Genomic DNA, 87,465 nt, shown 5'->3' on the forward strand with positions numbered 1-87,465 from the left:
AAAGATCAACAGCCCCTAGTATTGGCTGTTTTTACAGCCAATAGCTGGATTTTTAAGTTACAATGTCTTAAAAGCAATATCAGGCAAAATCGCTTCACCTTGCCAATATAACTCACTAGCAATACTTCCTGCAATTTGATAATAAAGTTGGCTAAATTCGTTATCAGGGTGGTTAATGACCGTGGGCTTTCCTGTATCAAGATCTTGGCGTAACATCTTTTGAAGTGGAATTTGCCCTAGCAATTTGGTTTGATATTGCTCAGCTAAATGTTTAGCACCACCTTCACCAAAGATGGCCTCATGATGTCCACAATGTTCGCAAATGTGGTAACTCATGTTTTCAATAATTCCTAGTGTTGGTATGTTTACTTTATTAAACATGGTAATACCTTTTTTTGCATCGATTAAAGCAATATCTTGAGGAGTTGTGATAATCACAGCAGCAGTAACTGGAATGTTTTGCGCTAGGGTTAATTGGATATCCCCTGTGCCTGGAGGCATATCAATGACAAGATAGTCGAGTTCTGGCCAAAGCGTATCTTGTAAAATCTGTAATAGTGCTTTACTTGCCATAGGTCCACGCCATACCATGGCACCATTAGGATCAACTAAATAACCAATGGAATTACTAGCAAGCCCATATGCCATGATTGGTGTCATATGTTTATTATCGGGTGTTAAGGGTTGCTGGTTTTCTGTACCTAGCATGGTTGGGATCGAGGGACCATAAATATCTGCATCTAAGATCCCCACTTTAGCGCCTTGTTTTTGTAAAGCTAGCGCAAGATTGACCGCTGTTGATGATTTACCCACACCGCCTTTTCCTGAGCTTATTGCGATAATGTTTTTTATATTATTAATGGCATTTTGGTTATTAGCACGTTTTAAAGTAGCAATTTTATATTCAATATGCCAGTCAACTTCATTAACGCTGTTAAGTTTAAGCAATTTTGGAGTGGTTATTTTTTTCAATTCTTCAAAAGTAGATTGCCAAGCGAAAGGCATTGTTAAATTTATAGTTAAGTGGTGATTAACTATTTCGCATTTTTTTATTGCCCCGAGTTCAAGTAAATTTTTTTGTAGAGTTGAATGAATAAAATTTTCAAGAATTTTTTTTACTTCAGTGTTCATTATGGTTATCTCTTTATGCCTCAGTATTTATACTCGTTTTATTTCCAATTACCTTGTATTAAAAGCGTAAAATACCTTAAATAATAAGGCGGTAAACAGTAAATTGGTTTACCCTCATAAAAATGATTATTTTCTGTTTGAAATATGAATTGAGTATATAAATTTTATCAAATTATGGCATAAATCTAGCGATAATCCCACGATTGATGTACTATTTCTGCCATTATGTAAAAAAGGGTAATAAATCAACATGACAACTCAACGCAAAATATTGGTGACTTGTGCACTTCCTTATGCCAATGGTGCAATTCACTTAGGTCATATGCTAGAACACATTCAAGCTGATGTATGGGTACGCTATCAACGTATGCGTGGTAATGAGATCTATTTTATTTGTGCTGACGATGCCCATGGCACGCCAATTATGCTAAAGGCTCAGCAATTGGGAATTACTCCAGAGCAGATGATTAGTGAAGTCAAAACCGAACATCTACGTGATTTTTCTGGCTTTAATATTAGTTATGATAATTACCATTCAACCCATAGCCCAGAAAATCGTGAGATATCAGAGCAAATTTATAAGCGCTTGAAAGCGAATGGTTATATTAAAACTAAAGTTATTTCACAGCTATTCGATCCTGAAAAACAGATGTTTTTACCTGATCGCTTTGTAAAAGGCACTTGCCCACGTTGTAAAGCGCCTGATCAGTATGGTGATAACTGTGAAGTGTGTAGTGCTACTTATAATCCTATTGATTTAATTGACCCTAAGTCTGTGGTTTCGGGCGCTACGCCGATTTTAAAAGAGTCTGAACATTTCTTTTTTGATCTACCAGCTTTTTCAAATATGTTACAAGAGTGGATTCGCTCAGGAACATTACAAGATCAAGTTGCTAATAAAATGCAAGAATGGTTCGAATCAGGCTTACAACCGTGGGATATTAGCCGTGATGCACCTTATTTTGGATTTGAGATCCCCGATGCGCCAGGTAAATATTTTTATGTCTGGTTAGATGCGCCAATTGGTTATATGGGATCTTTCTTAAATTATTGTAATAAACAAAATAAACCAATTTTTGATGAGTTTTGGGACAAAAATTCAAATACAGAACTGTATCACTTCATTGGTAAAGATATTGTTTATTTCCACAGCTTATTTTGGCCAGCAATGCTTGAAGGTAGCGAATATCGCAAGCCTTCCAATATTTTTGTACATGGTTATGTGACTGTTGATGGTGCAAAAATGTCTAAATCACGCGGTACTTTTATTCAAGCAAGTACCTATCTAAAACATTTAGATCCTGATTGTTTGCGTTATTATTATGCGGCTAAATTGTCGTCACACATTGATGATATTGACTTAAATTTAGAAGACTTTGTTCAACGTGTAAATAGTGATTTAGTTAATAAAGTTGTTAATATTGCTTCGCGTTCGGCTGGTTTTATTTATAAACGCTTTGACGGCAAATTATCAGATAAAGTGGCAGAGCCTGAACTGTATTCCTTGTTTGTTAAAAAAGCAGAAGTGATTGCTGACTACTTTGAACAACGCGAATCAGGCAAGGCAATTCGTGAAATTATGGCACTTGCTGACGAAGCTAACCGTTATATTGACGAAAAGGCACCTTGGGTGGTTGCTAAACAAGAAGGGCAAGATCAAACATTGCAAGATATTTGCTCAATGGGTATTCACTTATTCCGCATCTTAATGACCTATTTAAAACCCATTGTGCCTTCATTGGCTGAACGTACAGAAGCATTTTTAAATAGCAAATTAGAATGGAATGAAATTGATAATGCTTTAACAAGTCATAAAATTAATCAGTTTAAAGCTTTATTTAATCGTATTGATATGGATAAAATTACAAACATGATTGAAGAAACAAAACAACAAGCTGCATTAGCCCAACCGGCAAAACCTAAAGTTGCAGAGCCTATTGCTGACACGATTAATTTTGATGATTTTGCTAAAGTCGATATGCGCGTTGCTTTAATTAAACATGCTTGCTTTGTTGAAGGATCCGATAAATTACTTCAATTAACGCTTGATATTGGTGACGAAACCCGTAATGTGTTTTCAGGTATCAAGCAGTTTTATCCTGACCCAGAGGTGTTAATTGGGCGTTTAACTATTATGATTGCTAACTTAGCTCCTCGTAAAATGCGCTTTGGTGTTTCTGAAGGTATGGTGCTTTGTGCGAGTGGTAAAGGTGATGATGAAGGTGTGTACCTACTATCACCAGATAGTGGTGCTAAACCAGGAATGCGAATTTCGTAATTGATATCCTTATTATAAAAACTGCATCTTAACAAGTTAATATACTTGTTAAGATGTTTCAGGAAACTATGCGTTTCAGTATAAAATTTGCTTATTTGATAAATAATTGTAGCGTTAGTTTTTTTGGGGCTGTTTTTTTTATTATAAATGTGTTGCCATTCAAGTTTTGAATTTATGTCGTTGAGGGGACTGATGGTTGGTTGCTTAAACTTTTTAAAAAGCCTATAAAAACCTTTCCGTTTACACTTAGAAACCTATTTCATATCTGGCGCCCAATTTCATTTAAACGCCATTTTTTGATCGAAGTAAATAAAGTTTCACTTTAAATCAATATGCTATATTTTTCTTTTTATCCTGAAATTTGGCAATCAAAATAACGACTGCCAAAGCTCAATTTTGTTAAAATTCATATTTTACTGTTTGGTTTAACATTACTTGTAAATTCATTATTTTCTTACTTTTGATTTTCTGACGGATTTCCTGAATAATGAAATATGCTGTCTTTTAGTGAAAAAGAGAAATCTTTAGTATTAATCTCACCAATAATTTTGTTGCTATCGTATAAAGCCAGTAAAAATTCGGCCATTTGCTTTGCTGTATGGTACTTTGTAAAAGTTGCATCGTAGTTGTATTCACTAACATTATTGGCTTTTTCACCAAATTCCGTTTTTGTTGCAGCGGGAGCCAATACCTTTGCGGTTAATTGTGCGTTAGCTTGCTTTAATTCCTGTGCTAGCCCTTCAGTAAAAGCATTGACATAGAATTTTGTTGCGCAATAAGTTACCGCATTAGGAACGAGAGTATACCCGCCTCGGGAGGAGATGTTTATTAGTTGTGTTTCGGGTTCATTTTGATATTTACGTACATACAGTGTTGAAAAAATCGTTAGGGTTTCAATATTTAAATGAAGCATTGATTCGATTTTTCCTAAATCTTGATCGCTAACACTGCCGTAATGACCAAAACCGGCATTATTAATCCATGTTTCAATAAAATAGCTGTCTAAATCATTAAAAAGGGAATAAGCGTTGGTTGGTTGTGATAAATCACAAAGTTTTATAATTACTTCTAATGCTGGGGAAATTTTTGCAATTTCTTGTTGTAAAAGTGCCAAATTTTCTTGTCTTCTTGCAATAACAATAAGGTTTTTATTTCGTTTTGCAAAAGCAATAGCTGTTGCATAACCTATGCCTGAACTTGCGCCGGTTATGACGGTATATTTTTTATGTGTATTGGTCATTTTTATTTCCTCTAATATTTCAAATATCTGTATTTAATTAAAACTATTCAAATTATTAAATATATGATAAATATAACTTTATTCTACTGGGAGGTGGACTCATTTTGGTCTTTTATATTTTTTTATTGGTTATTTGTTTGCCATGAATTATGTGGTACTTCAACTTCTTTAGAGGCTTGAGCTAAAGCATCATTCAATCGTTGACGGCTTAAAGGTATGCAATATGCAGGCTTTGCACGTTCAAACCGCCAACTGTTTGATAAAGTGCCTACATCAACATAATCATAGCCTCTACTTTCTAGTAGAGTGAAAATAATTTGTTTGGCAGCTAAGTCATCTCCAGCTATAGGAATTGCTCTCCTATCTGATTTATCATTGGGTTTTGCATCTTTAATAACATCTTTTGCGAGAATCGCATTAAAAACTTTAACTACTCTAGATTTATCAAGATGTTTAGCGACTAACTCGCTGGTTGTTGTTTCATGATTATCTAATTGTCCTAAATGACCATCGCGGGCAGGATAATAGTTAGTGGCATCAAGTACTATTTTTCCGCTGAGTAGCTCTGCTGGTAATTGTGTATAATTGATAAAAGGAATAGCAACGAGAATTATATCACCAAATTTAATGGCTTCTTCTTGGCTCCCAATTTGGCAGTTTAAGCGTGTGGCTACGCTAAATAACGTCTTTTTATCTCTAGAATTACTTAACATAACTTGATAACCTGCGCGCATAAATAATGTTGTGTAGGCTTGACTTACAAATCCTGCCCCTATAATGCCGATTTTTTTCATATATTTACTCTGTTTTTATTTGTTTACTTGATTTGCGTTATAATATTTATAAAATAAAAGATAGTAAATGGCTTTAAAATTGTTTTATTAACAACTGGAGATTGGTAATATGGATCTTTTTAGAAGTATGAAGGCTTTTGTATTGACTGTGAAGACAGGTTCATTTGCATCGGCATCTATCTCATTAAATACCTCTCCGCAAATGGTTGCGAAATATATTCTTTTTTTAGAAACTCAATTAGGGTTAAAGTTACTTAATCGAACAACACGCTCCAAAATCTTACCGAATTTGGTAAGCAGTATTATGAGCGCTGTGTGAGTATTTTAGGTGAAGTTGAAGCCACTTCTATGCTTGCGCAACAGTTTTTAGATAAACCTAGTGGTACGCTTAGAATTAGTGCACCATTTACTTTTGGTAATTTTACTTTAGTGCCATTAATTAGTAGTTTTATGAAGTGTTATCCCCAAATTAGTGTCGATATACAGTTAAGTGATCGTTATGTCGATTTAATTAAGGACGGTTTTGATATTGCTTTTCGGATTGGTGATTTGAGTGATTCAGGGCTTATTGCTCGTAAACTTAATCCTCATCAACTTATTTTTGCTGCCTCACCAGATTATTTAGCGCAATATGGTGTTCCATTAATACCTGATGATTTGAAAAAGCATCAATGCTTGATTTACCAATATGTGAATCAGAATAAAAAAGATCATGTTTGGCCGTTTATGATTAATGGTGAAATAGTTAATATTCCTATATCAGGGACATTTCAAAGTAATCAGACTTCAGCGTTAGTGATAGCTGCGATTGAAGGATTAGGTATCACAATGTTGCCAGAATCTATGTTACAAGAGCCAATTAAGCAGAAAAAATTATTTCCCATATTACAAAAATTTTTACCACCTGCCAAGCCGCTTAATATGCTTTATACTGCTGATCGTCAGCAACCACCAAAATTAAAAGCATTTATTGAATTTGTGTTGAATGCAATATCGTAATAGGTGTGTTTTTTATACATAATAAAAAAGGCGATTTGCTCGCCTTTTTTAACAGTTGTCATAAAAGAACCAATAGTTATTTTATCGTCACTAAAGTGCTCACTTCTTTACCTAACATATTGTTTAAATAAACTAAATCGTTGGCAGTTAAGGTTCCTACTGCATATTTTAATTGTAGTAAACTGGTTAAATAGTTATATTTTGCATCTGATAAATTTCGTTTAGAACTGTATAGTTGAGTTGTTGCAGTTAATACGTCGACAATTGTTCTTGTTCCTACTTGATAACCAGAATTGGTTGCTTCTAATGAACTTTGTGCAGAAACTACCGCTTGTTGATAAGCTTTGATGGCACTTATTGATGATGAAATATTATTGTATGATGAGCGAACTTGATTAATTACACCTCGATTGGTACTTTCTAATTTTTCGCTAAAACTCACGTAATTTTGTTGTGCTTGCTCAACTTTAGACATTGTTGCACCACCTGAAAAGATAGGTAGGTTTACACTGACGCCAACATAGTTATTCCCTGAATAAGATTTACCATGAGCGCCAGTCCCTACGCTATTACCGTATCTATCAGTTTTATTCAAATTAGTTGATGCATCTAAACTTGCTGTAGGTAAATGTCCGGCCTGTGAGAGTTTGATTTGTTCACGCGCTATGTCTTGATTTAACCTCATTGTTAATAAATTAAGATTAGATTTTTCAGATTGTTTTAACAGTGCGCTGATTTGTGCTGGTGATTCTGTTTTAAATGTATTGGTATTGACACTTGCTAAACTTGAATAAAAACGACCACTTACTTGGCGCAGTGCTTCAATGGCATTATTTAGATCATTTAATGCATTAACTTGTTGTGCAACAGTTAAGTCATAATTGGCTTGAGCGTTTTGTACATCGGTAATTGCTACTAAACCAACTTGATGTTGTTGACGAGTTTGTTCTAACTGACGGCCAATTGCTTTTTTCTGTGCATCAATAAAGCTTAATGCATCAAGTGCTTTTAATACATTAAAATAAGCGACAGAAGTATTTAAGATTAATGTTTGACCTTGGTATTGATAGGCAATATCAGCAATACTTGCTTGTTTTTTAGTAATATCTAAGGCTTTCCAATTTGAGAAATTAAAAATGCTTTGAGATACTGCGACTTGGTATAAGTTGCCATTTTTAGATTTTACACCACTTGTATCACGTCGACCATGAGTAACACCGTAGGAAGCACTTAAACCAACTTGTGGTAGTAAACTTGCTCGAGAACCTGAAATTGCTGCGTATGCTTTATTTTTTTCAGCTAATGAACTACGTAGATCTGGGTTAGTTTCTTTTGCTTGTTCATAAACTTGTATCAAATTTTCAGCAAAGACAGATTGGCTTAACGCTAAGCCAATTAAAAAGGTTAAGGTTTTTTTCATCAATCTTCTCTTTAAAAATCATTAAAATATAGTAGTATTTTTAATAGCGTAATTTTAACAGATAATTAGTATATAGTAAGTATTGTTTGTGTGTCATTCGCACTTTTTATTCAAATTCAGTTTAAATTCGGGAGCTTTTATGAAAATTAAAGACAGTTTGGTAAATTTTGACAAAAATGATGTGTTTAATTTAACAAAACGAATCTTGTATAAAGGTTTTTTTTCTTTGCTTGAATATCGTTTTCAATATCGAAAATTTGATGGTTCAATTAGTGAGATTGTAACTCGTGAAATTTTAGAACGTGGGCATGCGGTTGTACTTTTAGCATATGATGTAAAACGTGATGAAGTTGTGCTAATTGAGCAAATCCGGATTGCTGCGATTGAAACCCAAGATAGTCCTTGGATACTAGAACTTATTGCAGGTATGATGGATCATGAGAATGAATCATTTGAAGAAGTAGCAAGACGTGAAGCAATGGAAGAGGCGGGAGTTGTTATTGGTCGATGTAAACCCATCATCAGTTATTTAGCATCTCCTGGAGGTTTAACTGAACAATTGCACATTTTGGTGGGTGAAGTTGACTCATCAACCGCTGAAGGCATTCATGGTCTTGACGAAGAAAGTGAAGATATTAAAGTTCATGTAGTAAGTCGAACTCAAGCTTATCAATGGGTTAAAGATGGAGTGATTAACAATGCTGCATCAATTATTGCGCTTCAGTGGCTAGAACTTAATCATGAGCTCTTAAGAAAAGAGTGGAAATAACTTTTTAGGCATCATTTTTAATTATTTCTTTCATAAATGTGAGAACTATTTTACACTTTAATAGAATGCTAGGATTTATAATAAATTGTTTTTTCAGTCACAATGTCTATTGTGTTGTTGACATTATTAACCATGATTATAGATTAATAGACAATTGGGGTGAATTTTGGAGTCATTTCTAAAACTTCCAATCTGTAATAAAAATTACGGTAAAATATTACATATAACTGATACTCATCTTTTCGCTGATGACAATGCTTCATTGCTTGGTGTTAATTCTAATGCAAGTTTTCTAGCGGTTATAAATGAAGTTGAACGTAGTAATAAGAAGTTTGATTTAATTGTAGCAACGGGTGATTTTGTACAAGATGGCTCTAAAAAAGCTTATGCGCGTTTTGCAGAACAAATAATTAAGTTTGACACCCCTTGTGTGTGGTTGGCTGGCAATCATGATAATTATTCGTATATGCAAGATGTGTTTGCAAATTATCAACTTGTTGATAATAAGGTAGTTTTGTTGGGAGATAAATGGCTAATTATTTTATTGAATAGCCAAGTTGTTGGTCAGGCTTACGGTTTTTTGTCTGGATCTGAACTTAAGTTTTTACATAATGTTTTAACTGAACATCCTAATAGAAATGCATTAGTTTTTTTACACCACCATCCAGTTAATTCTGGTTGCTATTGGTTAGATCATCATATTTTAAAAAATAGTGACCAGTTAGAGAAAATTATTCAAAAACATCCCAATGTAAAAGGAATTGGGTGGGGACATATTCATCAAAAACAAGATTATGTTTGGCATAATTGTAAGGCATTTTCAACTCCTTCCACTTGTTTTCAATTTAAACCTGAATGTTACGATTTTCAATTATCAAGCGACGATGCACCAGGTTGGCGGGAAATCACACTTAAGATTGATGGTTCTATTGATAGTGATGTTTATCGATTAAAGGATAATCAGTTTTTGCCTGATGTTTCTCAAAATGGTTATTAGTAGTTAGTAATCATAATAAGTTTAAAATAGGTTAATAATTACAACAAAGGTGCGAAAAAGTAAAAAAGCCGCTCGACAATGCGTTGCCAAATAGGGCGTTGATTCCACTCTTTGGTGTTTATTTCATCTGAATTAGATAAATATTTTTGTAAAAGATTTGATAAAGATTTAGCGAACTCTGCATCATCAATCACAGTTGTAATTTCAAAATTAAGCCACAAACTGCGCATATCTAAATTGACAGTACCGACAAGACTTAATTGATTGTCAATTAAAACACTTTTGGTATGTAGCAAATTATCATTGAATTGATAGAGTTTTACTCCGCCGTTTAATAATTCAGAAAAGAATGCTCGACTTGCCCATTTAACCATTAGTGAGTCATTATTTTTGGGAATGATGATAATGACTTCAACACCTCGCTGTGCAGCTGTGCATACAGCATGTAAAATATCATCACTTGGTACTAAATAAGGTGTAGTGAAAATAATTTGTTCTTGTGCCGAATAAATTGCTGTTAATAATACTTGGTGGATCATGTTTTCCATATAACCTGGACCCGATGCGATTAATTGCATAATGTGTTTATTATCTTCAGGTGGTTCAGCGAAATCAGTAATTTTCGGTAGTGATAAATATTTGCCAGTTTCTAATTCCCAATCACTGGCATATAAGGCACCCATAAGGGTTGTAACGGGACCATTCATTCTGACCATGATATCAACCCATTTGCCAACATGTTTATTTTGTTTAAAGAAAAGCGGATCGACAATATTCATACTACCAGTATAAGATATATAGTTATCGATAATAGCTACTTTGCGGTGTTGACGTAAGTCTAATCGCCTAAACATAAATCGAAGTAAATTTACTTGTAAGGCTTCGACAATGATGATGCCTGCAGCACGCATTCTTTTACTAGCATTACTTTTAATAAAATGTCTGCTACCAGCAGAATCAACCATTAATCGGCAAGTTACACCTCGTTTAGTTGCTTGAATAAGTGCTTGCTCGACATCATCAGCACGACCACCTTCATTCCATATATAAAATACCATTTCGATATTTGATGTCGCATGATTTATATCATCAATTAAACGGTTAAAAATTATGTTTGTTTCACTCAGTAACTCAATATGATTGCCATTAATTCCATCAAGACCAGTTTGATGTTTACAAAGTTGAAAAATCGGTTTGCTGACTTGGCTGACTTTGTTGGTGAATATGTCAGGAAAGTCACTTAGTTGGTTAATAAACTTGGAAATAGTCGGGCGCATTTTTTGTGCGCGTTTAACTCGTTGCTGACCTAAGTGAGCTTCGCCCAGTGAAAAATAAAGAATCACACCGACAAGCGGTAAAATATAAATAACCAGCATCCATGCAATAACATAAGTTGTCGGTCTTCGCTTAAAGACAATCCGTAAAGTTGTTGAAACAATGATCAACCAATAAATAAGGAAGATCAAAGTACTAATTAATGCATGAAATGAGGTAAATTGCATATTTAATTAGCTATCAGTTAGGTTTAACTTGGTTATTGGATCTTTAGTACAATCATAATTTTGAAATACTTCAGGTAATGGTTTTGGATTATTATGTTTATCTACTGAAACATATGTGAATACGGCATCTGTTATGCAAAACCGTTGTGTTGAATCCGATGTATCTATGACTTTTTTAACCCAAACTTCAATACCAATTGTGATAGAGGTTTTTCCAGTTTTGATGCAATGAGCATAACAACAAACAACATCTCCTACCATTGCGGGCTTGTAAAATGTAATACTACTAGCATTAACGGTTACAACTCGATTTCTGGCTATTTCTTTTGATAAAATACCTCCAGCGAGATCCATTTGAGACATTATCCATCCACCAAAAATGTGACCATGCGGATTAGTGTCAGCAGGCATTGCTAGCGTTCTAAGTACTAATTGACCTTTAGGGGCTATATTTTGTGTCATGCTAAATTACTCCGTATGTACAATTTATTTATTTTCGGTATCTTTATTCATATTTTTATAGATATAGATACCTGATATCAACGATAATAGTAAGGATGCACCAGGTAAAATAAATACTTTAAATATCCAAAAGAAATCATCTGTCATGTAATAGGTCGCACCTAAACTAATGGTGCCACATAATATAAAAAAGAAGATCCATAATAAATTTAATTTATTCCATATGTTGGTCTCTAGTTGTATTTCTTTACCTAACATTGTTTGAAGTAGGTTTTTTTTGAAAAAAAATTGGCTAACTAATAGGGCTGAGGCAAATAAGAAATTAATAATAGTTACTTTCCATTTAATAATATTGGGATCACGCATATAGAGTGTGAATCCACCAAAAACCATAACCATCAGATAAGAAATTAGTTCTACTTTATCTAATTTTCTATATAAAACTAGAACAAGAAGAAAACACAAGGTAGCAGCAATCATTAATGCTTGAACGCCAACAAAAATATCATACTTGGTTAGAAATACAAAAAAGAATACAAGAGGAATAAAATTTAAAAGTTGTTTCATTCAATTATTGTCCTAGCACTAAAGATGAATTGATATATTTTAAATAAAAAGCCTATTGGAATAGGCTTATTTTTTGTGATGAAGTTCGGGATGGGCTTTGCAATCACCCGACTGGCAATGGCCATATAGATATAAACTGTGAAAAGTTAAATTAACACCATATTGTTCGGCAATCTCTTTTTGTCTAGCATTGATAATATCATCACGAAATTCAAACACTTCGCCACAATCTAAACAAATTAAATGATTATGATGTTGTTGTGTTGCTAGTTCAAATACTGCCTTACCACCCTCAAAGTTATGACGAGTAACAATTCCAGCATCATCAAATTGATTCAAAACACGGTAAACTGTTGCAAGTCCAATTTCTTCCCCCATATTAAGTAGTTTTTTGTAAAGATCTTCTACAGTAATGTGTTGGCATGAAGGATCTCGTAATAATTCTAAAATCTTTAATCGTGGTAACGTAACCTTTAAACCAGCGCTTTTGAGTGCTTCATTATTATCATTATCATGATTTGTCATATTACTTTCCAATTAATTTATTAATCATAATTCATTATAGGAACTATGTAGGGTAAATAAAAGAAATCAATTCAATAGACTAAATTTTCATTTCTGTTTTAACTTGATTTACCCAATTATTAATACGTTCTTCGGTTAATTCAGGTTGACGATCTTCATCAATGGCTAAACCAATGAAATGAGTGTCATCAACTAAGCTTTTAGATGCTTCGAAACTATAACCTTCGGTTGACCAGTGTCCAACAATTTTTGCTCCTTTAGGTTCAATAATATCGCGGAGTGTTCCCATAGCATCACAGAAATATTCTGCATAGTCTTCTTGATCGCCACAACCAAAGATAGCCACTGTTTTACCACTAAAATCAATTTTTTCTAAATTGGGAAAAAAGTCATCCCAGTCAGCTTGAGATTCACCATAGTACCAAGTTGGAATACCGAAAAATAGGTAATCGTATTGTTCAATGTTTTCTTTAGTGGCTTTTGCAATGTCGAAAAGATCAGCTTTGTCACTACCTAAAATGAGTTGGATTTGCTTTGCTACATTTTCTGTATTACCTGTATCACTACCAAAAAAAATACCAACTTGTTTCATATTTGTACCTTTACTATCTATGATATTAAAATATTTTAGGAGTATATCATTGTCACTTATTATCAGCAATAATTCTAAATTACACAGAACATAAGTTATTATGTGCTATACAATTTATTTATCTTGCATTAAAATTATTGCCTATTTTTTATATTAAATTAGGCTGTGGAATTTCATTATGAATTTGCATGAGTATCAATCTAAATATCTTTTTAAACAATATAATCTGCCTGTACCAGAAGGGTATGTTTGTAACTCAATTGGTGAAATACAAGATACATTAGCTGAATTATCTTCAGGGGCAAATTTAGGAGCTTGGGTTGCTAAATGTCAAGTTCATGCAGGGGGAAGGGGTAAAGCTGGTGGTGTTATTTGTACTCAAAACTATAGTGAAATAATGCAATTTGCTGAAAAATGGTTAGGGCAATATCTAGTTACTTATCAAACCACCGATAAAGGTCAACCAGTTAATAAGATTTTAATTGAAAAAGCGTCTAATATTCGGAAAGAACTTTATTTAGGAGCAGTGGTTGATCGTAGTTCCAAGCGTGTAGTAATTATGGCTTCGACAGAAGGTGGTGTTGATATTGAAAGCGTTGCTGAAAAAACACCATATTTAATTTATAAAACTTCACTTGATCCGTTAACTGGTCCCTGTGCTTACCAAGGGCGTGAACTTGCGTTCAAATTGGGATTAACAGGTAAATTAATTAATCAATTTACAAAGTTATTTGTTAATTTTGCAAAACTATTTTTAGAAAATGATGTTTCATTAGCTGAAGTTAATCCATTAGTGATTACTGATTCCGATGAACTAATTTGTTTGGACGCAAAAGTTGTGTTAGATGATAATGCCATTTTTAGACATCCTAATTTAAATATTTTAAGGGACACAACTCAAGAAGATGAACGTGAGTCAATTGCCGCAAAACAAGGTATTAGCTATGTATCTTTAAATGGCAATATTGGTTGTATGGTTAATGGTGCAGGTCTTGCGATGGCAACTATGGATATTATTAAACTACATGGTGGTTCGCCAGCTAACTTTTTGGACGTTGGTGGTGGCACAACGAAAGAGCGTGTTGCTGAAGCATTTAAGTTGATATTATCTGACAAAAACGTGAAAGCGATTTTAGTTAATATTTTTGGTGGTATTGTTCGTTGCGATTTAATTGCCGATGGAATTATTAGTGCAATTAAAGAAATAGGTCTTACTGTTCCTGTTGTTGTTCGCCTTGAAGGTAACAATGCACAGCTTGCTCGAGAAATTTTAGCTAAAAGTAAATTAAATGTTATTACTGCCGAAAGTTTACTAGATGCGGCCCAAAAAATTGTTGCTGTTGCCAAATAATAGGACGCATGGAGAATAGTTATTATGTCAATTTTAGTTAATAAAGAAACAAAAGTTATCTGTCAAGGATTTACTGGTAGTCAGGGAACTTTTCATTCTGAACAAGCGCTTGCCTATGGTACTAAGTTAGTTGGTGGTGTGACACCAGGTAAAGGAGGAACAACCCACTTAGGTTTACCTGTTTTTAATACTGTTAAAGAAGCGGTTGTTGCAACTGGTGCAACAGCTAGTGTTATTTATGTGCCAGCAGCATTTGGTAAGGATTCTATTTTGGAAGCGGTTGATGCAGGCATTAAACTAATAGTCTGTATTACCGAAGGTATTCCAACTCTAGATATGCTTGTTGTTAAGGCAAAATTACAACAAAATAATGTTGTAATGATTGGACCAAATTGCCCGGGTATTATTGTTCCTGATGAATGTAAAATTGGTATTATGCCTGGACATATTCATCGTGCAGGAAAGGTTGGCATTGTTTCGCGTTCTGGAACGTTAACTTATGAAGCGGTTAAACAAACAACGGATATTGGTTTAGGGCAATCCGTATGTATAGGTATAGGAGGTGACCCTATACCTGGTAGTGATTTTATTTCTATTTTAGCATTGCTTGAGCAAGATCCTAAAACTGAAGTTATTGTAATGATAGGTGAAATTGGTGGTAGTGCTGAAGAAGAAGCAGCTGAATATGTTAAAAAACATGTAATTAAACCTGTTATAGCTTATATTGCTGGTGTTTCAGCTCCATCAGGAAAACGTATGGGGCATGCAGGTGCAATTATTTCAGGAAAGAAAGGAACAGCGGTAGAAAAATCTAAAGCATTGCAATCTGCAGGTATTACAGTTGTAACAAGCCTTACCGATATAGGTGATGCAGTAAAAAAACAACTCAAAATATAAATTTTTTGATGTATATCAATTTTATTCTGTGATTATCGGTGTATAATGCTTGGCAATAACGTAGAAATTTGTGAGCATTTAAGGATTAGGGAGCGTTTATGCTAGATATAGTAGAACTTTCACGGCTCCAGTTTGCTCTTACTGCAATGTATCATTTTATTTTTGTTCCATTAACGCTAGGATTAGCGTTTATGCTAGCAATTATGGAAACGGTATACGTTGTTAGTGGTAAGCAAGTCTGGAAAGATATGACAAAATTCTGGGGTAAACTGTTTGGTATCAACTTTGCAGTAGGTGTCGCAACAGGTTTAACCATGGAATTTCAATTTGGTACTAACTGGTCTTATTATTCGCATTATGTGGGAGATATTTTTGGTGCACCGTTAGCTATTGAAGGTTTAATGGCATTCTTTTTAGAATCAACCATGGTAGGTTTATTTTTCTTTGGTTGGGATAGATTAAGCCGTGGTAAACATTTAATGGTAACTTGGTGTGTCGCATTTGGCTCTAACCTTTCAGCTCTTTGGATTTTAGTCGCTAATGGTTGGATGCAATTCCCAATAGGTTCTGAATTTAACCCTATTAATTCACGCATGGAAATGGCTAATTTCTATGAGTTAATTACTAATACAGTTGCTCAATATAAATTTGTTCATACTGTTGCAGCAGGTTATTTAACAGGTGCTATTTTTATTTTAAGTATTAGCTCTTACTATTTGTTAAAAAAACGTGATGTTGCCTTTGCCAAACGATCTTTCGCTGTTGCAGCCACATTTGGATTTATTATGTCAATCGTTGTGGCGATTATGGGTGATGAAGCAGGTCATGAGATGACAACTGTTCAGCCAGCTAAACTTGCAGCAATTGAAGCAGAATGGGAAACTCAACCTGCCCCAGCATCATTTAATGTTATTGCTTTTCCATCACAAAGCAATAAAGAAAATTTGTTTGCAATAGAGATCCCATATGTTATGGGAATAATGACCACTCGTTCACTTGATACTCAAGTAACAGGATTAAAAGATATTTTAGCAAATAATGAAAAAAGAATTCGCAATGGGATATTAGCCTATAGCAATTTGGAGAAGATCCATCAGGGTAATCAAGACCCTAATGTACTGAAAGCTTTTGAAGATAATAAGTCTGATTTAGGTTATGGTTATTTAGTCAAGCGTTTTACTGATCGTGATAATTTGGCTATACCTCAGGCTACTGAAGAGCATATAAAGGCTGCGGCAGAAGACTCAATTCCTACAGTTTGGCCTCTATTCTGGGCTTTCAGAGTTATGGTTGGCCTTGGTGTATTAATGATTTTGGGGACTGGGTTTTCTTTATGGACCACTTATAAAAATAAAATTGGTGAAAAGCGTTGGTTACACCGCATATTAATTCTTTTTTTACCGTTCCCTTGGCTGGCATGTGAGTCAGGTTGGTTTGTTGCCGAGTATGGACGTCAACCTTGGGCAATTCAAGACATCTTACCGACTGGAGTAGCAAATTCATCATTAACAGCTGGTGAAGTGTTATTCACTATGGTTCTTATTTGTGGACTTTATACACTATTCTTAATTGCTGAATTATTCTTAATGTTTAAATTTGCTCGCTTAGGGCCAAGTTCTTTAGGCACAGGCAATTATCATTATGAAAAAACACAACCGGTAACAGATAGGACATAGGGAGTATACACAATGATTGATTACGAGATTGTACGCGTCATCTGGTGGGTGCTGATTAGTGTTGTTTTAATCGGTTTTGTTGTAACGGATGGTTTTGATATGGGCGTTGGTATTTTATTACCGTTTATTGGTAAGACTGATACAGAACGTCGCATTATGATTAATGCAATTGCTCCTCATTGGGATGGTAACCAAGTATGGTTAATTACTGCTGGTGCAGGAATATTTGCTGCTTGGCCAATGGTATACGCTGCGTCGTTTTCTGGTTTTTATATTGCAATGATTTTAGTTCTTTGTGCGCTATTTTTTAGACCAATTGGTTTTGATTATCGCAGTAAACTAGAAAATTCAAAATGGCGTAATTTATGGGATGCTGGTATTTTTGCAGGTAGCTTTTTGCCAGCATTAGTTTTTGGTGTTGCTTTTGGTAACTTATTAGAAGGTGTTCCTTTCCGATTTGATAACTCTTATCGGGTATTTTATGATGGTAACTTCTTTGGTTTGCTTAATCCTTTTGCGTTGTTGACTGGCGTTGTTAGCTTAATGTTATTTGTTGCTCATGGTGGTGCTTGGTTACAAATGAAAACATCAGGGGAGCTTTATTTAAGGGCCAGAAAGGCTACACAAATTGCCAGCTTAGTAATGTTAATTGCATTTGTTTTGGCTGGAGTTTGGGTTGCATTTGGCATTCATGGTTATGAAGTTACCAGTGTGATTGATTATAATGCAGCATCTAATCCATTGACTAAAACAGTTTCTACTGATGCGTCATGGTTAGATAACTATCTGAATTATCCAGTTTTATGGATAGTCCCTGTTTTAGGTATGGTGTTACCACTGCTTACTATTCTTTTTTCTAGTCTAAACAAAAATGCATTAGTATTTATTTCATCAGTATTAACAATTGCCTGTGTTTTATTTACCTATGGTATTGCAACTTTTCCATTTATTATGCCTTCAAGCATTATGCCAAATGCAAGTTTAACAATATGGGATGCATCATCAAGCCAATTAACACTTAATATTATGTTTATTGTGGTTCTTATATTTTTACCTATTGTCCTTATATACACCATTTGGTCATATATCAAAATGTTTGGGAGACTAGATAAAAATCATATTGAAAATAATAAACATTCTCTTTATTAAGGAACTATTATGTATTACATTTTGTGGTTTATAGGAATTATTGCTGCATGTATGCTATCGGCTGTTACAGGTTTGTTAGTCGAAAGAGGTAGCGAAAAAGAAACTAATAACAAATAATATCAAGTATAAATTAATAAAAAGGTGACAAATAGTCACCTTTTTAATTAGTAAGTAAAATATTAGCAATAAAAGAAAATGATAATTGTTTTCATTTATCATTTTTTATATCATAGTGCAGGGAAGTTTATATTCAGATATAATAACACCAAATTTGATTAGTGTGATTTGGATATGAAACAATTCAGTTGGAATGCAAGAGTTTATTATGAAGACACAGATGCTGGCGGTGTAGTTTATCATGCTAGATATCTAGCATTTTTTGAAAGAGCAAGGACTGAAATTTTAAGACAACTAGGAATTAGCCAACAGACCTTATTACAAGAAAATATTGCGTTTGTTGTTAAAAAAATGGATATTAGCTACCATTTTCCTGCTCGTTTAGATGATATGCTTACTATTAGTACTAAGGTGGATCAAACTCGCAAAGCATCTATTATTTTCAAACAGACTATTGTTAATCAAAATGAACGAGTTATCAGCACAGCAGATGTGCTTATTGCCTGTGTAGATATCGCTAAGATGAAGCCATGCGGGCTTCCTAAGTTATTAGTTTTGGAGTTTATATAAGTGGAAAATCTGAACATTATTAATCTATTTTTGCAAGCGGGTTTGTTAGTACAATGTGTTATGTTATTGCTACTTACTTTTTCTGTTATATCATGGGCTATTATATTTCAACGGAGTAAGATTTTAGGAAAAGCTAAAAAACAAGTTGAGGAATTTGATAATAGTTTTTGGGCTGCTGATGATTTAAATATTTTATTTGATAAAGCGAAATTTTATAAAGAAGAAATTAGTGGTACAGAGCATATTTTTTATTCAGGTTTTAAGGAGTTTTCACGGCTTTATCAAATTAATCCAAATATGGCAGAATCTGCTTTAGATGGAGCATTGCGTTCTATGCGTTTAGCTATGAATCGTGAACTTGATATCCTTGAATTACACATTCCTTTTCTAGGTACAGTAGGTTCTATTAGTCCATATATTGGTTTGTTTGGTACTGTTTGGGGAATTATGCATGCATTTATTTCTTTAGGTGCAGTTAAACAGGCAACGTTACAGATGGTTGCGCCAGGGATTGCTGAAGCATTAATTGCAACCGCAATTGGTCTATTTGCTGCTATTCCTGCCGTACTTGCTTATAATCGTTTATCATTGAGTGTGAGTCGAATTGAACAAAGCTATCTTAACTTTATTGATGAATTTTCTGCAATTTTACAACGCCAAGCAGTTGCTGTTAGGAAATAATTATGAGTAGAAGTAGACGTTCTCGTTATTCGACTAAAGCTGAGATCAATATAGTACCTTTACTTGATGTACTATTAGTATTAGTGCTTATTTTTATGGCAACGGCACCAATTATTAGTCAAAGTGTTGAAGTTGATCTACCTGAAGCATCGGAATCTAAGACGATTTCACCATCAGAAACTAAACCAATCATTATTGAAGTGTCAGGCGTTGGAGTTTATGCTCTAATTATTGAACAGGACCGTCAAGCTAATTTACCACAAGAAAAAATTGTTGCAGAAGTTAAGCAACAGATGTTGCTTAATGAAAAGGCTGTGTTTTTAGTTGGTGGAGCTAAAGATGTTCCCTATGAAGAAATTATAAAAGCGTTGAATTTATTACAATCAGCAGGTGTTAAGTCTGTAGGATTAATGACTCAACCAATTTAAATATTATAAAAGATGTCAGCAATGTCTCATAAGTCAAATTCAAAATTAAGTATAGCTATTGTAATATCTATTATACTACATATGATTTTAATTATTATTTTAGGTTACCGAGTTATGTATAGTAATGATGTTAATTATGGTAGCTTTAACGGCAATTCTATTGATGCTATTATGGTTGATCCTTCTGTAATGGATGAACAATACCAAAGACAACTAAAAACACAGATTAGCCAAAAACGGGCTGAGCAACAAAGGCAGCAACAAATAGAAGAGCAGGCTCAAGCTTTACAAGAACAGCAACTGGCTCAACAGCAACGACTTAAAGAGTTAGAAAGAGAGCGCTTAAAAGTAGAAGAACTACAAAAGAAAGAGGCAGAAGCTGCACAGGCGGCACGGATAGCAAGGCAAAAAGAAGAAGATGAACGTAAAGCTAAAGAACAGCTAGAAGAGCAGCAAAGACAAGCTGAAAAGCATCGTTTAGAACAACAGCAAGCGGAATTGGCTAAACAAAAAGCTGAGCAAGAAGCTAAATTAAAAGCTGAGCGAGAGCTATTAGAAAAGCAACGTGAGGAAAATCAACGTAAACAAGAAGAGTTAATTAAACAAAAAGCTGAACAAGAAGCTAAAGCTAAAGCCGAACAGGAAATTATAGAAAAGCAGAGAATTGAAAATGAACAAAAACAAGCTGAGTTAGCTAAAGAGAAAGAAGAGCAAGCAAAAAAGCAAGCCGCTGAAAAAGCTGCTGCAGATAAGGCAGCTGCCGATAAAGCAAAGCGAGCTGCACAAGCCAAAAAAGATAAAGAACTTGATAATTTATTAAGCGGGCTAACATCTGGCACATCTAATCCATCAGGTGGTGCTGCTAGTCGTAAAGGTGTTTCTGATGGTGAGCTAAATAAATACAAATCCTTAGTTCAAAATGCCATCAGTAATAAATTCATTAATCCTAATAAATTATATAGTGGTCGGAATTGCGTATTAGAAATTCAAATTGCACCAGATGGTCTATTACTTGATGTTAGCGCAACAGGTGGTGATGATGCTTTATGTCGAGAAGCCCTTTCTGCGACTAAACTTGCTATCATTCCAAAACCTGCAAGCACATTTTATAATCAAGTAAAAACAATGACAATTGACTTTCAACCAAAATAGTTTTGTTTGTGAACGTTATATTCTTTGATAATTTTTAAAATAAATTATCATTACCTCCAAATTGAAATGTTGAAATTAAATTAATCATCCCAATATATAGTCTATTCATTCCAAATCAAGTTACTTAAGTGAAAGAAGGAGCAGAATATGACAACAATTGTCAGTGTCCGTCGTGAAGGGCAAGTAGTTATCGGGGGCGATGGACAAGTTACGTTAGGCGAACGTATTATTATGAAGGGAAATGCTCGTAAAGTTCGTCGTTTATATAATAACAAAGTTATTGCAGGTTTTGCTGGTGGTACAGCAGATGCTTTTACACTGTTTGAACTGTTTGAGCGAAAATTAGAGATGCACCAAGGTCATTTAACCAAAGCCGCTGTTGAACTTGCTAAAGATTGGCGAACAGATAGAATGCTACGTAAACTAGAAGCACTACTTGCTGTTGCTGATGAAAGTGCGTCATTGATTATTACAGGTACTGGCGATGTTATCCAACCAGAAGATGATTTAATTGCTATTGGTTCTGGGGGCCCTTATGCGCAAGCAGCGGCACGAGCACTACTAGATAATACCTCACTTTCTGCACATGATATTGTGCAAAAATCATTATCGATTGCTGGAGATATTTGTGTTTATACCAATAATTTCCAAACAATTGAAGAACTTAATTATTAATCTGATTTAAGAGAAATTTAACTATGTCTGAAATGACTCCTCGTGAAATTGTAAGCGAACTAAATCAACATATTATTGGGCAAGAAAAAGCAAAACGTTCTGTTGCAATTGCGTTACGTAATCGTTGGCGCCGTATGCAACTAGATGAAACATTACGTCATGAAGTTACACCAAAAAATATACTTATGATTGGGCCAACAGGTGTTGGTAAAACTGAAATTGCAAGACGTCTAGCCAAATTAGCACATGCACCGTTTATTAAAGTAGAAGCAACTAAGTTTACCGAAGTTGGTTATGTGGGGAAAGAAGTTGATTCAATTATTCGGGATTTAACTGATTCTGCAGTAAAAATGATCCGTCAAGAGGCGATTGAACGCAATCGTAATCGAGCGGAAGAATTAGCTGAAGAGCGCATTTTGGATGTACTTGTACCACCAGCTAAAGATGGGTGGGGACAAGTTGAAGATAATAATACAACAGCAAGACAAGCTTTCCGCAAAAAATTACGTGAAGGTTCACTTGATGACAAAGAGATAGAAATCGAATTAGCTGGTGTTAATATTGGTGTTGAAATTATGGCTCCTCCAGGTATGGAAGAGATGACCAATCAATTACAGTCAATGTTTCAAAATTTAGGTGGACAAAAAACAAAACCACGTAAAATGAAGATTAAAGATGCGCTCAAACAAATAATTGAAGAAGAAGCTGCTAAATTGGTTAATCCTGATGATCTTAAACATGAGGCGATTGAAGCAGTAGAACAAAATGGAATTGTTTTTATTGATGAAATAGATAAAGTTTGTAAACGTGGTAATTCTTCAGGCCCAGATGTTTCACGTGAGGGAGTACAACGAGATCTTTTACCATTGGTTGAAGGTTGTACAGTGTCGACTAAACATGGATCTGTTAAAACGGATCATATTTTGTTCATTGCATCAGGTGCTTTCCAAACAGCAAATCCATCTGATTTAATTCCTGAATTACAAGGCAGATTACCAATTAGGGTTGAATTACAAGCTCTAACAAGTGAAGATTTTGAACGTATTTTAACCGAACCAAATGCTTCACTTACTGTTCAGTATAAAGCTCTAATGGCAACTGAAGGAGTTAACATCGATTTTACCTCGGATGGTATTCGTAAAATTGCGGAATCAGCATGGCAAGTAAATGAGCAAAATGAAAATATTGGTGCCCGCAGGTTGCATACTGTTTTGGAACGCTTGATGGAAGATGTTTCATTCGAAGCTAGTGAACTCGGTGGAGAAACTGTAACTATTGATGCTAAATATGTAAGCGATCATTTAGATAAGCTTGTTGCAGATGAAGATCTAAGTAAGTTTATTTTATAAAAAGTTTAACTTCTAAACATAAAAAGGTGAAGATGAATTTGCTCAACTTCACCTTTTTTCTTGTTACTTTCTTATTAGCTCGCCTAAGATATCTGCAGCTTTTGATTTAGATTTTGAATTATCTTTAGAGTCATGAGTTTTTAATTTTTCGCGGAGTTTGTCTAAACGGTCTTGTAATTTATCGCTTAGTGCATCGGTAATTAATTTACTCATATCTATTTGATAATGAAGATTAGCAAATTGCCCATAAATACGTAGTGGTATTGTTAACTTTTGCAGTTTACTAATTGTTTCACTTTTACCGTTCCAGCCACCTAATATTTTTAAATTCAAATTAACATCCAAATCTTGTTTTAAAAAACCAACTCGCCCTGATCCATCAATGACATCAAGAGTTTCAGAATTGGCATTTAATGTCGACAATTGCAAATTACCTTGCCTCAAATTACCAATAGCTGAAATTTTATGGAATTCAGTATATTTTTTTTGATTTTCAGGAGTCATGATGTCCTTTGAATATTGAGTTGCCGTATTTTGGATGATTCTTTGAATATTTAAATTATTTAGCCTTGCATTAGTTACTACTATATTCAAATTTCCTTGCAAGTTGGCTAAGATTTTTGAACCAGATAAGCTGTTGCTTTCTAAATCTCCAGTAGCGTTAAATAAACCCTCTAGCTCATGTGCTATATTTAATTGATTAAAAAATGTATTTAAATCAACATTGGATATTTTGGTATTAAGCTTCATTAGTGTACTTTTTTGTTTACCATTTGCTAAACCAGTTGCAGCTATATGGCCATTAGCAATATCAAAGTTAATCTTTTTAAATATTGCAATACCTTCCTCATTGGTCATATCAATGTCAATATTATTTAATGTTACTTTGTTAGCATTAATCTGTTTAATATTTAATTTAGCTTTAGCATTAAAATTATTCAGAAAGTTTAATTCATTATTGATTTTTGTGACATTCGACACCACTGGTGAAGTTTGTTGAGGATTTGCTTCTTTATTTGAATTTTGACTTGTTTTCAAGAACGAAGTGAGATCGATTTTATCTGAATTTAACTGCAAATTTATATATGGTTTATTTGCTAAATCAGCATTTATTGTGGCAGTAAAATGATTTTCATTAATTGAAAAAGTTAAATTTTGGCTTTTAAGTAACATTTGTGGATGTTGGTAGTTAAATACACCGCTAATGTTACCTTTTAGCTCTTTTGTTGAATTGTCTACACCTTTATAAATGAAATCTAATTTCTTTAAATCGATTAACGCTTGTTCTGGAAATTGATTTAAATCGACATATGCATGTATCAAATAAGATAAATCTTGTTGATTTTTATCTATATTACCTTTTAAATCGATAGAAATATTTTTTTCACTATTTTGTTCTAACACTAGATTAATATTTCTAAAGTTAATTAAATCATTATTATGTTGTAATGTCACAGTACTATCACTAACTTCAAATTTATTTAAGCTAAATTTCCAATTAGATGAAATTTCTTGATCTTTAGAATCAGTTGGTTTATTCGTAGTCGTATTAGATGATGTTTTTGTACCATTTTTTGCAATATTGCCTTTACTTTCATTGGTGATACTGATAACTGCTGATTTTATAAAAACATTTTTGACTGATAATTTTTTGGAGAATAGAGGTAGTAACTCAACGTCTAATCTCATATTATCTGCAGCTAAAAGGGGTTTTGAAGCTCCTGCATCAGTTAGCTTAATTGAATCAGTTAAAATACTCACTTGCGGCCATATATGCCAACGTAAATTTCCATCGATGGATAATTCATATCCTGTTTTATCTTTAACTGTATCAGAAATAAACCCACGAAAGTTGTTGGGATCAACAAAAACAATCAATGAAACAATACTAATTGTTATGACTAGAATTAAGGCAAATAGAATAACCAATATTTTTTTGATCATATTAATGTTCCTTCGTTATGGTTATCAATTATTCAGTCTTTATCAATACGACTGGCAACAGCACCATACTGGTCTTTATATTTTGCATCTAACCTCCGATTGTATGGTCTTGCCGCAGGACCACTTAGCGTTTCAAAACTGAGCGCACCAATTGTCATTCCAGGCCTAAGTGCTAATGGAATTTTTCCTGAATTATAAAATTCTAATACAATTTGTCCTTGCCAGCCAGGGTCGATACGATGAGCTGTAACGTGAACCATTAGACCTAATCTAGCAAGTGATGAACGGCCATCTAACCAGCCAACTAAATCGTCAGGAATAGTGACTGATTCTAAAGTTACAGCTAATGCTAGCTCACCAGGATGTAAGTAAAAGGCGTCACCTTCAGGTAATACTATTTCTTCACTCATCACTCGTTCCAAGACTGCAGATACTTCTTCTTTTGGACCACTTAAATCTATATAAGGTGTAGTATGTTCTCGAAAAGTACGAAATTGATTACCTAATCTAACATCAACAGTCGCACCATTAATACAGCTTGCTGCAGGCTGCGGTGTTATTTTTAATTTACCATTTTTTAAATATGCTTCGATATCTCTGTCACATAATCTCATGAGTTATCCTTAATTCAGCTTGTATTACTTTATTCTAACAGGTTCTTTTGATGGCGTCGACGTTAGTAGTTTAAGGCTGTAGTACCCATGCGCGTCCATAATGGTTATAGTATCCGGCTAATTTTCCTGCTTTATCTCCTATTCCTAGATAAAGGTCAAAATGTTGACCTTTTATAGCACCACCAACATCAAGTGCAACCATAAGTCGAGTTTCTCGTCTGCCTCGATATTGCCCATCGTCTTCAAGAAGCGGCACATCAACTAATACTACAGATCCTAAAGGAATGACTGATTTATCCGATGCGACTGATGCATTTGCAACCAAAGGTATTTCAGCAGCACCCGTAACTTCAGCATTATATTGTGGATTAAAAAAAACAAATGAACGGTTTTGAATTAGTAAAGCTTTAATTTTATTTTCTGGTTTGTTTTTTGCCCAATCTTTAATTGATTGTATAGAAATTTTTTCTTTTTCTATTTCGCCTTGTTCTACTAATAATCTTCCTATACTAGAATAGCCATAATTATTTTTACCTCCATAGCTGAAGAAGACTAAAGGTGAACCATCTTCAAAATCAATATAGGCACTACCTTGTACTTCCATAATAAAGTTATCCATTAAGGAATTACTGTATGCAATTTCAAGATCTCTATCAGAAAGAGCTCCATTATAAATTTGTTCACGATTTGGTAGTTGTTCTTCATCACTAACAACCGGCATCTTATAAATAGGGTATTTAAATTCTGCTGTTGGTTGATGCCTTGCTTTGATTATCGGAGTGTAGTAGCCTGTTAAATGTACATTGCCATACCCATCTTGTCCAACCATTTCGTAACTGTTAAGTCCCACCTTGTAAAATTCATCAACCATTAAAGAACGGCTAATCCACTCATTTATTGCTTTATAAATATGTTCATTTTTTTTATATAAAGAAGGCGATGACGATTTAATTTTAGCTATTTGAATAATGTAGTCTGATATGTTGACAGGAATATTTAATTGAGGCTGATTAATGTTAAGTGGTAAAGATAATTTCCCATCTTTATATTGTTGGCCTTGATTAGTTGGTTTATTTGAATAGTATTGGCTACCAATAAAAATAGATAAAACAAGTAAAATACTTAAAAAATAAAAATAATAATAACGATCTTTTTCTTTCATCTTGAAAAATAATTATAATAAGTTAAGCAATATGGCTAGTTATGCTACACAATTCTATTATAAGAAACTACAGATAATTATTATGAATCCATAAAAAGTTTTCATAACAATTCAACTTGCGATTTTATTCTATAGACTTTATAGTCCTAGACTCTTAGTAAGTCGAGAAATATAGAAAATAAAAGGAAATAATAGCGATGAGCATTACATCCTCAAAAAATGATCTGAAGCGAAATCTTTCTAACCGTCATATTCAATTAATTGCAATTAGTGGTGCAATCGGAACAGGTTTATTTATGGGCTCGGGTAAGACAATTAGTCTTGCAGGGCCTTCTATTATTTTTGTTTATATGATTATTGGTTTTATCCTTTTTTTTGTTATGCGTGCGATGGGGGAAATCCTTCTTTCTAATTTAAAGTACAAATCTTTTAGTGATTTTGCCAATGACCTTTTGGGGCCTTGGGCTGGATTTTTTACTGGTTGGACATATTGGTTTTGTTGGGTAATTACAGGGATTGCCGACGTTATTGCAATTGCTGGATATGCGCAACATTGGTTTCCTGAACTGCAGTCATGGATACCAATGTTATTAACAGTTGCCTTACTTTTAACACTAAACTTATTAACGGTAAAAATGTTTGGTGAAACAGAATTTTGGTTTTCAATGATTAAGATTATTGCAATTTTAGCATTGATAGGAATTGGACTCGTACTCATTTTGACTGCTTTTCATTCCGAACAAACGGGTACCACAGCTGCATTTTCGAATTTGTGGGAATACGGGGGCTTTTTCCCTCATGGTAGTATGGGTTTTTTTGCTGGATTTCAAATTGCTATTTTTGCTTTTGTTGGGATTGAGTTAGTTGGCACAACTGCAGCAGAAACCGTTGATCCGTGCAAAAATTTGCCTCGTGCAATTAATTCAGTGCCTGCGCGTATCATCTTTTTCTATGTTTTTGCTTTAATCATTATTATGAGTGTAACGCCATGGATGTTTATTTCTCCAAACAAAAGTCCTTTTGTAGAATTATTCACTCTAATTGGCTTGCCCGCTGCTGCAAGTATTATTAATTTTGTAGTATTAACTTCAGCAGCATCATCTGCTAATAGTGGTATTTACTCAACAAGCAGAATGCTGTTTGGGCTTGCTAAAAAACAAGATGCTCCAGAACCGTTTGGTAAATTATCAAGTCGCTCTGTACCGGCTAATGGGCTATTATTCTCGTGCACATGTTTGTTTGGTGGAGTTGTTTTGATTTATTTAGTGCCTAATGTCATGGAAGCTTTTACTATAGTAACTACAATTTCGGCTATTTTATTTATGTTTATTTGGTCGATGATTCTTATTTCTTATATTGCTTATCGTCGCAAAAAAATAAACTTACATGAACAATCTCAATTTAAAATGCCAGGTGGTATTTTTATGTGCTGCGTCTGTTTGGCTTTTTTTGCCTTCGTGATTGTATTACTTACTTTTGAGATCGATACTCGCCAGGCATTAGTGGCAACACCTATTTGGTTTGTTATTTTAGGTGTAAGTTATTTTATTCGATCTTTAAAACGTCAATAAATTTATACTAAAAATGGCAGGAAAACCTGCCAATATTTTTACTCTAATTATCGCACTTTATTTTTTCGGACAGATGATGCTAGCAATAATTCCTAAAGCTAGTGTGCCTAAAACGATATAAAGACTGGTAATTGGATCTATATCAATACCGTATCCAAATAGATGGTTACTTGCATTTAAAGCCAATTTTCCGGCAATAAAAAAGAGTAAACAGATAATTGCCTTATCAAGATGAGCTAAATACTGTTTCATGGCTTGTAAAATAAAATACATAGTTCTAAGACCCAAAATAGCAAAAATCATCGAGCTATAGACAATTAACGGTTCTTGGCTTACAGCAATCACGGCAGGAACAGAATCAAACGCAAAGATAACGTCACTTAACTCAATTACAACAATACATGAAAACAGCGGTGTAGCATAAAAAATACTTTTAGGTATTTTACCAACTAAATTGCTATTCTCAGGTTTTGCAAGTTCTCTATCAAGTTGTTTTTTGGTTAATAAAATGTGATGGCCGACAATTTTGGGGTAAGATGGAAAAATACGTTTGGCGATGCGAAAAGTTAAGTGATTTGAATAATCCTTTATGTCTTGATCATTATCTTGATTTTTTAGCATTATTATTCCAGTGCAAGCTACTAATATTGAAAAAGCTAATTCCATCCAAGGACCTAAATATAACAAACCTGTTCCAATTACAACAAATATGGCGCGGAATATAATAGCGCCAATAACTCCCCAATAAAGTAAGCGATGTCGATAATTATTAGGTACTGAAAACCAAGAAAAAATAGCCATAATGACAAACAAATTATCGACAGATAGTGCTTTTTCAAGGACGTAACCAGCAACAAATAAGCTAGCAGTAGTACTCCCATGATGAATGTATAAAAATAGTGCAAACCCCAGTGCAACAATTATCCAAAAAAGTGACCATATAATGGCATTTTTTAAACTGATAGGTTTATCGTTATGGTGAGCATATAAATCAACAATAATTGCAGCCAAGGCTAGCACAACAAATACCAACATGGTCTCTATTGGAAATCCTAATGAACTTTGCATCATATTTATATTACCTAGTTTTAATTGATTTTAGATAATTTGAATAGTTGGTTTATCTAATTTAACCGTAATATATAATTATAAAAGTGATAGAGTATATATTGCTAGCTAAATCAAAAAAAGTTATATTTGCAAGTCTTATTTAACTGTTTTAATTTAATAATATTTTGAGCCAGTATTTATGACAAAATTTAGGATAATTATTCTTACTCTTCTTCCTTTTATTTCGGGATTATTATATGCACAACCAGTAGAGCCTTATATATCTTCTTTACCTAAAGGAAGTGATTTATCCATTTTGGTTCAATCTGTTGGGCGTAATCCTAAAACATTAGCAAAATATAAAAGTAATCAATTCAAACAACCAGCAAGCACTCAAAAAGTGATAACTGCGTTAGCTGCTCAGCTTGAACTGGGTAATGATTTCCGTTTTATAACTCGTATACAAACCAATGGCTCAATAAGTAATAAACAGTTAAATGGTGATCTTATTATTCAATTAAGTGGAGATCCAACTTTTACTCGTGATCGATTAAAAAGCATGATTGCAACACTGAGCCAAAAAGGTATTGAGAAAATTTCAGGAAATGTGATTTTGGATACTTCAATTTTTACAAGTCATGATAAAGCATCGGGCTGGTCCTGGAATAACTTAACTGCATGTTATAGTGCTCCGCCATCTGCAGCTATTATTGATAATAACTGTTTTAATGCAACCATTATTCCGGGTAAGGTCGGTTCCAAAGCCTCTGTTACGGTATCTTCCAATACTCCTATTATTCTTACTGGTGATGTCAGAACTATTGCTGCTAATAGTAAGGATTTAAATGATAAATATTGTGAATTAGATGTAAACTACTCAGATAAAAACCATTACTATTTATCAGGATGCATTGCTGTAAGTTCAGATAAAATACCGTTAAAATTTGCAGTAATTGATAGTATTGAATATTTTTCGAAAATTTTAAAAAATGAGCTTAAACAAAAAAAAATAACGTATACAGGAACTATTATTGAACGTAATCAAAGGACTAATGCTCAGTTGTCATTATTAGCCTCTAGCCAATCAGCTCAACTTTCTGAACTGTTGACAGTTATGCTTAAAAAATCAAATAATTTGTATGCAGATGCTATATTTAGGACTTTAGGGGCCCATTATTATAATGTTCAAGGTACATGGCGTAATGGCGGTGATGCTGTTAAGCAAATTTTACGTAAAAAAGCGGGTATAAATTTAGAAAATTTAGTTATTGCTGATGGTTCTGGATTATCTAGATTAAACTTGGTTAGCGCCGATAAGTTAATGGAAATTCTACAATATATTGCAGCTAATAATACAAAATTAAGAATTATTGAAATGTTACCAATTGCTGGAGTTGATGGTACTTTGCAGAATCGAAAAAGTCTTAATCAAGCACCTTTTAAAGAAACAATACGAGCCAAAACAGGTTATATTCAAGGTTGCTATAACTTAGCTGGATTTATCCAAAAGTCTGAAGGGGAATATGTTGCATTTGTGCAGCTATTATCAGGATACCAAGCTGATAATAAAGGAGAGCCCAAAAATAGTGCAGTTATGCGATTTGAATCGGAATTCTATAAAAATTTTATTAATTAATAAAGTGTGGTCAGGATATATATATTTTATATTTAGTATAAGTCCTGACCTTCTTTGTAAATTAAAAGTTATCGGCTAAAAAACCACAGCTCTGATGTTTCCAAAGCTGTGCGTATAAACCATTCTTGTTTAATAATTCTTGATGGGTTCCTTGTTCGATTATTTTACCTTGATCAAGTACGATTAGTCTATCCATTGCCGCAATTGTAGATAATCGATGGGCAATAGCAATAACGGTTTTTCCTTCCATTAAAGTATATAGACTTTCTTGAATTGCTTGCTCAATTTCAGAGTCTAATGCACTTGTTGCTTCATCTAATAATAAAATAGGGGCATTTTTTAAAATGACGCGAGCAATGGCAATACGTTGCCTTTGCCCTCCGGATAATTTTATACCTCGTTCACCAACAAAAGCGTCGTATCCTGTTTTACCTCTTGTATCAACGAGTGTTTGAATAAATTTATCTGCATGAGCCTTTTTGGCTGCTTCTCTCATCTCCTTTTCAGAAGCATTTTTGTTACCGTAAAGTAAGTTTTCTCGTACTGAGCGATGCAATAACGAAGTATCTTGTGTCACCATACCGATTTTAGAACGTAAGCTTTCTTGACTAACGGCAGTAATATCTTGACCATCAATAAAAATATTACCACTTTGTAAATCGTAAAAACGAAGTAATAAATTAATAAGCGTTGATTTTCCAGCTCCAGAACGACCGACCAAACCAATCTTTTCACCAGGTTTGATTGTTAAATTTAAATCTTCAATAATTGAATTGTGTTGTTTTTTATCATAAGCAAAATGGATGTGCTTAAATTCGATTTTCCCTTGGGTAACATGAAGTGATGTTGCATTAGGTTGATCAATAACTGTTTTAGTGGCTGAAAAAGTATTAATCCCATCTTTAACTATGCCAATATTCTCAAATAAAGCTGCCAATTCCCACATAATCCAATGTGAAAAACCGTTTAATCGAAGCGCTACAGCGGTTGTTGTTGCAATTGCACCAACACCAATTAATTGATTACTCCATAGCCATAAGGCAATACCTGTAGTGCTTAGTATCAACAAAATAGACATTAAATGATTAACAATTTCAAAGCTACTGACTAAGCGCATTTGTTTATTGACAGTGACTAAAAAATCATCCATTGATTCTTTAGCGTATTTTGCCTCATTGCCAGCATGAGAAAAAAGTTTTACTGTCATGATGTTGGTATAGGCATCGGTTACTCGTCCTGTCATCGTAGAACGAGCATCAGCCTGCAAACTAGCAATTTTACTTAAACGAGGAATAAAATAATACATAGCAATACCATAAATTAGACACCAGCCTATAAATGGAATTAATAGCCAAAGATCTAATTGCCCGATGATTGTTGCCATAGTAATAAACGAAATAAAGACATAGATAAAAATCTCCGTCACTAAAAAGCAAGTATCACGAACTGCAAGCGCTGTTTGCATGACTTTGGCTGATATTCTACCGGCAAATTCATCTTGGAAAAAACGCATACTTTGATTGAGTACCAACCGATGAAGGTTCCAACGCATTCTCATTGGAAAATTACCAGCCAGGCATTGATGTTTTATAATAGTTTGTAATCCAATAATAATTGTACTTGCTATGATGATTAAGGCTAATATTACTAATGTTGTTTTTTCTTGTTGCCAAAATTTGCTAGGTTCAACAGCTGCAAGCCAATCAATAACCCTACCAAGAGCTGCATATAAAAAGGCTTCAAAAGCGCCAGCGAATGCACTAAGAATAATTAATAATAGTAGAAATAAGCGAGTTCCTTTAGTTGATTGCCATATGAAATTAAAAAAATTTTTAGGCATACATTGATATTCAACTTTTGGATAAGGTGATACTAATTTTTCAAAAAATCGATACATATTCGGCCTGACAAATAATAGAGTTTTTCATTGATAATACAATCAATGATATAAAAAACGAGGATAGCGCAAATATATGTAAATTATCTATGCATTAAATTGTTACATGAAATTTTAGATATATCTGCGATTTATAATATTATAAATATTAAAAAGCTGATGAGGAAATATGATGTTTTATATTTCCTCATATTATGATTATATCTTGAACGTCAATATATAGCCACTAATGGTCTTAAAATATATCTTTTATAATAAGTACAACGCGTCCAACAATATGATATTTATGAAAGTCTACTTTAGGTACTTCAATAGTCGGATATTGGCTATTATTGCAGATTAACAACCATCCATTGAGAGTTAAACGAATCTTTCTCAAAAAGGTAATATCTTCATATTCAATTAAATAGATTGCACCATCAATAATCTCATTTATTTCTGTATTAAGAATTAATCCGTTATTATTTTTGATTTCTGGCGACATTAAATCGCCTTTAGCCCAGTATATAATTAATTTTTTAGCATCCAAACCTCGATGCTTAACCCAACCTTCAACAATAGGATAATTCATTACTGGAGGCGTTTCTCTAACAAAACGCTCTTTTTGTGCTTCTTCTTTTGTTGGTAACTGTTTTTTATATACAGGGATACGATAAATATTTTCGTTATAGACTTCTTCACTGTCTTTAGGATCTAATACTTCTAATTTATGTCCAGTAGCAAGCCAATTAAAGGAAACATTACATTTTTCAGCAATAACTTCTAAACGTGTAAGTGATGGATATGTTTTACCAGATAAATAATCTCGGATTACTGTTTCTGACATATCACATTTTTTAGCGAAGGCCGATACAGATAAACCTTGCATTGAGCTATATAGTCTATCTTTAAAAGTTTTAATATTATTATTTTTAATTGTATTCATCTTTGAACCATTATTTCTTGCATAAGTTTATTAATTATAATGTATTTTTTTTGTTTTTGTATACGTTAATAACATTGAAAATCTATTAGTTTGGTTTTATTCCTATGCTAATTTGTTTTTTTATTTTATATCTTGTTTTTTTATCTTGTTTTTTCATTTTTTTATAGTTGTTGATTTTTTTTTGGAAAAAAACTATTCATTATTTTTTTCTGCTTGAGAATGCGTATTTTTGTGCTAAAAAATTTATTACTGTGTTAATTAAAAGTTTTTTATTGTTTATTTGATATTTATCAAAGGTATCTTAATGGTGGTTTTTTATATCATTATGATTTTATTTGATTTATATTTTTATGTGGAAATAATTTAAATTGAAAAAATAAATAAAAACGTTGACGAAAGCGAAAAAAAATGGATAATAAGCAGGGTAAGGATTTTTCATTGTTTTCTTTCCTTATATTCCTTATATTTCATGTTGGCCTGTATAGTTTTATACAGGTCTTTTTTTATTTTTGAACTATTCATGAAATCCCTTCACAAAAAGAGTATAATCAGTTTCCTATAGAATCTGTTTTAAAGCTTATCCTAACAGAGCGTTGTATTTATTGAGAGGATTTGATTATGTCTTTTAGCATTCCACATCTTTTAGTGTTTCTTGCCGTAGTGATTTTATTATTTGGCACTAAGAAGTTACGTAATTTAGGTTCGGATCTTGGTTTAGCGTTGAAGGGCTTTAAAAAAGCGATGAATGATGACGAAGTTGAATCAAAAAGTGATAATAAGTTAGATGATAATAAATAGTTGCATTTATTTAGTATGAATTTACAATTTGACGTAGTAATTGTTGGTGGTGGATTAGTTGGTTTAGCCACTGCTTGTGCACTTAGCCAATGTGATTTAAACATTGCGATTATAGATACTAAACTTTGTCAGCATGAATTCTTGCCTCATGCTGAAATAAGTATTAGAGCTTCTGCTATTAATGGTGCTAGCCAGCGCTACTTTTCAAAAATTGGTATATGGGATGATTTATGCAATAGCAACCGTGTACAGGAATTTACTGAGATAGGTGTATGGGAAAAAAATGGTCAAGCCCATTTGTCTGCCCAAGCCAAAGATTACGGTTATTCTAATCTTGGATACATAATTGAAAATAATGTCATTTCTCATTACCTTTACCAGTTTGCCTTAAACTGTTCGAATATTAAGATTTATAGGCATGAAGCAGTTGATTGCACATTTAATGATGATTTTGCCTTTTTAACACTTGCAAATAAAACTGTTTTACAAGCTAAATTAATGATAGGGGCTGATGGTGCTCATTCTTGGGTGCGTAGGAGTGAAAATATTTCTGTTCTTGAGCGTGATTATCTTCATCATGCTGTGATTACAACTGTTCAAACTGAATATCCTCATCAATCCTGTGCTAGGCAAGTGTTTTATCCCAATGGAATTATTGCTTTTCTTCCTCTTTGGAATGTAAATAAAAGTTGTTTAGTTTGGTCGACAAAACCAGATAATGCGTCTACTTTAACTTCACTTTCTGAATCAGAATTTTCGAACGAATTATTTCGGTTTACTGGTGATAAAGTTGGTAAATGCCAGTTAATTAACCCTAGAATGGTATTCCCATTAAAAGCGCGATTTGCTAAACAATTTATTAAGCATCGGTTAGTACTTATTGGCGATGCTGCTCATACTATTCACCCTTTAGCAGGACAAGGGGTAAATTTAGGTTTTCAAGATTCTGCTTTATTAGTTTCAACCATTAAACAATTAATCGAAACTAATAAAGATATTGGGCTTGTAAAAAATTTAAAATCATTTGAGTTTAATCGTCGCAAAGATGCGTTAGTTATGCTCACGGCCATGCAAACTATTCAAGATATGTTTAATGGAGATAATTTGTTGAAAAAGACGTTAAGAACAATTGGTATGAATGTTATTGATAATAGTCAGCTATTAAAAAAGCAACTGATTAAATATGCTATGCATATTTAATTTAAACTTATATCTAGTTATTATTGTGTCTGTCAAAAACTTTCAGGTAAGTATGTGTTTCAGTATAAAAATCAATTATGATACTTAATAGATTAAGAATCTATTCCAGAAATAACAATCCAACCATAAAATAAGTAAACTGAACTAAAGCCGCATGATCTAATGTGCTTAGCAAATTATAGTTAAACAAGAATAATAATGATGCACTAAAAAGTGCACCAATATTGATAATAAATCGTGATTAAATTGTTTGTTTTAATAAGTTATAAACAGGGGTAGCAAGACCTATTTTTGCGTTGTTAGATTTTAGTTTATACCAATAGCCACTATGTTCATTAAAACATTTTGTATACTTGGTAATGACACAATAAATAGGAAAGATATCTAAGTGAAAATGACTAAATGTGTGGCGAAATGCAACAAGTTGCTTTGGTGCTGTTGTTTCGATACCTTGTTTTTTTAACCAGTCAGTTATTGCTTGTTTACTTGAAAATTGAGGAAAACAATACAATCCTCCCCAAATACCAGACGGAGGCCTTTTTTCAAGCCAAATTGTATGATCGTATTCTAGCATTAAAAAATAGGCTGTCTTTTGGGGAATGGCATTTTTAGTTTTTTTTGTAGGATAGAGTTGCCAGCTTTCGGTTTTATATGCTAGACAATGGGTTTGCAATGGGCATAAGGAGCATTTAGGTTTAGTGCGTGTGCAAACCATAGCCCCAATATCCATCATAGCTTGATTAAATTTTGCTACCTTATGTTTTGGTGTGACTTGTTCACTTAATTGCCAAAGTTTATTTTCGACAGTTTTAATACCAGGCCAACCTTCAACAGCAAAATATCGGGTTAAAACACGTTTTACGTTGCCATCTAAAATTGGATAATGTTGATTTTGTGCAAGAGATAAAATTGCACCAGCTGTTGAGCGTCCTATGCCTGGAAGTGCGACGACATCATCGAACTTTGTAGGGAACATGCCATTAAATTTATCCACAATTAATTGTGCTGCTTTATGTAAATTACGTGCTCTTGCATAATAACCAAGTCCTGTCCAAAGATGCAATACATCATCAATTGGCGCTTTTGCTAAATCTGTTATTTGTGGGAAGTGCTCAATAAAACGATTAAAGTAAGGAATAACCGTTGCAACTTGGGTTTGCTGTAGCATCACTTCAGACAACCAAACATGATAAGAGCTTTTTTCGACCTGCCATGGTAGCGATTTTCTGCCATATTGTTCATACCACGTCAGGACAGCTTGCGAAAAGTATTGTATTGTCATAGCCATTACATTGCAGCAACAATAGAATCACTAGGATAGCACCCTAGTACCTTAGTATATAAAGTCATTGATGCCAATTCTTTGAGAGCTGTTTGCATTTCATAAGAATGAATGTTACCTTGCAAATCGATATAAAACATCTCTTCCCAAGGCGTACCATGAATTGGGCGTGATTCAAGTTTAGTCATAACAATGTTATGGTTACGTAATACCGATAGCGCATCAACTAAAGCACCTGCTTGCTGACCTGTTTTCATGAGAATTGTGGTTTTAGCAGGGATTTGATCAGATACTTCTATTGGCTGACGAGCTAACACAATAAAACGAGTAATGTTTTCTTTTTGATTAGCAAAATTATGTTCAAGGACTTGTAGCCCATATAATTCACCACCATCTTTATTACCCATAGCTGCAACATTAGGTTGATTCAATTTAGCTACAGTTTCCATTGCTGATGAAGTACTATCGCAGTATATGATTTTCCAATGAGGATAGTTCTCTAAGAAGTTACTACATTGCTGGAATGGTTGTGGATGGCTATAAATAGTATCGATTTGCTCTAGCTGTGAATTTTGTATAGCAAGAACACAATGATCAATAGGTAAAGAGAGCTCACCAATAATATGTAGATTAGTTTTTTGCAATAAATCATAAACTTCATTAATTGAGCCAGAACTTGAATTTTCTATTGGTAAAATTCCATAATCTACGGCATTATTTTCGACTTGTTCAAAAATCTCTTTAAAGGTTGAACAGCTTAATTCAATCATTTCATCTAAGTGAGTGCTAGCATAGCGGCGAGCAGCAGAATGCGAATAAGATCCTTTGGGGCCTAAAAAGGCAACTTTGGCTGTGGTGATTGTGCTGAGATTAAGCTTTTCTTGCAAGATTTTTTGTTGTAATAGTACAGAATCTTCAATAATTAATTGATATAAGCGTTTAATGAAAATATCATCAAGATGATAGTCTTTGCCTTCATTGATTAAGGCTCTGATAAGTGAACGCTCACGATCAATGTCGCGCACAGGAATGTTTGCTTCAATTTTCGTATGAATTACTTGCGTTGAAAGTTGGCGCCTCTGGGCAATAAGCTCTAACAATGTTTTATCTAATTTATTAATTTTATCTCGCAAAGATAATAAAGGATTTGTAGCCATTTTTTATTAGTTATTTAAAAAAGATAGTTTGTATTATAACAAGCAAAAAAATAAAGGCACCATCAAAGTGCCTTTTTATTCAATCAAGAAAATTAACAAATTAAATTTCTTCTTCTAATACTGCGTCTTTTATGCTGTTAACCGCACACCGAGATTCATTTTTGTGTTGTAGTTTATTAAGTTGTTTTTCAAGCTTATCAATAAGGTCATTTATTGCAGCATACATATCAATATGTTTGGCAGAGGCAACTAATGAAGTTCCTTTGGTGGCAATTGTTGCATCAACAATAAATCCATCTGGTTCTTTCGATAAAATAAAATGAGGGTTGATTAACAGTGCTCTCCATTTATCTAACTTCGAAAATTTATCTTCTAGATAGCTACGAATAGCAGGGGTAACTTCCATTTGTTTACTGGTAATACTTAAAGTCATAATTGACCTCCTCATTTTTTATCAACAAAGTTAATTTTAATGTTGTTATTACATTGGCAAATTATTTTAGTCTCGTTAATAAGATTTTTGTTTTTGCCTGATTTTTATTAGTTTAATTTTAAAATAGATTTCATTGACTAAATATTGCATAACATGTGGACGGGATGAAACTGATTTTACCATGGTTTTAATATATACTGTATTAATAATTATTTAGTTTATCCTGTGTTATAGTAATTATTTAATAATGGGGACAATGTGAGTTATTTAGATAATGTGAAGATTGTTTTGGTTGAAACATCTCATACAGGCAATATGGGCTCTGCTGCGAGAGCAATGAAAACCATGGGATTAACTAACCTTTGTTTAGTTAATCCGATCATCAAGCCTGATTCTCAATCGATTTCGTTAGCTGCAGGTGCCAGTGATATTATAAAAAATGCACAAATCTTTTCTTCACTTGAACAAGCCATTGCTGATTGTACTTTAGTGATTGGTACTAGTGCGCGTTCTCGTAGTTTACAGTGGCCATATTTAACTCCCAAAAAGTGTGGTGATAAGATTATTCAAGAAGCCTCAAATCTCCATACTCAAGTCGCTTTGGTATTTGGGCGTGAGCGTGTTGGTTTAACTAATGAAGAATTGCAAAAGTGCCATTATCATGTTGGAATTCCAGCTAACCCTAGTTATAGTTCTTTAAATCTTGCCATGTCGGTACAGGTTTTGTGTTATGAAATTCGCATGTCAATGCTCAATCTTGAAGATCAGCAATCTGAAAAGGAAAATGAGAATATGGCTGAAACTGAGTTTCCTATAGATGCTGATATAGAGCGATTTTACCAGCATTTAGAACAAACTTTGTTACAGACAGGCTTTATTAATGCCAATCATCCAGGACAAATTATGGGGCGTTTGCGTCGATTATTTACACGTGCACGTATTGAACAACAGGAACTAAATATTTTGCGTGGCATTTTAACTTCGATTAATAAAATTTTACATTGATGTCAAATAGAAACACCCACAGATTTGTGGGTGCTATTTTAAGGTTGATACTGTTTAATGTAGTATCTTATCTATTAATCAAAATATCAATTCTAAGTATGTTAGCTTTTAGCTTTTTTGCGCCATGTTGTGCCGTTTGCACTATCTTCAAGAACAATATTCATTGCATTTAGTTTGTCACGAGCTTCATCGGCCTGAGACCAATTTTTGCTTGCTCTTGCTTCGTTACGTTGTTTTATTAATGCTTCTACTAATGCTACATCAACATCATCTTGCTTATCACCTTGTAAAAATTTAACAGGATCTTGCTCTAATAATCCAAGTACTGCTGATAAATAACGTAACTCAGCTGCTAATTCATTAGCAAGTTGCATATTATTATCGGCTTTGGCTTTGTTTATTTCACGAGCCAAGTCAAAAAGCGTTGAATAAGCTTCTGGTGTATTAAAGTCATCATCCATGGCGTTACAAAACTGGCGATAATAATTACTGTCAGGTGTCGTATATGGATGATTCGCATCAGTATCACGCAAGGCTGTATATAGTCGCTCAAGTGCCATTCTTGCTTGTTTTAAATTATCTTCACTATAATTTAACTGACTACGATAATGACCAGATAGTAAGAAATAACGTACTGTTTCAGCATCATAATGCTTTAATACATCGCGAATAGTGAAAAAATTATTGAGTGATTTTGACATTTTTTCTTGGTCGATCATTACCATACCAGAGTGCATCCAGTAATTTACATATTGACCGTTATGCGCACAGGTTGATTGGGCAATTTCGTTTTCATGATGCGGAAACATTAAATCTGAACCACCACCGTGAATATCAAAGTGATTGCCTAATTGATAGCTGTTCATTGCTGAACATTCAATGTGCCAACCAGGGCGACCTTTACCCCATGGTGAATCCCAACTTGGTTCGTTAGGTTTTGACATTTTCCATAATACAAAATCCATTGGATTTTGTTTAACATCAACAACTTCAACTCGAGCACCAGCTTGTAATTGTTCTAAATTTTGGCGAGATAAAATACCGTAATTCGGATCGCTGTCTACCGAAAACATGACATCACCATTATTGGCAATATATGCATGTTTTTTTTCGAGAAGCTCTTCAACTAATTTGATGATTTGTGACATATGATGAGTTGCACGAGGCTCTATATCAGGCCGACGAATATTTAGTGCATCAAAATCGGTATACATTTCTTGTAGCATTCTATCTGTAAGTTGATCACAGGTTTCACCATTTTCGAACGCACGTCTAATTATTTTGTCATCAACATCAGTAATATTACGAACATAAGTTAAATCGTAACCTAAAAAACGTAAATAACGTGCGACAACATCGAAAGCAACGAAAGTACGTCCGTGACCAATATGACAAAGATCGTAAATTGTCACTCCACAAACATAGAGTCCAACTTTATTAGGGGTAATTGGTTGAAATATTTCTTTTTCTCGTGTTAATGTATTGAATATTTTTAACATTATAATCTACAGGGTAAAATTGATGGATTTTGTTAGATAATATAACAAAATTCTGGATATGACGAAATTACTTATTAAGAACTTTGTAAGCAAAATTGAGAAAATGCGTATAACAATATAACTGAATTAAATTTGTTGAGTTTGTATAGATGTTTTTAAGGTTGATGATAAGAAATATGATGTACTATAAATACAAACCTTAATCTTATTTAAATTGGCGGTTTACCCGCCAATTTAAATTAAAATAACTTATTGTTTTAAATGGCGATAGATATAAATGAGTATAATCGACCCAAGTACTGAAATTAACAAACTAGGGAAATTAAATCCAGTTACACTACCCCAACCAAAGAAGGTGCTAATATACCCACCCACTAAGGCTCCTGCTATGCCTAATAAAATAGTTTTAAAAACCCCTACACGTCCTAGTGGCATAAAAAACTTTGCAATCCAGCCGGCAATTAATCCTAGAATAACCCAACTTATAATACCCATGATAATTTCCTTCTTTTATTGAAATTAATTTTAGTTTACTCAAATAAATAAAAAAATCTAACAGATGTTGATGCTCAATGTAATAGTTTTAATCAATTGATTAAAAATAATAAATGACGGTAAATTTTTTAATAATCAATGAATAAGGATTTGGTAGGTAAATGCTGTTGGTAATTTGTTATCTTATGATTTTTTTAATTAAAATTAAAGTATTTGACCATGTTTCCAACTCTGGACATATACTTGATGAATATAGGAAGATAACTAAACGTAATTAAAAGGGAGGTTTAATCTCCCTTTATATATTATTGTTCGAAAATTGTTTTATGTAGAATTTTAATAATTGACTCGGCATCATTGCTTTTTGCTAATAAACAAAGATTGTGAGTACTTGCCCCATAACAGCAAAGCCTAATAATAAATTCATCTAATACACCAAACACTTCTTTTGCAATGCCTCTGGTTGAGGTTAGGTTATTACCAATAATAGCAATGAGAGCTAAATCTTCCTCAATATCGACATGACAAACGGTTGATAATTCATCAAATAATTCTTTTGTTAATAAACTGTTTCCGTTGGTATTGGTACCTGTAGTGTCGATTGTTAGTGCAATACTTACTTCTGATGTAGTTACTAAATCAACCGAAATGTTATGCTTAGCTAATATCGTAAACACATTTGCAAGAAAGCCTTGTGCATGTAGCATATTTAAACTGGTTAGTGTTAGTAAGGTTTGTTTACGACGTAACGCCAATGCTCTGAAAACAGGTAATTTAGATGTGATGCTATTAGTGCTATAAACAATAGTTCCTCCATCTTGTGGCGCTTTACTTGAACCAACAAAGACTGGTATATTGCTACGTACAGCTGGGACTAGCGTTGCTGGGTGTAGTACTTTTGCTCCAAACGTTGCCATTTCGGTCGCCTCCGCAAAAGATATTTCATCAATGCGTTTAGCTGCTGGAGTAATGCGAGGGTCGTTAGTATAAATTCCAGCAACATCAGTCCAAATATCAATTTGAGTTGCACCCAATGCTTCACCTAGTAAAGCTGCTGTATAGTCACTTCCACCTCGTCCTAAAGTAGTGGTTTTTCCAGAACTTTCACTGCCAATAAACCCTTGTGTTACAATGACACAACTATTGTCTAGTGACTTTAAATGGGCACAACAAAGCTGTTTAATATCTTCAATTTTAGGTGTTGCTTTACCAAAGTTATTATTGGTGCGCATAACTTTTCGTACGTCAAACCACATGGCTTTTTTCTGTTTTTCTTTTAATATTTCGACAAACAGTTTTGAAGACATAATTTCACCGTGGCTAACAAGCTCATCGGTTAACGCAGGTGATGTTGCTAAGCTTGCCGCTTCTGACAATGAGGCTATATTGGCAATGATTTGGTCAATTTCAGCACGTAGTTTTGGATTTTCAGGTAATTGTTCTAGAATGTTGTATTGGATAGATTGAATTTTCGCAATATGTTGAGATCTTACTTCAGCGTCACGTCCTTCTGCTAATGCAACTAACAAATTTGTTACGCCAGCGGAGGCTGATAATACAACAACCTTTACGTTAGGGTTAGCTATTACAATATTGGCACTATTAACCATTGCTGGATAATCGGCAACACTAGTACCACCAAATTTAGCTATTATAAATGATGTTTCCATGGATTCCTCATATTAAAAATTTTTATTTTTAACAGAGTTAGAGCGGGCATGTTCTATTTACAATTAAAAAGTACAAACCATGAAGCGCTCCACCTGTTAAGGTGACAACCCAAGGGATTCAGCCCTTGCAGTCGATTTAATTACTTCTGGATGAGTAATCAAACCTCGGCATTACGTCCCCTCGATCATTTATTAGTGGTTCCAGTCCCTAAAATGACTTACCTGAGTAATGCGCCTCTTCGTTTTGCAACTTCTGTTACGAAATCAGCACTATATAGGATTAACGATTTTATTAATTGTGTCAATAGGTTAAAAGTTAAAAATTATTTAGTTGTAATATGGCAAAATGGAAAGATCTATAGCTCTCGTTCAAACAATTCAATAATAGTTTGATATAATTTTTTTACAGTACATTCTTTAGTTGGTGTACTAAAGATTGTATCATCACCAGCAATTGAACCTAAAATACCTTCCGATTTACCAATTGAGTCTAGTAATCGAGCAATGAGTTGAGCTGCGCCTGGGCTAGTACGTATCACCACCATTGAGCTATTGAAATCAATATCAATCACTAAGTTTTTTAATGGGCTACTAGTTGTTGGTACGCTTATTTCTGCAGGTAAACAATAGACCATTTCGGATTTTGCATTTCTGGTTCTTACCGCACCAAATTTGGTTAGCATACGTGAAACTTTTGATTGATTAATGTTATCAAATCCTTGTTCTTGTAACGCTTGTACGATTTCTACTTGTGAACTAAACTTCTCTTGACGAAGCATCTCTTTAAATGTTTTTGTGAGATTAGCTTGTTTCATAATGTTCCTTGGCTTCTAATTTGTTACTCTTTACTACTAATAAATGTCGTTATAAGACTGATAATAAAGTCTAATTGATAATTAAATCAAAATAACTACGACCAATTTTAATGTATCAGTAGCAATTATTATATACATAATTATGCGTTAAATATGCATAAAATTAAAGTGTTGATTTAATAGCATCCTTCGGTCTATAAGATTTCACTATTTGGTCATAGGTTTCAATATAAGGTCCTTCTAGTAGTTGTATACAATAAGGGATACTAGCAAATATGCCACTCACAATAACATTACCTTGATCATCTTTAACACCCTCAAGTGTTTCTTTAATTGATTTTGGCCTACCAGGTAGGTTGATGATTAGACATTTTTTGCGAATAACACCAACTTGCCTAGATAAAATAGCAGTTGGTACAAAATGTAAACTGATCTGACGCATCTGTTCGCCATAACCTGGCATTACACGATCAGCGATTGCTAATGTTGCATCAGGCGTTACGTCTCTAGTCGCAGGGCCTGTGCCACCAGTAGTTAAAATTAAATGGCAATGTTGACTATCAACAAGTTCACATAATGTTTGTTCAATAACAACTTGTTCATCTGGAATAATATGGTTTTCGGTTGTAAATGGTGTTTTCAGTGCTGTTTGCAACCATGATATTAATGATGGTATGCCTTCATCTTGATAAATGCCACTTGATGCTCTATCTGACACTGAAACTAATCCAATCTTAAACATGATACTTATTCCTTAAGCAATAACTTAGACGCAGAATGATAATTAAAGATACGTTATTAGTATTTAATTAATAATATGTGTTTTATTTTAGAAATTATAATTTATTTATATTGATATAAATAAAACTAAAAAGCTCTTTACAATGATTGATTATATTGTCGATTCATTAAACATGATATCATATTATTAAAATAATAATTGATTCACTTAGGATATATTCATGCTATCAATTCCTGCACTTGAGTTAATCTCACTCAAGAAAATCTATAAAAACGGTGTAGAAGCATTAAAAGGTATCGATTTAACTGTACAAGCAGGCGATTTTTATGCTTTGCTGGGACCAAATGGCGCTGGTAAATCAACAACAATAGGTATTATTAGTTCATTAGTGACTAAAACTTGCGGGCAAGTAAAAATCTTTGGTTACGACTTAGATACCGATATTGTAAATGCTAAAAGACAATTAGGGATTGTACCGCAAGAATTCAATTTTAACCAATTTGAAGAAGTGTTACAAATAGTCACTAATCAAGGTGGTTATTATGGATTGCCCCGAAAAATCGCATTAGAGCGAGCCGAAAAATATTTGCGAGTTTTAGATTTGTGGGATAAACGTCATAGTCGAGCTAACATGCTATCAGGTGGAATGAAAAGGCGATTAATGATAGCCAGAGCTCTCGTGCATGAACCTAAATTATTAATTCTTGATGAGCCGACTGCAGGCGTTGATATTGAATTACGCCGTTCTATGTGGGATTTTTTACGTGAAATCAATCGTCAAGGTATCACAATTATTTTAACTACACATTATTTAGAAGAGGCAGAAATGCTCTGTAGAAATATTGGTATTATTCAGAGCGGCAAATTGATAGCAAACTCATCAATGCGTGAGCTATTGGCGGAAAGCCAATCTGAAACAATTGTTATTGATTATGTGGCAACGCCTAAGCCGATTGAGTTAAATGGCTATAATTATTTCGATGTTGAGCCTGGGATGTTGGAAGTGAAAGTAGATAAACAAAATGGATTAAATCAATTATTTGAACAATTAAATAAACAAAATATTAAAGTTATCAGCGTACGAAATAAAGCGAATCGATTAGAAGAGTTATTTGTTGAGCTGTTGCATAGTGATACTAAACAAAAAGGTGGCATTAATGAATAATTTATATTGGATTGCCTTAAAAAGTATTTGGCGTAAAGAAGTGACCCGATTTTTAAGAATTTGGATTCAAACCTTAATTCCACCTGTTATTACCATGTCTCTTTATTTTATTATCTTTGGTAATTTAATTGGCTCTCGTGTTGGCGACATGGGCGGTTTTAGCTATATGGAATTTATTGTTCCAGGCTTAATAATGATGTCAGTAATTACTAATTCCTATACCAATGTTTGTTCATCCTTTTTTAGTGCTAAATTTCAACGTAACATTGAAGAAATATTGGTGGCACCAGTACCAACAAATATTCTTATTCTAGGATATGTCGGTGGTGGTGTGATGCGCGGTATTTTAACGGGTATTTTGGTTACTGTTGTATCGCTATTCTTTGTTCGCTTCGATGTACATTCTTGGTTGTTTGTTATTTTTACATTGCTATTGACCTCAATTTTATTTTCATTAGCTGGTCTACTCAATGCAGTATTTGCCAAGACGTTTGATGATATAAGCATTATTCCAACATTTGTGTTAACACCATTAACTTATCTAGGCGGTGTTTTTTATTCAATTACAATGCTACCAACATTTTGGCAATGGGTATCGAAAATTAATCCCATTGTTTATATGATTAATGGTTTTCGTTATGGATTTTTGGGAGTGTCAGATGTGCCATTATGGATCACATTTTCAATGCTTATTTTATTTGTAACTGTACTTTATGTAATTGCATGGCGACTGATTGATAGTGGACTAGGATTGAGAAGTTAATTAAAGCTAGGAAATAGTAATTATTATTCCGCCGTATTGTATCGGCGGAATAATAATTAGCTACTGTGCACCAGCAACAGCTTCCTTAGCCATCTCAGTGATTTTAGTAAAATCACCTTTTGCTATGGCATCCGTTGGAATAAACCAAGTTCCACCAACACATAGTACATTATTAAGTGCCAAATAATCACGGTAGTTTTTAGGATTCACACCGCCTGTAGGGCAAAACTTCATGTATCCGCAAGGACCAGAAAATGCCTTTAATGCAGCAACTCCGCCATTGATTTCAGCTGGGAAGAATTTTAATGCCGTTAAACCATATTCTTGGGCTTTTAATAATTCAGAAATAGTTGCAATACCAGGAATAACAGGAATAGGGCCTGCAACTGCAGCTTCTAAAATAGCATCGGTAATTCCTGGTGTAATAACAAACTCTACACCAGCTTCAGTAACTTGTTTTAGTTGTTCAACACTAGTTACTGTTCCTGCTCCTACAATTGCTTCAGGAACTTCTTTGCTGATTTTCTTAATTGCTTCAATCGCACAAGCTGTTCTTAACGTTACTTCTAGTACCTTCACTCCACCAGCAATAAGAGCTTTAGCTAGTGGTACAGCATCCTCAATTCGTTCAATAACGATAACCGGAACCACTGGTCCCATAGTTAAAATTTCTTCAGCACTTCGTTTCCATTTTTTCATTTGTTTCTACCCATACCTTATTGATACTATAAAGCAATAATCCCTAATAAATAGGGATTATTTTGTTATTCATAAATACCTAATTTCTTTTCTAAATAATGGATATTTGTGCCACCTTTTTGGAAGCCCTTATCGTTCATAATATCAATATGAAGATCAATATTGGTTTTGATCCCATCAATAACCAGTTCGGCTAACGCATTTTTCATACGTGCTATAGCAACCTCACGTGTTTCACCATAAGCAATTAATTTACCAATCATTGAGTCATAGTAAGGTGGGACACTATAACCAGCATAAATATGTGATTCCCAACGAATGCCAAAGCCACCTGGTGCATGGAAGCGAGTGATTTTCCCTGGTGATGGCATAAACGATTTGGGATCTTCAGCATTAATTCTACATTCAATCGCATGACCTTTAATTTCAATATCACTTTGTTTAATTGAAAGTGGTTTGCCGGCTGCAATTAAAATTTGTTCCCTAATTAGATCAACACCGGTTATCATTTCAGTAACAGGATGTTCTACTTGAATACGGGTATTCATTTCAATGAAATAAAACTCGCCATTTTCAAATAAAAATTCGAATGTGCCAGCTCCTCGGTAGCCAATCTCGATACATGCATTAACGCAACGTTCACCGATGAATTTGCGCATTTTTGGCGTAATACCAATAGCTGGTGCCTCTTCAACAACTTTCTGATGTCGTCTTTGCATTGAGCAGTCTCGTTCACCCAAATACACAGCATTTCCTTGACCATCAGAAAGTACCTGAATTTCAATATGACGTGGATTTTCAAGGAATTTTTCCATGTAAACCATATCATTATCGAAAGCAGTTTTGGCCTCTAACTTGGTCATTTTGATAGATTGTTCAAGATCATTTTCTTCTCGAACAATACGCATGCCTCGTCCGCCACCGCCACCAGAAGCTTTAATAATAACAGGATAGCCAATTTGCTTGGCAATTTGTTTATTAATTTCAATATCACTACTTAGAGGGCCATCTGAACCAGGTACACAAGGAACACCTGCTTTTTTCATGGCGTGAATTGCTGATACTTTATCACCCATAAGGCGAATAGTATCCGGTTTAGGACCAACAAAAATAAATCCAGATCGCTCAACTTGTTCAGCAAAATCTGCATTTTCAGATAAGAAACCATAACCTGGATGAATAGCAGCTGCTCCAGTTACTTCCGCAGCTGAAATTAATGCAGGAACGTTAAGGTAACTTTTTACCGAAGCTGCTGAGCCAATACAGACGGTTTCGTCTGCAAGTAATACATGTTTTAAATCTTTATCTGCCGTAGAATGAACGGCGACAGTTTTTATTCCAAGTTCTTTACATGCTCGTAAGATACGTAGAGCTATTTCTCCACGATTCGCAATAAGAATTTTATCAAGCATATTCAATCTCTTAATCGTATTGTCAATAATAAATTCAGATTATTCAATAATGAATAGTGGCTGATCAAATTCAACTGGTTGACCATTTTCAACCAATATGGCTTTTATTGTACCAGCTTTTTCTGACTCAATTTGGTTCATCATTTTCATCGCTTCAACGATGCAAAGCACATCGCCAACATTTACTGTTTGGCCAATTTCAACAAAAGCTTTTGATTCTGGGCTCGGTGTACGATAAAAAGTTCCAACCATTGGGGATTTAATTGTTGTACCATCAGTTACCACATTATCAGTTACAACTTCTGTTTGAACGGTTGGAGCAACTACAACAGGAGCTGGTTGAGGAATTTGAATATTTTGTACTGGCGCCGAATAGTTTGTAGTAGGAGCTGCTCGACTAATTCGAACTGATTCCTCACCTTCAGAAATTTCAAGCTCTGAAATACCTGACTCTTCAACTAATTCAATTAACTTTTTAATTTTGCGTATATCCATGAATTACACCGTGTTTATTTGATATAAGTAACAATTATTTAAATGCATCCTTATTATCGACTAAAGCTGTTTTTTAGTCGGTAATAAAGTTGTAACTCAACATTAACGCGGAAGAATACACTGTAAAACAGATTTTGTCATTATATATCTCCTTTACAATCACTTGTTATACTATTTTCTAGGTATTATTTTATAATTGCGATACAATATCGACCGTTAATTACTATTGAGATTTGCTATGGTTTGAAAGGATTAAATAATACTCCATTTAGCCTTGATAAATTTGAAATATTTATTTTTTGATTCCATGGTGGTTTTTAATACTGAAATATACTTAAACAAGATTAATTCTAGGAAGAGTTTTTATTATGTTCAAAAAAGTTCGTGGCTTGTTTTCAAATGATTTATCAATCGATTTAGGTACAGCGAATACACTTATTTATGTAAAAGGGCAAGGTATAGTATTAAACGAACCTTCTGTTGTAGCGATTCGCCAAGATCATCGCACAGGTACTCGAAAAAGTGTTGCTGCTGTTGGGCATGCTGCGAAACTAATGTTAGGGCGAACACCAGGTAATATAGCAGCCATTAGACCGATGAAAGATGGCGTTATTGCTGATTTTTCTGTTACTGAAGAAATGTTGCAGCACTTTATCCGTCAAGTTCATAGCCATAGTTTTTTAAGACCAAGTCCTCGCGTACTTGTTTGTGTTCCTGTAGGTGCTACACAAGTTGAACGTCGAGCTATCCGAGAGTCAGCCTTAGGCGCAGGTGCTCGTGAAGTGTATTTAATTGAAGAACCAATGGCAGCAGCTATTGGTGCTGATTTACCTGTATCTGCGCCTACTGGTTCAATGGTTGTTGATATTGGTGGTGGAACTACCGAAGTAGCTGTCATTTCGCTAAATGGTGTTGTTTATTCTGCATCTGCTCGTATTGGTGGTGACCGATTTGATGAAGCGATTATTAACTACGTTCGTCGCAATTATGGCGCTTTAATTGGCGAGGCAACAGCCGAAAAAATCAAACATTTTATTGGTAGTGCTTATCCTGGTGATGAAGTTCTTGAAATTGAAGTGCGTGGGCGCAATCTTGCTGAAGGTGTGCCGCGTAGCTTTACCTTAAACTCTAATGAAATTTTAGAAGCATTACAAGAGCCATTAAGCGGTATTGTTAGTGCGGTAAAAGTTGCATTAGAGCAGTGCCCTCCTGAGCTTGCTTCTGATATTTCAGAACATGGTATGGTTTTAACCGGTGGTGGTGCTCTATTACGTAATATTGATAAGTTATTATCGGCTGAAACAGGTATTCATGTAGTAGTGGCTGAAGATCCATTAACGTGCGTTGCCAGAGGTGGCGGCAAGGCGCTAGATATGGTTGATATGCATGGTGGTGATCTATTTAGTGAAGAGTAATTAATAAGTTATTGTTAATTATTTTTATGTTGATAAAACAATAACTAAGCATGAATCTCACATTTTCCCCGCCGACAATCGTGTCGGCGGAGTCATATTTTGAAATAATTAGATCTTGAGCTTTAAACAGGTAAGTGCCGGCAATGAAATTACTTTTTTCTAAACGCTCCCCTCTTAGTGTACAATTATTTACTTCTCTGGCGTTAGCCTTGGTTCTAATTGTATTAGATATCAATTATCGTCCATTTAAAGAAATTCGTTATTATTTAGATACCCTTATTTCTCCTCTATATTATGTTTCAAATGCACCAAAGTCGTCGTTTGATTCTCTCTACGAGATGTCCAAAACACGAGAAACATTAATAAATGAAAATGCAAATTTGCATGCAGCTTTATTACAACAAAAAAACGATCTATTGTTACTTGAGCATTTAAAACATGAAAATGATAGACTTCGCGAATTGTTAGGTTCACCTTTAAGGCATGATGAACAAAAGATGGCTGCACAAGTATTGCTTATAGACACTGATCCTTATGTTTATCAATTTGTTGTAAATAAAGGTAAACAAGATGGTGTTTATGTTGGGCAACCTGTTGTTGATGAAAAAGGGATTGTAGGGCAAATTTATGAAACAGCCCAATCTACTAGTCGTGCAATTTTATTGTGCGATTATCAACATGCGATACCCGTACAAGTATTAAGAAACGACATTGGTATGGTTGCTGTGGGAAACGGGTGTAGTAATGACTTAACATTAGAATTTATGCCTAATAACGTTGATGTAAAAGTCGGCGATGTTTTAGTTACTTCAGGGCTTGATGGCCGTTTTCCTGAAGGATATCCGGTAGCCGTAGTTAGTTCAGTAAAACTTGATATTACAGATTCAACCCCAATTATTTCAGCAACACCAACAGCGGATTTGAAGCGTTTACGTTATTTATTGTTATTGTGGGGAAATCAAGGAGTAAAACATGAGGGGTCGTAATCGAATAATAATTATTTGGATAACGCTATTAATAGGCTTATGTTTACAAATCATTCCGTGGTCTCCATCATATAGTATATTTAAACCACATATACTGATCTTAATTTTTGCTTATTGGTTGATAGCGCTTCCTCATCGAGTTGGGATTGGTACTGCATTTGTTTTTGGAACTATAATGGATCTATGTACTGGTTCTATTTTAGGAATCCATGCTTTTATTTATTCATTTATTGCTTATTTATTTGTTTTTAAATTCCAATTGATACGTAATTTAGCGTTATGGCAACAGTCGTTTATCATCTTTGGGATATCGATATGTTATAATTTACTGGTATTTTTATTTCAAGTCTGTATTTATCATACTATAACAATATCGCCATTGATTTTTATATCAAGCTGTGTTGATGGTCTATTATGGGTTGTCATTTATCTATTTTTGCGGCTAATAAGACGAAGCTTTGCTATCAATTAAAAGGAAATCTATGTCTGTTGAATTATTAATGAATGTAACGCCATCTGAAACTCGAGTTGCTTATATCGAAGATGGTGTATTGCAAGAAATCCATGTTGATCGTGAGTCTAGACGCGGTATTGTTGGAAATATTTATAAAGGTAAGATAATTCGTATTTTGCCTGGTATGCAAGCCGCTTTTGTAGATATTGGTCTTGATAAAGCTGCCTTTTTGCATGCATCAGATATTATGCCTCATACTGAGTGCGTATCAGATACAGAGCAAGAACAATTTCAAGTAAAAGATATCTCTGAACTTGTTCGCCAAGGACAGGACTTAATGGTACAAGTGGTTAAAGATCCATTGGGAACTAAAGGAGCTAGGCTTACAACCGATATTACTTTGCCATCACGTTATTTGGTATTAATGCCTGGATCAAATTCTGCGCATGTAGCCACATCACAACGCATAGAAAGTGAACAAGAACGTGAAAGGTTAAAAAATATTGTTGAGCAATATGTGACAACAGAAGCTGGCTTTATTGTTAGAACAGCCGCAGAAGGGGCAAGTGCGCATGAGTTAGAACAAGATGCCAATTTTTTAAAACGACTTTGGACTAAAATTCAAGAACGCATGGCTCGCCCAGTAAGTAAGAATCTAGTTTATGGGGAATTGGCATTATCCCAACGAGTATTGCGCGATTTTGTTGGTGATCCAATTGAACGAATTTTAGTAGATTCAAAATTAACTTATGATTTATTGGTTGAATTTACAAAAGAATTTATGCCTGAAGTAACCAATAAACTATCTCTTTATCGTGGTAATATTCCTATTTTCGATCTTTATGATACCGAAAATGAGATTCAAAGAGCATTAGATCGTAAAGTGAAATTAAAGTCTGGTGGGTATTTAATTATTGATCAAACCGAAGCCATGACTACTATTGATATCAATACTGGTGCATTTGTAGGTCATCGAAATTTAGAAGAAACGATTTTTAATACTAATATTGAGGCAACAATAGCAATTGCCCGTCAATTACGTTTGCGTAATTTGGGGGGCATTATTATTATTGATTTTATTGATATGCAAGAAGATTTGCATCGTGAACGGGTGTTACAATCGCTGCATGATTCTTTATCTAAAGATAGAGCTAGAACAACTGTTAATTTATTTTCGAGTTTAGGATTAGTCGAAATGACTCGCAAGCGAACACGTGAAAGTATAGGGCATATTCTGTGTGAAGAATGTCCAGCATGTAAAGGTCGTGGTATGGTCAAATCGGTAGAAACAGTTTGCAACGAAATATTACGTGATATAGTTCGTGTTTATAAAGCGCATCATTCAGAATACTTTTTGGTTTATGCCTCGGCTGCTGTGGCTAATGCTTTAACTAATGATGAGTCCCATGCTTTAGCTGAAGTTGAGGTGTTTGTGGGTAAACGTGTTGAAGTAAAAGTTGAACCACTTTATATTCAAGAACAATATGATGTTGTATTAATGTAGAAGCAATATCTTGTAAAAAAGTTTCAGGTAACTATACGTTTCAGTATAAAAATGATGAAAGTTAAATAATTATTATGATCAACTAGTTATAATCGATTATCAAAAAACTTCTGTTAACAATTAGAATTTAAGGAATTTATGATAGTAACTCAAGTGAGTGAACGACTGCTCAACCCAAATAATCTAAACCAACAAGATCTTTCGCATTTGCTTGATATGTTGAGCTCAAGGAAAATTGATTTTGGTGATTTGTATTTTCTATCTGGTTATTATGAAAACTGGTTACTTGAAGATGGTATTATAAAAAATGCCTCATTTCATCGTGACCAAGGAGTTGGTGTTAGAGCCGTTGTTGGCGAAAAAACAGGGTTTGCTTATACTGATCAGCTTTCATTAGCGCGGTTAGAACAAAGTATATTCGCAGCAAATTCAATCACTAAAATACAAACACCTATCAAAGTGACGCCATTTAAATCTGCTCAAACAGTATCTATATACTCGTCAATCAACCCGATCAATTCTTTTTCTAAAGAACAGAAAATTGAATTGTTGCAACAAATTGACCACTTAGCACGCTCAATCGATCCTAGAGTTATTGAAGTTTCAGCCAGTTTGACTGGAAGTTATGAAGATATTTTAATAGCAGCAACTGATGGTACATTAAAAGCTGACATTCGTCCTTTGGTGCGTTTATCCGTTTCAGTTTTGGTTGAAAAAGAGGGTAGACGTGAGCGAGGAAGTAGTGGTGGCGGTGGTCGATTTGGGTATGAATATTTTTTAACAATCAACCCAAAAACATCAGAAAGTTATGCTGACAGCTATGCCCGAGAAGCCGTGCGTCAAGCACTTGTTTCTCTTTCTGCTAAAGCCGCACCAGCAGGAACAATGCCTGTTGTTTTAGGTGCTGGTTGGCCTGGCGTTTTGTTACATGAGGCTGTAGGTCATGGCTTAGAAGGCGATTTTAATCGTAAAAACAGTTCAGTTTTTTCTGGAAAAATTGGTGAACAAGTTACTTCAGAAGTTTGTACTATTGTTGATGATGGCACGATTGAAAATCGCCGTGGCTCACTATCTATTGATGACGAAGGTACTCCAAGTCAAAAAACAGTGCTTATTGAAAATGGTATTTTAAAAGGCTATATGTTTGATAAGATTAACGCAAAATTGATGAATACATGTTCAACTGGTAATGGTCGTCGTGAAGGATATGCATACTTACCTATGCCAAGAATGACCAATACCTATATGTTGGCAGGAAATTCTTCTTTTGACGATATCATTAGTAGCGTCGATTATGGTCTTTATGCCCCTAATTTTGCTGGTGGACAAGTAGATATCACCTCTGGTAAGTTTGTGTTTTCAACTTCAGAAGCTTACTTAATTGAAAAGGGAAAAATAACAACTCCAGTTAAAGGTGCCACATTAATCGGTTCAGGTATAGAAACTATGCAGCAAATATCTATGGTAGGTAATGATTTAGCATTAGATTCTGGTGTAGGTGTTTGTGGTAAAGCAGGGCAGAGCGTACCTGTTGGGGTTGGGCAACCCACTTTAAAAGTGGATAATTTAACCGTTGGTGGTACCATTAACCACTAATAATAATACATCAATGGGATTTAAAAATAGATGGAAACAATAATTACACTTTATCATGCGTTTGTTAATTTGGACATTGCAACGCTTTCAAACCCTAATGTGCTATGGACACTATATGGGATGTTGTTTGTCATTATTCTTTTAGAAAATGGCGTTTTACCAGCGGCTTTTTTACCTGGAGACAGTCTATTATTCTTAACTGGTGTGTTAATTAGCCAAAATGTATTTCATTTTGGTTTAATTAATTTTATTTTAATTGCTGGCGCTGCTTTAGGTACTTGGTTAGGTTATGCTCAAGGACTTTGGCTTGGTAATACTAAGCTTGTCCAAGGTTGGATGGCACATATACCTGAAAAATATCATCATAAATCTGAAGTATTATTCCATAAGTACGGATTACAAGCGCTATTTATTGGGAGATTTATTGCTTTTGTACGTACATTATTACCGATGATGGCTGGATTATCAGGACTACACAGTCGAAAATTCCATATTTATAATATAATCAGTGCTACATTATGGATTTTCTTGATTGTGACATTAGGTTACCTATTTGGATTATCACCAGTTTTCAAAGAGTATGAAAAGCAGATCATGTCTTTATTAATGCTAATACCTGTTTTGTTGTTGGTGTTAGGGTTAATTTTTTCAATTTTTCTCGCTGTTAAGCGCTCTTTAAGCAATAAAAAGCAATCTAAAATTGGATTAAACGATAACAAGAAGTAGAAAGTGAAATTAACCGATAAGCCGGGTTCTGTCGTGGACAATCATTCCTCTAGGCTAATACTCACGCATTAGCTCAAGCAGTCTACCCGGATTCAACGCGGGCCACGCCAATGAATCCCTATTTGACCTTGCTCCGAGTGGAGTTTACCGTGCCACAACTGTTACCAGTTGCGCGGTGTGCTCTTACCACACCCTTTCACCCTTACCTGATCTTATAAAATAAGCCATCGGCGGTTTTCTCTCTGTTGCACTTGTCGTGAATTTTCACTCTCGCAAAAATCCCCCAGGCGTTACCTGGCACTCTGCCCTATGGAGCCCGGACTTTCCTCCCCTTTGTTTATTTCTTTATAAAAACAACAAAGCAGCGATTGTCTGGTTAATTTCGTTAATGAGTATAACCTAAAGCGCAATATTGTCCAGAGATGTCTTTTCTTTAGGAAATAGATGACTGAAATTTAAACATGAGTAAAGTAATGTAATTCCATAGGATTGAAATAACAAATTCTTAGCACATCTTGTTGATGTGCTATAAAACAAGATAATTTATTACCATTTTTTCTGTCGTTGGTTTTCATCATAATTGAACCATGTTACTACCCCTTTAGACATAATAATATCAAGCTTTCCTTCAATAATATTGTATTGCGTTTCGCCAATTAACATATGACTTGTTGAGCTCTTTTTAGTGTATTGATATGTCCACTGTGTTTCGTTGCTATTGATAGCGGTTTTTGTTGTTGGCTCACCAAATAGGGACAGAATCTGAGCTTCAGTTGATGACCCTTCAACAATTTTGCTTACTTTTGCGTTATTAAGCGGTGTGCCTTGCTCAACAAAATTTTTTTGTGAACATGCTGATAAAGCAAGTATAGAACAAAGGATGAGCAGAAATTTTTTAATATTTTTCATGATATAGTTGCCTATTGTGTTAATTTGTAGTTGATATGAAATTTGAATTGATAATAGCATATGTTTTATAACGTTCAAGATAGAGCAACTGAAGGTATAATTAAAAAATTTAATTCTTTAGTGCTGCACTTTTTTAATGTAATTAGATTTTCTTCTCTATATCATTCACTAAATTTTATTTCCATTTTTTAATTTATCTTAGTTTATAACCATAAGTATCTATGTTATTCTTTTCTACCCAATACAAGAGAAAATTTGATAGTTTAATTTGTTTTAGTATTTATTTTAATCGATTTTGAGTGGTAGCATTTAATTAGCTATCAACTCATGAATAAGCTGTTTGGCTTTTATGCCAAATACATACAGATATTAAAGATTTTATAACAATTTATTAATAAACCGAAAAAGATAGTTAGTGTTATTATATAAGCTGCGATATACTTTAACGCTAGTAAAATTTAGTTGCTATGGAATAACCAATGGAAAAACAGTTTCAATTAACAAATAGTAAAGAGATTATTGCTTATTTAGCTCAACAATTCCCAAATTGTTTTACCCTTGAAGGTGAGGCAAAGCCATTAAAGATTGGAATTTTTCAAGATATTATTTCTCGTTTAGATGGTAATGACGAACTTAGTAAAACTAAACTCCGTGCCGCACTGCGCTCATACACAATGAGTTGGCGTTACTTATATAGTATAAAAGAAGGAGCCAATCGTGTTGATTTAGATGGTAATCCTACTGAGGTTATTAGCCAAGAACAGATAGATCATGCGCTACAACAGTTGAAAGAGAGCAAAGAAAAAGCTAAAGAGCGTTTTAAAGAACGTGAAAAAGAAAAACGTAAAGCTACTCGGATGCTTCCTAAAAAAGCTAAAGCTTTAAAAATTGGTGATTTTGTTAAAGTTATAGTAGGTAATAAACCTATAAAAGTACAAGTCATTAATATTGAAAAAGAGCATATTAAGGTAAAGGTTGGTGCAGGTATGGAGTTAACGGTCAAACCTGAACATATTATCAATAAGTAGAGAGTTTGAATGAATAAATTACTCAATGGTATTATTACACTTAGCCTTATTTTGGGTATTTTTAGCCAAAATGTTCAGGCAAAACCGCAAGCTAATGAACAAATACCAGTTCTAAAGCAAGATGATATCCACCAAGTTGTTGCTAAGCGTGTAACGAATTTTTTTACTCAATCACATTATCGTAATTTTTCCTTGGATGGTGCTTTTTCAGCTCAGATTTTTGATCGCTATTTCAAATTATTGGATGGTAGTAAATCCATTTTTATTCAAAGTGATGTTGATGGTTTTCGAAATAGACAAGAGTCTTTAGGTCAAGAATTAATCGATGGTAATTTAAAGACGGCTTATGATATTTACAATCTTTTTTTGAAAAAACGTTATGACCGTTATCAATATGCTCTTGAAGTTTTACAACGGCCTATGGATTTTTCTGCCAATGATGAAATTGATTTTAATCGTGAAGAAATTGCTTGGCCGACATCAGAAAACGAACTTAATGTTTATTGGGATAAGCGTGTTAAATATGATGAATTGAGTTTATCCTTATCGGGAAAAAATGAAAAAGAGATCCGTAAAGTTTTAAGTAAACGTTACAATCGCGTTTTAAAAACGATAATGCAATCAAATAATGAAGATGCCTTTCAAGTATTTATGAATGCATTTGCCAGAGAAATTGATCCTCACACTAGTTATTTGGCACCACGTAAAAAACGAGATTTTGATTCCGAAATGAGTTTATCATTTGAAGGTATCGGTGCAACATTAAGCCAGCAAGATGACTATACGGTGATTATGTCTTTTGTAACAGGCGGACCTGCTGAAAAGAGTAAGTTACTTACCATCGGGGATAGGATTATTGGAGTAGGTCAAAGTAATTCAGCGATTGAAGATGTTATTGGGTGGCGCTTGGATGATATTGTCGATAAAATTCGTGGACCTAAAGGTACTGTTGTAAGATTGGAAATTTTACCTGCTGGTAATAATAGTAAGGCAAAAGTAATTGAGCTCACTCGTGATAAGATTCATTTTGAAGATAGAGAAGCGAAATTAAATATTATCGATAATCCACGTGGTAAAGTTGGCGTTATTGAAATACCAAGTTTCTATATGGGATTAACGGAAAAAGTTGAAGGACTCTTATCAAAAGCAAATAAAGAAAATTTGCAAGGTTTAGTTATTGATTTACGTGATAATGGCGGTGGTTCGTTAACCGAAGTTATCAATTTAACTGGCTTATTCATTGATACTGGACCAGTTGTTCAAGTACGTGATAATTTACAAAAAGTCATCACTTACAATGATAAGAATAAAGGTATCGAATACACCGGGCCACTTGTTGTTATGATTAATCGTTATAGTGCATCAGCATCAGAAATATTTTCTGCGGCTATGCAAGATTATGGGCGAGCATTAATAGTTGGTGAAACCACTTATGGTAAGGGAACCGTCCAAACTTCTCGTAACATCTCTTATCCAGTTGATGCAAGACTACATCCAAGTTGGCCTGAACTTGGAGGGGCTCAATATACTATTCAGAAGTTTTATCGTATCAATGGTGGTAGCACACAATTAAAAGGCGTTGAGCCAGATATTGAAATGAATAAAGTTAAGTATGTTGATGAAACGGGAGAACGTTTTTTAGATAACGCACTACCGTGGGATAAAATACCATCAGCTGATTATTTGACTCTTGCCAATATTAAGCCATTGTTGCCTGATTTAGAATCACAACATTTAGCCAGAATTTCACATAATCCTGAATTTATGTATATTGATGAAGATATCAAACGATTTAATGATAAAAAAGATCGTCAATATATTGTTTCACTTAATAAGAAAAAACGAGAAGTAGAACAAAAAAATAATGAGGAACGTGATTTAAAAAGAACTAATGCACGTTTAAATAAGGTAGGTTTACCATCAATTACTAAATTAGATGATTTACCAAAAAATTATAAAAAACCTGATCCTTACTTAGATGAATCTATCGAGATACTTCTTGATTTTGCACCTAAGTATCCCAAAATCAAAGGCAATAACCCTATTAAAGAGGTTATTACGTTTGATTTACCAATCGAGAAAGCTAATAAATAATTGGAGATAACATAATGGATTCAAATTTAAAATATGCTTTAATCACAACTATTGCTGTGTTAGCTGTTTTGGCAACATTTGGTTTTATTGTTTGTATGAATTAAAAAGCTTGATTAATTAGTTGGTGATCATTATAGTATGCAACCTGCTTTTGAAAAGCGGGTTCTAATGAGGTGAGGTGTCCGAGTGGTTGAAGGAGCACGCCTGGAAAGTGTGTATACGGCAACGTATCAAGGGTTCGAATCCCTTCCTCACCGCCATATTGAGTCATTAAAAGATGGAATCATTAGTTCATAACGCTATAAAACTAGCTAGCTAGATTATTTTAATAGTTCGTAGTTTATAGTTGTTATTTAAAATGACAAACAATACCTTCCTCTCCTTAATCATTTGGAGCCATTATGGAAAACTTACGCACAGTTCAAGACTTTATACGTTGGACAGCATCACAACTTAGTCTATCAGATGTCTTTTTAGGTCATGGTACAGATAATCCTATTGATGAGTCTAAACAATTAATTTTAGCAACGTTAGGATTATCGTTGTTTATTCCTGAAGAATTTTATTCCGCTAATCTAACTAATGATGAAAAAAATCAAATTATTGATATTATTCAAAAGCGAATAAAAGATCGTGTACCAACCCCTTATTTAACTAACCAAGCTTGGTTTTGTGGACATGCTTTTTATGTGGATGAGCGTGTATTAATTCCTCGTTCTCCTATTGGTGAACTAATTGATAACCATTTTGAGCAAATAATATTAACTGAACCTAAAAATATTTTAGATCTATGTACTGGTAGTGGCTGTATAGGGATTGCTTGCGCTTATGAGTTTGCTGATGCTCAAGTTGATATAACTGATATTTCATTAGAAGCATTAGATATCGCCCAAACAAATATTGAGATGCACGAAATGGATTTTCAAGTTACTCCTATTTTGTCAGATCTATTTGATGATGTGCCTGAAAAACAATACGATCTGATTGTCACTAATCCGCCTTATGTTGATAGTGAAGATATGAGTGATTTGCCAGATGAGTTTTTATATGAACCTAAATTAGCATTAGAAGCGGGCTTTGATGGTTTAGATCTGGTAAAAAAAATTTTACGAGATGCGATAAATTATTTAACACCAGCAGGTGTATTAGTTTGTGAAGTCGGCAATAGTTGGGTTAGCTTACAACAACAATATCCCGATGTCCCTTTTAATTGGATAGAATTTGAACGTGGTGGGTTGGGTGTATTTTCTATCACACGTGAAGAATTGATTCAATATCATTACTGTTTTAAATAAGCTGTTTTTAATCATCGGAATAAATTTATTATGGCTGGAAACTCAATCGGAAAATTATTCAAAGTAACCACATTTGGTGAATCGCACGGTGTAGCATTAGGGTGTGTTGTCGATGGTGTTCCTCCTGGACTTGCGTTAACAGAATCAGACATGCAAAATGATCTTGATCGTCGTAGACCTGGCTCATCTCGTTATACAACTCAACGCCGAGAAGCAGATCAAGTCAAAATTTTGTCAGGCGTATTTGAAGGTGTTACAACTGGAACGAGTATTGGTTTACTTATTGAAAATACCGATCAACGTTCTCAAGATTATAGTAAAATTAAAGATATCTTCAGACCAAGCCATGCAGATTACACTTATCAAAATAAATATGGCATACGAGATTATCGCGGTGGCGGTCGCTCCTCTGCTCGTGAAACGGCTATGAGAGTTGCTGCCGGCGCTATTGCAAAAAAATATCTACAAGAAAAGCTTGGCATTACTATTCGTGGTTATTTGGCTCAGATGGGTGATGTAAAATGTGAATTGAAAGACTGGCAACAAGTTGAACACAATCCATTTTTTTGCGCAGATGAGAGTAAATTAGATGCACTTGAACAGCTGCTTCGGTCATTAAAAAAAGAGGGTGACTCAATAGGTGCGAAAGTTTGCATTGTTGCTGAAAATATTCCAGTAGGACTTGGCGAACCTGTATTTGATAAACTAGATGCTGATCTTGCGCATGCACTAATGAGTATTAATGCCGTGAAAGGTGTAGAAATTGGCGATGGTTTTGCTGTTGTGAATAAACGTGGTAGCGAAAATCGTGATGAAATAACACCTAAAGGCTTTTTATCTAATCATGCCGGTGGGATTTTAGGTGGTATTAGTTCAGGACAAACCATATCAGCCAGCATAGCACTTAAACCCACGCCTAGTATAGAAATTCCAGGTAAATCAGTTAATATTTTGGGTGAAAGCGTTGAAGTATCTACTCATGGTCGACATGATCCATGTGTTGGCATTCGAGCTGTACCAATTGCTGAAGCAATGGTTGCTATTGTGCTGATGGATCACTACCTTCGTTATCGGGCTCAATGTGGTGATGTAAATAAATTATGAGTTATGATCTGCTTATTTTACTTTTTCTGATTGCTGCTTTGGCCGGTTTTATTGATTCTATTGCTGGCGGAGGTGGTTTATTAACTGTCCCTGCATTACTTGCTGTTGGACTGCCACCAGCTAGTGCATTGGCAACCAATAAATTGCAAAGTTGCGGTGGTTCGTTTTCTGCTAGCCTATATTTTATCCGGCAGCATATGGTGGATTTGAAACAACAAAAATGGGCAATCGTTTTTGCTTTTGTTGGTTCAGCAATTGGAACATTATCTGTGATGCGTATCCAAGCTGATTTTTTAAAATTATTATTACCAATTTTAACTATTAGCGTTGGGCTCTATTTTCTACTTTCTCCAACTATTGGAGAAAACGACCGTAACAGTCGCCTTTCACTTATTCAATTCGCATTAATTCCTGCCTTTGGTATAGGTTTTTATGATGGATTTTTTGGCCCTGGTGCTGGTTCATTTTATGCGTTAGCTTATATCACGTTAGCTGGTTTTAATTTAACCAAAGCGACTGCACATACCAAAGTACTAAACTTCACCTCAAATTTGGCCGGCTTGCTGTTTTTTATTATAGGGGGAGAAGTAATCTGGTCAATTGGATTGGTTATGTTAGTTGGTCAATTTATAGGAGCGAGGCTTGGTGCTAAAATGGTCATCGCCAAAGGTCGTAAATTAATTCGACCAATGTTAATTACAGTTTCGACCCTTATGAGTATAAAATTAATTTACGAAAACTTTTTTTAATTACTTATAAGTTAAGTAATTTACATTTTCTCTACCTAAAATATCTAAAGTAATTTTATTATCAATTTTACTGCTTCTCATTTTTACCTTTCATAATTCATTTATATTAAAATTTTTGTCAAAAACTTTCAGGTAACTATATGTTTGAGTATAAAATAGCAACAAGTATTTATTTCACTTAAATATTATTTAGTATATATTTGTGTTATATAAGATAGTTTGTGTTAACACGTCCCAATATTATGAAACTTCAACAATTACGCTATATTATAGAAATAGCACGTTCTGGCTCAATAAATGAAGCCGCTAAGAATTTATATATTACTCAGCCAAGCTTATCAACAGCGGTGAAAGATCTAGAAGCTGAATTTGGTATTGAGATTTTTGTTCGCAGTTCTAAAGGAGTTTCACTTTCACCTGATGGTGTTGAGTTTTTAGGTTATGCCAAACAAGTTTTAGATCAAGCTGAACTATTGGAACAGCACTACTCCAAAAAAGAACCCTCTAAGCAGTTATGCAGCATATCTACTCAGCATTATGCTTTTGCGGTTAATGCCTTTGTTAACTTAATTAAAAAAAATCAAACAGATGAGTATGAGTTTACGCTTAGGGAAACAAAAACATATGATATTATCACCGATGTAGCTAATTTACGTAGTGAAGTTGGTATTTTGTATTTGAATGATTTTAATCAAAAAGTGATTTTACGGTTACTGAAAGAACATAGATTAACCTTTAATCCACTTTTTGAAGCTAATCCTCATGTATTTATTAGTACTCATCATCCATTATCATCCATGAAGTTATTAACTTTAGATGATTTAGAGGATTACCCTTATCTTTCTTTTGAGCAGGGCGAATATAACTCATTTTATTTTTCCGAAGAAATTTTAAGTACGGTTTATCATAAAAAGAGTATACACGTCAGTGATAGAGCAACCTTATTTAACTTATTGCATGGACTCAATGGTTATACCATTAGCACAGGGGTTTTAAGTGCTGACTTAAACGGATCTGATATTTTATCAATACCGTTAGATGTAGAAGAAAAAATCCTAATTGGCTGGATCACATCACAAAAGGCTCAACTAAGCTTATCAGCTCAAAATTATATTGAGGCGCTAAAAAAACTAATTCAAGAAGAGTATGGTTTCGAGCTTAAGTAAATACTGCTGCTAACTAAATAAATCAAATTGCTATTTTTATAAATTTCAGTATAATTACGTAACTCATATATTCACTATATGGATACCGAGGAATGTCTGAATTAGAGATCGGTCATTCCATTTTTTATGTTTATTTTAAGAGGTTTATTATGTCTCTAACTGTAGAAACTAAAGCGAAAATCGTTGCCGAATATGGTCGTGGCACTAACGACACTGGTTCAACAGAGGTTCAAGTTGCTCTTTTAACTGCACGTATTAATGATTTACAAGGTCATTTTTCTGAGCATAAAAAAGATCACCATAGCCGTCGTGGTCTATTACGTATGGTGTCTAGCCGTCGTAAATTATTAGATTATTTACGTCGTAAAGATATTGAACGTTATAACCAATTGATTAAAAAATTAGGTTTACGTCGCTAATTGACAATCTACTTGAAAAGAGGCTTAGGCCTCTTTTTCGTTGTGAAAAATCGGTGCTCTGATATAATATTGAGCGTTAAAAATTATTATTTTATGTAAGCCAACAAAGTAAAGGTTATATCTCATGTTTCGCGCGACTAATGAGAGCTCTATAATTTATAGATTTGTCATTAGTCGTGACAGTGAAATAATCTTTTTGTTGTATATATCCCCACATTGTTGAAGAGAGTATCAATAAGCGTAGCGTAATGTTGCGTCCTGTCGAAATATCAAACTTCAACATAACAAATAACAAGAGGACACTATTTTGTTTAATCCGACATGTCAAAAATTTCAATATGGTCGTCATACCGTGACTTTAGAAACTGGTATTATGGCTCGTCAAGCAACCGCAGCTGTTATGGTTAATATGGATGATACTGCTGTATTTGTCACGGTTGTTGCAAATAAAAAAGTAAAAGAAGGTCAAGACTTCTTCCCATTAACAGTTAATTACCAAGAACGCACCTATGCTGCAGGGCGTATTCCTGGTGGATTTTTTAAACGTGAAGGTCGTCCAAGTGAAGGTGAAACTCTAATTGCACGTTTAATCGACCGCCCGCTTCGTCCATTGTTTCCTGAAGGATTTGTTAATGAAATCCAAATTATTGCAACCGTTGTTTCTGTTAATCCCGAGGTTAGCCCTGACCTAGTTGCAATGATTGGTGCTTCTGCTGCACTTTGCTTATCTGGTGTTCCATTCCACGGCCCTATTGGTGCTGCACGTGTTGGCTTTATTAATGATGAATTTGTATTAAATCCATCAGTAAAAGAGCTTGCAGCTAGTCGTCTAGATTTAGTTGTTGCGGGTACAAAAAGTGCAGTATTAATGGTTGAATCTGAAGCTGATTTACTCACTGAAGATCAAATGTTAGCAGCGGTAGTATTTGGTCATGAACAACAACAAGTTGTTATTGATAATATTAACGAATTTGTAGAAAAAGCCAATTATGAAAAATGGGATTGGGTAGCACCAGCTAAAAATGAAGTGCTATATAACGCCATTGTTGAACTAGCTAAAGATCGTTTGGGCGAAGCTTATCGTATTACTGAAAAACAAGCACGTTATGCTCAAATTGATTCAATTAAAGAAGAAGTTTTAGCTGTACTAAAAGAACAAAATGACGAACTCGATGAAAACGAAGTGATTAATATTATTGTTGAGTTGGAAAGTCAAATTGTTCGTAAGCGTGTTATTGCTGGTGAACCGCGTATTGATGGTCGTGAAAAAGATATGATTCGTGCACTTGATATCCGTACTAATGTCTTACCAAGAACTCATGGTAGTGCACTGTTTACACGTGGTGAAACTCAGGCACTAGTTACTGCAACATTAGGTACAGAGCGTGACGCACAAATCATTGATGAGTTAACTGGTGAATATACTGAACGGTTCTTACTTCATTACAATTTTCCTCCATACTCTGTTGGCGAAACAGGTATGGTTGGCTCACCAAAACGCCGAGAAATTGGTCATGGTCGCCTAGCTAAACGAGGTGTTGCGGCTGTAATGCCAAGCCGTGAAGAATTTCCATATACTGTTCGAGTAGTGTCTGAAATTACTGAGTCAAATGGTTCATCTTCAATGGCTTCTGTTTGTGGTGCTTCACTTGCTCTTATGGATGCAGGGGTACCAATCAAATCATCTGTTGCTGGTATTGCAATGGGATTAGTAAAAGAAGGTGATCAGTTTGTCGTATTATCAGATATTCTTGGTGACGAAGACCACCTTGGTGATATGGACTTTAAAGTAGCAGGTACACGCGAAGGTGTAAGTGCATTGCAAATGGATATCAAAATTGAAGGTATAACCAAAGAAATTATGCAAGTAGCACTTAATCAAGCTAAAGGTGCTCGTTTACACATTTTAAGTGTAATGGAACAAGCAATTAATAAGCCTCGCCAAGAAATTTCAGAGTTTGCACCACGTATTTATACAATGAATGTAAATCCTGACAAAATTCGCGATATTATCGGTAAAGGTGGCGCAACAATTCGGGCTTTAACTGAAGAAACAGGAACAACTATTGAAATCACTGATGATGGTACCGTTAAGATTGCCGCTTCAGATGGTAATAAAGCCAAAGATGCTATGGCACGTATTACTAACTTAGTTGCTGATGTCGAAATTGGTAAAATTTATACAGGTAAAGTAACAAGAATCGTTGATTTTGGTGCTTTTGTATCGGTTATTGGTGGTAAAGAGGGACTTGTTCATGTATCTCAAATTGCCGATCATCGAGTAGAAAAAGTGGCTGATTATCTAAAAGTTGGTCAAGAAGTGAATGTTAAAGTGCTAGAAATTGACCGCCAAGGCAGAATCCGTTTGAGTATGAAAGATGCTGTCGAACCGACAGCAGACGTTGTTTCAACAGCAGAATAAAATTATTATTCATTAGGGGATAAAAATGGGATTATTCAACCTGAGAACTGTATGCTGCATTTTGCTAGCTGTTATTCTTTTGTCAGGTTGTTCTAATTCTCAACCTTTGTTAGCTGTTCCTGAGCAAGTTTCATATGATGATGAGTTAAAAATTGCTCAGCTCAGCCAACAGCTGTCTCAAAAAGGCCTTGATACTGGAACGCGAATGCAACTCATATTTGAGCGAGGTATTGCCTATGATTCATTGGGTTTTAAAGCCTTTGCTCAAAGCGATTTTTCCTATTTGTTGAGCTTAAATCCTGAAGTTCCTGACATTTACAACTTTCTAGGAACCTATGCATTAAGAGATGGCGATTTTGATACAGCTTTAATGTCGTTTAATACTACATTAGAGCTTGATCCCGCTTATACTTATGCGTATTTAAATCGTGCTATTACGTTGTATCGTACAGGCCATTATCAAGCCGCAGAGCGTGATGCATTAAGGTTTTATCAATATGATATGAATGAACCTATTAGGATTCTATGGCTTTATTTGATTGAAAAGGAAAATGATAATAAAGCCGCCAAAATTGAGCTACAAAAACGTTATGATCTGATTAATGATAAAACGAGTTATAGTGGCAATATTATTGCATTTTATTTAGGTAAAATTAGCGAAACTAAATTAATGCAGAACCTTCAACAAGGTGTAGAGAATAATCGACAATTAGCCGAACGCCTTTGTGAAGCCTACTTTTACTTAGGTAAATATTATCAAAGTAAAGGTGACAACGAACGTGCCAAAATGTTATTTAAATATGCTTTAGCCAATAATATTTATAACTATGTTGAACATCAACAGGCACTTTATGAAATGAAGTTACTTGAAGAAAAAGAAGAGTAACAAGGGTCATGCCAGTTTTAAAAGTGAAAATATTGTTATAGCGTAGTTCTGATTTGCCAAATAATATGTTCTTAACATTAGATAATGCGGTTAGCTTTATCTTAGATATATCAATATCAATCAACCTTAGTTTATTTTTTAGATTCGATTTGTTGAGTTAACATAGGCAGTTAGTTATTGGGGTGAGTTGTAAATTTTCAATTTAGTGAGCTGGCATAAATTTATATCTGCTTTCTTTATTTGGTTTAAAAAAATAAGATAAAACTTATATGATATTAGTTAATAATTATCAGGATTTTACTAAATAAGTAAGTTTATATATTCAAAATTTATAAGCGAGTTTACATGACAAAAGAAGTTTCTTTTATTGATCTTGGTTTATCCGAGGATATTCTTAACGCATTAAATGATCTTGGTTTTAGCAAACCATCACCAATCCAATCTGAATGTATTCCTCTATTATTAGAGGGTAATGATGTATTGGGTATGGCACAGACAGGTAGTGGCAAAACCGCTGCATTTTCAATTCCTTTCTTAATGAATATTGACGCAAACTTAAAAGCACCACAACTTTTAGTATTAGCTCCTACACGGGAATTGGCTATACAAGTTGCTGATGCTTGCTCTGAATATTCAAAATATATGAAAGGGGTAAAAGTACTCGCTTTATATGGTGGACAGCGTTATGACGTTCAATTACGAGCCTTAAAACAAGGTCCTCAAATTGTAGTTGGTACACCAGGACGTTTGCTTGATCACTTAAATCGTAAAACCTTAGATCTCTCTAATCTTAAGGGATTAGTACTTGATGAAGCAGATGAAATGTTAAGAATGGGCTTTATTGATGATGTTGAAAGCATTATGACAACGATTCCAGATGATCATCAAACAGCTTTATTTTCGGCAACAATGCCAGCACCAATTCGTCGTATTACTAAACGATTTATGCAAAATCCTAAAGAAGTTCAGATCAAAGGCACCAATCAAACTGCCCCTGATATTGACCAAAGTTATTGGCTTGTTAGAGGTATGCGTAAAAACGAAGCTATCGTTCGCTTTCTAGAAGCAGAAGATTTTGATGCGGCTATTATTTTTGTTCGAACAAAATCAGCTACTTTAGATGTGGCGGAAGTACTTGAAAAGCACGGTTATAGTTGTGCTGCATTAAATGGTGATATGACACAACAATTGCGTGAACAAACATTAGATCGTTTACGTAATGGTCGTTTAGATATATTAATTGCAACTGATGTTGCTGCTCGTGGTTTAGATGTTGAGCGTATTAGCTTAGTTATAAATTATGATATCACGTTAGATTCTGAATCTTATGTTCACCGTATTGGACGAACTGGTCGTGCTGGACGTGCTGGACGTGCTATTTTATTTGTTGATAGCCGTGAACGTCGTTTACTTAAGAATATCGAGCAAACTATCAAAAAACCAATTCCAGAAGTTGGGTTGCCATCAAAAGAGCTACTTGAACAGCGTCGTTTAGCTAAATTTACTGCGCAAGTCCAGAAACAACTTGAGAGTAGTGATTTAGATGAGTACCAAAAGTTATTAGCAAAAATACAAGCGGATAGTGGAGCCGATCTTGAAACGATTGCAACCGCTTTATTAAAATTAGCACAAGGGGAACGCCCTTTAATTTTACCACCAGACCCAGTGTTTAAACCATCGCGTGAAATGCGAGATCGGGATAATCGTGGCGGTGAACGCCGTTTACGAGGTGATAATCGTGAATCCCCAAAACGTCGAGAACGACGCGATGTTGGTGATATGGATATGTATCGTATTGAAGTTGGTAAAGAGAACGGTATTGAAGTTCGTCATATTGTGGGGGCAATTGCTAATGAAGCTGATATTAGCAGTCGTTACATTGGTAATATCAAGCTTTATGATACTTATTCGACAGTTGAATTACCAAAAGGTATGCCAAAAGACATATTAAAACATTTTGAAAAAGTAAGAGTACTTAATCAACCAATGAAAATGAGCTTAATCAGTGGAGCAGCGTCTGATACTAAACGAGCTCGTAAAAACAGTAAATCAGATACATCTGATAAACCGTTTGCAAAAAAGCGTGGTCGCCCAACAGCACCTAAATTCTAATGTATTGACCTCTGTCATTTGGCAGAGGTATCTTTAATTCTTTTTATCTCAACTAACAACATAGTTTAGTAGCCACATAATACTGCATTATATTCAGATAAAAAACAAAACAGAGTTAGCGCTTTGCCCTAAGTTATGATTGAGAGTATACTATTAAAAATATTAACAGTTAATTAGAGGTAAGCATGGCAGATTCTTTAAACAAATGCAAAGCAAACGAAACTCCAGCATGTTGTTGTGTGGATGTTGGTACAATAATTGATAACGAAGACTGTAGCGCTGAGTATGAACACATCTTTGCGACAGAATCAGAAGCTCAAGCTAAGTTAGCATCTTTAACCCAAGCAGCAAATGATGTCGCAACAGATCCGTGTGAAATTAATAGCAATATTGATAAAATAAGCGATGGCTTTAAATTATCAGCAAAATTTACCTTTTGTTGTGGTGCAGAATGCATGATTTTCCAATTAAAATTACGTTAATTGAATATTGATGAAAGTTTGTATTATGAGACATGGTGAAGCAGGTTTTTCTGCTTCATCGGATTCCAGTAGAACATTAACAAATTATGGCATTAATCAGTCAAATCAAGCTGGTAAATGGCTTAAACAGCAAAATTTTCAATTTGAAATTGGTTTGGTTAGCCCTTATTTGCGAGCTCAACAAACACTAACAGAATTATCATCACACGTTAGTGTTGCAAAAGTTGAAACTAATCAATTTTTAGTGCCTGGTGGTAGCCCATCTCATATTGCTGACATATTAGCAATATTGTTAAATGATGGGGTTGAAAGTGTGATTATTGTATCTCATTTGCCATTGGTGGGATATTTAGTTAATGAACTATGTCCGCAAGTTGCTCCTCCTATGTTTTCTACTGCCGCAATTGCTTGTATTAGTTTATTACCAAACTCTGCAGGAAATCTTGAATGGTTTCATCAAGCGGAGTAAAAAAACTTAATCTTTTTGATTTACCTCTAACTGGTCGAACTTTAATTGAAGCATCGGCTGGAACTGGTAAAACTTATTCTCTTGCCTTTATTTACTTAAGATTATTATTGGGCATTGGTCAAAATAGTTACCCAAGGCCTTTAAATGTTAACGAAATTCTGGTTGTGACTTTTACCAAAGCGGCAACTCAAGAACTTCGATCGAGGATAAGGCAAAATATTCAAGAACTGCGAATAGGGCTATTACAAGGACATCATAAAGATCCTATTTATCAACAACTAATTGAATTAATTGATGATAGAAAATTTGCAGTACAGCAACTTACTATTGCTCAACAGTCAATGGATGATGCGGCTATTTATACTATACATAGTTTTTGCCAACGAATACTAACTAGCCATGCATTTGAATCGGGTGTTTTATTTGAGCAAAAGCTAATCTCTGATGAATATGAGTTAAAATTAAGAGTAACTCAAGATTTTTGGCGTCACTATTTTACACCGCTTGATAAACCACTTGCTTATTTAGTGCTTGCTACATGGCAAGATCCAACGGCATTGCTAAAAGACATCACCCCTTATTTAGGGTTAGATTTCAACAATGCTGGCAAGGTAAACCTAGATATAAGTACAACAATAAAGTTGTTTCACCAACAAAGTTATGAAAAAATTGAAAATATTAAAAAATCTTGGTTAGCTTTGTCTGAAAAATTAGTTGAAATCATTATACAATCAGGTGTCAGCAAACAATCATATAGTAGTCGAAATCTACCCAATTGGGTAATTAAAGTATCGGCATGGGCTAACAGCAAAACTCGAACATTTGAATTACCCAACGAACTTGAAAAATTTAAGCAATCAGTTTTAATCGAAAAGACGAAAGAAGGAAAAAGTGTTCCATGTCATTCGTTTTTTGAACAAATTGACGATCTATATAAACAACCTTTTGATCTACGAAACCAAATCTTAATGGATATTGTCAGTGTAATTCAGAAAGGGATCTATAACGAAAAACTCAAAAATGGCGAGATGAGCTTTGACGATCTTATTTGGCAACTAAATCGTGCATTAAAAGCAAAAGCAGGTGATCGATTGGCGCAAAGTATAGCCTCAAAATATTGTGTTGCTTTAATTGATGAGTTCCAGGATACCGATCCTGCTCAGTATCAAATTTTTGATCGTATTTATGACAGGAACAAGTTAGATCGAGGTCTATTATTTATTGGTGATCCAAAACAAGCAATTTACAGCTTTCGAGGTGCAGATATATTCACTTACTTAAAAGCTAAACAATCGACAGGGGAAAATTCTTTTACCATGGATGTAAACCATCGTTCATCTGCTTCGATGGTCAAAGCTGTTAACCAATTATTTTCTAATTGCGATAATCCATTTATATTTAATGATATTCCTTTTTTACCCATGGAAGCGGCAAAACGGAATCAGCAAAAGTCTTTACAAATTAACAACCAAGAAGTATCGGCATTAGCTGCTTACTTACTACCTGATGATATTGCAACCAATTCAGATTATCAAGAACACATGGCTAGTTGTTGTGCTACCCAAATAGTGACTTTACTGTCTAATTCATCAATGTTAATTGATAGCGAAAACGAACAACGTCCTGTGACTACAGCAGATATTGCGATCTTAGTGCGTAATGGACGTGAAGCCGAAGTTATTCAACAAAAATTGACTCATTGCGGTGTTAAGAGTGTCTACTTGTCAAACAATAGTAGTGTGTTTTCTTCAAATGAAGCAAAAAATGTATTGAGCCTATTGCAAGCTGTTTTAATGCCAGAAAACGAAACAATGCTCAAGCTAGCATTAATGACATCGCTATTAGGTCAAACCATGACAGACCTTGAACAAATCACTGACGATCAAGATAAATGGGAAAGTTTGGTCGAAGAATTCAAACAATATCAAGCAATTTGGCAATATTATGGTGTATTGGTTATGTTACGCCGAATGATGAAAAAACGGCATCTAGCTGAAAACATCTTAGCTCGCCAAGGTGGTGAACGAACATTAACTAACTTAATGCATTTAGGTGAATTACTTCAAGAAACATCAAATGAGTTAGATGGTCCACACGCCTTAATTCGGTGGTTGACAAAACAAATTGTTAACCCAGATCCAAATTTAGAAAATCATCAACAACGCCTTGAAAGTGATGAAAACCTTGTCAAGATTATTACTATTCATAAATCAAAGGGATTAGAGTTTCCAATTGTTTGGTTACCATTTATTTCAATATATCGTGCATCCGATAGCCAATTTTATCATGATAAAGATAATGATTATCAGCCAACTTATGCATGGTTACTGTCTGATGAGATTAAAGAGCAGATAGAAAAAGAACGACTTGCTGAAGATTTGCGGCTATTATATGTTGCAATGACTCGCTCGGTTTATCATTGTAGTATTGGACTTGCTTCATTGAAAAAAAGCCAATCGGCTATTAATCATTTATTAAAAAGTGAATTAAGATCAATTGCCAATATAGCTAATTTAATTGATGTCCAATTACCAATAGAGAGCGAACAGTATATTCCGGCAATTTTGCCAGACCAATCATTATCGGCTAACGTATTTTCGCGTAATATTTCAAACAGTTGGCGGGTTACAAGTTATACTGAATTACAAAGGCATAATCATAATGTATTGGCTTATAAGCCTGATCTTATTAATGACTGGGACGAATCCCCATACGAATCCGATAGAGTACAATCAAACGACACACTATATGATATCCACCATTTTCCTAAAGGAGCATATGTCGGTACATTAATGCACAGCATTATGGAAGATATCACATCAGATAATCTTGTTGAATTATGTAATCAGATGGTAAAAAAGCTCAATTTAGAAACAGAGTGGAATAGCGTAGTAACAAATTGGATGCAACAGATATTGACTACAAAACTGCATGATCCAAATTTAATATTATCGCAAGTGTTAATGGGGCAACATATTAACGAATTGCAATTCTATCTCCCTATACGCAAAACAGTCACTAGTCAGCAATTAGATAGTTTGTGTAAACAATATGATCATTTATCAAGATTATGTTCCGAATTAGATTTTGAGTCGGTACAAGGTATGCTAAGAGGCTTTATCGATTTAGTCTTCAAATTTGAAGGGAAATATTATGTGGTTGATTATAAATCTAACTGGTTAGGTGAATGTGTTGATGCTTATAGCCAAGAAGCACTTGAAAAAGTGATGTGCGATCATCGCTATGACCTACAATATCAACTTTACTGTTTAGCATTGCATCGTTTTTTAAAAGGACGTTTGTCTAATTACCAATACCAAACGCATTTTGGAGGGGTATACTATCTCTTTTTACGAGGAATGCCCGAGCAAGGCATTTTTTATCACCTACCTCAGCAAGAATTTATCGAAGAACTTGATAAGCTGTTTGATGGTGAAATGTTAAATGGAATATAACAATTATTAAGAAATAACCATATCGAAAAATACAATTGAATAAAAATAAGGCACCTAAAACGGTGCCATATTTTTAGATAGCTTATTTAACATTTAAACATAAGCTGATAGCTATAGTGTTTATCTGTCAGTAAGAATTCATGATGTACATTTGGTGTCCAAGAATCATCTCCACCAATTCCCATATGATAAGCATCAATACTTATATAGGCGCATGACCTAGGTTCTAATAAATGACGATGAGTTTTTTCTATTAATTGCTCTGTCCCATATTGATTAACGTTAAATTTAAACTGATGTCCAGTTATGATCATCTCATTAAGTTGCAATCTTTTAACCTCGCAACGCAATCCATTTTCACATGGATAAATATAAGGTGTATAAAGTTCTGCAAAAGGTAACGACCAATCACCAAAAATAGCTGATGTTTTTCGATCAGGATAATTTTCATGAGGTCCTAAGCCAAGCCATTTTACTTTTTTAGGAATCTGTTTCATTTGATAACATAAACCGATTAATACTGTATATAAAATGATAATTTTTAATGTGATATCTATCACAATATTAGTGTTTAGTTTTTGAATAGTCGCTCTTATTGGTTATATTTAAACTACCTAGTAAAAGGTATTGGATTGTTACCGATTTATAGCGGGCAAAACCTAAAAAATAGTTATGACTATTTTTTAGGTTTTTTTTTGTCTGAAATTTAAAAGATTTTTAATTATTTTTTAATAATAAGTTTAAGGGGGGGAAAAGAAATGAAATTTTCAAAAAAAATAGTATATAAAATCAAACCAAAACGAGTTGTTTTAATGACTATGCTAGGTTTGTGTTATTTACCCAATGCGATGGCAGCAACTCAAGATGAGCTAGAAGCAAGAATTGCGTTATTAGAGCAAAAGTTATTAGTTCTTAGTCAAGAGTCTAATGATTTGAAAAAGCAAGTGATTGATTCTAATAAGCAACTTGCTAAATTAAATAATAATCTTCAAAAACAACAAATTATTATAAATAATCAGAAAAAAGCGCTTAAAAATAGTCAAAATGTAGCAATTACAAAGCAACAGCCTCCAGTTAATCCTGTACAAGCAAATAATAATCAAATTTTACTAGTTAGTACACCAAAAACCGATACTATGCAAGACAGCAATCATCCAGAAAAGACTTCATTTACTTTAGCTGAATTTAAAGATTATATTAAAGAAGAAATAGGATTTTCTTATAATGGTTACTTCCGTGGTGGTTGGTCAACTTCAAGCAATGGTAAACCTAAAAATTATGCTGAAGGTGCATTAGGTCGATTTGGTAATGAATATGGTGGTTGGTATGATCTTATCTTTAAGCAAAAAGTCTATGATCAAGATGGAAGGCGAGTTGATGCAATTGTTATGATTGATGGAAACGTGGCAACAAATAAAGCTGCGGGTTTATTTAATACGCAAGATGACAATATTATGCAATTTTCAGATATATATTTAGAAACAAAAGGATTTGTGCCACGTTTTCCTAATGCGAAATTATGGGTGGGTAAACATTCTTTGCCTTATAATGAAATACAAATGCTTGATTGGAAAACACAAAAAACGCCAGCAGGTGGAGGTATTGGTATTGAAAATCTTAAAGTCGGTGTTGGTGCTCTTGATTTATCATTAGTTAGAGCAGATGTAAATGTGAAAAATAAAAAAGAAATAATTAGTACTGATGATAGTAAAGTAAATAAAATTGAACAATATAAAAAGGAAGAAGTTGATTTAAACGAACTAGAAATTCGCTATCGTGATATCCCATTATGGCAAAATGCAACGCTTGGTTTGAATGTTCGTTATTCAGCACCAAATAAATCTAAAATTCAAAATAGTATATCTGTTAAAAATGCTTGGCTTGGTAGCTTTGTTTTGCGTCAAAATGAATTTTTTGGCGGATTTAATCAGTTTACATTACAGACAGCAACCAATTCTGTTGCATCACAGCTGGCTAACATTAATACTAATAACCCAGAGTTTGCCAGTAATTCGGATAATGACTATATAGGTACACATACTGGTGGTAAAGCTTATCGTTTTGTATCGGAAGGTGAAGCTTATTTAAGCGATAATATCATTGTTGCTCATGCTTTGGCTTTAACTTCAGGAAATGATGTTTATTCTTATGATCTTAATCTTCCACATACCGATTTTACAAGTTTTAAATCAGCAATAAGACCAGCTTATATCTGGGATACTTATAATCAAAGCGGTGTTGAACTAGGTTACTTTCGTCAGAAAGACAAAGTTAAAAGTAAAACTTATGTCGAAGAAGGATATAAAACAACACTTTACCATTCATTTAAAGTCGGAAAAAGTATTTTATCTTCACGACCTGATATTCGTTTTTATGTTTCTTATATAGAAGCACTACAAAATGATATTAGTAAATTTGATTTTAATGGTAAAGATCATCAAATTAGTTTTGGTGTACAAACAGAAGTTTGGTTCTAAGTGATATAAAATAAGACTTATCATCTGAACTATATTATAGATGTAAAATATATGGTTCAGATGAAAAATGTAAACTTTGTTGATGTATAGCTACTTTATTTTTAACTATTAATAAAAGCTACTGAATAACGCTTAGTTAAGGTTGGTATATAGATGTTAATCAAATTTGTTGGAATACTTTCGCCTTTCGCAAGCTTTAGTGCTAATTCAGCAGCTTGTTCAGCCATTGTTTGTAAAGGATAACGAATGGTAGTTAATTTTGGATGTAAATAACGTGATAAAATAAGATCATCAAAACCAATGATCGAAATATCGTTTGGAATTTTAATATCATTATCGTAAAGCACAGACATTGCACCGGCGGCCATTGAATCGTTATAACAAGCAATTGCAGAGATATGACAGTTACGTTCAAGTAATGACATCATTGCTTGTTCGCCACCTATTTCATTTGGTAAACCAATTGCAATCAGATTCTCATTAACATCAATACCATGTTCTAACAATGCGTCTTTATATCCTTGTAAACGATCAGATGAGTCAGAGATATTATGATTTGAACATAAATAACCAATTCTAGTATGCCCATGTTGAATTAAATGTTTGACTGCAAGATAAGAGCCGTAACGGTCATCAAGAGCAATACAGCGTTTTTCAAATCCTTTTACGATACGATTAATTAGAACCATACCGGGTACTTGTTGCATCAATTTTTCTAGATCGCTATCAGAGAGCATTTTGGCATGTACAACTAACGACGAACAGCGATGTTCAATTAATTGAGTAATTGCATTATATTCTTGTTGCTCATTATGATAGCCATTACCGATCAACAAAAAATGACCTGTTCGTGAGGCAACTTTTTCAACGGTACTAACCATGGCACCAAAAAATGGATCCGATACATCAGCTACAACAATACCAATAGTATTCGAATTTTGTTGTGACAAAGCGCGTGCATTAGCATCAGGATAGTAGTTTAATTTTTGCATAGCTTCTTTTACGGTATCTCTTGTATTATCTCGAACGTTATTTGCGTTATTAATTACGCGAGATACAGTTGCAACTGAAACTTTAGCTAAACGCGCAACATCTTTTATTGTCGCCATAAAAAACCTTTTAATTAATTACTATCCATAAAATATCGATAATTATAATATTTAATGCTTATCAATATAGAGTTCTGTAGATTAACAATAATATAAGACAAAAAGTACTGAAAGTGAAAGGGTTATCTTTTTTACTGTCTTGAAGTTAATTTATTTGCAATACTCTTGATATATGACTGAATTAATTGATCATAATAAGGTAAAATAAAAACTTTGCCAATGATATTATTGGCGAATTAAAAACTAGAATTGTTTCATTAAAGACTAAATATTAAGGGGACAGCAATTAGCAAATCCCCTGATAGTCGCTAAATAATTAATTTAAAAGTATCAATAATATTATTTAGCGGTTACTTTTATTAACATAGCCGTTGCTGGGTCAAGTACTGGTAAAGGTAATCCGACATCCATTAACCAATCACCAGATAACGTTGTTTTGTCCTTCATCCATTGAGGTAATTCTTTCATAACATGACCATTTATTTTAGGATCAATGTTATCAGGCATATCTAGCACTTCAATTTGGTATTGTTTATCGGCCAACAAGCCTGTTAATCGCAAATTACCGCTTAACGCGTAGGTTGGTAATGTTAGTTGAGCAATAATAAACACAGCTTCTTTTTGGTCTTGGCTAACAACACCATAACTTTGCATAGCAGGGTTATCATCAACATCCAATCTTACAAAGTTACCGCTATGTAATAAAGGACGCAATTGTTTATGTAAATTAATATAATATGCAAAACCGTTCTGTTCTTGCTCAGATACTTTTACTGGATCGAGTTCAACTCCCATATGACCAAATAAAGCAGTTAGACCGCGTAAATTCATATGTAGCTCACGGAATGTAGTATGACATAATTCACCGCCAATATGAGCACCCATCACTTCAGGAGGGAAGAAATAACTCATTCCGCGTTGAATTATTTGTCTATCTAATGCATCGTTAGAATCTGAAGTCCAAAAACGTTGTGTACGCTTTAAAATCTCATAATCAATTCGACCTCCACCTGATGAACAAGATTCTATTTCAACGGTAGGGAATTTTTCTTGCAAAATATCAAGTAATCGGTAAAGCGCTTTAGTTTGACCAACAATAGCAGGATTACCTTCATGACCAGGTTGAACAATTTCACGATTCATATCCCATTTTATATAATCAACGTCATAACTACTGAGTAACCAAGTTAGTCTTTCAAGTAGATATTCAAAAACAGCTGGATTTTGTAAATCAAGTAAATACTGATGGCGACCTTCTGGTTGTTGATAACCTGGTAGTTCAAGTAACCAATCTGGATGGGCACGATAAAGATCTGAGTTTTTATTAATCATTTCTGGTTCAACCCAAATACCAAACTCCATACCAAGATCTTTAACATGTTTAATAACTGGTTCTAAACCATTGGGATATTTTCGCTCATCTAAATACCAATCACCTAATCCTTGGTAATCATCATCACGTTTACCAAACCAACCGTCATCAATGATAAAGCGTTCAACACCAATTTGAGCTGCCTTAGTCGCCATTTTCATAATGTAATCAGGGTTATGGTCAAAAAAGATACCTTCCCATGTATTAAGATGAACAGGACGAGCTTTATTTTTGGCGAATTTAATAATATTACTGCGTAGAAACTGGTGGAAATGTTGACTCATTTTATTTAAGCCTTCATCGCTATAGGTAGCATATAACCAAGGCGTACTTAAAGATTCACCTTTAGCTAGTGATATTTCTCCTGCATAATACAGAGCTTCAGCTTGAATAAAACGTTTACCGTTACTTTTAACTGCAACTTGAATGCGATGATTACCACTCCATCCCAAGTGGATCCCCCAAACTTCGCCAGTTTGTTCTTTAAAACCTTCGGTACCAACCATCATCCCAGGGAAATATTCGTGTGATGTTCGTCCTCGTCGATTTTCTTGTAAATAACCACAATGTGATATTTTAGTTCGATGAGGGAAAAATTCTTTAATCCAACGACCACTAAAAGCCATTAATTCTTGTGCCCGTTCAGGAATAGGTAACGTAATAGAAAAACGATTAACTTGATATGGTTCATCACCTAAATTAGTTAACGTATTTTGACACTGCAATACGCCACTTTTATCTAAAATAAAAAGACTGGTTAAACGAAGTTTAGCAATGTTATCTTCACTAATAATGGTAATGCTATTGTCAGTTTTATTAACTTCTTTAGTTGTAAAAACGGGAGACCAATCTTTACTATTTCGGTGTCCTTCAAGTCCTGGTGTACTAAAATTACCTAAACCTTCCTCTGGACATAGAGTAAATGGAACGTTGACATCTATACGGGAATTTGGTACAGCAGGGTAAAGCATGTCAATCATTTCAGGTTGAAAGTTTTGTAATCGTTTACCAAAATAACACAATTCGGCATACGGTTCAGTGCGAAAAAGGATATCTATATTGTTGTTGCTAAGACGATAATTCATAATGGCTCCAAATTTGTAATATTTCACTTATATAAAATAATAGCTATTTATATAAAATAATATTTTTAATTTCATATTTTGTGATTAAGATCTCATTAAAAATGTAAACGATTTCATTATTGAAGAGCATATTTATTTTAGTTTTTAAAACTATTTATTATAAAATGAATATGCGACTTGCTATTATTTTATGTTATCATGAAACTATTTATAGATGCTTATTGGAAATATATGAAAAAACAGAATATTATTGCACTACTTTCGTTTTTTGCGATTTCTTTTAATGGTTACGCTATAGACAAATATGTGACTGATAATGTCGATATTTATTTGCGTAGAGGTCCTGGTTCGCAATATGCGTTTTCTAATGCAGTTAAAGCTGGAGCAAAAGTTGTTGAGCTTGAAAAAAGTGCAGATGGCAAATTTACTCGCATTCAACTTAATAATGGTAGCACCGCTTGGATTGAAACAAGCAAACTAAATGAACAACCTAGTTATAAAGAACGCTTTCCAGCGCTAGAAGCAAAACTAGCAGAATATCAAGATAAAGTTGATAATGCTGAGGCAAATCAACAAAAATTGTTAAGTGACTATATCCAAAAGTTGCGGACGGCTGAAAAATCTATAGAAACACTTCAAAATAAAAATGAAGCACTAGAACAACAAGTTAAGGAGCAAAATTCACGAATTGAATCAATGCTAAATCAAGTTGATGATAAACGCCGTGACCTTATTGTAACTTGGTTTACCTATGGTGGTCTTGTTGCTGGAGGCGGTCTTATTTTAGGGCTTATATTACCAAGAATTATACCAAGCCGACGCAAAAAAGATCGTTGGATGAGATAGATGAGTAAAATCTATCTTGTAGGAGGGAGTGTGCGCGATAAATTGTTGCACCAACCTGTTGCTGATTATGACTGGGTTGTTGTTGGCGCTACGCCAGACGAGCTTTTAGCATTAGGTTATCAACAAGTCGGTAAAGACTTTCCAGTTTTTTTACACCCTCATACGAAAGAAGAATATGCGTTGGCTCGCACTGAGCGTAAATCCGGTAGAGGTTATACTGGATTTATCTGTGATTTTGGTAAAGAGATTACATTAGAACAAGATCTGATTCGCCGTGATTTAACCATTAACGCCATTGCAATGGACGAAGATGGCAATATAATTGATCCATATCATGGCGTTGATGACATCAAACATAAAATCTTACGCCATGTATCGCCAGCCTTCCGAGAAGATCCTCTACGTATTTTGCGCGTAGCTCGTTTTGCAGCTCGTTTTCATCAATTCGGTTTTACTGTAGCTCCTCAAACTCTAGATCTAATGAAACAAATGGTATTAGCCGGTGAGGTTAGTTACTTAACACCAGAACGTGTGTGGAAAGAAACTGAAAAAGCATTGTTGACATCAAATCCACAGATCTATTTTCAAGTACTAGAACAATGTGGGGCGCTTCCATTATTATTTTCATCATTAGACTTAACAGACAATATTAGTGATGCACTAAAAAAATCTGCTATATTAACTGATGATTTAACAATCCGTTTTGCTGTACTGTGTGCACAGTTATCTAATAAATTAGCGGTCGAAGCATTATGTGCAAAAATTAAAGTACCTAACAACTATATTAAAGTTGCCGTCATGGTTCAGCAGAATCGAAATAATCTTGAACAAGTGCAAACCCTGACAGCTGAACAAATTATTTCTTTGCTAAATAGCATTGATGTATGGCGCAACCCTTCGCACCTTGAACAATTAATTATTGCAAGCCAAGCTTTTACTAAAACAACATCGTTTGCACAAGCAAATTATATAAAAGAAGCTTATAAAATCGCCAATGGCGTCAATGTGCAGCAAATTATTTCTGATGGTTATACAGGAAAACAAATCCATTATGAGTTACAAAAAAGGCGAATCGAAGCGTTATTAAACTGGATTTGATTGCATCTTAATCAATCGTCACTTTTTTTCAAAATATCTTAAAAAAATAGTTGACGATTTGGCGTAACCCTAGCATAATGCGCCTCGCAGTGTTGGTTACGACGTTGCGAATGAATGGCTACGTAGCTCAGCTGGTTAGAGCACATCACTCATAATGATGGGGTCACAGGTTCGAATCCCGTCGTAGCCACCATTAGGATTAGGTAGTACTTTTACCGAAAGTGTTCAGTGCGGGTGTGGCGAAATTGGTAGACGCACCAGATTTAGGTTCTGGCGCCGCAAGGCGTGTGAGTTCAAGTCTCTCCACCCGCACCATTTAATCTTAATATCTATCCTTTATTGGGGTATAGCCAAGCGGTAANNCGAATCCTGGTACCCCAGCCATTCCAATATGCATAATTTTGGTATTTCATTCTTGATTTATATCAATGTTTGATGTGTTAATTATTCACTATTTTCGTGTGAGCATAATGGAATTGGTAGATGTGCTAGATTCAAGGTCTAGCTCGGAAATATGTGCGAGTTCAAATCTCACTGCTCGTATCAAAAGTGATTTTCACTTTCTATAGTGGGGTATAGCCAAGCGGTAANNCGAATCCTGGTACCCCAGCCAATACAAAAAAGTTGTATTTGGAATTGTTGCTTTTTAACTAAAAAAGTTAACGAATTCCTGTTATAAAAATTCTCAATAAGCAGAATTCTTTATATACTTTACTGAATGCAAATAATTACGTTTTGTAATTAAACTTATTTTAATAGGGATAGCACTTAGGCGTTTATATGGTTTTTTGTTGACATAAAAAATTTTTATTTTAGTTTTTTCACAAAATAGTTTCCTTCTTCGTCTTTAAATATATCTTTAACGATAAAATTAATAATCAATTTTATTACGATGGCAAATAAGGTAAATAACATACTTACAAATAATATTTTGAAAGAATACTCCACTTTTATGCGTGCAGTCATTAGCTGTGTATTATCTGAAAGCCAAACAAATGCTACACAACAAATTGCTACAATATAACAAATAAATGTCCAACCAAGCATCAGCCTTCCCATTATATGTCCTTTTCTATCTCAAATTTTATTTTATCTAAAATGGTGGCATTAAAACATGCATTTTTTTCACCAATAACCATTTGTTTATTGTCAATCTGAGAGGCATATTCGATAGCTAAAGCTAATGCAACCCAATAATCACACTCACCGGATTTACCGAATGCCAAATCAACATTATAAATATTTTTAATTGAACACCGCTTATCAATATATCGTGATAAAACATTGACGTTAGTTTCTGGTGATAATTGCGATAGCCAAATAGCGCCTAACTGAGTTTTATTCTTTTCATCATTGTCTAATTTTCCCCATAATTCAGCATGCTCAAGAACATGCTCAAGTTTTTCACCTTCTTCTGTTCGATGCAAGGCAACTACCACCGATTTGTTTTTTTGTATATATTGAATAGTATTTTGTTTATTAATAAGATTTTTACCTAAAAAAATCATACTTGTCATAGCCTCAGCACTATACGCTGCAGGTTTTTCAAATAAATACAAACTAATACAACATAATAAATAATCATCATTTGCAAAATCATCTAACCAGTCATCTAAAAAAATAGTACTCTGTTTTGCATCAATAACCTGCCAAGAATCAAATAAGTTTGTATTCCCTAGCTTATGCTCCCAAATTTTTTTAATATCTTCGGTTAATATGGGGACATCAATAAATAAGTGAATATGTTTTTGAACGCCATTAAAAGCGTTATCGTTTAAAATTGATAAAGTCTTATGTAACTTATCAAATAACTTATCTAGTTTTTGATTAAAATCGTCAGGTTTTAAATCATTAAATAGAAATTTTGAATAAAAAATTGGATTTTCATAATAATTTGACAAGTTAGTCGTTCTTGTTTCAAGTGACATTAGACCGCCTACAAGCGCCTGCGCATGATTATCATCACCAAATTCAGATATCAAGTGGTGAAAAATAACATACAACGGTCTTTGACCATACTCAATGAGCTGTTGTTTCCGTTCTTCTCTTAATTGATTCCAAGTTTCAGCATAGTCTTTTTTACACCCTTGAACAAAAAACCATATGGATAATAATATCAACCAACTTAAAACTGAAAAACTAATACCAATCATTAGATGTTCCAGTGTTAAATTACTATTGAGTTGCTTCATGCAGGTAAAAAATAAGCCAATAGCAATAAGTACAATTAATGCAATAAACCAAAATAGGCGAGATAGCCCTTTTTTTAGAATTATTGGTTGTGGAAGCGAAGTTAAATCGATAGCCATTAATTATTTTTACCAAAATTAGTTAGTGATGAAATTAGTGTACAGCCACATGCTGATCTATGTCCATGAAAAGCAACTTGTTTACCGTCTTCTATAAATTGAGGATCTCCTTCAATTATAGGATTAAAACCATGATTTTTGATTGGGCAACTGACCATATCACCAACACGCGCAACACCTTTATTAAATACGACAAGTTTTGATGAAGCAGAAATAACTTTACCTCCGTGGTTAGTTAAATCGCCTAATCTAATTATCCCTTTCATGATTTTATTTCCTTTGACTTTGATAATTTATTAAAAAATAGCACATATAATTTCTAAAATTTAGTCAAAAATCTATTTTTCAGATTCTAATCTATCAACGGCTTTGTACTCTTTACTAGTATCAATTGTAAGATTTTTATAGCGTTCTTCCTCAGGAAAGTCTGGAATTCTATGATATGGAACACTGCCATATGTTACGTCAGTTATATTTCCTTGTTTATCAAGATGAACAATTTTGCTGTTCCCAGAACTAGGGGTATAAAAGATAGCTGTTTTATCACCTTGTTCATTAAATAACGTAGTTTCAGAATAATATTGACTTCCTTTGGGATAGGTTTTTCTTATGCTGATCAGTTTATTATTTTGGTCTTTTCTTATAGTCATTACATTATTACCTTCTTCATCATATTCCACATAACGAGATTGTAATAGTGTTTTTTTATCCATTGCATAGATAAAAAATCTTAAATAACGCATATTAGCGCTATGGGGCCAGTAACCATATTCCCATTTACAAATCGAAAGCAAAGGTTTTTTTTCAATAGCAATGATTTTGCCCATTTCTCTTGTTACTTTAATATAATTGGGTAATGTAATTGCTTGTTCAATGGTGATCGGTTGCAGTTGTAAATGCGTATCTAAAATAAAAAAGTGAGAGCCATTTTCAAGATCTTTTAAACTGTTTAATTGCCGCTCATTAAGCAAAATATATTGTGGTTTACGTTCATAACTCCAACGCTCTTTAAATTGATAATTATCACCAACTTCATTAATTTTAAGTTCAGTACTAAACGGAGATTGAACGCGATAGGGCGCATTTTCGGCTTCTTCAAGGGAAATTGGGGCAAAATCAGGATAATTGGTAGGTATTCGGTAATGATTAAGTATTATTCTGGTCGAGCCATAATAAGGCACGTGAGGTTTAATCCCCATTGTGCGAACTTTAATGCATTTAGCAACATCTAATGGATTGATTAAGCCAGTCATAATTGCTCCTAATACATAGATTAATAATGGCATCATTATTAAGGTTAATGTTAATTTTTTTTTCATAGATATTATTTTTTATATATTACGCTTTCAGTATATCAGCTAATTTTTTTGCATTATCATTAACTTGTTTCATTTTTTTATAAATTTCATTAGCTTGTTTTCTGATACTTTCTGGGTTTTTTAATTTAATTACATGTCCATGATAATCAGTAGTATATCGATATTCATCTTTGTAATCACTAGCTGAGGCTAAAAACCTCATAAAATGTACATCTTTTAAAATATATCTATCTGCCAAATTTGCCTCATATAATAAATTAAATAGAAAAGTATGACAGTTATATTCTGTGTAACGCTCAAATGCATAAGACCATTTTTTTACTGCTTTATTTTCTTCTTCAGAAATATGACTTATTGCAAAGTTTCTTATCTCTTCAATGACGTCTTCTTCGGTTCGAGGATCATTGGCAAAAAGATAAGGATGATTAACTTCACCTTTATCACTATTAGGGAGGGTATATCTTCCATTATGATGGGGATCAAAAGGATATAAAGAATAAATTTTATCTTCTTCTTTAATGATTGCTCTGCCTGCTTCATTAGGCTCTCCTTCTCCTTCGCCTTCGCCTTTTCTATCCTTATCCCGAAAATATTTACAATCACTATTTAAACAGCCATCAGCGGTAAAATGGATCGGCTACACTAATTCATACAACTTTTTTAAGGGGTAAGGTAAACTTATCACAACTAAAAAAGGAACAAATATGAATAAGATTAAACGCAAAAGACGAACATTCACAGATGATTTTAAACACCAAATGGTCAGTCTTTATCAACATGGTAAATCACGTAGTGAAATCGTTGCCGAATATGATTTGACACCATCAGC

At 34.1% G+C, this 87,465-nt stretch carries 81 protein-coding genes, 4 tRNA genes, 1 other RNA gene and 1 riboswitch; of the genes, 50 read left to right on the forward strand and 36 right to left on the reverse strand.

Going from position 1 to position 87,465, the window contains the following annotated elements:
- Window positions 1-57 precede the first annotated feature (57 nt).
- Window positions 58-1,131 (reverse strand): iron-sulfur cluster carrier protein ApbC, encoded by a 1,074-nt coding sequence (apbC, locus tag B9N71_RS04355; protein WP_085164368.1) that lies wholly within the window; start codon window positions 1,129-1,131, stop codon window positions 58-60.
- A gap of 250 nt (window positions 1,132-1,381) precedes the next feature.
- Here apbC and metG point away from each other — a divergent pair, with 250 nt between their 5' ends.
- Window positions 1,382-3,409, forward strand: coding sequence for a methionine--tRNA ligase (gene metG / locus B9N71_RS04360; protein ID WP_085164370.1), 2,028 nt, complete (start codon window positions 1,382-1,384; stop codon window positions 3,407-3,409).
- Window positions 3,410-3,863: 454 nt separating this feature from the next.
- On the opposite strand, the gene B9N71_RS04365 is transcribed toward metG, so the two are convergent.
- Window positions 3,864-4,649, reverse strand: a complete 786-nt coding sequence (locus tag B9N71_RS04365) for an SDR family NAD(P)-dependent oxidoreductase (protein WP_085164372.1) — start codon at window positions 4,647-4,649, stop codon at window positions 3,864-3,866.
- A 122-nt stretch (window positions 4,650-4,771) separates the two neighbouring features.
- Entirely contained in the window at window positions 4,772-5,443 is a 672-nt protein-coding gene (locus tag B9N71_RS04370) for an NADPH-dependent F420 reductase (protein ID WP_085164374.1), read from the reverse strand.
- 127 nt (window positions 5,444-5,570) lie between these two features.
- On the opposite strand from B9N71_RS04370, the gene B9N71_RS13485 reads away from it, so the two are divergent.
- Together B9N71_RS13485 and B9N71_RS04380 are read left to right on the forward strand one after the other, a co-directional pair.
- On the forward strand, window positions 5,571-5,762 hold the full coding sequence (locus tag B9N71_RS13485) for a helix-turn-helix domain-containing protein (protein ID WP_370738299.1): 192 nt from the start codon (window positions 5,571-5,573) through the stop codon (window positions 5,760-5,762).
- On the forward strand, window positions 5,759-6,442 hold the full coding sequence (locus B9N71_RS04380) for a LysR substrate-binding domain-containing protein (RefSeq protein ID WP_085164378.1): 684 nt from the start codon (window positions 5,759-5,761) through the stop codon (window positions 6,440-6,442). The genes B9N71_RS13485 and B9N71_RS04380 overlap by 4 nt, the downstream gene beginning before the upstream one ends.
- Before the next feature lie 76 nt (window positions 6,443-6,518).
- On the opposite strand, the gene tolC is transcribed toward B9N71_RS04380, so the two are convergent.
- Window positions 6,519-7,862, reverse strand: coding sequence for an outer membrane channel protein TolC (gene tolC, locus B9N71_RS04385; protein ID WP_085164380.1), 1,344 nt, complete (start codon window positions 7,860-7,862; stop codon window positions 6,519-6,521).
- Window positions 7,863-8,001: 139 nt separating this feature from the next.
- Here tolC and nudF point away from each other — a divergent pair, with 139 nt between their 5' ends.
- Both nudF and cpdA read left to right on the forward strand, forming a co-directional pair.
- Window positions 8,002-8,631 (forward strand): ADP-ribose diphosphatase, encoded by a 630-nt coding sequence (nudF, locus tag B9N71_RS04390; protein ID WP_085164382.1) that lies wholly within the window; start codon window positions 8,002-8,004, stop codon window positions 8,629-8,631.
- Window positions 8,632-8,797: 166 nt separating this feature from the next.
- Complete coding sequence (cpdA, locus tag B9N71_RS04395; RefSeq protein ID WP_167370053.1) at window positions 8,798-9,628, forward strand: 3',5'-cyclic-AMP phosphodiesterase; 831 nt, start codon at window positions 8,798-8,800, stop codon at window positions 9,626-9,628.
- Between the two features lie 38 nt (window positions 9,629-9,666).
- Here cpdA and cls read toward each other — a convergent pair whose 3' ends face one another.
- The 5 genes from cls to fldA form a co-directional block, all read right to left on the reverse strand.
- Complete coding sequence (gene cls, locus B9N71_RS04400; RefSeq protein WP_085164386.1) at window positions 9,667-11,130, reverse strand: cardiolipin synthase; 1,464 nt, start codon at window positions 11,128-11,130, stop codon at window positions 9,667-9,669.
- A gap of 6 nt (window positions 11,131-11,136) precedes the next feature.
- On the reverse strand, window positions 11,137-11,592 hold the full coding sequence (gene yciA, locus B9N71_RS04405; RefSeq protein WP_065560601.1) for an acyl-CoA thioester hydrolase YciA: 456 nt from the start codon (window positions 11,590-11,592) through the stop codon (window positions 11,137-11,139).
- Between the two features lie 24 nt (window positions 11,593-11,616).
- Window positions 11,617-12,159, reverse strand: a complete 543-nt coding sequence (locus B9N71_RS04410; protein ID WP_085164387.1) for an inner membrane-spanning protein YciB — start codon at window positions 12,157-12,159, stop codon at window positions 11,617-11,619.
- Window positions 12,160-12,225: 66 nt separating this feature from the next.
- Window positions 12,226-12,684 (reverse strand): ferric iron uptake transcriptional regulator, encoded by a 459-nt coding sequence (gene fur, locus B9N71_RS04415; RefSeq protein WP_034909755.1) that lies wholly within the window; start codon window positions 12,682-12,684, stop codon window positions 12,226-12,228.
- Window positions 12,685-12,763: 79 nt separating this feature from the next.
- Window positions 12,764-13,276 carry a flavodoxin FldA gene (gene fldA / locus B9N71_RS04420; RefSeq protein ID WP_085164389.1) on the reverse strand — a complete coding sequence of 171 codons (513 nt, stop codon included), beginning with the start codon at window positions 13,274-13,276 and terminating at the stop codon, window positions 12,764-12,766.
- 178 nt (window positions 13,277-13,454) lie between these two features.
- Here fldA and sucC point away from each other — a divergent pair, with 178 nt between their 5' ends.
- From sucC to hslU, 10 genes are all read left to right on the forward strand, one after another.
- Window positions 13,455-14,627 (forward strand): ADP-forming succinate--CoA ligase subunit beta, encoded by a 1,173-nt coding sequence (sucC, locus tag B9N71_RS04425; protein ID WP_085164391.1) that lies wholly within the window; start codon window positions 13,455-13,457, stop codon window positions 14,625-14,627.
- Between the two features lie 24 nt (window positions 14,628-14,651).
- Window positions 14,652-15,524, forward strand: a complete 873-nt coding sequence (gene sucD, locus B9N71_RS04430; RefSeq protein ID WP_085164392.1) for a succinate--CoA ligase subunit alpha — start codon at window positions 14,652-14,654, stop codon at window positions 15,522-15,524.
- Window positions 15,525-15,622: 98 nt separating this feature from the next.
- Window positions 15,623-17,200, forward strand: coding sequence for a cytochrome ubiquinol oxidase subunit I (locus tag B9N71_RS04435; RefSeq protein ID WP_085164394.1), 1,578 nt, complete (start codon window positions 15,623-15,625; stop codon window positions 17,198-17,200).
- 12 nt (window positions 17,201-17,212) lie between these two features.
- A complete protein-coding gene (gene cydB, locus B9N71_RS04440; protein ID WP_085164396.1) occupies window positions 17,213-18,349 on the forward strand; it encodes a cytochrome d ubiquinol oxidase subunit II in 1,137 nt (378 codons plus the stop codon).
- A gap of 291 nt (window positions 18,350-18,640) precedes the next feature.
- Entirely contained in the window at window positions 18,641-19,036 is a 396-nt protein-coding gene (gene ybgC / locus B9N71_RS04445) for a tol-pal system-associated acyl-CoA thioesterase (RefSeq protein WP_085164398.1), read from the forward strand.
- Window positions 19,037-19,717, forward strand: a complete 681-nt coding sequence (gene tolQ / locus B9N71_RS04450) for a protein TolQ (RefSeq protein ID WP_034909742.1) — start codon at window positions 19,037-19,039, stop codon at window positions 19,715-19,717.
- 2 nt (window positions 19,718-19,719) lie between these two features.
- Complete coding sequence (gene tolR / locus B9N71_RS04455; protein WP_085164399.1) at window positions 19,720-20,145, forward strand: colicin uptake protein TolR; 426 nt, start codon at window positions 19,720-19,722, stop codon at window positions 20,143-20,145.
- 21 nt (window positions 20,146-20,166) lie between these two features.
- Window positions 20,167-21,297, forward strand: a complete 1,131-nt coding sequence (gene tolA / locus B9N71_RS04460) for a cell envelope integrity protein TolA (protein WP_167370054.1) — start codon at window positions 20,167-20,169, stop codon at window positions 21,295-21,297.
- 147 nt (window positions 21,298-21,444) lie between these two features.
- A complete protein-coding gene (hslV, locus tag B9N71_RS04465) occupies window positions 21,445-21,972 on the forward strand; it encodes an ATP-dependent protease subunit HslV (protein WP_025316169.1) in 528 nt (175 codons plus the stop codon).
- A 23-nt stretch (window positions 21,973-21,995) separates the two neighbouring features.
- On the forward strand, window positions 21,996-23,321 hold the full coding sequence (gene hslU, locus B9N71_RS04470) for an ATP-dependent protease ATPase subunit HslU (RefSeq protein WP_085164403.1): 1,326 nt from the start codon (window positions 21,996-21,998) through the stop codon (window positions 23,319-23,321).
- Between the two features lie 63 nt (window positions 23,322-23,384).
- On the opposite strand, the gene asmA is transcribed toward hslU, so the two are convergent.
- From asmA to mltA, 3 genes are all read right to left on the reverse strand, one after another.
- A complete protein-coding gene (asmA, locus tag B9N71_RS04475; RefSeq protein ID WP_085164405.1) occupies window positions 23,385-25,265 on the reverse strand; it encodes an outer membrane assembly protein AsmA in 1,881 nt (626 codons plus the stop codon).
- Window positions 25,266-25,297: 32 nt separating this feature from the next.
- Window positions 25,298-25,879 (reverse strand): dCTP deaminase, encoded by a 582-nt coding sequence (gene dcd / locus B9N71_RS04480; RefSeq protein ID WP_065589523.1) that lies wholly within the window; start codon window positions 25,877-25,879, stop codon window positions 25,298-25,300.
- A 70-nt stretch (window positions 25,880-25,949) separates the two neighbouring features.
- Window positions 25,950-27,041 carry a murein transglycosylase A gene (gene mltA / locus B9N71_RS04485; RefSeq protein ID WP_085164407.1) on the reverse strand — a complete coding sequence of 364 codons (1,092 nt, stop codon included), beginning with the start codon at window positions 27,039-27,041 and terminating at the stop codon, window positions 25,950-25,952.
- Window positions 27,042-27,238: 197 nt separating this feature from the next.
- Here mltA and cycA point away from each other — a divergent pair, with 197 nt between their 5' ends.
- Complete coding sequence (cycA, locus tag B9N71_RS04490; protein ID WP_065589524.1) at window positions 27,239-28,612, forward strand: D-serine/D-alanine/glycine transporter; 1,374 nt, start codon at window positions 27,239-27,241, stop codon at window positions 28,610-28,612.
- 57 nt (window positions 28,613-28,669) lie between these two features.
- Here the strand turns inward: cycA and B9N71_RS04495 are convergent, their stop codons facing one another.
- A complete protein-coding gene (locus B9N71_RS04495) occupies window positions 28,670-29,683 on the reverse strand; it encodes a TerC/Alx family metal homeostasis membrane protein (RefSeq protein ID WP_085164409.1) in 1,014 nt (337 codons plus the stop codon).
- Between the two features lie 178 nt (window positions 29,684-29,861).
- On the opposite strand from B9N71_RS04495, the gene dacB reads away from it, so the two are divergent.
- Window positions 29,862-31,298, forward strand: a complete 1,437-nt coding sequence (dacB, locus tag B9N71_RS04500; protein WP_085164411.1) for a serine-type D-Ala-D-Ala carboxypeptidase — start codon at window positions 29,862-29,864, stop codon at window positions 31,296-31,298.
- A gap of 61 nt (window positions 31,299-31,359) precedes the next feature.
- Here dacB and B9N71_RS04505 read toward each other — a convergent pair whose 3' ends face one another.
- Window positions 31,360-33,195: an ABC transporter ATP-binding protein gene (locus tag B9N71_RS04505; protein ID WP_085164413.1), complete on the reverse strand. Its 1,836-nt coding sequence runs from the start codon at window positions 33,193-33,195 to the stop codon at window positions 31,360-31,362.
- Window positions 33,196-33,430: 235 nt separating this feature from the next.
- Complete coding sequence (locus B9N71_RS04510; protein ID WP_034909729.1) at window positions 33,431-34,120, reverse strand: LexA family transcriptional regulator; 690 nt, start codon at window positions 34,118-34,120, stop codon at window positions 33,431-33,433.
- A 618-nt stretch (window positions 34,121-34,738) separates the two neighbouring features.
- On the opposite strand from B9N71_RS04510, the gene B9N71_RS04515 reads away from it, so the two are divergent.
- Complete coding sequence (locus B9N71_RS04515; protein WP_034909727.1) at window positions 34,739-34,918, forward strand: Sec-independent protein translocase subunit TatA; 180 nt, start codon at window positions 34,739-34,741, stop codon at window positions 34,916-34,918.
- A 15-nt stretch (window positions 34,919-34,933) separates the two neighbouring features.
- Window positions 34,934-36,118 (forward strand): FAD-dependent monooxygenase, encoded by a 1,185-nt coding sequence (locus tag B9N71_RS04520; RefSeq protein ID WP_085164415.1) that lies wholly within the window; start codon window positions 34,934-34,936, stop codon window positions 36,116-36,118.
- A 241-nt stretch (window positions 36,119-36,359) separates the two neighbouring features.
- On the opposite strand, the gene mutY is transcribed toward B9N71_RS04520, so the two are convergent.
- From mutY to raiA, 3 genes are all read right to left on the reverse strand, one after another.
- Window positions 36,360-37,400: an A/G-specific adenine glycosylase gene (gene mutY / locus B9N71_RS04525; protein WP_085164480.1), complete on the reverse strand. Its 1,041-nt coding sequence runs from the start codon at window positions 37,398-37,400 to the stop codon at window positions 36,360-36,362.
- Window positions 37,401-37,405: 5 nt separating this feature from the next.
- Entirely contained in the window at window positions 37,406-38,557 is a 1,152-nt protein-coding gene (gene pheA / locus B9N71_RS04530; RefSeq protein WP_085164417.1) for a bifunctional chorismate mutase/prephenate dehydratase, read from the reverse strand.
- 100 nt (window positions 38,558-38,657) lie between these two features.
- Window positions 38,658-38,990 carry a ribosome-associated translation inhibitor RaiA gene (gene raiA / locus B9N71_RS04535; RefSeq protein WP_085164419.1) on the reverse strand — a complete coding sequence of 111 codons (333 nt, stop codon included), beginning with the start codon at window positions 38,988-38,990 and terminating at the stop codon, window positions 38,658-38,660.
- Window positions 38,991-39,305: 315 nt separating this feature from the next.
- On the opposite strand from raiA, the gene trmJ reads away from it, so the two are divergent.
- A complete protein-coding gene (trmJ, locus tag B9N71_RS04540; RefSeq protein WP_051634114.1) occupies window positions 39,306-39,995 on the forward strand; it encodes a tRNA (cytosine(32)/uridine(32)-2'-O)-methyltransferase TrmJ in 690 nt (229 codons plus the stop codon).
- Between the two features lie 101 nt (window positions 39,996-40,096).
- On the opposite strand, the gene cysS is transcribed toward trmJ, so the two are convergent.
- The 5 genes from cysS to mog all read right to left on the reverse strand — a co-directional run bounded on the left by cysS (window position 40,097) and on the right by mog (window position 45,216).
- Entirely contained in the window at window positions 40,097-41,494 is a 1,398-nt protein-coding gene (gene cysS, locus B9N71_RS04545) for a cysteine--tRNA ligase (RefSeq protein WP_085164423.1), read from the reverse strand.
- 249 nt (window positions 41,495-41,743) lie between these two features.
- Complete coding sequence (locus tag B9N71_RS04550) at window positions 41,744-41,989, reverse strand: GlsB/YeaQ/YmgE family stress response membrane protein (RefSeq protein WP_065560625.1); 246 nt, start codon at window positions 41,987-41,989, stop codon at window positions 41,744-41,746.
- Between the two features lie 305 nt (window positions 41,990-42,294).
- A complete protein-coding gene (gene lysC / locus B9N71_RS04555; protein WP_085164425.1) occupies window positions 42,295-43,659 on the reverse strand; it encodes a lysine-sensitive aspartokinase 3 in 1,365 nt (454 codons plus the stop codon).
- 74 nt (window positions 43,660-43,733) lie between these two features.
- Window positions 43,734-43,907: riboswitch (Lysine riboswitch) on the reverse strand.
- A gap of 108 nt (window positions 43,908-44,015) precedes the next feature.
- Entirely contained in the window at window positions 44,016-44,474 is a 459-nt protein-coding gene (argR, locus tag B9N71_RS04560; RefSeq protein WP_065560627.1) for a transcriptional regulator ArgR, read from the reverse strand.
- Between the two features lie 163 nt (window positions 44,475-44,637).
- Window positions 44,638-45,216, reverse strand: a complete 579-nt coding sequence (gene mog, locus B9N71_RS04565) for a molybdopterin adenylyltransferase (RefSeq protein ID WP_065589534.1) — start codon at window positions 45,214-45,216, stop codon at window positions 44,638-44,640.
- Between the two features lie 220 nt (window positions 45,217-45,436).
- Between mog and B9N71_RS04570 the strand changes: the two genes are divergently transcribed.
- Both B9N71_RS04570 and B9N71_RS04575 read left to right on the forward strand, forming a co-directional pair.
- Complete coding sequence (locus B9N71_RS04570) at window positions 45,437-46,381, forward strand: ABC transporter ATP-binding protein (protein WP_085164427.1); 945 nt, start codon at window positions 45,437-45,439, stop codon at window positions 46,379-46,381.
- Window positions 46,374-47,144, forward strand: coding sequence for an ABC transporter permease (locus tag B9N71_RS04575; protein WP_085164429.1), 771 nt, complete (start codon window positions 46,374-46,376; stop codon window positions 47,142-47,144). Before B9N71_RS04570 ends, B9N71_RS04575 begins: the two co-directional genes overlap by 8 nt.
- A 60-nt stretch (window positions 47,145-47,204) precedes the next feature.
- Here B9N71_RS04575 and B9N71_RS04580 read toward each other — a convergent pair whose 3' ends face one another.
- The 3 genes from B9N71_RS04580 to accB all read right to left on the reverse strand — a co-directional run bounded on the left by B9N71_RS04580 (window position 47,205) and on the right by accB (window position 49,750).
- Complete coding sequence (locus B9N71_RS04580) at window positions 47,205-47,843, reverse strand: bifunctional 4-hydroxy-2-oxoglutarate aldolase/2-dehydro-3-deoxy-phosphogluconate aldolase (RefSeq protein ID WP_085164431.1); 639 nt, start codon at window positions 47,841-47,843, stop codon at window positions 47,205-47,207.
- Window positions 47,844-47,908: 65 nt separating this feature from the next.
- Window positions 47,909-49,255, reverse strand: coding sequence for an acetyl-CoA carboxylase biotin carboxylase subunit (accC, locus tag B9N71_RS04585; RefSeq protein WP_085164433.1), 1,347 nt, complete (start codon window positions 49,253-49,255; stop codon window positions 47,909-47,911).
- Window positions 49,256-49,294: 39 nt separating this feature from the next.
- Entirely contained in the window at window positions 49,295-49,750 is a 456-nt protein-coding gene (accB, locus tag B9N71_RS04590) for an acetyl-CoA carboxylase biotin carboxyl carrier protein (protein ID WP_034909700.1), read from the reverse strand.
- Between the two features lie 368 nt (window positions 49,751-50,118).
- Between accB and B9N71_RS04595 the strand changes: the two genes are divergently transcribed.
- From B9N71_RS04595 to B9N71_RS04620, 6 genes are all read left to right on the forward strand, one after another.
- Complete coding sequence (locus tag B9N71_RS04595) at window positions 50,119-51,165, forward strand: rod shape-determining protein (RefSeq protein ID WP_065574434.1); 1,047 nt, start codon at window positions 50,119-50,121, stop codon at window positions 51,163-51,165.
- A 143-nt stretch (window positions 51,166-51,308) separates the two neighbouring features.
- Window positions 51,309-52,151, forward strand: a complete 843-nt coding sequence (gene mreC, locus B9N71_RS04600) for a rod shape-determining protein MreC (protein WP_085164435.1) — start codon at window positions 51,309-51,311, stop codon at window positions 52,149-52,151.
- Window positions 52,138-52,623 (forward strand): rod shape-determining protein MreD, encoded by a 486-nt coding sequence (mreD, locus tag B9N71_RS04605; protein ID WP_085164437.1) that lies wholly within the window; start codon window positions 52,138-52,140, stop codon window positions 52,621-52,623. The genes mreC and mreD overlap by 14 nt, the downstream gene beginning before the upstream one ends.
- A gap of 10 nt (window positions 52,624-52,633) precedes the next feature.
- Window positions 52,634-54,109 carry a ribonuclease G gene (rng, locus tag B9N71_RS04610; protein ID WP_034909694.1) on the forward strand — a complete coding sequence of 492 codons (1,476 nt, stop codon included), beginning with the start codon at window positions 52,634-52,636 and terminating at the stop codon, window positions 54,107-54,109.
- Between the two features lie 138 nt (window positions 54,110-54,247).
- Window positions 54,248-55,705, forward strand: coding sequence for a metalloprotease TldD (tldD, locus tag B9N71_RS04615; protein ID WP_085164440.1), 1,458 nt, complete (start codon window positions 54,248-54,250; stop codon window positions 55,703-55,705).
- 30 nt (window positions 55,706-55,735) lie between these two features.
- Window positions 55,736-56,431, forward strand: coding sequence for a DedA family protein (locus B9N71_RS04620; protein WP_034909688.1), 696 nt, complete (start codon window positions 55,736-55,738; stop codon window positions 56,429-56,431).
- 1 nt (window position 56,432) lies between these two features.
- Here the strand turns inward: B9N71_RS04620 and rnpB are convergent.
- An RNA gene (gene rnpB, locus B9N71_RS04625) (RNase P RNA component class A) lies at window positions 56,433-56,815 on the reverse strand.
- Window positions 56,816-56,977: 162 nt separating this feature from the next.
- On the reverse strand, window positions 56,978-57,340 hold the full coding sequence (gene bamE / locus B9N71_RS04630; protein ID WP_167370055.1) for an outer membrane protein assembly factor BamE domain-containing protein: 363 nt from the start codon (window positions 57,338-57,340) through the stop codon (window positions 56,978-56,980).
- A 479-nt stretch (window positions 57,341-57,819) separates the two neighbouring features.
- On the opposite strand from bamE, the gene proQ reads away from it, so the two are divergent.
- The 15 genes from proQ to recB all read left to right on the forward strand — a co-directional run bounded on the left by proQ (window position 57,820) and on the right by recB (window position 75,021).
- On the forward strand, window positions 57,820-58,368 hold the full coding sequence (gene proQ, locus B9N71_RS04635; RefSeq protein WP_065589543.1) for an RNA chaperone ProQ: 549 nt from the start codon (window positions 57,820-57,822) through the stop codon (window positions 58,366-58,368).
- Between the two features lie 9 nt (window positions 58,369-58,377).
- Complete coding sequence (gene prc, locus B9N71_RS04640) at window positions 58,378-60,462, forward strand: carboxy terminal-processing peptidase (protein WP_085164444.1); 2,085 nt, start codon at window positions 58,378-58,380, stop codon at window positions 60,460-60,462.
- A 14-nt stretch (window positions 60,463-60,476) separates the two neighbouring features.
- Window positions 60,477-60,566, forward strand: a complete 90-nt coding sequence (gene cydH, locus B9N71_RS12765) for a cytochrome bd-I oxidase subunit CydH (RefSeq protein ID WP_141672672.1) — start codon at window positions 60,477-60,479, stop codon at window positions 60,564-60,566.
- Between the two features lie 68 nt (window positions 60,567-60,634).
- Window positions 60,635-60,722: transfer RNA gene (locus B9N71_RS04645), tRNA-Ser, on the forward strand.
- 141 nt (window positions 60,723-60,863) lie between these two features.
- Window positions 60,864-61,757 (forward strand): 50S ribosomal protein L3 N(5)-glutamine methyltransferase, encoded by an 894-nt coding sequence (gene prmB / locus B9N71_RS04650; protein WP_085164446.1) that lies wholly within the window; start codon window positions 60,864-60,866, stop codon window positions 61,755-61,757.
- Window positions 61,758-61,787: 30 nt separating this feature from the next.
- The gene (gene aroC / locus B9N71_RS04655; protein WP_065589546.1) at window positions 61,788-62,861 is read left to right on the forward strand and encodes a chorismate synthase; all 1,074 of its coding nucleotides are present in this window, start codon (window positions 61,788-61,790) and stop codon (window positions 62,859-62,861) included.
- On the forward strand, window positions 62,858-63,610 hold the full coding sequence (locus tag B9N71_RS04660) for a TSUP family transporter (RefSeq protein ID WP_085164448.1): 753 nt from the start codon (window positions 62,858-62,860) through the stop codon (window positions 63,608-63,610). The genes aroC and B9N71_RS04660 overlap by 4 nt, the downstream gene beginning before the upstream one ends.
- Before the next feature lie 242 nt (window positions 63,611-63,852).
- Entirely contained in the window at window positions 63,853-64,776 is a 924-nt protein-coding gene (locus tag B9N71_RS04665) for a LysR family transcriptional regulator (RefSeq protein ID WP_085164482.1), read from the forward strand.
- A 149-nt stretch (window positions 64,777-64,925) separates the two neighbouring features.
- On the forward strand, window positions 64,926-65,195 hold the full coding sequence (rpsO, locus tag B9N71_RS04670; RefSeq protein WP_085164450.1) for a 30S ribosomal protein S15: 270 nt from the start codon (window positions 64,926-64,928) through the stop codon (window positions 65,193-65,195).
- A 307-nt stretch (window positions 65,196-65,502) separates the two neighbouring features.
- Window positions 65,503-67,617 carry a polyribonucleotide nucleotidyltransferase gene (gene pnp, locus B9N71_RS04675; protein ID WP_085164453.1) on the forward strand — a complete coding sequence of 705 codons (2,115 nt, stop codon included), beginning with the start codon at window positions 65,503-65,505 and terminating at the stop codon, window positions 67,615-67,617.
- 25 nt (window positions 67,618-67,642) lie between these two features.
- Window positions 67,643-68,503 carry a lipoprotein NlpI gene (nlpI, locus tag B9N71_RS04680; protein ID WP_065589550.1) on the forward strand — a complete coding sequence of 287 codons (861 nt, stop codon included), beginning with the start codon at window positions 67,643-67,645 and terminating at the stop codon, window positions 68,501-68,503.
- A 345-nt stretch (window positions 68,504-68,848) separates the two neighbouring features.
- Complete coding sequence (locus B9N71_RS04685) at window positions 68,849-70,615, forward strand: DEAD/DEAH family ATP-dependent RNA helicase (protein ID WP_081296828.1); 1,767 nt, start codon at window positions 68,849-68,851, stop codon at window positions 70,613-70,615.
- A gap of 185 nt (window positions 70,616-70,800) precedes the next feature.
- Complete coding sequence (locus tag B9N71_RS04690) at window positions 70,801-71,097, forward strand: YfcZ/YiiS family protein (protein WP_065574424.1); 297 nt, start codon at window positions 70,801-70,803, stop codon at window positions 71,095-71,097.
- A 10-nt stretch (window positions 71,098-71,107) separates the two neighbouring features.
- Window positions 71,108-71,566 carry a phosphohistidine phosphatase SixA gene (gene sixA, locus B9N71_RS04695; protein WP_085164455.1) on the forward strand — a complete coding sequence of 153 codons (459 nt, stop codon included), beginning with the start codon at window positions 71,108-71,110 and terminating at the stop codon, window positions 71,564-71,566.
- On the forward strand, window positions 71,545-75,021 hold the full coding sequence (gene recB, locus B9N71_RS04700) for an exodeoxyribonuclease V subunit beta (protein ID WP_085164457.1): 3,477 nt from the start codon (window positions 71,545-71,547) through the stop codon (window positions 75,019-75,021). The genes sixA and recB overlap by 22 nt, the downstream gene beginning before the upstream one ends.
- Before the next feature lie 86 nt (window positions 75,022-75,107).
- On the opposite strand, the gene B9N71_RS04705 is transcribed toward recB, so the two are convergent.
- The gene (locus tag B9N71_RS04705; protein ID WP_167370056.1) at window positions 75,108-75,581 is read right to left on the reverse strand and encodes a beta-galactosidase small subunit-related protein; all 474 of its coding nucleotides are present in this window, start codon (window positions 75,579-75,581) and stop codon (window positions 75,108-75,110) included.
- Window positions 75,582-75,779: 198 nt separating this feature from the next.
- On the opposite strand from B9N71_RS04705, the gene B9N71_RS04710 reads away from it, so the two are divergent.
- Window positions 75,780-77,498 carry a carbohydrate porin gene (locus tag B9N71_RS04710; protein ID WP_208610434.1) on the forward strand — a complete coding sequence of 573 codons (1,719 nt, stop codon included), beginning with the start codon at window positions 75,780-75,782 and terminating at the stop codon, window positions 77,496-77,498.
- A gap of 101 nt (window positions 77,499-77,599) precedes the next feature.
- On the opposite strand, the gene B9N71_RS04715 is transcribed toward B9N71_RS04710, so the two are convergent.
- Window positions 77,600-78,607: a substrate-binding domain-containing protein gene (locus B9N71_RS04715; protein WP_085164461.1), complete on the reverse strand. Its 1,008-nt coding sequence runs from the start codon at window positions 78,605-78,607 to the stop codon at window positions 77,600-77,602.
- A gap of 339 nt (window positions 78,608-78,946) precedes the next feature.
- The gene (locus B9N71_RS04720; protein WP_085164463.1) at window positions 78,947-81,064 is read right to left on the reverse strand and encodes an alpha-galactosidase; all 2,118 of its coding nucleotides are present in this window, start codon (window positions 81,062-81,064) and stop codon (window positions 78,947-78,949) included.
- Between the two features lie 231 nt (window positions 81,065-81,295).
- Here B9N71_RS04720 and B9N71_RS04725 point away from each other — a divergent pair, with 231 nt between their 5' ends.
- The 5 genes from B9N71_RS04725 (at window position 81,296) to B9N71_RS12960 (ending at window position 83,551) form a co-directional block, all read left to right on the forward strand.
- Complete coding sequence (locus tag B9N71_RS04725) at window positions 81,296-81,910, forward strand: TIGR04211 family SH3 domain-containing protein (protein ID WP_167370057.1); 615 nt, start codon at window positions 81,296-81,298, stop codon at window positions 81,908-81,910.
- A complete protein-coding gene (locus B9N71_RS04730; RefSeq protein ID WP_085164467.1) occupies window positions 81,911-83,008 on the forward strand; it encodes a multifunctional CCA addition/repair protein in 1,098 nt (365 codons plus the stop codon). It begins immediately after the preceding gene.
- 116 nt (window positions 83,009-83,124) lie between these two features.
- Window positions 83,125-83,201: transfer RNA gene (locus B9N71_RS04735), tRNA-Met, on the forward strand.
- Between the two features lie 37 nt (window positions 83,202-83,238).
- Window positions 83,239-83,323, forward strand: a tRNA-Leu gene (locus B9N71_RS04740).
- 146 nt (window positions 83,324-83,469) lie between these two features.
- Window positions 83,470-83,551 (forward strand) — tRNA-Leu (locus tag B9N71_RS12960).
- 264 nt (window positions 83,552-83,815) lie between these two features.
- On the opposite strand, the gene B9N71_RS04745 is transcribed toward B9N71_RS12960, so the two are convergent.
- The 5 genes from B9N71_RS04745 to B9N71_RS04765 form a co-directional block, all read right to left on the reverse strand.
- Complete coding sequence (locus B9N71_RS04745; protein ID WP_085164469.1) at window positions 83,816-84,067, reverse strand: hypothetical protein; 252 nt, start codon at window positions 84,065-84,067, stop codon at window positions 83,816-83,818.
- Window positions 84,067-85,317: a KPHS_23130 family T6SS system protein gene (locus B9N71_RS04750; RefSeq protein ID WP_085164471.1), complete on the reverse strand. Its 1,251-nt coding sequence runs from the start codon at window positions 85,315-85,317 to the stop codon at window positions 84,067-84,069. Before B9N71_RS04750 ends, B9N71_RS04745 begins: the two co-directional genes overlap by 1 nt.
- Window positions 85,317-85,583: a PAAR domain-containing protein gene (locus B9N71_RS04755; RefSeq protein ID WP_085164473.1), complete on the reverse strand. Its 267-nt coding sequence runs from the start codon at window positions 85,581-85,583 to the stop codon at window positions 85,317-85,319. Before B9N71_RS04755 ends, B9N71_RS04750 begins: the two co-directional genes overlap by 1 nt.
- A 72-nt stretch (window positions 85,584-85,655) precedes the next feature.
- Complete coding sequence (locus B9N71_RS04760) at window positions 85,656-86,636, reverse strand: HEPN domain-containing protein (protein WP_085164476.1); 981 nt, start codon at window positions 86,634-86,636, stop codon at window positions 85,656-85,658.
- A gap of 19 nt (window positions 86,637-86,655) precedes the next feature.
- The gene (locus B9N71_RS04765) at window positions 86,656-86,874 is read right to left on the reverse strand and encodes a hypothetical protein (protein ID WP_085164478.1); all 219 of its coding nucleotides are present in this window, start codon (window positions 86,872-86,874) and stop codon (window positions 86,656-86,658) included.
- A 475-nt stretch (window positions 86,875-87,349) separates the two neighbouring features.
- On the opposite strand from B9N71_RS04765, the gene B9N71_RS12770 reads away from it, so the two are divergent.
- The coding region (locus tag B9N71_RS12770; RefSeq protein ID WP_244178519.1) for a transposase at window positions 87,350-87,465 on the forward strand (116 nt) is incomplete at its 3' end.

The sequence above is a fragment of the Gilliamella bombi genome (genome assembly GCF_900103255.1).
GTDB classification, from domain to species: Bacteria; Pseudomonadota; Gammaproteobacteria; order Enterobacterales; family Orbaceae; genus Gilliamella; species Gilliamella bombi.

Bases quoted from the DNA above. Each gene is read 5' to 3' on its own strand.
- apbC (WP_085164368.1), bottom strand. From the start codon at position 1,131: ATGAACACTGAAGTAAAAAAAATTCTTGAAAATTTTATTCATTCAACT.
- metG (WP_085164370.1), top strand. From the start codon at position 1,382: ATGACAACTCAACGCAAAATATTGGTGACTTGTGCACTTCCTTATGCC.
- B9N71_RS04365 (WP_085164372.1), bottom strand. From the start codon at position 4,649: ATGACCAATACACATAAAAAATATACCGTCATAACCGGCGCAAGTTCA.
- B9N71_RS04370 (WP_085164374.1), bottom strand. From the start codon at position 5,443: ATGAAAAAAATCGGCATTATAGGGGCAGGATTTGTAAGTCAAGCCTAC.
- B9N71_RS13485 (WP_370738299.1), top strand. From the start codon at position 5,571: ATGAAGGCTTTTGTATTGACTGTGAAGACAGGTTCATTTGCATCGGCA.
- tolC (WP_085164380.1), bottom strand. From the start codon at position 7,862: ATGAAAAAAACCTTAACCTTTTTAATTGGCTTAGCGTTAAGCCAATCT.
- nudF (WP_085164382.1), top strand. From the start codon at position 8,002: ATGAAAATTAAAGACAGTTTGGTAAATTTTGACAAAAATGATGTGTTT.
- cls (WP_085164386.1), bottom strand. From the start codon at position 11,130: ATGCAATTTACCTCATTTCATGCATTAATTAGTACTTTGATCTTCCTT.
- yciA (WP_065560601.1), bottom strand. From the start codon at position 11,592: ATGACACAAAATATAGCCCCTAAAGGTCAATTAGTACTTAGAACGCTA.
- B9N71_RS04410 (WP_085164387.1), bottom strand. From the start codon at position 12,159: ATGAAACAACTTTTAAATTTTATTCCTCTTGTATTCTTTTTTGTATTT.
- fur (WP_034909755.1), bottom strand. From the start codon at position 12,684: ATGACAAATCATGATAATGATAATAATGAAGCACTCAAAAGCGCTGGT.
- fldA (WP_085164389.1), bottom strand. From the start codon at position 13,276: ATGAAACAAGTTGGTATTTTTTTTGGTAGTGATACAGGTAATACAGAA.
- sucC (WP_085164391.1), top strand. From the start codon at position 13,455: ATGAATTTGCATGAGTATCAATCTAAATATCTTTTTAAACAATATAAT.
- sucD (WP_085164392.1), top strand. From the start codon at position 14,652: ATGTCAATTTTAGTTAATAAAGAAACAAAAGTTATCTGTCAAGGATTT.
- B9N71_RS04435 (WP_085164394.1), top strand. From the start codon at position 15,623: ATGCTAGATATAGTAGAACTTTCACGGCTCCAGTTTGCTCTTACTGCA.
- cydB (WP_085164396.1), top strand. From the start codon at position 17,213: ATGATTGATTACGAGATTGTACGCGTCATCTGGTGGGTGCTGATTAGT.
- ybgC (WP_085164398.1), top strand. From the start codon at position 18,641: ATGAAACAATTCAGTTGGAATGCAAGAGTTTATTATGAAGACACAGAT.
- tolR (WP_085164399.1), top strand. From the start codon at position 19,720: ATGAGTAGAAGTAGACGTTCTCGTTATTCGACTAAAGCTGAGATCAAT.
- tolA (WP_167370054.1), top strand. From the start codon at position 20,167: ATGTCTCATAAGTCAAATTCAAAATTAAGTATAGCTATTGTAATATCT.
- hslV (WP_025316169.1), top strand. From the start codon at position 21,445: ATGACAACAATTGTCAGTGTCCGTCGTGAAGGGCAAGTAGTTATCGGG.
- hslU (WP_085164403.1), top strand. From the start codon at position 21,996: ATGTCTGAAATGACTCCTCGTGAAATTGTAAGCGAACTAAATCAACAT.
- asmA (WP_085164405.1), bottom strand. From the start codon at position 25,265: ATGATCAAAAAAATATTGGTTATTCTATTTGCCTTAATTCTAGTCATA.
- dcd (WP_065589523.1), bottom strand. From the start codon at position 25,879: ATGAGATTATGTGACAGAGATATCGAAGCATATTTAAAAAATGGTAAA.
- mltA (WP_085164407.1), bottom strand. From the start codon at position 27,041: ATGAAAGAAAAAGATCGTTATTATTATTTTTATTTTTTAAGTATTTTA.
- cycA (WP_065589524.1), top strand. From the start codon at position 27,239: ATGAGCATTACATCCTCAAAAAATGATCTGAAGCGAAATCTTTCTAAC.
- B9N71_RS04495 (WP_085164409.1), bottom strand. From the start codon at position 29,683: ATGATGCAAAGTTCATTAGGATTTCCAATAGAGACCATGTTGGTATTT.
- dacB (WP_085164411.1), top strand. From the start codon at position 29,862: ATGACAAAATTTAGGATAATTATTCTTACTCTTCTTCCTTTTATTTCG.
- B9N71_RS04505 (WP_085164413.1), bottom strand. From the start codon at position 33,195: ATGTATCGATTTTTTGAAAAATTAGTATCACCTTATCCAAAAGTTGAA.
- B9N71_RS04510 (WP_034909729.1), bottom strand. From the start codon at position 34,120: ATGAATACAATTAAAAATAATAATATTAAAACTTTTAAAGATAGACTA.
- B9N71_RS04515 (WP_034909727.1), top strand. From the start codon at position 34,739: ATGTCTTTTAGCATTCCACATCTTTTAGTGTTTCTTGCCGTAGTGATT.
- B9N71_RS04520 (WP_085164415.1), top strand. From the start codon at position 34,934: ATGAATTTACAATTTGACGTAGTAATTGTTGGTGGTGGATTAGTTGGT.
- mutY (WP_085164480.1), bottom strand. From the start codon at position 37,400: ATGACAATACAATACTTTTCGCAAGCTGTCCTGACGTGGTATGAACAA.
- pheA (WP_085164417.1), bottom strand. From the start codon at position 38,557: ATGGCTACAAATCCTTTATTATCTTTGCGAGATAAAATTAATAAATTA.
- raiA (WP_085164419.1), bottom strand. From the start codon at position 38,990: ATGACTTTAAGTATTACCAGTAAACAAATGGAAGTTACCCCTGCTATT.
- trmJ (WP_051634114.1), top strand. From the start codon at position 39,306: ATGGGCTCTGCTGCGAGAGCAATGAAAACCATGGGATTAACTAACCTT.
- cysS (WP_085164423.1), bottom strand. From the start codon at position 41,494: ATGTTAAAAATATTCAATACATTAACACGAGAAAAAGAAATATTTCAA.
- B9N71_RS04550 (WP_065560625.1), bottom strand. From the start codon at position 41,989: ATGGGTATTATAAGTTGGGTTATTCTAGGATTAATTGCCGGCTGGATT.
- lysC (WP_085164425.1), bottom strand. From the start codon at position 43,659: ATGGAAACATCATTTATAATAGCTAAATTTGGTGGTACTAGTGTTGCC.
- argR (WP_065560627.1), bottom strand. From the start codon at position 44,474: ATGAAACAAGCTAATCTCACAAAAACATTTAAAGAGATGCTTCGTCAA.
- mog (WP_065589534.1), bottom strand. From the start codon at position 45,216: ATGTTTAAGATTGGATTAGTTTCAGTGTCAGATAGAGCATCAAGTGGC.
- B9N71_RS04570 (WP_085164427.1), top strand. From the start codon at position 45,437: ATGCTATCAATTCCTGCACTTGAGTTAATCTCACTCAAGAAAATCTAT.
- B9N71_RS04575 (WP_085164429.1), top strand. From the start codon at position 46,374: ATGAATAATTTATATTGGATTGCCTTAAAAAGTATTTGGCGTAAAGAA.
- B9N71_RS04580 (WP_085164431.1), bottom strand. From the start codon at position 47,843: ATGAAAAAATGGAAACGAAGTGCTGAAGAAATTTTAACTATGGGACCA.
- accC (WP_085164433.1), bottom strand. From the start codon at position 49,255: ATGCTTGATAAAATTCTTATTGCGAATCGTGGAGAAATAGCTCTACGT.
- accB (WP_034909700.1), bottom strand. From the start codon at position 49,750: ATGGATATACGCAAAATTAAAAAGTTAATTGAATTAGTTGAAGAGTCA.
- B9N71_RS04595 (WP_065574434.1), top strand. From the start codon at position 50,119: ATGTTCAAAAAAGTTCGTGGCTTGTTTTCAAATGATTTATCAATCGAT.
- mreC (WP_085164435.1), top strand. From the start codon at position 51,309: ATGAAATTACTTTTTTCTAAACGCTCCCCTCTTAGTGTACAATTATTT.
- mreD (WP_085164437.1), top strand. From the start codon at position 52,138: ATGAGGGGTCGTAATCGAATAATAATTATTTGGATAACGCTATTAATA.
- rng (WP_034909694.1), top strand. From the start codon at position 52,634: ATGTCTGTTGAATTATTAATGAATGTAACGCCATCTGAAACTCGAGTT.
- tldD (WP_085164440.1), top strand. From the start codon at position 54,248: ATGATAGTAACTCAAGTGAGTGAACGACTGCTCAACCCAAATAATCTA.
- B9N71_RS04620 (WP_034909688.1), top strand. From the start codon at position 55,736: ATGGAAACAATAATTACACTTTATCATGCGTTTGTTAATTTGGACATT.
- bamE (WP_167370055.1), bottom strand. From the start codon at position 57,340: ATGAAAAATATTAAAAAATTTCTGCTCATCCTTTGTTCTATACTTGCT.
- proQ (WP_065589543.1), top strand. From the start codon at position 57,820: ATGGAAAAACAGTTTCAATTAACAAATAGTAAAGAGATTATTGCTTAT.
- prc (WP_085164444.1), top strand. From the start codon at position 58,378: ATGAATAAATTACTCAATGGTATTATTACACTTAGCCTTATTTTGGGT.
- cydH (WP_141672672.1), top strand. From the start codon at position 60,477: ATGGATTCAAATTTAAAATATGCTTTAATCACAACTATTGCTGTGTTA.
- prmB (WP_085164446.1), top strand. From the start codon at position 60,864: ATGGAAAACTTACGCACAGTTCAAGACTTTATACGTTGGACAGCATCA.
- aroC (WP_065589546.1), top strand. From the start codon at position 61,788: ATGGCTGGAAACTCAATCGGAAAATTATTCAAAGTAACCACATTTGGT.
- B9N71_RS04660 (WP_085164448.1), top strand. From the start codon at position 62,858: ATGAGTTATGATCTGCTTATTTTACTTTTTCTGATTGCTGCTTTGGCC.
- B9N71_RS04665 (WP_085164482.1), top strand. From the start codon at position 63,853: ATGAAACTTCAACAATTACGCTATATTATAGAAATAGCACGTTCTGGC.
- rpsO (WP_085164450.1), top strand. From the start codon at position 64,926: ATGTCTCTAACTGTAGAAACTAAAGCGAAAATCGTTGCCGAATATGGT.
- nlpI (WP_065589550.1), top strand. From the start codon at position 67,643: ATGGGATTATTCAACCTGAGAACTGTATGCTGCATTTTGCTAGCTGTT.
- B9N71_RS04685 (WP_081296828.1), top strand. From the start codon at position 68,849: ATGACAAAAGAAGTTTCTTTTATTGATCTTGGTTTATCCGAGGATATT.
- B9N71_RS04690 (WP_065574424.1), top strand. From the start codon at position 70,801: ATGGCAGATTCTTTAAACAAATGCAAAGCAAACGAAACTCCAGCATGT.
- sixA (WP_085164455.1), top strand. From the start codon at position 71,108: ATGAAAGTTTGTATTATGAGACATGGTGAAGCAGGTTTTTCTGCTTCA.
- recB (WP_085164457.1), top strand. From the start codon at position 71,545: ATGGTTTCATCAAGCGGAGTAAAAAAACTTAATCTTTTTGATTTACCT.
- B9N71_RS04710 (WP_208610434.1), top strand. From the start codon at position 75,780: ATGAAATTTTCAAAAAAAATAGTATATAAAATCAAACCAAAACGAGTT.
- B9N71_RS04715 (WP_085164461.1), bottom strand. From the start codon at position 78,607: ATGGCGACAATAAAAGATGTTGCGCGTTTAGCTAAAGTTTCAGTTGCA.
- B9N71_RS04720 (WP_085164463.1), bottom strand. From the start codon at position 81,064: ATGAATTATCGTCTTAGCAACAACAATATAGATATCCTTTTTCGCACT.
- B9N71_RS04725 (WP_167370057.1), top strand. From the start codon at position 81,296: ATGAAAAAACAGAATATTATTGCACTACTTTCGTTTTTTGCGATTTCT.
- B9N71_RS04730 (WP_085164467.1), top strand. From the start codon at position 81,911: ATGAGTAAAATCTATCTTGTAGGAGGGAGTGTGCGCGATAAATTGTTG.
- B9N71_RS04745 (WP_085164469.1), bottom strand. From the start codon at position 84,067: ATGGGAAGGCTGATGCTTGGTTGGACATTTATTTGTTATATTGTAGCA.
- B9N71_RS04750 (WP_085164471.1), bottom strand. From the start codon at position 85,317: ATGGCTATCGATTTAACTTCGCTTCCACAACCAATAATTCTAAAAAAA.
- B9N71_RS04755 (WP_085164473.1), bottom strand. From the start codon at position 85,583: ATGAAAGGGATAATTAGATTAGGCGATTTAACTAACCACGGAGGTAAA.
- B9N71_RS04760 (WP_085164476.1), bottom strand. From the start codon at position 86,636: ATGAAAAAAAAATTAACATTAACCTTAATAATGATGCCATTATTAATC.